Raw genomic sequence first — 115,343 nt, 5'->3', positions numbered from 1 at the left:
GTCATCCTGGCCCATAACCATCCCTCGGGCGTCGCCGAGCCCAGCCGCGCCGACCGCGATATCACCCGCACCCTGGTGGACGCCCTCGGCCTGATGGAAATCCGCGTGCTGGACCACATGATCATCGGCCAGGGCGAACCCGTCTCCATGGCCGAACGCGGCATGCTGTGATCAAGAACAAAAAAAACGGCGCGAGTGCCGCTCGCGCCGTTCTGGGTCACCTTTCGAGGGAGGGGTGGGTAACCCGCCGTGCCTTGGGCCGGGGAGACACCGGGCACGAAATGAATTGTGACGGTGAGCCATGACAGGTCCGTGACGTGGTGCTTCAACGTCGATGACGGGCTTGCAAATTTCGACTTATGCACATTGGGCGAATTCCTCACTTGGCCGTCACAGCTGCTGTCAGGGCAGAGGTCAATGGTCCAACCCATTGAATTATTAGACCATTATATATTACGAACCGGTGTCACCCACCCGCACCCGCCTCGCGCTTCCAAAAACGGTCTTATTGCCCACAGAGTTATCCACAGGCTGTGGATAGCGCGGAACCGGTCACGACCGGCCGGCGCGCCCCTTCTGATAGGATTGCCGGTTCCATATCCGCGCCGCGTATCCCGTGAAACAAGAGCTCAAACAACTCGTCCTGCAGGCCATCGGGGCGCTGCGGGAGTCCGGCAAGCTGCCGTCCGACTTCGTCGCGCCCGTCTTCGTCATCGAGCGGACCCGCAGCCGCGAGCATGGCGACTTCGCGACCAACGCCGCGATGATGATGGCCAAGACCGCCGGGCGTAAGCCACGCGATATCGCCGCCGACCTGGTCGAAGCCATGCCGGCCTCTCCCTGGGTGGGCAAGGTCGAGATCGCCGGCCCCGGTTTCATCAATTTCTTCCTGGCCCCGGCCGCCTTCCACGCGGAAATCGTCCGCGCCCTGGGCGAAGGCGACCGCTACGGCCGCAATCGCGACGGTGCCGGTCGCACGGCGGGCGTCGAGTTCGTTTCGGCCAATCCGACCGGCCCCCTGCACGTCGGCCACGGCCGCGCGGCGGCCATCGGCGACAGCCTCGCCCGTTTGCTCGACGCGGCGGGCTGGAAAGTGTTCCGCGAGTTCTACTACAACGACGCCGGCGTACAGATCGCCAACCTGGCGCTCTCGACGCAGGCCCGCGCCAAGGGCATCGCGCCCGACGAGCCGGGCTGGCCCGAATCCGGCTATCGCGGCGACTACATCGCCGAGGTCGCGCGGGCCTTCCTCGCGGGGGAATCGGTCGAGGCCGATGGCGAAACCGTCACCGCCAGTGGCGATGCCGACAACCTGGACGACGTGCGCCGTTTCGCCGTGGCCTACCTGCGCCACGAACAGGATCTCGACCTGAAGGCCTTCGGCGTCGGCTTCGACGTCTATTACCTGGAATCGTCGCTCTACACCGAGGGCAAGGTCGAGGAAACCGTGCGGGAGCTGGTCGCCCACGGCCACACCTATGAGGAAGGCGGCGCGCTCTGGCTGCGCTCCACGGATTTCGGTGACGACAAGGACCGCGTCATGCGCAAGTCCGACGGCACCTACACCTATTTCCTGCCGGACGTGGCCTACCACCGCACCAAGTGGCAGCGCGGCTACGAGCGCGCGATCACCGAACTCGGCTCCGACCACCATGGCTCGCTGGCCCGCGTGAAGGCCGGCCTGCAGGCGCTGGACACCGGTATTCCGAAGAACTGGCCCGAGTACGTGCTTCACCAGATGGTCACCGTCATGCGCGGTGGCGAGGAAGTGAAGATCTCCAAGCGCGCGGGCTCGTACGTCACCTTGCGTGACCTGATCGACGAAGCCGGACGCGATGCCACGCGCTACTTCCTCATCGCGCGCAAGGCCGATTCGCAGCTGGTGTTCGACATCGACCTTGCCCGTTCGCAGAGCAACGACAACCCGGTGTACTACATCCAGTACGCCCACGCGCGCGCCTGCCGCGTGTTCCGCGAACTGGCCGACAGGGGCTTGTCCACCGACCGTGGCAACGGCCTGGCGAAGCTCGACCTGCTCGCGACAGAGCACGAGTCGGCGCTGATGGTTCAACTTTCGCGCTACCCCGAAATGGTCGAAGCCGCCGCGGCCAATCTGGAACCGCACCTGATCGCGCAATACCTGCGTGAGCTCGCGGGCGAGCTTCACAGCTACTATCACGAGCACAAGTGGATCGTCGACGACGCCGACCTGCGCGATGCCCGCCTCGCCCTGGTGGCCGCCACGCAGCAGGTGCTCAGGAACGGTCTGGATCTGCTGGGCATTTCCGCCCCGGAGAGCATGTAATGGCAACACGCAAGAAGGGCAAAGGCCGCCAGGCCGTCCGCAATGGTTCGAGCGGCATGCCGGGTTGGAGTTGGGCGCTGATCGGCATCCTGGCCGGTGCGCTGCTCATGGCTTTCGCGATGCGCGGCACCTGGATGCCGATGATGCGCCAGCAGAACGGCCCCGCGCCGAACCCGCAGGCCACGGCGCAGAAGGGCAGCGACCCTGGCGTGGTCGACCAGGCCGAGCCCGAGAAACCGAAGAAGCCGTCGTACGACTTCTATTCGGTGCTGTCCGAGAAGGAAGTGCGTATCCCCGACGCGGAGATCCGTGCGCAGGCCAGCGCCGAGGCGCAGCAGAAACAGCAACAGCAGGCCGCGCAGCAGCAGGCCGCGGCGGCACAGCAGCAAGCGGCCGCTGCCCAGCAGCAGGCGCAAGCCAGCGCCGCGGCGGCGAACCTGCCCAAGGCGACGACGCAGACGGTCACCGCCGTGCCGGCGCAGCAAGCACCCGCTGCCGCGTCAGGCAGTGCCGGTTATCTCCTGCAGGTCGGTGCGTTCCCGAGTGCCGCCGACGCCGAGGCCTTGAAAGCGAAACTCGCCCTGCAAGGCTTCGTCGCCAACGTGCAGTCGGTGAAGGTCGGCGCTCAGACCTACAACAGGGTGCGTCTCGGGCCGTTCAAGTCGGCGACCGAACTGGAAGGCACGAAGCAGCGCCTGCAATCGGCAGGCATCAGCGCCATCGCATTGAAGGAAGGCGGCTGAGTCGACGCGCCCGCTTACGCCGGGCGCTTCAGCCTGATCAACGCCGAGATGTCGTCGTCACCGTAGCCCTGGGCCATCAGTTCGCCGAAGTCGGCCAGTGACTGCTCGATGATCGTGCGGTCGGTGCCAGCCTCGCTGGCGATGCCGCGGACGATGCCGAGGTCCTTGTGCAGCAAGGCCAGCTTGAAGCCGACCGAGAACTCGTTGCGCAACATCGTCGCGCCACGCTTGTCGAGGAACCAGTTTCCGGCGGCGCCCGCGGCGAGCGTCGGAATCAGCCGGTCCGCTTCCAGGCCCAGGGCTTCGCCCAGGGCCAGCCCTTCCGTCACGGCGTGGGCGATACCCGCGACGAGCACCTGGTTCACCGCCTTCGTCGCCTGCCCGCTGCCCACCGGACCCATATGCGTGATGCGCAGGCCATAGGCTTCGAGAACGGGCCGGGCGCGCTCCAGCACGGCGGCGTCGCCGCCGACCATCACCGACAGCTTGCCGTTCTTCGCGCCTTCGACACCACCCGAGACGGGGGCGTCGAGGAAATCGGCGCCCACTTCGGTGAGTATGCGTGCGGCCTTCGTGGCCGTGGCCGGCGCCACCGTCGAATGGTCGACGACGATGCTGCCTTTCTTCAGCGACGGCGCCAGCGACTCGATCACCCCGATGACATCGGCATCCGCGCTGACGCACAACGCGATCACGTCGCACGATTCGGCGATGCCAGCCAGGCCCGGCGCTTGCACGCCGAGTTCCGCCGCCAGTGCGTCGGCTTTCGCCTGGCTGCGATTGCCGACCGCCGCGAGCAGGCCCTTCGCATGGAGATGAGCGGCCATGGGCGCGCCCATGGCGCCGAGTCCGATGAAAGCCGCCTTGAGGGTCATCGTGCCGCTCCCGCGGTTTCCGCCAGATAGGTGTAGCCGGTCAGCCCCTTGTCCAGGGTCGCGGCGAGCGTTTCCGCTTCCGCACCCACGATGCCGGCATCGCGCAGACGGTCGGCGTAGGTCTGGCGCAGGGCTTTCACGTCATATCCCACGTAGTCGAGCATGAGGTCGGTCGTATCGCCATGACGGATGTGCGCGAATTCGTAACCGTCCTTCGTGGCTCGGACGTTCACCGCGTCGGTATCGCCGAACAGGTTGTGGATGTCGCCCAGGGTCTCCTGGTAAGCACCCACCATGAAGATGCCCAGGCGATAGGACTCATCGTCTTTCAGCGCGTGCAGCGGCAGGCTCACGTCCACGCCCTCCGCGTCCACGTAGTGATCGATACGGCCGTCGGAATCGCAGGTGAGATCGGCGATGACGCCACGCCGCGTCGGTTCCTCGTCCAGACGGGAGATCGGCACAATGGGGAAGATCTGGTCGATCGCCCAGATGTCCGGCACCGATTCGAAGACGGAGAAATTCACGAAGTACTTATCGACCAGCTTCTCGTCCAGGTCGTCCAGGGCCTGCCGATGGGCGCGCTCGGCCGGAAGCAGGCGCGGCCGTACCGCGTTGGCGATGGCGTAGAACAGTTCGTCGAGCCGCGCGCGGTCGCTCAGGTCGAGTTGGCCGAGCGCGTAGAGGGTCTGGCCCTCGGCGAAGTGGTGCTGCGCTTCGTGGAAAAGCTCAAGCGGCGGGCGATGATCCAGTTCGGCGTGGGTCTCGCGCAGGTGACGAAGCACCATCGGTTCGCCCTTGCGCGCGGCGGGGATGGCCCCCTGCGGAAGCGACTCCACTTCGCTGACATTTACCACCATGACCGCGTGGTGCGCGGTCATGGCGCGGCCGGACTCGGTGAAGATCACGGGGGCTTTCATGCCGTGCTCGGCCACGGCCTCGGCCAGCGGCTGGACGATGCTCGCGGCGTACTGTTCCAGGCTGTAGTTGATCGAGTTGTAGCTGCGCGAACGCGTGCCCTCGTAGTCCACGCCCAGGCCACCGCCGACGTCGACGATTTCCAGCGGCACGCCGAGCCGATGCAACTCCACGAAATAGCGCACGGCCTCGCGCATGCCCGCGGCGATGTCGCGGACATTCGAAATCTGCGAACCCATGTGGAAATGCTGCAGTTTCAGGGTGTGCTTGAGCCCCGCCGCGTCCAGGCGCTCGATCAGCTCGAGCACTTGGCCGGGACTGAGGCCGAACTTGCCCTTGTCGCCGCCGGTGTTCTGCCACTTGCCGGCGCCGATCGACGACAGGCGCACGCGCACGCCGAGCAGTGGCTCGACATCCAGCGCCCTGGCTTCGGCGAAAACGTGGTCGAGCTCGGACAGCTTCTCGATGACGATGTGCACGCGCAGGCCGAGCTTGAGGCCGATGAGGGCGAGGCGGACGTATTCGCGGTCCTTGTAGCCGTTGCAGACCACCATGCTGCCCGGCCGCGCGTGGGCGAGCACCGCCATCAACTCCGGCTTGGAACCCGCTTCCAGACCAAAGCCCTGCTCACCGGCGGCGACCAGTTCACTGACCACGCCGCGCTGCTGGTTCACTTTGATCGGGTAGATGGCGGTGTAGGAACCGGCGTAGCCGGCGTCGTCGATGGCCTTGGCGAAGGCCTGCTGCAAGCGGGCCAGCCGGTCGGCCAGGATGTCGGGAAAACGCACGAGCAAGGGCAGGCGCAGGCCTTCGGCGGTCGCCTTGTCGACGATGGCGGGCAGGTCGAGGGCGGGGCCCTCATCGCCGCGGGGGCGCATCAGCAGATGGCCGTCGTCGCCTACGTCGACGTAGCCGTTGCTCCAGTGGGGGATCGCATAGGTCAGCTTCGCGCGATCGGTGGTCCAGTTCGTCATGGGTGTGACGATCTCCAAGTGATTGTGTCGTGTCCCCGGCAGGGGGCGCGGAACAGTCGCAGCGGCGAACCTTGACCTGAAGCGGGCCTGGCGGCCGGGAGCCTCGCACGCCGCGGGGCCGACCAGACTTTCTTGCTGCGCGCGGCCCGGTGCGGGGTGCGGCAGGCCGCCTATTGTAGCGGCGGCTCGTGACATCCGGGTATCGGCCGACCTCTGCGCCGGTCTTCGCCTACACATCATGCAGGGCGGTGACTTGGCCGCATTCCGGCCCGGAGCCGGTACAATCCGGGGTTTGGTCCCCCTACCCGTTTCCAGGAAAGCGTCATGTCGCAGCAGCAGCTCAGCTGGTTTACCGAGGCCCACCAGGCTTCGGGATCCTCCATCGGTTTCCGCGTCGAGCGCCTGTTGCACGCCGAGAAGACCCCGTTCCAGACGATCGAGATCTACCAGACCACCGATTGGGGCAACCTCATGGTGATCGACGGCTGCGTCATGCTCACCGGTCGCGACAATTTCCTCTACCACGAGATGATGACCCACCCGGCGCTGTTCACCCACGCCCGCGCCAAGCGCGTGGTGATCATCGGCGGCGGCGACTGCGGCACGTTGCGCGAAGTGCTCAAGCACGAGGAAGTCGAGACCGCCACCCAGGTCGAGATCGACGAGCGCGTCACCCGCCTCGCCGAGCAGTACTTCCCGGAACTGTGCGACGCCAACAACGATCCGCGCGCCGAACTCCTGTTCATCGATGGCATCAAGTACATGGCCGAGGCCGATCCGGAATCGATCGACCTCATCATCGTGGACTCCACCGACCCGGTCGGTCCGGCGGAAGGCCTGTTCAACGCCGCCTTCTACACCAGCTGCTACAAGGCCCTGCGCCACGGCGGCATCCTGGTGCAGCAGTCGGAATCGCCGCTGGCCCACATCGAGCTGATCAAGGCCATGCGTTCGGCCATGCGCACCTCGGGCTTCAAGGCCGTGCGCACCCTGCCGTTCCCGCAGCCGTGCTATCCCACCGGCTGGTGGAGCTGCACCATGGCGCGCAAGGACGGCGATCTGTCGGGTTTCCGCGAGCGCGGCGCCATCAGCAAGAACTTCGCCACGAAGTACTACAACGCCGACATCCACAAGGGCGCCCTGGCCCAGCCGGAATTCATGCGCGAGGCACTGGGCGAGTAAAGCCTCCGGGCGGTGGGAGCCGGCTTTGCCGGCTCATGTTGCCGGCCCGTGCGAGCCAATGGTGGGAGCCGGCTGTGCCGGCGATCCCGCGGCAGCGGGCCAGCTTACGGCAAGCACCCATCGCCGCTTAAGCGGCTTCCCACCACGGCACTCGGTCCCACCACAGCATTCGGCCCCACCACAGAAGTATCGGCTGCCGTGCCCTGGTCGGGAGCCGGCTTCGAGCCTTCTTATTTCTCGACCTTGGCCGGCTCCCAGCCGGCGGGCGCTTCCGGCGGCATGCCGTAGGCGCGCAGTGAAGCCAGGATCACGCTCATTTCCGTGCCGCCGCTGCGCGCCAGCGCCAGCAGCTTCTGCGCCGTGGCCTTGTCGCCCTGCGCCTGCAGGTTGAGCTGGGCAAAGCGCTGCATCTGCCAGACGAGATTGAGACGGGCGTTCTTCGCCGCCTGCTGGTCGGCCGCATCCGGTGAAAGGGTCTCGCGCAGGTGCAGGCCGAGCGAGCGGCCCAACGGGCTGCTGCCCCACTCCAGCACCTTGGCCAGCTTCAGGCAGTCGCCGACCACGCCCGCGTCCGACTTGTTGTCTTCGCAGTACTTCGCCGTCGCCTGGAAGCCCGGCAGGGGCTGCGCGCTGGCGAGCCCGAAGACGATGACCATCTGCACGCCCGCGGCACCCGCGCCCTGCAGCGGGTTATAGGTGTCGGCCGGCGGAGGAAGCTGGCTCACCGAGTTGGCCAGCGCCTTGAGGCTGGCGCCGAGATAGTCGTCGTAGAGCTTGGCGTTGGCGGCACGGGTGAGGTCGGCGCGCACGGTGTCGCTGGCACCCGAGTGTTCGTCCATGCCCAGCTTGAGCATCCACACGGCGGCATTGTCCGGAGCCTGTTTCTCCAGCACGGCCAGCGCGTCGCCATTGGGGCAGGTGCCGGCTTTCGCGTCGCAATCGGCCAGGCGGGCCCAGGCGACCTGCGGACCGGCGTCGGCGTTGCGCGCCGCGCGCTCGAGCAGGGCGTGGTAGCTCAGCACCTCGGGTGGATTCTCCAGGGGGCGCGCCAACAGCGCGGCACCCAGGAGAGGCTCGGCCTCGGTGCGCAGCGCGAGCACGCTGGCGAGATCCTTCTGGAACTGCAACAGCGCCTTGGTCTGGTCTTTCTGCACGACCGGCCCCTTCGCGGGGCCCTTGGTCGCGCCCGGCCAGGGCGTGGTCGCCATGACGGGCAAGGAAAGCAGGCCCGCGAGGGCAAGGGTCAGGACGCGGCATCCCCGCATGGGCCCATCTCCGTGAAATAAAACGACAAGCATACGGCTCCACCATGAACGGAAGCTGCGCCCAAACGATGCCATTCGCGGCAAGGTTGTTACTATCGGCAACCGCGCGGGGGGAACGCCGACCACAGGCCGGCGTGACCGCACGACCCAATCCTGCGACAGAACAGGAGTTTAAGATGGATCAATTCGCCCTCTTCGCCAGCGAACGCGCTGGCTTCTTCGTCGGCTGGGGCACCCTCTCGCTGATCAACGCCGGGCTGGCCCAGGGCAAGAACCGCGGCGGCCTGGTGTGGTGGCTGCTCTCCCTGTTCCTCGGGCCCCTCGCGACCCTGATCCTGGTGATCCTGCCCAAGGTCCGCGCCAAGATGTTTTAAGGCGCCGCCGGCCGCGCTCCTACCGCCGGCGGCCGGGGATGTGTAGGCTAGGAGTCCTCCCAAGGCAGGTGCTCGCGGATGCTTACGACGCTCGTGGCAAGCAGCAAGGGTGGTTGCGGCAAGACGACGCTGGTCACCCAGCTCGCGACGCACTGGGCCCAAACCGGAAAGCAGACGGCCATCATCGATGCCGACCGTCAGCACTCGAGCTTGCGCTGGGTCGGCCGCCGCCCTGAGAACGCACCCGCCGTGACCGCCATCGAAGGCAGCCGCAAGGCCTTCGACCGCCTGCCCGGCGACGTGGATCGCGTCATCGTCGATACGCCGGCCGGCGTCGGCGAAAAAGATCTCGAACCTTATCTCGAACGCGCGGACGTCATCGTCGTACCCGTGCTGCCGTCCCATTTCGACCTCGATGCGACCCTCGACTTCCTCACGATGCTGCGAGGCATCAGCAGGGTGAGGCGTGGGAAATTGCCTGTCGGTCTCGTAGGCAACCGCCTGAAGCCGTGGACCAACGCGAGTCAGGCCGCCATCGCCGAGTTGGGCGAACGCGCGCCCTTTCCTGTCGTCGCGGAACTTCGTGACTCGCAAGCGTACGTATTGCTCACGGCGCTCGGTAAGGGCATCTTCGATTACCACTCGGAAAATGTACGCGGGCATCAGGAAGACTGGGCGAAACTGCTACGCTGGATAAAGCGCAGCACCTGAGCCGACCGGGGCCGCGTCATCGATCACGCCACCTGACGGTGGTATAGCGGAGGACGGTACCCATGCGAGAACTCATCCTGTTGCGTCACGCGGAAGCGGAACCCGGCGAAGGCAAGGACGACCGCGAGCGACGACTCACCGAACACGGCAAGCACGAAGCCCGCGCGGCGGGCGAATGGCTGTCATCGCACCACATCACCTACGATCGCATCCTCTGCTCCCCCTCCGAGCGCACCAAGGAAACCGCGGCACTGGCCCTGGGCCAGGTCGAGCCTTCCTACGAACCCGCCATCTACGACGCCACCCCAGGCGACCTGTTCGATCTGCTCGACCAGCACAAGGATGCGGAGCGGGTGGTCCTGGTCGGACACAACCCCGGCATCGAACAACTCGTCGCCTTCCTCGTCGAAGGACGCTCCGAGGACTACCGCGGCATGCCGCCCGCCGGCATGGCTCGCCTTCGCTTCGATGGTTCCCTGGAACCGGGCAAGGCCAAGCTCGAGACATTCTGGTCCCCACCGAACTGAGTCCGTCGAATGCGCCACCTGTTGCCGGCGATCGCCATGCTCCTGTCGGCGGCGCCTTTGTCCGCCGCCGACTTGCGCATCGATCCGACGCGTTCCCGGGCTGAGTTCAGCGTACGCCTGCTCTGGGTGAGCACCGTCTCGGGCAGTTTCGACGGCATCCGCGGCGACCTGGTCATCGACCGGGCGGCGCGGACCGCCGTCGTCAACGCCGATATCGACACCGAAAGCATCCGCATGGACTCGGCCCGCTTGCGACGCTGGGTCCTTGCGCCGGAGTTCTTCGACGCGAAGCACCATCCACGCATCCATTTCGAGTCTGAGCCCACCGCCCTGCAACTGCTGAGCGAGGGCGGCGACGTGCAAGGCAAGCTCACGATGCGCGGCGTGACCCAGCCGGTGACCTTCCGGCTACAGGCGAACCGCTGTCCGCCCGATGCGCTGGCTGGCTGCGTGCTGCAACTCCAGGGGATGATCGACCGCACCGACTTCGAGATGCGCGGCCGGCGCGGCGCCCTGTCGGACCGCGTGAACCTGGGCATGGCCATCGTACTGGCGCCCCCTTAGGCAAGAGGGCCGGCGCGCCGGCTCACGTGGCGTTGTCGACGCTCGCCTATGATCTGCGCCATGCGCCGTCTTCCCACGATCCTGCTCCTCGCCGCCGTCCTCGTCACGAGCGGCTGCTCCCTGTCGCGCGTGCGCATCCAGAAAGCCGACGCGGTGGTGACCCTCACCGTCGACCGCCAGGACACTTGCGACCCGGCCGACGCCAGCCATTGCGCCACGTCCTCGCCGCTGATCGATGCCGCCCTCGAAGCCAACGCCGCTTCCACGCCCGCGCGCCCCGTGCACGTGGCCACGCTTCTCGAAGATGGCGAAAGCGCCATGGCGGCCCGCATCAATCTGATCCGCTCGGCGCGAAAGTCGATCGATGTCCAGACCTACATCTGGGAGCAGGACGACGCAGGCAAGCTGGTCCTCGACGAACTGGTCAAGGCGGCGCGCCGCGGCGTGCACGTGCGCATCCTGGCCGACCAGCTGTTCTCGTTCCGCGACCCGGGCCTGCTCGCGGCACTGGCACGCGCCAGCGACCGCATGGAGATCCGCCTCTACAACCCGACCTTCCATAGCGCCCGGACACCCCCCCTGGAGTTCGCCGCGGGCATCCTGTGCTGCTTCTACAAGTTCAACCAGCGCATGCACAACAAGCTGCTGGTGGTCGACGATCTCATCGGCATCACGGGCGGCCGGAACTACGAGGACCGTTACTTCGACTGGGACGAGACCTTCGATTACATCGACCGCGACGTCATGGTCGGCGGGCCCGCCGCGAAAGCGATGGGCGCCAGCTTCGAGCAGTTCTGGGCGCACAAACGTTCCGCGCAGCTGACCCATCTGCGCGACGTCAACCGCGAGCTCCTGGCCGATACCGACGATCCCCGTCATTGGAATGTGCCGACGTACGAGCGCCCCGACCGCGTGGCCGGGATCGTCGCCGACGCGGGGGATCCGGCATGGATCGAGGAACACCTCCAGCGGCCCACCCTGCGCCTGAATCGCGTGGAATACCTCTCGGACCTGCCGGGCAAGACCGACGAGCCCAAGCGCCGCGAGGTACGTGCGCTCACGCGCCACATCATGGGGCTGCTGCGCAACGCGAAGAACGAGATCGTGCTGCAGACGCCTTACCTGGTGATGAGCAAGCCCGCGCAAAAGCTGTTCAGCGGCCTGCGCCAGCAGGTGGACCCACCGCGCGTCGTGGTCTCCACGAACTCCCTGGCCTCCACGGACGCCTTCGCCGTGTATGCGATGTCCTACAAGCATCGCAAGCGCTACCTCACCGACTACGGCTTCGAAATCTACGAACTGAAGCCGCATCCGGCGGACAGCGACATCGATGAACTGGAAGGCCGCTCGACCGACGTGGCCACGCCGCCGCTGGCGGAAGAAGGCGCCGGCAAGGGCGGGCGCGAGCGCGGCAGGCAACAGGGGGCATCGGCCAGCCGCTCGGGGCCACCGTCGGAAGCGGCCGGCTTCCTCGGCATCGGCAGCCGTTCCGGGCGCGGTGCCCGCAGCCGGCCGGCACCCCTGCTGACCGCGGGCGTGCGCTTCGGCCTGCATGCGAAGTCGATCGTCGTGGACGACACCTTCGCCATGGTCGGCACGCATAACTTCGACCCGCGCTCGGACCACTACAACACCGAGTCCGGCGTGATCGTCTACGACAAGCGCTTCGCCGACCGGCTGCGCGATTCGATCATGCAGGACACCCGGCCGGGCAATGCCTGGGTGATCGCGCCACGGCAGAAGTCGATCCCGGTGCTGTCAGCGGTCAACGAGTTCATCGGGGATGTCTCCGAACGGCTACCGTTCTTCGATCTGTGGCCGTTCCGCTACGCCACCAGCTACGAACTCAAGCCCGGCTGCATCCCCATGCGCTGGAGCGACCCGCGCTTCTTCGAATGCTATGAGCCGGTGGGCGACTTCCCTGAAGTGAACGTCTCGCTGAAGTTGATCTACACGCGGATGATCACGGCCTTCGGTTCATCGGCGGCCGGCATTCTGTAGACCGCCGTCCCCACTCGGATTCAGTACGTCCGGGTCAGCTCGAAGTTGACCGGCAGGTCCGTCGTATAGCGTGACGGCCGGTCGGCGGCCGCGAAGCGCCAGCCGCGCACGGCGTCTTCGGCGGCGCGGTCCAGTTCGATGTCACCGCTGGAACGGCCCACGGTGACGCTGGTGACGTCGCCGTCGGGCGTGACCGTGACGCTCAACACCACCTTGCCCTCGCGCCGTGCACGCAGCGCGGCGATCGGGTAACGCGGCGACGGCATATAAACCGGCACGAGGGGTTCCGCCACGGGAGCCGCCGTTGGCGCCGGGGCCACGCGGGGCGCAGCCGTTCGCGCCATCGCGTTGCGTACGCGGGGTGACGCCTCCGCCACGGGCGGCGACGGCGCGACGCGCGAGACCGTCTTCGACACCAGCGCGGGCGCGGCCGTGGGCAGGGTCACCTCGGCCAGGCGGCGCGTCATGGGTGCGCGTTCGTAAGTCAGCGCCGTGAGCCAGCTGGTGCCGGCGACGCCCATGACGAGGGCCAGGGCGCTGAGTGATGTACTGGTGCGTAGTGCGAGCATGAGTCTTGCGCGAAGCGGATCAGGGACGTTCGAGGATCGCGGTGACGCCCATGCCACCGGCCGTGCAGATGGAAATCAGGCCGCGGCCCGAGCCCTTCTGCTCCAGCATCTTCGCCAGCGTGGCGACGATGCGCGCGCCGGTCGCCGCGAACGGGTGGCCGGCGGCGAGACTGGAGCCGTTGACATTGAGTCTTGCCGGATCGATCGATCCCAGCGGGGCGTCGAGGCCCAGCCGGCTCCGGCAATATTCCTCGCTCTCCCATGCTCGCAGCGTGCAGAGCACCTGGGCGGCGAAGGCTTCGTGGATTTCGTAGAAGTCGAAATCCTGCAAGGTGAGCCCCGCCTGCTTGAGCATGCGCGGCACGGCCACCGTCGGCGCCATGAGCAGCCCCTCGCCGTGGACGAAATCCACCGCCGACACCTGCGCATGCGTGAGGTAGGCCTGGATCGAAAGCCCGCGCGCGGCGGCCCACTCGTCACTGGCCAGCAGCACGGCGGCCGCGCCATCGGACAAGCCCGTGGAGTTGCCTGCGGTGAGCGTGCCCTGCCCGCTGGTCTTGTCGAAAGCCGGCTTCAACGAAGCGAGCTTCTCCAGCGTGGAATCGGCGCGCAGGAAACCGTCGCGCTTCAGGCCGCGGAACGGCACCACCAGGTCGTCCATGAAGCCCGCCTCGTAGGCGGCGCCCAGTTTCTTATGGCTGGCGAGGGCCAGTTCGTCCTGCTCGACGCGGCCGATCTTCCACTCCTTCGCCATGAGCTCGCAGTGATCGCCCATCGACTTGCCCGTGCGCGGCTCGGCCACGCCCGGAAACGACGGCTTGAGTTCCTTCAGGGAGAACCCGCGCGTAGCGACCTGGAGCTTTTCCTTGAGCGTCTTCGCCCGGTTCAGCGCCAGCAACCGCTTGCGAAACTTCTGGCCGTAGACGATGGGCACGTCGCTGGTCGTATCGGAGCCGCCGGCGATGCCCGCGTCGATCTGGCCCGTGGCGATCTTGTTGGCGATCAGGATGGCGTTGTCGAGCGAGGTGCCGCAGGCCCTCGCCGTGGTGATGCCCGGCGTGGTGGGCGCCAATCCGGACGACAGCAGGGCCTCGCGGGCCAGGTTCCAGTCCGAGGAGTGACGGATGACCGCCCCCATCGCGACCTCACCCAGTTCCACGCCGTGCAGGCCGAACTTCTCCACCAGGGACCCGAGCACCTTGACCGACATCCCGAAGTTGCCGACGTCGGCATAGGCGGTGTTGTTGCGGCAGAAGGGAATGCGGACGCCGCCGACCACACCCACACGCTTTTGCGTCTTATCCATGCTTTGAGAAACGATCCAGACCGATGGGGATGCCCGTGGGCAAGCCGAAATGCGAAGACGAAGGGATCGCGGACGCCGACGATCGCCGACGAACGCGTATCGGCAAGGCTAACCCGCATCCCCGCCCGGCGAAAGCCCGACGTGACCGGATGATAGAATTACGTTCCTTTGCCGTTCGGAAAAACCTGCCGTGAGCGAGTCACTGATCGCCTGCCCCGCCGTGCTGGCGCTGGAACTGGCCGCGGGCGACGTACCCGCCCGGCTGGAACTGACCCGGGACGAGGCGCAGACGCTGGCGACCCTGGTGGCCGACGACCTGCGTGCCCTTCTACCCGGCGTCGAAGCCTCGCGCTTCGCCCTGGCCGGGGCCCTGTTCGACGGCGTGGAACTGCTCAGGCCGGGATTCCCCGTATTCGCCACGCTGGAAGAGCTGGCCCGGCGGATTCCCCGCGTGACCACGGCCGGTGGCGTCGTCGCCTTCGGCACCCACGAGGGCCATATGCCGGCCCAGCCGCTGGTGCCCGACACCCGTTACGCCGGCGGCCCGATGCGCCTGGTGCCCTGGATGCTGCTCGCCCCCGAAGACCTGGCCGCGGAACTCACCTCGCGGATGGAAGTGGAACTGGTCGGCCGAGGCGAAGCCGGCGCGGCCACCGCCGACTTTCTCATGCGCACGCTGGGCATGCGCCTGGAGCACGCCCGCTACCTCAGCCGCGACGACCTGCTGGCGCTCACCTGCGTGCAGTACGAACACGTGAACCTCGCGCCCCTGTGGACGATGCTCGAGGCGGCCCTGCTCACCCCTTATAAGGAAGAGACCGCGCTGGGCTCGCGCGGCCTTCCACTGCATTACGCCGAAGGCCGGGTCGGCATTCCGGGACCGGCCGGCTGGTTCGCCCGCGCCGGGGCCCAGCGGGAAAACCCTTCCCACGAGTTCGCTGGCACCCTGTTCGAACTGCGCCAGTACGCCGCGCTGCTAGCCGCGCACCATGTGCCGCTACACCTGGAAGGCCAGCCCGCGCAGACCGCCGGTTACCTCGTCGAGCCCGTGGCCGACGCCGATCCCGGCCTCCCGGCACCCGCCATCTACGCGCACGAGGCGCCGGGCCTGGGCATGGCGGCGCTGACCGTGGCCCAGCCGTCGCCGGGCAAGGCGCGGGTGCTGGCGCACGGTTACCCGCTGGCGCCCGACGCATTGGCGCCGTTGCTGGACGCGCTGGCCGGGCGCTACGACACGGAACACGAAGTGCACGCCCTCGGCCGCGTGCTCCTCGACGCGGATGGCGCCTTGTCGGCACCGGCACCCAGCCTGCATTGACACCCGATTTTCCCGAATCATTCGATATACGCGCGCCGGGGTGACGGATTAGAGTGGGTCGACGTCCTTTCGGCGACCGCATGCCCGCTTCCGCCCTCCCCGCGAACGCTTCACCCTCGGACTGGTCCGCGTATCTGCTGGAACGCGCGCCGGCGATGATCGCCTACGTCGATACGTCCCGGTGCTACCGCTATGCCAGCCCCGCCTACCTCGCCTGGATGAACATCCAGGAAGACGACGTGGTCGGCCGGCGCATCGACGAACTGATCTCGCCCGACCTGCACGCACGCATCGAACCGGACCTGTGCGCGGCCCTCGCCGGGGCGCCGATCGTGGCCGATCGCGCCATCGCCCACGAGGACGGCAGCCGTCACGCGCAGGCCACCTTCTCGCCCGACATCGACTCGCTGGGCAAGGTGCGGGGCGTGGCCATCCTGCTCGCCGACATCTCCAGCCGGCGCGAGCTCGAGGCGCGGCTGAAGGAAAGCGAGCGGCGTTTCTTCCAGGCCTTCCGCTACGCCGCTATCGGCATGGCGCTGGTGCTCCCCGACGGGCGCTGGCTGCAGGTGAACGATGCGCTGTGCGACATGCTGGGGTACGACGAAGACGAGCTGATGACGCGGGCGTTCCAGGAACTCACCCATCCCGACGATCTCGCCGCCGACCTCGCGCTGGTCGGGAAGTTGCTCGCGGGCGAGAGCCTGTCGTACCACATGGAGAAGCGCTACCTGCACCGTGACGGCCACGTCGTCCATGCGCAGCTCAGCGTGTCGCTCGTGCGCGACGAGCACGGCGAACCGCTGTACTTCATTTCGCAGGTGCAGGACATCAGCGAGCGCAAGGCCTTCGAGGAAGCGTTGTTCCGCGAGCGCGAACTCGCCGAGGTGACCCTGAAGTCGATCGGCGACGCCGTGATCACCACCGATCCAAACCTCATCGTCACCTCGCTCAATCCCATCGCCGAGGCGATGACGGGCTGGTCGAGCCATGAGGCCGTGGGCCGGCCGATGGACGACATCTTCCAGTTGCGCGATCCACTCACGCGCCGGCCGATTCCGAACCCGTTGATCATGGCGGTGGACAAGAACAGCATCGTCGGCCTCACCACGGACGCGATCCTGATCCATCGCAACGGCTTCGACAGCCCGATCGAGGATTCCGCCGCGCCGATCCACGACCACGCCGGCAACGTGATCGGCGGCGTGGTGGTCTTCCATGACGTGAGCGAGACCCGCGCGCTCGCCCTGAAGATGGCCCACCTCGCCCACCACGACACCCTCACCGGCCTGCCCAACCGCGCGTTGCTCACCTCGCGTATGGAATTCGCGGTGACCGTGGCGGCACGGCGCCACCAACGCGCCGCGTTGCTCTTCGTCGACGTCGATCACTTCAAGCAGATCAACGACACGATGGGCCACGCGGCGGGCGACGTGTTGTTGCAGGAGATCGCGCGGCGCATTCGCGCCTCCGTGCGCACGGACGACACGGTGAGCCGCCTGGGCGGTGATGAATTCGTGGTGCTGTTGCCTCAGATCGAAGGTCCCTCCGACGCCAGCACCGTCGCCGAGAAGGTGCTGGCCGCCTGCAGCCAGGCCGTCAACGTGGACACCTCGGCGCTGACCATCAGTTTCAGCATCGGTATCAGCGTGTACCCCGACGATGCCGTGGACGCCGAGTCGCTGCTGCGCAATGCGGACACCGCGATGTACGAGGCGAAGATGCAGGGACGCAACGGCTACCGCTTCTTCAACCCTCGCATGAACGAACGCAACAGCGCGCGTGTGCGCATCGAAGTGGAACTGCGCAAGGCGCTGGCGCGTAACGAACTCAGTTTGTACTACCAGCCGAAGGTCGACGTAGGGTTAGGTACCATCGTAGGCGCAGAGGCCCTGCTGCGTTGGCAGGTGGACGGCGAGGACGTGTATACGCCGGAGCAGTTCATCCCGGTGGCGGAAGATTGTGGCCTTATCGTTCCCATCGGCGAGTGGGCCTTGCGCGAGGCATGCCGGCAGGCCGAAACCTGGACACGCCTGTACCGGCCGTTGTCGGTGTCCGTGAACGTCTCGGCCTTGCAGTTCCAGCACACGCGCTTCTTCGAATCACTAGGCGCCATCCTCGCCGAAACGGGATTGCACCCCACCCTGCTCGAACTGGAACTCACCGAGCGCACGGTGATGGAAGGCGGCGACCATATCGCCGACCTGCTACGCAGGATCAAGTCGCTCGGCGTTTCGTTGAGCCTGGACGATTTCGGTACCGGCTATTGCAGCCTTTCGTACCTGAAACACTTCCCGATCGACACGCTGAAGATCGACCGCGCCTTCATCCGCGACGTCGCATGGGACAACGACAGCGCCGCCATCGTCAGCGCGATCGTCACCATGGGCAAGGGCATGAACAAGCATGTGCTGGCCGAGGGTGTGGAGAGCATGGAGCAGGCGAGCTTCCTCGACTCGGTGGGGTGCTCGCAGATGCAGGGCTTCCTGTTCGGCAAGGCGATGACGGTGCGTGATTTCGAGGAGCGTATTTCGGTCGTGGATACGGGTGATCCGCGCGTGCCGGTGGATTGAAAGGCATCGCCGCTGAAGCGGCTCCCACAGGTCTGCCTTTAGACACAGGTCTGCCTTTAGCCACAGGTCTGCCTTTAGCCACAGGTCTGCCTTTAGCTTGAATCGCCGACAGGGTCGGCTCCCACCACGGCCCTGGGTGGCCCACCACAGCCCTGTGTGGGAGCCGCCCTGGGTGGGAGCCGACCCTGTCGGCGATTCAAGCCCCCAGCGCCGCCTCATACATGAAGTAATGACACCGCTTCATCCCCAGCCCGGCATACGTCGCCTGCGCCCGCTCGTTCTCCAGTTCCACATACAACCGAAGCCCCACCGCCCCGGCACCTTCGGCCATCGCCTTCACATGCGCGTACATCCCACGGAAGACCCCCGCGCGCCGCGCCTCGGGCACCACGTAAACACTCTGCACCCACCAGAAATCGCCACAGCGCCAGTCGCTCCACTCATAGGTGACGAGCAGGCATCCCACGGCGAGGCCGTCCAGTTCTGCGATCAGGTAAAAGCCCCGCCGGGGCTCGTCGAACACCGCACGCACGCCGCGACCGATGATCTCCGGATCGAGGCGCTTCTCTTCTGTTTCCCACGCCATGGCGATGTTCCAGCGGGCGATGGCGTCGGCGTCATCCGGAGCGGCACGGCGAATCTCTAGTGTCATGGGGCTATCCGTTCGATGGGCGCCGCTTGCGCGACGCACCGAGTTTGCGTGTGAGGGTATTGCGGCCGACGCCAAGCGCCGCCGCCGCGTGCTGCCGGTGGCCATCGTTGGCGATCAGCGCCACCTGCAGCAAGGTCTTGTCCAGCGCGTCGCGGGCGCGCGCATGCACGTCCACCTCGCCCTGCGCCAGCGCATCCTGTGCCCAGATGCGCAGGGCATCCGTCCACTCCGCGCTGCGCGTTTCGCGTGTCGGTAGCCCACCCAGGTCGCCCGCCTGGATTTCCGGGCCCGGAGCGATCACCGCGAGCCGTCGGCACAGGTTCTCCAGTTCGCGCACGTTGCCCGGGTAATCGCGCTGCTCGATCAGCTTCATCGCGCCGCGCGAGAAGCGCTTCGGCGGCAGCTTCAACTCCGCCGAGGCCTGCGCGAGGAAATGCCGCGCCAGCAGGGGGATGTCGCCGCGCCGCTGGCGCAACGATGGCAAGGCGATGCGCACCACGTCGAGACGATGCTTCAAGTCCGCACGGAAGAGGCCGGCGGCGACGCGCGCCTCCAGGTCCTGGTGCGTGGCCGCGATGATGCGCACGTTGCCGTGCATCAATTCGCGTCCACCAACGCGGTAGAACTCGCCGCCTGCCAGGACGCGCAGCAAGCGCGTCTGCAACGCCAACGGCATGTCGCCGATCTCGTCGAGGAACAAGGTGCCGCCATCGGCCTGCTCGAAGCGACCGGCGTGGCGGCGCGTCGCCCCCGTGAAGGCGCCAGCCTCATGACCGAACAGTTCGCTCTCCAGGAGCTCGGCGGGGATGGCCGCCGTGTTCAAGGCCACGTAGGGCTTGCCGCGCCGTGCGCTTTCCTCGTGCAGCGCGCGCGCCACGAGTTCCTTACCCGTGCCCGTCTCGCCGGTGATCAATACGTTGAGGTCGCTCGCCGCCACGCGGCCGATCAGGCGGAATACCTCGCGCATCGCCGGGCTTTCGCCCATCAAGGCATGCGCATTCCCGCTCGGCGTCGGCACGACCACTTCCTCGTGCGCGATGGCGAGCGTGCGCTCCACCGCCTCGACCGCGCGATCGAGGTCGAAGGGTTTGGCGAGATAATCGGCCGCGCCCGCACGGTACGCCGCAGCCGTCGTCGCCACATCGGTATAGGCGCTCATCACGATCACCGGGCCGATGTTGCGTCGGGTGAGATCTTCAAGCAGGCGCAGGCCGTCTTCGCCCGGCATGCGCACGTCGGTCACGAGCAGGCCCGGCCTGCCCTCGGCCAGCGCCGCGCGCACCGCGTCGCCCGCGCTGAATTCGCGCACGGTGTGCCCAGCATCGCGCAAGGCTTCGGCGAGCACGAAGCGCACGCCGCGGTCGTCGTCGGCAATCCAGATTTCAGTCATGCGGCCGCTCCATCGGAAGGTACAGCGAGAAGACCGTCTCGCCGGGACGGCTGGTGTAGCGCAGGTCGCCACCGTGTTCGAGCGCGATTTCGCGCGACAGGGCGAGGCCGAGACCCGTGCCGTCGGGACGTCCCGACACGAGGGGCTGGAACAGTGAATCGCGCAGATCGTCCGGCACGCCGCGACCGTCGTCGACCACGTCTACACGGAGGGCCGCCCGTACCGTTCGCTCGCCCAGACGCGCGCCATGTTCCACTCGCGTGCGCAGGGTGATCGTCTCCGCCCCGGCTTCCCCGGCGTTGCGGGTGAGGTTGAGGAGGACCTGGAGCAGGCGGTCCGTGTCGCCGAGGCTGTCCGGTAAGCTGGGGTCGTAATCGAGGCGAAGACGCGGTGCGTCTGCTTCGGCACCGACTAGGCCCTCAAGCCGTTCGAGCAGTTCGTGCACGTTCACCGGGGCGATTCGTGCCGCGCCGCGATGGCGTAGGAGGCCATCGGCCAGAGCCGCCAGCCGGTCGGCCTCGCCGATCACCATGCTGGCGAGTTGGCGGAGGTCGTCTTCCATCACGCGGCGTTCGAGCAGTTGGGCCGCGCCGCGCAAACCTGCGAGGGGGTTCTTTACCTCATGGGCGAAGCCGCGCAAGGTTGCCGAGAGAGGAGTGCCGCCTGGGGTCAGATCCGGGGCGAGCGCATGAACTTCGACGAGGATTCTGTTCTCGTCGATCGGCTGCATGGTCAGGTCGGCGGTGACTTCACGCCCCCGCGCCACGCCGAAGGTGACCCCGCGGAGGTTGAAGGCGCGGCGTTCGGAGAGGGTGCGGGTGAGTTGCGAGGCCAGGCTCGGTTCCCGCATCAGGGTGGTCAGTTCCTGGCCGACAGCGGTTCTCGGGCCGACGTCCAGGACCTCGCCGAGGGCGGGGTTGAGCCATTGGACGCGGCTGTCTGGGCCTACGATGGCTAGGCCGGTGGACAGCAGGGTCAGCAGTTCCGCCTGGTTGGGTGCATGCATTGCACCAATGTAGGGAGTTAGGGGGGCGGGGGCAATGGGACTAATTCGGAGGTCGCGTGGACGGATTCCCATAGTCGAGGCAACTGCACAGACTATGGGAATCCAACTTTCTCCATCGAAGGCCGCGCCACACCGCCCGGGGCGAGGAGCAGCGCGCGAGTCCACTAGGGAGCCCACCGTGAGTCTGCTTCGCCAGACGCTCGCCCGGCTTCAATGGGACCAAAGGAGCTTTTCGCTGCGCGCCTCGGGGCACCCTTGTCGCTTATCAATATGTATAGTTTTTGATTAGACGGATGCCGCTAGCCTTTGTGGCCCAAAGCCGACTCGACGGATGTAAACATGGCGCCGATGTTTCCGGAAGACATCGGTAGAGCAGAGAGACACTCCATGGTCTATGTCACAGCAATCGCATGATGATATCTCTGCGTTGGCCGTTTACTTTCAAGTAGCCACGGGGTGGAAGACGGACAGCCAAGCACTCTTTGCCCGTGTCGTGTGAGGCACTTGTCAGCATGCTGGACGTAAGTTCCATGAGAACCTCACCGCACCTTGGACACGTCGAGGACAAAAATGTCGATTTGGCCGGTGAGTTCAGGTGGTAGCGACGACTCGATGCGACGCTTGAGCTCAAAAGCGCTTCCTATTCCGTGATTCTTGCGCCCGGCAACCTTTTCATCAGCCCCAAACCAAATTACCAAATAAATCCCTTGCTGTTCTGCATCGGGATGAATCGCGTAACGTTCATAGAGCTGTATGGATGCGGCCGTATATAGCTCCCTATGCCACTGTCCTTTCACCTCTGCAACAAGCAGCCGCCTTCTGCCGCCAATCAGCTTGGCGATTGTAAAGTCACTTCGTTTTGAGGCTTTAAGTTGATGTTCCGGGGTCACTACTATGTTCTGTGTCTGAAGTCTAAGACTTAGACGCTCAGCAATGATCTCGGTGCATCGTTCTTCGTCGAGCCGACTGCCCTTTTCGTAGAACAAATCTGCGGAGTTGTACTCGCCACCTTTAATGGCTTTCTGAAAATGATCGAGCTCTTCGATAACTAGTTGACGAAGGCCCTCGACCGTCACCACCGCATCACGATCTAGTCGATCAACAATTTGCTCTGGCGTCGGTGGCTCAAAGTTCTTCAAGGCGCGCTTCTTCACATGGCCTGCGCGGATGCTCTTCAAGTCCTTATGCAGGTGCGCGAAGCGGAGATCTGCAAGGAGGCGATCTGCTACAAGAACTGCATCGTCGTGATCGTCATCGACCATCACCCAAATGACTTCGGTCAGGAAGCGGTAGGCATTTTCACCTCTCGGACTTCCAGTACCCCAGTGACTTGGCAGGTCAACCTTGGGCCACTTCTCGACAAAGACATCTAGGATTGCTTCCACTTTCCTCGGCGTCAACCTTGGCCAATACGGGTGGTCATTGCTGCTCATTCGCCCGAACCGCTCGTATAATAGGTGCACTGTGTCCTCGTCGTGCTTGAGCCACCGCCAGCACTCGTCAGGCGGATCATTCAGAAAGTAAAAGGCACGTACTAGCCAGAATGCGAGTTCAGGATCGATACCTTCGACCTCGCCACCTATGGTCGATACGGTTGAGAATTCCGCGCAACGCTCCGCGATGATGGCTTTCAGATCTTCGCGATTTCCATGCTGAGCGGCTACGTCAAACAGCGTATCTAGCGACCCAAGCGCTAGGCCACGAAAGCGCTGAAGCCACTCGATGGACAGTGCGGCGCGAAAACTGCTAAAAGTTTCGTCGCCACGCAATAGCCACACATCAGGATGAGGACATTCTGGCGATGCCAACTGCGGCTCAACGTACTCTCGCAAAAAGCTCTCCCTGCTCGCTTCATCGGGGAAGGCTAGGCGATCGACTTCTCGCTTCAGCGCCATGGCGTCCTCCTTCGGAACGCCGCTGTAGTGTGTTCTGATGTTGGTTCGAAGAGACCTGAGTAGCCGATTGTCAAGGCCTTCAAGATTGCCTTTAGATCGTAATATTTCTAAGCACGCCGCGTAAAGAACTGTCTCTGCCTGATGAAACTGGGAGGCGCAACGAAGCTTTGCGATGCCTGGTAGATCTGGGACGTAAGGAGTGAGGAAGTCAAGGCAGTTTCTAAGTGCATTCCGAACGAGGAATTCATCACCAAACTCTTTCTCGATGCTATTCGGACTCATCAGAGTGATCTCTGAGAAGCGATACAGAAAGCCCCAGTGACGTCCACCTTCGATGATTTCCCTATTCTCTTGGACGTACTTGATGTTGGCCGCGCGGATGTCGTCTTGCTTCGTTCGCCGGCGCCTCATCCTTCGCGCGTGTCTAAAGTTTGGCACTCGATGGCTGCGTTCAAATCTTGCGGCTTCTCTGTTGGATCTAGCCCACTCACGCATGAAGGAGCGCTTTGATGACGCTTGCTCACGCATATGTCGACGCAGGATGTCCTCGCCTCTGTTCTCCTTGCTTCGGTGGTATTGGTGCCTAGCCATGAAGCTTGACCAAAGAGTCGGATTGTCCGTTTGGTAAGCTAAGTCGATAATAAATCGATAGTCACCTGTCTGAAAATTCAGCCCAGAGTGCGAGTGCCAGTCGAATCTATGTATCTTGTTTTCAAAGATATGGTCGCGATCGGTCAGGGTTCCGAATACATGAGAAATGATCTCCTGGCGTAAGCCATGGTCGTTCTGAAGTACTTGAACAGCCTTGCTCTGATCGGGTGATCTCTGCTCGTGAAATCGAAGATCCTTCACCCATTTCCAGATACGTGTTGCCTCGAAAGGGGGTGCGGCCAGTTCGAAGTAGCGGTCCAGAAGTCGACCGACGATCTTACTTATGCCATTTCGACAGCCGCACTCATGAGACTTCTTTTCGCATGTGCACGAGAGGCCCGCTGTAAGTTCGTCTAGGAGCCATTGGACCGACGCAAGATCCAACCCGTCGACAGAATATTTCAGAAAGTAGCGCTCACCTATCGTGCGCTCACGGTGATTGTGATCGATCGGATAGAGACCTGCGGAGGCCCGAAAGCAGTCGGCAAGGTGTCTACGGGTAAATGCCCCATGGCCCAGGGCGGCAATGGTCTCCGCTGCAACATTTAGCGAACTGTGGGTGGCCTCGGCAATCAGTGCAGACACGTCCGCCAAATGGTCGTGGTCAACGATTGCGACTAGACATCTACTTGCCAGCATGCGGGAGGTCTTGCTCTCGCTCGATGCTAAAGCGAGTTGCCGAAGCTCAGTTGTGAGTTGATCGACTATCGGGGAATCCACTAGTAGTTCAAGGATCAGGTCGCGCAAATGTCCGTCGCGTCCAGTAGCGAGAAGAGGTCTGATCTCGTCCACGACGTCTCTGGTGAAGAAGCCCGCTACGCTGAAGCGTCGCCATAAGTCACCTCTTCGAAAGTAGGGGTCTCGAGCTTCAATATCTTTCAGTCGGCCTATAAGTAAACGCTTGGACGACTGCTCCAGCTGAGAGGGATCGCCGTTTGCAAGCACTGCGTAAGGATCAAGTTCGATGGCCGCTTGCTCAATCGACTTATTCCCTAGCGAAGCCATCCAGCCAAGCAGTCCCCGTAGCTCGTCTCGCACGATCGAATTCGGGGCTATTATGGGCATGCACTTGGCCCACGTTAAAGGATCGGCTGGATCTACTATTCGCTTACAAAGATAGTCCGCCGCACAGTATTCAGTGACGATTTTGTGTACCGGACGATGTTGATCAGTGCGCTCCGTGGGCTTGAAAAGACGAGTTGCAAGAATACCGTCGGCCGCCATGCTTCCATTAACGAGCGGCGCCAACAAAGGGTACATTCTGTCTTCAGCGGCTTCGCTCGTGCAGACACCTTCAACGCCGGATAGCAGTATCTTGGCGAAGACCTCTGAGGATAAATTGACACGTTGAGCGGCAGAAAGGGTGGAATTTGCTCTGGCTACGGCAACATTAACTTCCCTCGCTAGACGCTCAACTGCTTGCGCGAAGATGGACCGCTTGTTTGTGAAGTGTCTGCCGCTTTGGATATACGCGTCAGCAAACAGTTTTAGGAACTGGGGGTTCGGGAGTAGCGCCTCTAAGTCGAATCGGGCTACTTCGGCCTGAAAATCTATGAAATCTTCTCCTCGTGCGTGATCTTCGAAGATCGCACGCTGCTCTGACTCTTCAAATGCACATAGCCTTACCACCAGGGGCACATGTCCGAGAAAGTCTCGGAACGCGGCTGTAGAAGCGTTGCCCCACTCACTGGAGCGGCTCGACAGGTAGACGTAGGTCGGATTAGTCGACTCAGCTCTGGCCAGAAGCTGAAAGATGCCCGACGCGTCAACTTTCGCCAGCTCGTCAAACGCATCAAGTACTAGCGGAAGACCCTCCGACCGCGCTTCGCTATATCGGAACTTACTTGCTGTTAAAACTCTTGTTCCCAACTGTTGAGCGAGACTGTGTAGGAGTTCGGTTTTCCCACCGCCGGGTTCTGCTAAGACTACGACGTAGCGCGAAGAGGATATGAGCTCTTCTTCGGTATACGTCTTGCTATCTGAGGATAACGTACGCTTGAGGTATAAAGTCGAGCTCATAAGAGAAACTGTCCGTCGTACTTTATTTTTGTGATGGGGAAGATGCGCCTTTTGCCGCTGCCCCCCCGTCCTGGGGCGTTGTTGCGGAAACAAGTAGAAAAAGCGAGCAAAGGATCGCCACGGAGCCGATGCGCAACCCGACGGCAAGCACGGTGTACTTTGATGAGGCTACTTTTGCTAGCTCGTAGCAGTGCCGGAGTTTCTCTGACGTCAGATCCGCCTCAGACCGCTTTACGACATCGGAAACATATTCCTCAGCATTCGTGTAAGTTGCGACTGACTTGAAGAAGATTAGACCGCGAGGAGATCCACCGAGTCTCGGTATGACGACGTATAGGAAGCAGGCGGCTGATACGGCTAGGCCGATCATGGAAGCACACGTAATGAGGTCCATCGCCGACCAAGTTGAGGATGGCCTGAGCCAGTGCTGTGCCCAGTTCTGCGTGTGCTCAAATGCCAGAAGTGCTGAACACACAGAGAAGTAGAAGATGGCTTTCTGGTCCGCGTTGCGAATGTATTCGCGGATGTACTCGTGGGATTCTCCCGCGAATTTCGTCGCTGCAGCGGGCACATTTTCGTCGGATAGATGGGCCCTCATCGTCGCCTCTGGTGCGGAAGGTGCTCGGCCTGACTGAGAGAGCAGTGTGACCGTATCAATATCCGGAGGGGACGGAATGTTCGTATTGTCGCCGCTAGATTGATCTTCGGTGGTGGCCATCATCTCACTCCGTTAGGCGCGACCAGCGCCCGGTATATTTGTAGAGCAGGTACGGTTCACTGGATACTCTGTAAGTCCACCCGGTCGGCTCTGGATGGACCTGCGTGAAATGAGTTCGCCAATTTATCGGAAGGTTCTTTCGTACGGATTCCCCAATCACGATTTCTTGAGCATCAGCGTGGCTGAGCATTTTTGCGGCGAAGTTTGCTGTGGTCCCGATCGCTACGTATGAGTTGAAGCCCCGGGCCACACCGAGGTTAGCAATGGTCACCGTGCCGTAATCAACTGATATTCGGAACGCAAAGGGAGTAAAGCCGCTCGCAACGAGGATGGGATCTATAAGATGCTCCCTTGCGGCCATCATGGTCAGGGCGCACGCCACCGCGCGCTTGGACCCTGACTCCGGCGGGGTTCCGGCATTATCTTCGAAGTAGGCCATCAGGCCATCGCCCGTATTTTTCTCCACCGTTCCCGCGTAATCTTCCGCGACGCGTATCATTTCCGAGAAGAACAGATTTAGTGCAGCCAGCATTTCCCTTTGCTCCGCATCGGTTTCGGCCGGTCGTGAAGTGAAGGCACAGATATCGATGAACATCACCGCCATGTTCAACCTGCGACCTGATCCGAGCGCTAGATCAGCGCCATCCGGAACAACGCGGCCGTTCGCTAATGCATCGTCTCGCTCCCTGATTCGATCTCGTAGACGGAGCACGCGTTGCATTTGCCTGTCCCAATAGGACTTCTTGAGGCTCTCATAATCCACGATGTTATCCCTCTCAGGCTTGACGATCGTTAGGCGCATCTAGGAGTCAGTTGACGACATATACCTTGTAGCCCGGAATGCCTATGCTCGTTCCGTGGAAGGGTGTTTCGGTCGCTCGTTCGAGCCACTGGACGTGGATCAACTCGTAAAGTTCACGGCCAATGCGAAACTGGTTGGGATCACATGATTGCTCGATTTTTACAGCTCGGTTGAGCGCGTCGCTGGCAACTTCGACGCTCTGGTAGTTTGTAGCTAGTATAGCTATTGTCCGTATTGTTGCTTCCCCATAGTCAGCCCCAACCCTGATCGATATGGGATTGATGCCTATTGATCGGAGGGACGGATTTATCGTGTCGTTGACAAGTACCAAGAGGGAGAGTCCAAGGTCGATCGTTGCGTCGCACTGGCTGGTAAATGATGGGTGGTCTATATAAGCAATGAACCCGTCGCCAGTGAGCTTGAGTAGGTGACCGTTGAAATGGCCGACCAGCGTCCCTAGTTCTCGGATGAGAAGGGTGTAAGCCTTCTCGAAGTTCTCGGCGTTTTCTCGTCGGTATGCGGACGATCCGCATATGTCTACCGAGAGGAAGGTGAGATCTCGCAGATCTCCTCCGTCCAGTTCTCGGTGCTGTGATGCTTTCTCAAGGGGAGGGGAATGGTCCTCGCCGCGAAGCTCGTTGGTGACGTGTTCTCGCCTGCCTCTAGCGTAGTCCCGCGAAGACTTGATCGACGGCGAGAGGCTAAAAATTGGCAGGCCCGCCATTTCCCTGCGCATTTCTTCCCAGGGCACGAGTACCTTCAGGTACTTGTCCAGATAGTATCGCTCACCTGCTTTAGTAACTTCCGTATACCGTCTCGGGTCAGGCTGGATCGAAATTTTGACGGTCCTCTCTTTCTCGTTTGCGTCAGATCGCTCAATAACGAAATCGAATCGTCCTTTCTTTTGCATCCTTTCCCCCTGAGTTACTTTGGTATAGCTATCCCAGCGTGCCGACCGAACGGACTGTACTCTCTTGCTTGAGCCTGTCCAGATAGTCGGCCCAGGAGGACATCATTAGGCGGCGTTCCGAGATGTGCGACGTGCGGTTGTAGGCTCTTCCGTTTGGATCCTTCACTGTATGGGCAAGTTGATGCTCAATGAAATCTGGACGGAAATTAAGGACCTCGTCTAGAACAGTGCGTTGCCATCGCACGGAACCCGTGCCCGCTCATCTCCTCGGTGGAAAATCCCATTCTCCGTAATGCAGAAAGTACAGCGTTATTACTCATTGGGCGTTTTGTGCTGCGTGCACTCGGAAACAGATAGCGGCCTGCTCCAGTCAGCGGTTGGAGGTCCCGCAAGATTTCTATAGCCTGTCGCGAAAGGGGCACCAGATGCGGCAATCGCATCTTCATTTTCTCGGCTGGGATGTTCCACTCTGCCTTGTCGAGGTCAAACTCGGACCACTCCGCGTGCCTGAGTTCTCCAGGGCGAACAAATACAAGTGGAGCTAGTCTCAGGGCGCAATTAGTGACGAAGGTGCCTTTGTAGGCGTCTATGGCACGCAGCAAGCCTCCGATTGCAGCTGGCTCAGTGATCGCAGCTAAGTTTTTAGGCTTGACCGGAGGCAGGGCACCGAGTAGGTCAGCCACGGGGTTGCGCTGTGCACGTCCCGTTGCGATCGCATAGCGAAGGACCTGCCCGCAGTTCTGAAGTATGCGATGTGCAGATTCGACAGCGCCACGATCGACAACACGATTTACAGTTATCAAGAAGTCTTTGGCCGTTATCTCGGCGATCGGCCGGCTGCCTAGCCAAGGGAAGATGTCATTTTCGAGCCTTAGCATGATTCGGCTCGCGTGCTGTTCTACCCACGCTAAGCTTTGCTTCGCATGCCATTCGCGCGCCACGATTTCGAAACTATTTTTTGAGCGCTCTTCACCGTCGGCTTTAACGAGCTTTCTTTGCGCGGTTGGGTCAATCCCAGCAGCTAGCAGCTTGCGTGCAGTGTCGCGTTTTTCGCGAGCGTCAGCGAGACCGGTGTTGGGATAGGTGCCTAGAGAAAGGCGCTTTTCCTTTCCTCCGAAGCGGTACTTGAGCCGCCACCACTTTCCTCCGGCTGGCGAGATCTCCAGGTAGAGGCCGCCGCCGTCGAACAAGCGCTGAGTCTTACCAGTGGATTTGGCTTTGCTTATCGCTACGTTCGTAAGGGGCATGGGGGCAACTTTCGGCAATCATACGTTTGTTGCCCCCGATGTTGCCCCCACTTGTCCCCGGATTTCAAGGAATCTCGCGGCACAGCGTGGGACAAAAAAAAAAGCCGGAACCCCTGCTAGTGCTTAGGTTCCGGCCTTCTTGGTACGTCAGAAGACGTCTTGTTGGTGGAGGTGGCGGGAATCGAACCCGCGTCCTTGAACAGTCCACACCGCAGGGAGGTTCCCCATAGTGCCCGTCCAAACATAGCTCTGCAAAGCCGCCCACAACAGAAGACGGGTGTGAGCGATGTCGCAGATCTAACGACCGACCAACTTTGGTGCCTATCATCGGTCCGCCAAACATGGCTGCGACGAGTCGCGAATGTAAGTAGTTGATTGGTTCAGACTCTAGCTCGCGTCCACCATAGTTGAGCGCACGTGTTCTGACTATGCTCTTTTGACCACCCCTTTCCTCCGGCGCTTTGCGCCTACGCGACGTCGACCCCCGGGCGGGGGGGGCTCCCTCCCCCAGCCTCTTCGTGGCCGGTTCCCCCTCCCCTGCCTCCCGCCGCAGCTGGCTAGGTCGAAGGCCGCTGCGGCCTCCGTGGCAGTCGCTTCGCTCCATCCCGCGCCAACGGCCTTCGCTGCGGCTGCGCCGCCCTCCTTGACCTCGCTGCACCACTCGGCCTCTCGGCTTCCCGTTGGAAGCATCCGCGGCTTGCCAGCCGCTTCGCTTCCGACTGGGCCTGTACCGACTATGGGAATTTGTCTGTACCGACTATGGGAATCCGTCCATCTGGCTATCTATTGAAAGCGCACCAACTTCATCGGCGGCCCACCTTCGATAATAGTCAGACTAGAGAAATCAGAAGCGAACTCAGCCGTGACACCCATGGACTCGGATCGAAAGCGCATGGGAGAAAGCGCGAGCAGACGTTCGGGAACAGGCGCACCGGCGTTCGCATACAAGCAACTGTCTTTTTTGCTTTGGCTCCTCAAGGTGCGTCGGATCGCCAGCCGACCTGATCACGGACCATGGCGTTGATGGCGGTGATGAAGCTGCGCATGCAGGCGACGAGGGCGACCTTGGCCAGCTTTCCGCGCGCCCGTAGGGCGCGATACCGTGCGCCGAGGGCGCTGCCCTTGACGCGGATGGCGGACCAGGTAGCCATGTAGAGCGCACGTCGGACGACCCATCGGCCGGCGCGGACGCGTCGAGGCCCGTCGCGCCGGCCGCTTTGGTCGACGTACGGCGCAACACCGACCAGCGCCGCGATCTGTTGTCGCGACAGTCGCCCCAGCTCGGGCAGGTAGGCCAGCAGCGTGGCTTCCGTCACCGGTCCGACGCCGGGGACCTCGCGCAACCGTGACGCGGGCGCCGCCGCCGTCGTGGCCGTGGCGATGCGCTTGTCCAGGTCGGCGATCTGGACCTTGGCCGCCTCGATCATGGCCTGCAGGGCATGCCGTGCCGCGGCCAGCCGGGTCTGCGCCAGGCGGCGGCGGTTGTCATCGCGCTGTCCGACCAGTTGCAGACGGCAACGCAGCAACTCGGCCAGTTCCGCGCGTTCGGGCGAGGGCGCTTGATACGGTTGGGGCGTCACATGGGCGGCCATGCGGGCCAGCACCTGCGCGTCCAGGGCATCGCTCTTGGCGAAGTGGCCCAAGGCCCGTGCGTAGGCCGTGGCCCGGTGCGAGGCCAGGCGCGTGACGCAATAACCGGCCTGGGCCAAGGCGTCGAGAATGCCTCGTTCGTAACCGCCCGTGGCCTCGATGGCGATGTGCTGGACCGCCTGTGGCGCCAGCGCCTCGAGCAACGCACGGTGCCCTTGGGGCGAGTTGGTGAAGCGCCCGCCGGGGCCGCGGGGATGGCAGGCCACGTCCAGCGTGGCTTTGCCCACGTCGATACCTACAAAGATGCTCATGGCTTCACTCCGGAGTACGATCGGCAGTGAGAGCACCTCCACCATGCCCCGGCTTGTGAATTCGAGGTACGACTCGAGCAACTGTTCGGGCTTCAGTGGAGGGAGTGCGGCAGCCCTAGCTCCCACACGTGCTCGCAGCACTGCCGTCCATCGGCTTGCCGCACTCCGCTCTCACCTCCCAGCCTAGCCCTTCGGAAAGACACAAGCCGACCTTGTCGGCGATCCCGCGGCAGCGGGCCAGGTTGAGGCATGCACCCATCGCCGACAGGGTCGGCTCCCACCACCTAGCTTCTAGGACACGGGATTAGGCAGGTAATCGCCCGGCTCGAACTCCCTGCGCATTCGCGGGATGGCGAAATCCACGAAGGCACGAAGTTTCGGCAGTAACTGATGTCGGCTTGGGTAGTAAAGGGAAAACCCAGGAACCTCTTCACAATAGGGTTCGAGCACGGTCTGCAGATTCCCGCTTTCAAGGTGCGACATCACGAGCGATTGCGGCACCTGGAAGAGCCCGACACCTCTCAATGCCGAGCGAATGCAGGCTTCGATGTCGTTGCTCACGAGTGGCCCCTCGACGCCCACCGTGATGCGTTCACCGTCGACAACGAATTGCCAGTGATCGAGGGCTCGCACGGACTGGCGGAGCAATACGCAACGGAAGCCTTGCAGATCGTACGGAGATGCCGGCCAGCCATGCTTCCGAAATAACGCCGGGGCGCCGACGACGACGAAGCGTTCCGGTGGCGTCAGCCAGACCGCGACCATATCGACCTGGACGAAGTTTCCGAGACGTATCCCCGCATCGAAACCTTCTTCGACGATGTCTATCGGACGATCCTCGCCCACCAGTTCGAGTTCGACATTGGGGTGGGCGTCGAGAAAGTCGGGCAGCAAGCGATTCACCAGCAACGGCAAGATCGGCCTGGGCATATTGATGCGCAGTCGGCCGGTAATTTCGCCACCCAATCCACTCGCGGCATCCAATCCTGCCGTGAGCATGTCGACCGCCGGGCGCGCGTGGGCAAGCAGGCGTTCGCCCGCTTCGGTCAGCCCGACGCTTCGTGTCGTACGAGAGAAGAGTGGCGCGCCAACCCGCTCTTCCAGACTCCGTATCGCCTGACTGACCGCGGACGGCGTGACCCCAAGCTGCCGTGCCGCGGCACGAAAGCCCCGGCATTCCGCCACGGTCAAAAACATGACCAGTCCGTCCAGGTGGGTTCGAGCCATTGTTAAGTTCATCTACACAGCCCGTTCCGAATGTGCCTCGTATCCGAATGATAGCGCGCGAGGTACCGTGAATGATCGAACTGACTGCTGGAGTACGCACATGTTTTTGGTGATGGGAATTACGGGAAAAGTCGGTGGCGCCGCGGCGACTCATTTACTGGCGCAAGGCAAGAAAGTACGCGCCCTGGTCCGAGACCGCACAAAGGCGGCAAGCTGGGCTGACCATGGCGTCGAACTGGTTGACGGCGACTGGAACGATGCGGTCTCGATCGAGCGGGCGCTTGAGGGTGTCGATGGCGCATTTGTCATGTTGCCCCCCATCTGGACACCCTCGCCGGACTTCAAGGAAGCAAAAGCCGTCATCGCGAACTACGTCGAGGCGCTCACCAAGGTGCCGGTGCCGCGAGTCGTCGCGCTTTCGTCGATGGGCGCGAACAGAGCCAGCGGGATGGGGCTGATCACGGCTCTATCGCTTCTGGAGCAAGGTTTTCGTGACCTGAAACTGCCGACCGCCTATGTCCGGGCCGGTGAGTTCCTCGAAAACTTCCTTTACGGCTTGCACGTCGCTCAGGGCGGCACGCTGCCCGTCTTCCATAATCCGACAAACAGGAAGTCGGCCATGGTCGCCACCAACGACATCGGCAACGAGATCGCGACGCTTCTGAGCGGACCCGCCTGGCCGGGGCATCGGATCATCGAACTCGGCTCGATGGTGAGCGCGGACGAGGTCGCGGCGCAATTGGGCGACGTGATGAAACTCGACATCAAGGCCCTTTCTGTCCCGCGGACCGCCTGGCCAGATACGTTCGAGCAATTTGGCGTTCCGAAGGGCCAGTCTGGCCTGGCCGAAACCATGTATGACTTCGTCAACGCCGGGGGAACGGATCTCGGGGGCGAGGGTACGGAGCACGTTGCGGGCGCGACGTCTGCCCGCGATGTTTTTTCGGCGGCCCGGAAAGCTGCTTCAGCGTAGGGTCGAGGTAGGCCCTCAATGTAACCGTAAGGTCAGACACATGTCGAAAATCTCCTGGCGCCGAGTCTTACCCTTCGTTCTCGCCGCATTCTTCGTCGTTGGCTCAGTGAGCAATCTCCTGGCTCCTGCGCCCATCTACGAGGAATACCTGAAATGGGGCTACCCGCGCTGGTTCCATTTCGTGACTGGGTCGCTGGAACTCGGTGCTGCCATCCTGCTCGTCCGGGTGCCGAGTCGCCTCTTGGGTTCGGCTCTCGGCTGCGCCATCATGCTTGGCGCCCTCGCGACCGTCATTGTCCACGGCGAATATGGGCACGCCGTGCCACCACTCGTCGTGGCGACATTGTCACTTGTGGTTGGCTGGACAAGCTGGCGCATGCGGACGGCGAATCCGATCACCGATCAAGATCCTTGATCCACCTCGGATCAATCAGTAGAACGAAGAACATCCCTACGTTTTCCGACCAAGAAAAAACCGCTCGAGGTGGAACGTTGAAAGCAGATACAGGGCGGCTATTCTTGCGCGTTATTCCGGTGGTCCTTGCACTGTCAGCCTCGACAGCGGGAGCCGCGACCACGCAGGCCGAATCGGAGCCGATCGCCGCACCGATCCCGCCAGCGCTGCCCGCCCCGTTGGACAGGCCGTTCCATGGCGCGATCGAATTGGCCGTCAACGCCACCGATACCGATCACCAGGTCTTCTCCATTCGCGAGACGATTCCCGTCCAGGCATCAGGCGATATTGTCCTGCTCTATCCCGAATGGGAAACGGCCAGTCATGCGCCCACCGCCACCGTTGCGGAGTTGGCTGGCTTGGCGATATCCGTCGATGGGAAGGCGACAGATTGGCGCCGCGATGCCGTGAATATGCACGCTTTCCACGTCGACGTACCCAAGGGGGCGAGCTCGATCACGCTGGACTTCCAATTCCTTGCGCCGGCCAAAGCCCACCTGTTGCGGCCGGACATGGCGATAGTGCCCTGGCAGCGCGTGTTGCTCTACCCCGCCGGTTGGTACGTGCGAAACATCCCCGTGGCCGCGAAGCTCACACTGCCTCCTGGGCTGACGGCTTTCACGGCGTTGGCTTTCCAGACCATTGACGACGGAACACTGGGCTTCCAACCGGTAACGCTGGAGCAGTTGGTCGACGCTCCCGTCTACGCCGGGCGATACACACGCCGGATCATGTTGAACGAGGGCGCGTCTCACCCGGTGACGCTCGACCTCCTGGCGGACGCGGAGAAGGACCTCGCGATCACGCGACCCGAAGTCGACCGTGTCAGAGCGCTCATCGGTCAGGGCCTCAAGACCTTCGGCTCGGCGCCCTATCGCCACTACGACGCCATCGTCACCCTGAGCGACGTCTTATCGCCCGACGGCAGCGGTGGTGGCGTCGAACATCTCGAAGAAGGAGAAAACAATCTCCCCGCTACGTACTTCAATCACGCTGCGGAACAACTCAATAACCTCGACCTGATCGCGCACGAATTCGTCCATGCGTGGAACGGACGGTGGCGCCAGCCGGCTGACTTGTGGTCGCCCACCTTTAATCAACCGGTCGGTGGTTCGCTGCTATGGGTGTATGAAGGGCAAAGCGAATTCTGGGGACGCGTGCTAGCCGCGCGCGCCGGCCTGCGCGATCGGCAGCAGACACTGGACAAGCTCGCAATGGATGCAGCCACCGTTGCCAACCGCAGCGGCCGGCGCTGGAAAGACCTGCAAGACAGCACGAATGACGCGGTCTTCATGGCAAAGCACCATGTCGCGATGCCTGACTGGCAACGTCGTGAGGACTATTACGCCGAAGGCGTATTGCTATGGCTAGACGTGGATGCACGCCTGCGCCAACTGAGCCGTGAACAACGAGGTATCGACGACTTCGCACGTATCTTCTTCGTCAAGGACAGCGCGCCATTGACGCGAACCTACACCTATCGGGATGTCTGCGATGCGCTGGACAAGGTAGCGCCGGACGATTGGGCGGCCTTTCTCGATCGGCATCTTCATACCCGCAGCGCGGATGAAGCGATTGCCGGCCTGGCCCGGGCGGGCTGGAAACTTGTTTATAACGACACGCCCACTGAAACGTTCCGTCAGGATGAGGAGGAAGCCGGCGCCATCAGTTTCGATTATTCGATCGGTCTACGGATCGAGCCGGATGGAACGGTTCAGTCGGTTCAATGGGACAGCCCGGCATTTAAAGCGGGTCTATCCCCAGGTGCCAAAGTGCTCGAGGTAGGCGGGCAACCTTTTTCGACTCGCCTGCTGTTGGCGGCGGTCCAGTCGGCTTCGTCAAAACCACTACGTATCCGTGCCGACACCGGCGGTCACAAACGCGTCGTCGACATCGATTATCGAGGTGGGTTGCGCTATCCCCACCTCGAGCGCATCAAAGACACAGCTGACCGATTGTCCGCGTTGCTCGACGCCAGGTGATGCGTACCACGCGACGCCATCAGTGCGCCATCGCCTTGGTGGCCTCACGCACGCTTCGCTTGCGCAGCACGTCGAACGCCGCCGGATCGTAGTCGAAGTGACGATAGGCAGGGTCGATCCACCAGAGTAACCCACGGTGGCACCAGCCCTATGACGAAAGCCTTACCGGAAGGTTCATCCGATTCAACGGTTCTTCACCATTCCGCTAGAGCACAGCATCACGCTCAGCAAAGATGCCCGCCATCTCCACCATGTTCTCCGTTCCCCACGTACACAGCGGAACGATCGCCTCAGCCAGGCTGCGGCCCAACGGCGTCAACGAGTAATCCACGCGTGGCGGCACCTCCTTGTAGTCGGTCCGCGCCAGCACGTGATCCATCTCCAGATCCTTCAATTGCTGGATCAGTACCTTGTCGCTGACGCCCGGGATCAAGCGCTTGAGTTCGCCGTAGCGCTTCGGCCCGTCGCGCAGGAAAAACAGGACCAGTGGTTTCCACTTGCCCGAGATGATGCGGAGCGTGGCGTTGAGCCCGCAGCCGGGATCGCAGGTTTCAGGAGGCGTCGTCATTTGGGTACTTACCAAAAAGTGCATACTTGTCCTTAGGTTATCAGCGCCACATCCTTGGTCTCAAGTAAGCAGTTCGCTGCTTCCCCACGACTCCAACCCAAGGATCAACATCATGACCAGACTGAATGGAAAGACCGCCGTGATCACCGGCGGCGCTACCGGCATCGGCCGCGCCGCGGCGAAGCGCTTCATCGAAGAGGGAGCCTTCGTCTTCATCTTCGGCCGCCGGCAGGAAGCGCTTGACGCCGCCGTGGCCGATCTCGGGCCCGACGCCCGCGCCGTGAAGGGCTCGGTCTCCGATCCGGCCGACCTCGATCGCCTCTATGCGGCAGTGAAAGCCGAGCGCGGAACCCTCGACATCGTCTTTGCCAACGCCGGCGCGGGAAGCCTGCTTCCGCTGGGCAAGATCACTGCCGAGCACATCGACGAAACCTTCGATACGAACGTGAAGGGCACGATCTTCACGGTCCAGAAGGCGCTGCCACTGATGGGCGAAGGCGGTTCGATCATCCTGACCGGATCGAGCGCCGGCACGACGGGCGCACCGGGCATGAGCGCCTACAGCGCGAGCAAGGCCGCCGTGCGCAACCTCGCGCGGACCTGGGCGGAGGATCTGAAAGGCACCGGCATCCGGGTCAACGTGCTGTCGCCCGGTGCAACGGCGACCGAACTCGCGAAGGAAGCGCTGGGCGAAGAAGGTCAGAAGGTCTTCGCCTCGATGACTCCGCTCCAGCGCATGGCCGATCCAGCGGAGATCGGAGCGGTGGCAGCCTTTCTCGCGTCGTCAGACAGCAGCTTCATGACCGCCAGCGAAGTCGCCGTCGACGGCGGCCTGGCGCAACTCTGACGCGCTGCGCTCGACAGGTTGCTCCGTTCGACATGAGTAGCCTGCCGGGCGCGCGAAACCAAAGGAAACTCTATGAGCTACGCAATTATCGGGTTCGGCAAGATCGGCCAGGCTCTCGCCAAGGCGTTTGCCCGTAACGGCATCAACGTATCCGTTGCCACCACGCGCGATCCCGAGAGCTTCGCAGCCGAAGCGGCCGCGATCGGTCCGACGATCGTTCCAAAAAAGCTGGCAGAAGCGGTAAAGGCGGACGTTGTCTTTCTGGCCGTCCGTTTCGAGGCACACCAGGACGTCGCGAAGGCGCTGCCTAGCTGGCAAGGGAAGACGATCGTCGACGTAACCAATGCCTATGGCGTGCCTCCTGAAGAACTAGGAGGTCAGCCTTCATCCAGGTTCGTCGCGCAGGCCTTCACGGGTGGAAGGCTGGTCAAGGGCTTCAACCATTTGGGCGCTGCCGTCCTTGGACAAGATCCGGCCGTACATGGCGGGAGGAGAGTCGTATTCCTGGCGAGCGACGATGACAGCGCCGCAGCGGAGATTGCTGTGCTTGCGGAACATCTCGGTTTCTCACCGATCAAACTCGGCGGGCTTTCGGAAGGTGGAATGCTGGTGCAGGCGCGTGGAAATAGCTGGGGTAAGCTGATCTTCAAGGACTTGATCAAGTTCGACTGATGAATGGTGATCGCCAGTTGATTACGCCCGCTGGTCAGGTCAGGTTCCGCGATCAGCTACGCCGCCATTTGCCGGTTCCGAGCCAGATAACGAAGTCCGATTGAAAGCGCCATCTCATAACCAGCGGCGGGATTGCCTGGCGTGGTAACGCTCACCAAGGACGGGTGAGCTGGAGAAATTGTTGCCAGGTCGCCGGCGCGGCTATCGGCGTGGATCTCGATCAACGGCACGTTCAGTGCGTTGAGCGCGCGGCGTAGCGGAGCCACCTGTGTCTCGGGTATCGCATCCGCGTCGACGTCCATGAGAATCAGGTCCGCCGAGGCGGCCTGCCGACCGGCCAGGCAATCGGTCACTTGCTCGATGTCGGCGCAAGCTCGCCAGACCAGATCTTCGCCATGCACTTGCGCGCGCTCCCACAGACTCATTAACGCATCATCGGCTACAGCCTCCGCTCCCGAGGGGTGAATCGGCGCGACAAGCAACAAAATCGACATCGGGTAGCTCGGCAGTGGGAACGGGCCTAGTATCTGACTGACCCTGTAAATTCCACCCATCGGCGATCGCGTCGAGCCGTAAAAATCGCATCAATTTACGTTCCAGCGATTATCCCGCTTTGGACAGGTTCTTGAACGCCATCCCCAACGTACGCAACGCACTACGCGACCGGCTGTCATGCAGCGCCGAGTACAGCACCACCTCATGGGTAGGCAACGGAGGCAACGAAAGCGCCTGACCCACATCGACGGTACCGGACGGCGCCGCGCGCCGCGGCAACACCGCAACGGCCAACCCGACCGCCGCCGCCGCCCCGACCACGGCCGCGCCCTTGCCGATGAAGACTTCCGTCCAGGCGATACCGGCGCTATCGAGCGCACGAACCGCCGCCATACGAATGCTGCACGTCTCGCCCTGCGTCGACAGTGGTAGCGGCTGGCCCGGACGTGGTTGCCAGTGGGGAGCCGCTATCCAGGCGAACGATTCGTCGAACAGCACTTCGCCATTCCGGCGGCGGTCCTCCGGCTGCAATACCAGGGCAGCGTCCAGCACGCCGTCGTCGTAATCCTTGATCACGTCATTCGAGCCGGCGACGCGCAGTTCGATCACGAGGTTCGGATCGTGCTCGTTCATCCAGAGCAACAAGGCAGGCAACTCGCTGCCCACCAACTGATGGCTGACGCCGATCGCAAGTCGTCGCTGCTTCACATCGAACGACGCGATGGCGCGTTCATGCGCACCGACCAACTCACGCGCGGCTTCCATGAAGGCGGCGCCCTCGGCGGATAGACGCACCTGACGCGGCGTCCGCTCCAACAGCCGCCGGCCCAGCTGATCTTCGAGCCGGCGCAATTTCAGGCTGATTGCCGACTGCGTGCTACCCAAGGCCTCCGCCGCACGGGTGAAACTTTGCAGTTCGGCCGTCAGAACGAAGGCCTTAACAGCTTCCAGATCCAAGGGTTTCATGGTTATCCATTTCAATGTGAAATGACTGAAATACTTCTCGATATGTGTTCGATATGGATGGTAGCGCACTAAAGTGCGCCGAACACGGATAGGAAAGGCAGCCATGAAACCTACCAAGACGCTCCTGATCGCCCTCCTCGCGCTGCTGCCCGTTGGCACGGCCATCGCCTCGGAGGCTGGAAAGTCGAGTTCCGTGGGTGCACTCCAAGGTACCTGGGTCCTTGCCTTTGCAGACGTGGAGCATCCCAACGGAATGCGCGGGCACGACTACGGCGACGCCCCCAAGGGCATGCTGCAAATCGACCATGCTGGCCACTATTCGCTGTTCATCTTCAACCGTTCCCGCCCCAGGTTCGCCGCCAACGACAAAAACGCGGGCACGCCCGATGAATTTCGAGCCGCCACATTGGGAACGAGTTCTCACTTTGGAACGGTCGACGTCGATCCGGTGAAGCGAACGCTCACCTTTCACATCGATGGGGCGACGTATCCGAACTGGGAGGGAACGACCCAGGTGCGCGGATACGAATTGACCGGCGACATGCTGAGTTACAAGGTTCCGCCACGCCCTAACGGTGATATCCCATTGACCGGATGGAAGCGGATTTCCCGCTGACCAGAGCAAAAGACATCCGCTCGCGCGGGTATTCCGCGAGCCGATGCCGCCCTGCACGTCCTGTAACAGGTTTCCAAAGGTAGTTGACAACCGCACGTTCCTGCACCAGCATGGATTTCCCATTCGGACTTCTAAACGCCCAGACATCTGAGCGTCCTCCGGAGTAGAACCGCCATGATCACGCAGCTTACGAGCGATACGCGCCATCCGATCGTCACTACGATCGGTGCGTGTTGCTGTTGTCCTGCCTGATCGCGCTTTCGCGCCTGCGCCTCTCCGCCTGACAGGCGGATAAAAAACACTCCCCTCGTTCCCTGCGCTACGCGCGGCATGCAGCCGCGTGTCGTACCGACGCCCGTACCCCCAGGAATCCTTCATGAGGCATGTTCTACCCGTGCGCTTGTCGCTGTCCGCCCTCGTTGCCGGCGCCCTGCTCGGCCCTGTGTCTCATGCTCAGGATGCCGACAAGGCCGAAGACGCGACCAAGCTGCAGACGGTCGTCGTCACCGGTACCCGTTCCGTCAATCGCAGCCAGAGCAGTTCGCTGTCCCCGATCGATGTGGTCACGTCGCAAGACTTGCAGTCGTTCGGCGATACCCAACTTGGGGCCGTGCTGTCGCGGCTCACGCCTTCGCTCAACTTTCCGCGCGCTCCAGGTAATGACGGTTCGGGCATCGTGCGCCCGGCCGCTCTGCGCGGCCTCTCGCCCGACGAAACACTGGTGCTGGTCAATGGCAAGCGCTGGCATACAAGCGCCCTGCTCAATTTACAGGGTGCGCTCGGCCGTGGCTCCGCGCCCGCCGACCTCAACTCGATCCCGATCTCCGCCATCGACCACATCGAAGTGTTGCGCGATGGCGCCTCGGCCCAGTACGGCTCGGATGCGATCGCGGGCGTGATCAACATCGTGCTCAAAGGCGCCGCCGGTGCCGGGACCAATGAAGCGAGCATCACCGCGGGACGCTACAGCGCGGGCGACGGCAAGCAGTGGCAGGGCGAAGCTAGCCTCGGGATTCCGCTCGGCGGCGACAAGGGCTGGGCGCGCCTGAGCGTGGTTCAGGGCCATGCGGACGCGACCAATCGCGGTGGCCGCGACTACCGCGATCCGGCCTCACCCGTTTACGGCCAGCGGACCCAGCGCATCGGCGAACCGGACATCAGCAATCACCAGGCACTGCTCAACGTCCAGTACGCCCTAGCCTCGAACGTGGACTTCTACGCCTTCGCCAGCACCAGCAGCCGCGAGGGCACGTCGCCCGCCCTGTTCCGTACCTACGACAGCGCACGCAACGTACCGTCGATCTACCCGAACGGCTACCTGCCCCTCAACGATGTGCGTTCGATCGACAGCGCCGTTGTCGCCGGCGTGCGTGGCACCACCGCAAACGGATGGCGCTGGGATATCAGCGGCAACTACGGGCGCGATCGGGTCAGCATCGATCCGACGCACACGCTCAACGTCGACCTCGGTGCGGCCAGCCCCACCCGCTTCAACGCCGGGCGCCTCATCGCCACGCAGAAGGCGTTCGATGTCGATGTGGCCCGGGATCTCGACGTAGGTTGGCTGAGCAACCCGGTGACCCTCGCTTTCGGGATCGAGTATCTGCACCAGCAGTACGCGATCGAAGCCGGCGCCCCGGCGTCGTACGTCGGCACGGGCTCCCAGGGCTTTCCCGGATTCACGCCGGGTGACGCGGGGCATCACAGTCGTCACGACGTCGCCGAGTACATCAGCCTGGAAAACCAGATCACGGACAAGCTGAGTGGTTCGTTGGCCGTCCGCCACGAGGATTACAGCGACTTCGGCAACACCACCTCGGGCACATTGTCGGCACGCTACGACTTCACGGACAGCTTCGCACTGCGTGGCACGGCGGCGACGGGTTTCCGCGCGCCGTCGCTACCCCAGCAGTACTACACGACCACCTCGACGAATGTCATCGGCGGCGTTCCGACGCAGATCCGCAATTTCGCAGTAAGCGATCCGGTCGCCCGCGCGCTGGGCGCGGAACCGCTCAAGCCGGAGAAATCGCATAACTACACCCTTGGTGCCGTCTACGCGCCCGGCGCGTGGACGCTCTCGCTGGACCTGTACCAGATCACCATCGGCAATCGCATTGTCCCGTCCGAAAACCTCGTCGGCGACGACGTGCGTGCCTACCTGGAGAGCCAGGGCTTCGCCAACATCCAGGGCGGCAGCTATTTCACCAATGCTTTGAAGACACGTACCCGCGGCGTCGATCTCAGTGGCGGTTACCGCCTCGATTTCGGGGACGCGGGCAAGCTGCAGCTCACGGCCGCCTACAACCGCAACCACACGTCGATTCTCTCGGTGGCGCCCAACCCCGCGACGCTTGCCGAAAGCGGACTGGAACTGGTGCGCGTCGGGCATATCGCGCAGGGCTACATCACCAACGGTGCGCCACGCGACAAGATCGCCTTCGGTGCCGACTACGGTATTCGCGGCTGGAACGTGCATGCGGCGCTGACACGCTACGGACAGTTCACGGTCAACCAGGACCCTGTCAGCAATCCCGGCTTCGACCAGGTCTTCCCCGCGCGGTGGTTGCTCGACCTGTCCACCAGCTACGCGGTCCACGGCTGGACCTTCACGGCAGGCGTCGACAACCTCACCAACGTCTACCCGCAGAAGTACAAGGCCGGAAGCGACGGTGCCGTCGGCGGCACCTGGCCATATCCGGACTACTCGCCGTTCGGTTACAGCGGACGGTACCTCTACACGCGCGTCGCCTATCGCTGGTGACGACGCCTTTTCCTCGACCACCCAGGGGTTACAACGTGCATCCCACGCTACCGATTCGCCGCCATCTTCTGGCCGCGACACTTCTTTCCGCGCTCGGCACGCAAGCGGTTTTCGCCCAGTCGACCACCGGCGCCATCTCGGGCCAGGTCAGCGACGCGCAGGGGGCGACCGTCGTCGTGCAAGGTGGCAATGGCCTGACCCGCGAGGTCACGGTCGATGCCAAGGGGCGCTACAGCGCCAGCCAGCTTCCGCTAGGCACCTATACCGTCACCCTTCGGCGCCATGGGGCCGATGTCGAGACCCGTAAGGACATCGGGCTCAGGGTCGGCGCCTCCACCGATGTCTCCTTCGTTGCCAGCGCGGCCAACCTCGAAGGCGTCAGCGTCAGCGCCTCGCGCCTGCCCGATATCGACGTGACCTCGGTGGACTCCCGTTCGGTGATCACCGCGGACCAGCTGGCCAAGCTGCCACTCGCGCGCAACGCGGATGAAATCGCGCGGCTCGCCCCCGGTGTCGTCTCGAACAGTGGTGGCTTCAAGGGTCCGACCGGGTCATCGCTGAACAGCTTCGGCGGCTCGGCGGCCAGCGAGAACGCCTATTACATCAACGGCTACAACGTGACCGATCCGCAGCGCGGCATGGGTGGCATCTCCCTCCCTTACGGCGCCGTGGATCAACAGGAGGTCTATACGGGCGGCTACAGCGCGCAGTACGGGCGCTCCGACGGCGGTGTCATCAACCAGGTGGGCAAACGCGGAAGCAATGAGTGGCACTTCGGTGGGCAGGTGCTCTGGGAGCCCGCCTTCGCGCGTGCCGAGTCGGCCAACACGTATTACACCAACGGCCTTCCGGCGTCCCCCGTGGCTGGCGATCTGTACCAGCCCAACCGGAAGGATCGCAGCTGGGTGACCACGGTGAGCAGTTATGTCGGCGGCCCACTGATCAAGGACAAGCTGTTCTTCTTCCTCGCCGGCGAGTTCGAGCGGCAGGAAGGCTCGACGCACAACAACGTGGAGGACACGAGTCCGGACGTGCAGTACCGGTACGGGTCACCTCGCTGGTACGGCAAGCTGGACTGGAACATTGCGGACAATCACATCCTCGAGGTGACCAGCGCCTCCAGCAAACGCGAGACGCAGGGCACGATCTACGATTACAACTACGACGCACTGCGTCGCGGTGAGCGGATCGGCTCGGACGACGACACCAAGACGGGCGGCGACGTGTGGTCGGCGAAGTACACCGGCTACATCACCGACAACCTGACCGTCTCGGCGCTGTACGGCAAGATGAAGCTGGACCAGTACGACCAGCCGGGCTCGTATAACGGCGAGCTGACCTACGTGAATGGGCTCACCAACCAGAATCCCGCGTTGAATGGCGGCACGCCGTTCGGCAACAACCAGACCGTACAGACGCTGACCAATCCGGGCCGCAGCACGCGCAGCACCAACACGCGCTTCGACGTGACCTATGTGCTCGGCGACCATACGATCAGCGCGGGTATCGACAACCAGGTCACCCGCGCGCTCGACCAGGGCTCCCAGGCCTCGGGCGATGGCTATTACTGGACCTACGGCAAGGCCGACCCGAATACGCCGATCTCCACGGGGCTTGGCGTCCCCGCCACCGGCGGCATCGTCAATGGTGAGCAAGGCTATTACGTGGTTCGGCATGTGGTCAGTTCGCTGGCCAGCGTGCGCGCGAGCCAGAAAGCCCAGTACATCGAAGATAAGTGGCAGGTGGGCGATCGCTGGCTGCTCTCGTTGGGCCTTCGCAACGACCAGTTCGAGAACTACAACCGGGACGGCGATGCCTATGTCACGCAGCATCGGCCGCAATGGGCGCCACGCCTCGGTTTCAGCTGGGACGTAAACGGCGATGCCAGCTTCAAGGTCTACGGCAATGCCGGCCGCTACTATCTCGGACTGCCGCTCAACCCCGGCCTCAACGCCGCGGGTGCGTCACTCAGCACGTCGCAGTACTTCACTTATGGCGGCATCGACGCGCAAGGTTTGCCGACAGGCCTCACCGCTTTTTCGCAGCCGGTCTCGTCGAACAATTACTACGGCGTGCTGCCCGATCCACGCACGGTCACGGCAAGCAACCTCAAGTCGGAATACCAGGACGAGTTCATCCTCGGCTTCACAAAGACGCTGGGCCAGGATTGGGTCTACGGGGCGAAGGCAACCCAGCGCATCCTGCGCAGCGCGATCGACGACTACTGCGACACCGACCGGATCATTGCCAAGGCGGCGGCACTCGGTTACGACGTGACCACGACCAACAGCTGCTACCTGTTCAACCCCGGCCGCGCGAACACGTTCAATGTGATCGATACTTCCGGCAACCTCGTCGCCGTGCCGCTCAGCAACAGCGAACTCGGCTTCCAGGGCCTCAAGCGGCGTTATTACTCTCTGGAAGGCTTCCTGGAGCACCCGTTCGACGGCCGCTGGTACGGCAAGGTCGACTACGTGTTCTCGCGCAGCTACGGCAACACGGAAGGCCAGTTGCGCTCCGATCTCCAGCAGACCGCGGCTTCCACCAGCGAGGACTGGGACAACAGCTACATCATGGAGAACACCAATGGCCCGACCAACAACGATCACACCCATCAGCTGAAACTGTTCGGCTACTATCAGCTGACGCCCGAATGGCTGGTCTCGGCCAACCTCAGCCTGACTTCCGGCTCGCCGAAGATCTGCCTCGGCTATTACGGCCCCGATTTCTCCGATCCGGGCAAGTACGGCGGCTCGTACCACTACTGCGATGGCGTCGCGTCACCGCCGGGCAAGCAGGGCCGGCTGCCCTGGATCCGCCAGCTCGACCTGGGTACGACGTATCGGCCAGCCTTCGCCGATGGCAAGCTGTCCTTTACCGCCAGCGTCTTCAACGTGTTCAATGAGCAGCGGCCGTTGAACCGGTACCCGTATTCGCAGACCGATCCTGGCGTGCCCGATCCTCAGTATGGGCAGGCGGTGGTTCGCCAGGTGCCGCGGTACGTGCGGCTTGGGTTGAGTTACGACTATTGAGGGCACCGGATGGCGCTGGTTACCAGCGCCATCTCCGGGGAGGGCGAAGATACGCGGAGACCGGGCTCATTCCGGGGCAGGGCTGAAGAAAATCTCCCGAACCTCCACTTGGCCGCGCGTCGCACTGGCACCCTTGCGCGCCCATGCCAGCGCCTCGTCCATATCGGCGCATTCGAGTATCCAGAAGCCGCCGATATGTTCCTTGGTTTCAAGGTACGGGCCATCGGTGACGAAGACTTCGCCGTCGGCTTGCGTGCGCAGCGACTTGGCGGCGCCGAGCCCACAGGCGAACTTCCTGACGCCGGCGTCGATCATTTCCTTGTTCAGCGCGTGGATGTCGCGGCCGACGGATTCATCCATCTGGGACGGGTCGAAATCGTCGGGGAGGTAACCAGCAACCAGGTACTGCGGCATTGTCTTCTCCTTGAGTGGTTTCAGCCGGACCTGTCGTCCGCCTTACTGGTACGTCGAACGGAGGGTCCGGAATTCGACAGCCTGCCCGAAAATTATTTCGACAACGGGAGAACCATGTTCAAGAATCTCATTCGAATGACCGCCGCGGCTGATTCATCAAAGAAAGCTTGCTGAAAATCGGGGGAGAGTAGGCTGCTTGAAGTAACTATCCCGGGCACTGAAGAACCTCATGCAAAAGCTGATTCTCTTTCTTGCGTTGCTAATCCTTGCGCCGTTGGCGGGCGCCGCCGACTCACCTAAGGACGTGCAGGCCCTGATCTCTCGCGGTGACTATCCGGGAGCCGAAGCGCTGCTTCGCGACGCGATCGCGGAACATCCGCAAAGCGCGAAAGCCCACTATGTACTGGCCGAGGTGTTGGCTCACGAAGGCAACATCGGCGAGGCCAAGGCCGAGGCGACGAAGGCGGCGACGCTCGATCCGGGTACGCACTTCACCGATCCCGCGAAATTCCAGGCTTTTCAGCGGAAGTTGAATGAGGCGCTGGCCCCTGCGGCCAACATTCGGACCACGTCGGCCCCGGTTCGCAACGGCGAGACCGGGCAGCCGGCCCGCGGTGAAGGCGGTTCGTCGAACCTGCTCAAGATCCTGGCCATCGGAGCCGGTATCGCGCTTATCGCGTCCCTCTGGATGCGCCGGAAGCGCGCGGACGATGGCCCCTCGATCGGCTATCCGCCCGCGCAGGCGCCGGGTGGAACGCCGCCGTATGGCGGCTATCCGGGCAGCAGTGCCTACGCTCCACCCCCGCCTCCGCAATCGCATTCGGGCGTGGGAACGGCAGTAGCGGCAGGACTAGGCGGCGTGGCCGCTGGCATGTTGCTCGACGAGGCGCTTCGCTCCCACAGCAGTAGCCAGGTGTTGCCGGAGACCGGCTCCACCGTTCGCGACGATCGCGATCCTTCGGCACAGGCCTATGACGATCTTCGCAGCGATCCGATCGACATGGGCAATGACGATAGTTCGTGGGACGACAGTTCATCGGGCGATAGCGGGTCTTCCGACGACGACTCCTGGTAAGGCTCAGCGCATCAGGTCGGCGACGGGTTCCAGCAGGATGTCCGGCAACTGTTCGAGGATCGCTGCTTTCATGGTGGCTTGGGCAATGGGGTCCACATCGCCCAGGGCGAATGCGTCGGCACGCGCTTGCTGGTTCGGCCATTGTGCATAGCTGTACCAGATTTCATCATCACCCCGGTGCAGCCTCGCGCCGTATGAACCTCGCTCGGATTCCAGCAAGCTGCTGACCCTGTGCCAGGCGGAAATAAACGCTTCCTCCGCTCCGGTATGCAGACGCCAACGATAGATGACGGCGAATCCGACGCGGGGAGGCACCGCCATGGTTTCTCCCTTTACGTGAGTATCGGTGCGCGTAGATTCATTGCTGTCAATGTCAGGTGCCATCGCTTTTCCGGTGATCATCTGTTTATCCAGCGGCGGCGCCCGCGTGGCGCAGGCCTCCATTATCCGCACAAAACCGGTCCCCAAGACTGACTCCGGATCTTCTCCAAGCTGAACGCTCGCACCTACGGCCGCCTACCCCAGTTCATCCTGCCGCAAGGAAATCCAAGGCAGACTCGCGCTGGCAGTATCCCGGCCTCGTGCCTCGTACGGAGATAGACCCATGCGCAATTCAACCCTGCTGCTGGCCGCTTCCCTAGGCCTCATTCTCGCCTCGCACGCCGTCGCTTCCGACCGTCCCGATCCGGGCAAGCTGACCACACGCTGCCTCGATGCCGCCGCGGACAAGTTCGACGTGAAGAACGATTACATCCAACTGCAGCCGATCCAGGCCGCCGATGCCGGCTACACGATCGCCGGTACCGCCGACGCGGGGATGGATGGCAAAAAGAACTTCACCTGCCAGTTCGATAAGAAGGGCAAGCTGGCCAATATCGTTCCCGAGAGTAAGTAAGCAAAAAAGACGGGCCGCACGCAGGGCGCGGCCCTTCTTTTGGTGCGTCACGGAAGTCCGGGAAGCGCGGTAGCAGAGCTGTTACACCCAGCCTTCCTCACCCGGGTGGGAAGCGGGCTGGCCCGCGATCCGTCACCTGAGACGAACGAGGCGCTGCGTCGCCTCTAAGCGAGCGGTTGAAAGCCTCGCCCGATCACTGCAAAGCCTCCTTCGCCAGCAAAAAGATTGAGGACTCGCGGGCCAGCCCGCTTCCCACCCGTCAGCTCTCCTCGTCGCACACGGCGAATGCGTCCTGCGGCGTGCTTACGCAGCGAAACCGCCGTCGATCAACATGCGCGCACCCGTGATGTTGGCCGCCTCGGGGCCAGCCAGGTAAGCGACCAGACTGGCCACCTCGTCGGGATGGCCATAACGGCCGACCGCGAGCATCGGGATGAGTCCTGCCGCCATGGGTCCGTCCGCCGGGTTCATGTCGGTATCGATGGGACCCGGTTCCACGACGTTCACGGTAATCCCCTTCGGGCCGAGATCTCGCGCCAGGCCTTGCGTCAGGCCTTGTAGCGCCGACTTGCTCATCGCGTACACCGCCCCACCAGCGAACGGCATGCGCTGCGCATTGGTGCTGCCGATATGGATGATGCGGCCACCCTTGCCCATGACACGGCCAGCGGCGCGACTGGCAATGACGGCCGCGCGAATGTTCACCGCGATCGTGCGATCGAGGTCTTCCGTCGTGAACTCCTCGATCGGCGCGATGGCGAGTACGCCGGCGCTGTTGACGAGGATGTCGAAACCGCCGAAAGCCTCCTTCGTCTTGCTCACCGCTTGCTCGATCGCCGCATCGTTCGCGCTGTCGGCCTGAATGGCGATGGCGCGTCCGCCGGTCTTGGTGATGTCGTCCACGACAGTGTTGGCGGCAGCAGCACCCTGCACATAGGTGATGGCGACGGAGGCTCCACCGGCAGCCAGCCGCCGCGCTATCGCGGCACCGATGCCACGCGAACCGCCGAGCACAAGGGCGCTCTTGCCCTGGATGGAATTGAGGTCGTTCATGGTGGGACTCCGGTAGGTGGTGTTCGATTCCCGAACAAATCTAGGCCTTTGGAGCATCAACCACTAGAGACCTAGTGGTAGTTTCATTCGATCCATCTGGTTTAGAGTTGCGCCATGGACACCCTCAATGGCATCGCTTGTTTCGTACGCAGCGCGGAACTGGGCAATTTCGCCGCTGCCGCGCGGGTGCTCGGGCTCACGCCCGCTGCCGTGGGCAAGAATGTGGCACGCCTGGAAGTGGAATTGGGGGTCCGCCTGTTCCAGCGGACCACCCGGCGGCTCTCGCTCACCGAAGCGGGCGAAGCCTTCCGGCTGGAAGTCCAGGGCAGCCTGGATCAACTCCATGGCGCCATGGCAAATGCGCAGGCACGCACGACCGGCCCTGCCGGATCGCTGCGCGTCGCGCTTCCCTATGCCTTCGGCCGCGAATACATCGTCCCGATGCTCGCTTCGTTCCTTAAAGCCTTTCCCGCGGTGAGGCCCGACTGGCGTTTCGACAACCGTCCGGTCGACCTCATCGCCGAAGGATTCGACGTCGCCATCGGCGGAGGTTTCGACATGCGGCCGGGTGTCGTTGCCCGTGCGCTCGCACCGGCGCACCGCATCCTGGTGGCGTCGCCGGAGTTCCTCGCGAATGGTCCCACGATCGCCACGCCTGCGGATCTCGCCGGTCGCGAAGGCATCCTCATACGTTCACCGCAAACCGGCCGCGTGAGGGATTGGGTGCTTTCCAACCGACACGGTGAGGAAGCGGCCGTGGAGCTGGATCGCCGCATCCTGTTCGACGATCCCGACGCCGCCGGTCACGCGGCCGCACTCGGCATGGGCATCGCGCTGCTCGCCGTGCAATCCGCCCTGCCCTGGATGGAGCGCGGGCGGATCGTGCGCGTCTTGCCGGAGTGGTGGGTCGAAGGCGGTCACCTGTCGCTTTACTACCCGGCGCAACGCCTGCTGCCACAGAAGACGAGGCTGTTCATCGATCACATCGTGGAGTGCTTTCGGGAGCAGGACTTGCCGGCGCGGTTTTCCGCTGTCGACGCGGCACCCCGGATCACTCGCGATCCGGGTGCTTCGCGTCGCTGACGAGCATCAATCGAATCTTCGGTTGCCATGTTTCGGCTTCCGTCCCGGTGACGGTCTCCGCCAATGCCGTGCGCCACGCATCGCGCGTATTTCCCAACGCATCGATACGCGATTCAAGGTCGATAGCGGGCAGTTCATCCGTCCCATCCTTCATCGATACCATCAACATCCGCCTGTTGAGCGCCGTGCCGCTGACCGGCGCGAACCAGGCCATGGGCTGCGGCGACGGTGCCACGCGTGCCATGTCGGCCACCAGCACATCGAACCGTGCCGCCATTGCGGGCTTCAACGTGTAGATGACGATGCGCAGTGGGCGCTCGGGATGCGCGAGCGGCGAGGTGCTTGCAGGGCTGACACGTCGCCACGTCTCGCGTAGCGATGGGGTGCCGTAAGGAAAGAAAGTGCGCTGCGCATCCGCCGCATCGCCCGCCGGGTCGGGCCGCTTGTCCAACCCGTCCAGGGGAATGTCGAACGTGCCATCGATGAACAGTCCGGCACGCGGCCCGTCCGCCACGGTCCATGCATACCAGGGCAAGGGGTCGCGATGTGCACGGTGCCAGGCGAGGTGTTCGAGGTAGCCGTCCTCGAAGCGCTGCGCCTGGCCCGGCGCCGGCCGATACCCGAACAGATGGGCCATCGGCGCGTCCGAGGCGATGGCCGCCGGTGGACAGGCGAGCAACAGGGCAAGGAAGATGTGACGGTACGTCATGATCGGCCTCCGGTCATGGTTCGCAGCCTAACCGGGCCATCGCACTCGCCACCATTCGCTTTTTCTTGTCGCTCATGTCGAAAAAACGAACGATCGACCAGATCGACCTGCGCCGCCTGGCGGTGTTTCGCGCCGTGGTGGAGGCTGGCGGTGTTACCGCGGCCGCGGCGCTCCTGCATCGCTCACCTTCGGCGATCAGTGACGACCTGGCCGTCCTTCAACGACATCTTGGCGTGTCGCTGTTCGAGAAGGTAGGACGCCACCTGCAACCCACGGCAAAGGGCAAGGCGCTCGCCCGTTCGGTCGAGCGTGCTTACCTGGATATTCGTGAAGCATGGGAAGCCGCCGCAACCGACGGTGCCAATGAACCGCTGCGCATCGCAACGGTCACCGGCTTTGGGCGTTACCGGCTGCTGCCTGTGCTTCTCCCGGCGATGCCGGCCAACCGTCGCCTGGAAGTGCGCTTTTGCACTGCGGACGAGACAGGCGACCTCCTCACCCGAGGCCGTGTCGACATGGGCGTTTCCTATCGGCCACTCGTGGGCCCGGGCATCGCGTCGCAGGCAGTGGCCAGTGAAGACATCGTGCTGGTCGGACCATCCGGGTCCACCACACCCGATGACCCGTCTCTTCTGCGTTTCGTCACGTACGACGAGTACGAATACGTGTTCCTTCACTGGTTCAATCATCACGGTGTCCCACTGCCGCAGCCGTGGTGGCGGTCCGATCATTTCGAAGAGCTGGAAGAAACCCTGGAAGCGGTGGTGAACGGACGTGGATGGTCCGTGGTTCCCGCCGACGTGGCACGGTCCCGAGCATTCGCGGACCGCTTGATGGAGCACCCGATCGGAACATCCGCTTGCACGAACACGATCTACCTCGCGACACGCGACCGACTTCCCGACCGTACGGATGTCGATTGGGTGGTGTCGTTGCTTTCCGGTTGACGCACGGGTGCGCCTTCGGCGACCACGTCAATGCCAGCTTGCCGCCACGAGAAAGACAGGTGGCCCGGTGAAGGTAGCGGCTCTGGCTCGCATCTCGCACCGGGGGGACCCACTCATGAAGACAACGGCATGGACCGGCATTGCCATCGCGCTATTGCTCGCTGTCGGCGCCGCGATGGCGACGACGGGGAGCGAGCCACTGCTCAACCGGCAAGACCGGCCCTGGCAACCCGCAGCTCCGGCGGTGCAGACGCCGCTCTGGCCGAAGGGACTTTCCATCGCCGCACCCGCCTTGCCCGGCAAGGAAGTGTTCGGAACAGGACGAGGGCAAATCGCTGGTCTTCCGGTCACGGTGGTCCAGCACGTGTCGGTTCCGACTATGACGATCTATCGTCCGAGCGGCAAGAACACGGGAGCCGCCGTGGTCGTGTTTCCCGGAGGCGGCTATCGGGTGCTGGCAATCGATCTCGAAGGCACCGAAGTCTGTGACTGGCTCACGCCCAAGGGCATCACCTGTGTCGTCCTCAAGTATCGGGTTCCCGGCTCCGGTCCCTACTGGAACGAGGAATGCAATTGCAGGCGCGAGCCCATCGAGCCGATGGCCTTGCAGGATGCGCAACGGGCGATCAGCCTGCTGCGCCAACAAGCCAGCGCCCTCGGCATCGATCCGCACAAGATCGGCGTCATCGGCTTCTCCGCCGGCGGTCGCATGGTCGCCGACGTCAGCAATCATGCACGGCGCAGCTATAGCCCGGTCGATGCGGCCGACCGGGAAAGCGTGAGGCCCGATTTCGCCATCGCGCTTTATCCGGGGCATCTCTGGAAGCAACCGGGGCTGACGCTCGATCCTGGTGTGAAGATCGATCCGCATGCTCCGCCGACGATGATCATCCAGGCGGAGAACGATCCGACCGACGACATCCGCGAATCGCTTACTTATTACCTAGCGCTCCAGCAGGCGAAGATACCCGTCGAGATGCATCTGTACGCGAAGGGAGGCCACGCTTTCGGTTTGCGAAAGACGACCGACCCCATCACCGGATGGCCGTCCCTGGCGGAACGATGGATGAGCACGATCGGCATCGTTCCTTCCACGAGTCCTTAAGACATCGAAGGTGACGGACGGGGCTTCCGGAAAGTCAGCCACAAGGCGGAAAGAAGGAAATAGAAACCACCGAAGGCGGCATAGGGAGCGAGTTGCGCGAGGCCCGGCGCCACGCCCAACGACCGGATGATGAAGGTGACACCGGCGAGTGCCGACTGACCACCGCTGATCATCATGAACACCTGGCCGCCGAGTTTGCGGCGATGGATACCCACAGCCAACTGGAAGAGCCCGGCGAGCAGCGCCCATGCGCCGAACACCAGCACGCCGCCTGCATTTCCGCGCAAGACGAAAGCGACGGCCATCGCGACAGCCGTGATCACGCTGACGAGCGCGTTGAGCTTCTGGCCCGGGTTGGCCTGCAAGCCACCGCTTCGGCGGGCATCGAGGACGTTTGCGAGTGCATCCCACGCGGGATAGGCGACGAGCAGCACCGCTGCGAGAGCTACCGGCGCGGGAGCCGACAGGAGCACCGCGGCCACCCAGGCGAAGGCGACGCCCGCGCGCAGGTAATAGAAGGATCGGAGGGAATTCATGGAGGGAGTCCGTGGAGAAGTGAACACACCCTACTAGTAGGTAGGCTTCGTCGTCAACATCTTCCGGATGAAGCATCTTTTAATCCGTCACGTGGGAACGGCCGGCTCAACGCTACCTACCACATGGTAGGATTAGACGATGAGTACCCAGCAGAAACTGATCGATTCCGCCCGTTACCTCATCCAGACACGGGGCTATAACGGCTTCAGCTATGCCGACGTCGCGGAGCAGGTACAGGTACGCAAGGCGAGCATCCACCATCACTTCCCCGCCAAGGCCGATCTCGCCAGGGCCGTGGTGGAAGAGTCTCGCGCCTTGATCGTCGCGCAGACGCGGACGCTCGACGATGGCGCGTTCGACCCGGAAGAACAGCTTCGCTTCTACACCGGTTATTGGGAACGTTGCATCGCGGATGCTTCCGCGCCGTTCTGCGTCGCCGGCATGCTCGCTTCCGAACTGCCCACCCTACCCGCTGACCTCGCCGATAATGTGCGCGCGCATTTTCGCGACTTGTCGAACTGGTTGGAAACCGTGTTGACGAAGGGTGCGCAACTGGGTCTTTTCGAACTGCACGGTTCCGCTCGGCTGGAAGCGGAGTCGTTCATGTCGATGGTGTACGGGGCGATGCTTACCGCGCGCGCGTATGACGACCCGAAGGTGTTCGCCGATATCGTCGGCAGTGGCTTGAAGAAGCTCTTGCGTCATCGCGGGGATTGAGGGGGCCCTCGCCTTCCCGTTACCAATTTATATAACACGGGGGGACTTGCCGAAAGTCCCCGGTCGTGGTCCAGCATCGCTCGCCTGTCGATGTGACAGTTGATCGGACCAGCGCCATGTCCCCTTCGCAAGAAACGCTCTACCACGGCACCAAGGCCGACCTCGATATCGGCGACCTGATCGAACCCGGCCGCCCGTCCAATTTCGGCAAGAGGAAAGAGGCGGTCTTCGTTTACCTCTCCGCCACGCTCGACGCAGCCACCTGGGGAGCCGAACTGGCGGTCGGCGAAGGGCGCGGTCGCATCTACATCGTGGAACCGACAGGCCCCATCGAAGACGATCCCAACCTGACGGACAAGCGGTTCCCGGGCAACCCAACGAAGTCGTATCGCACGCGCGGCGCACTTCGCGTCGTCGGCGAGGTGATGGAGTGGGAAGGACATTCACCCGAGCGGCTCAAGGAGATGCGCGATTTCCTTGACGATTTGAAGCGACGCGGTATCGACGCGATCGAAGAATGAAGCTGTCCCGGCCCCCATCACCGGGACATGGCGAAGCCATCACGCCGACGATCGCATCATCCAGGCCAAGCTCATCATTCCCGCACATGACGGGCCGCCTCGATGAAACACTCTCGGTCAAATGGGTGTGCACAGTCAGGACCAGACGGGCGGCGACGCGAATTCCTCCGTCGCAGTGTCGCCACCGCCGGCGGGCTGGGTCTTGCCAGCATCGCCGGCACGTTTGGCGTGTCCAGCTTGTTCGCCGGGCCCGCCGCCGCACAGGGCGTCCCGCCCGCCGAAACGATCGTGCGTGCGCGACGTGAACTGATCATGTTCCACGGCCAGTCGAATGCCATGGGCACCGGCGGAAACCCTGCGCTCACCGTGCAACAAGCGTATGCGAACGTTGGATTCAACGGCGGCGTGCGTCCCGGTATCGATCCCGTCGCGATGACCGGGCTGGTTCCCCTGGTGGAATACGACGGAGGCCACGGTACCGGCGGTGAAGTCGGTACGAATGCCTGCGCCGACGGACTCGTGGAATACACCGCCAGCGCCGGCGGCGTTCCCTTCGCCGCGCAATACAGCCGCTACAGCGCGTTCACCAGCGGCGAAGGAGGCCGGCCCATCGGCTATTTCGCCAGCTTCCTCGATGATGCCAACCTGAGTGGCTACCCAGGATGGAACGATAGCCAGCTACGCCTCAAGGCGATGTTGTCGTTGATGCGCGCCGAAGCGCAGGCCGAAGGAGGCAGCATCGGCTGGCTGGCGACGACATGGCAGCAGGGTGAAGCCGATTCCACCGGGCTCATCGAGACACGCCAGAGCTACAAGAGCAAGCTCATCGCACTGGAGCGCTGTCATTGGCTGAAACTTTGCCAGGTCGACTTGCCCGAGCAAGGTTGGCGCCCGTTATGGCTGATTGCGCAGGTATGCAGCCATAACAGCTACGGCGCTGGCAGCATGGCCTTCTGCAACCCATTCATCGCGCTCGCACAGCGAGACGCATGCCTTGCCAGCCCTTACCTGCGGATGGCCAACCCGCAGTACCTCTTCGACTATGCGGACGAATCGGCGCTCGGCCAACCCATGCTTCACCTGACAAATGAAAGCCACCGTTGGCAAGGCCGCTACTTCGCACGTGCGCTTTATCAGCTGATACAGGATCGCGCGGCAGGCGTCGCGCTGCGTAATCCTTCGCTGGACATGGTCCAGGCGATCGTCGTGAATGCTCGCACGGTCTTCGTCGTGTTCAATGTGCCCGCGGGAATACTGACGCTGGATACGACCTGGGTGGCGCCGACACGTAACTACGGACTAGACGTGCGCGATGCGAGTGGGGCCATCGTTCCGGCCAGCGAAAGCGATGACAACCTGATCGAGTCGGTGCGTGTGATCGCAGGAAACACCTTGCAACTACGTCTCCAGGCCGACCTCCCCTCGACCGCAAGCATGATCAGCCTGGGTTGGGGCGATCCGGCCGAACCGCCATCGATCGCGGGGCGCTTCGGTGGTCCGCGGAGCAATATCCGCGATGGTGCCGGTGACAACGACCTCTACGTGGCCAGCGACGGAACCACGCGGCCCATGCACAACTATGCGCTCGTGGGTGACGTCGCTCTGTCATGAAAGACACCACGGCGAAGGGCGGGAGCACGTTGGCTCCCGCCCGGATCGCACGGTCGATTGCGTCTCAACGAACCGACTTGAACGCGGCACGCAGTTCTTCGGCGAAGATCTGCGGCTGTTCCCACGCGGCGAAGTGCCCGCCCTTGCTCACCTGGTTGTAGTAATACAGGCTCGGATAGGCCTTCTCGCTCCAGCTCTTCGGCGCACGGTAGATCTCGTGCGGGAAGACCGTGATCGCAACCGGCACCTTGATCTCGGTGGTCCGCTGGGTGACGGAACTGAAATTGTTGTTGTTGTTTTCCCAGTAGAAGCGCGAGGACGACGCACCCGTGTTCGTCAGCCAGTACAGGGTGATGTCGTTGAGCATCTCGTCCCGGCTCAACACACGCTCCGGCACGCCGTCGCTATCGCTCCACTGCGCGAATTTCTCGTACATCCAGGCAGCCAGGCCAGCCGGTGAATCGGAGAGCGAATAGCCGATGGTCTGCGGACGCGTGACCATCATCGCGCCGTAGGCGGCATTGCGGCCGAAGAACGTGCTCAACGACTGGTAAGCGTCCTTTTCCTCGGGCGTCAGGCCCGCGGGTGCCGGGTCGCCGCTGTTGATGCCCTTGGCGAGGTCACCCGGCACGGTCGCGGGCATGTTCAGGTGGATGGCGAGCAAACCCTTGGGTGCCTGGCGGGCCAGTGCGTCCGAGATCACCGAGCCATGGTCGCCGCCCTGCGACACATAGTGTTTGTAACCCAGGCGCTTCATCAGCACGTCCCACGCACGGGCGGTGCGGTCGGGACCCCAGCCGAGCGCGGTGGGCTTGCCGGAAAAACCATAGCCGGGAATGGACGGAATGACCACGTCGAACGCGTCTTCCGCGCGGCCACCGTAGGCGGTCGGATCGGTCAGCGGGCCGATGGTCTTGATGAATTCGAAGGTCGAGCCGGGCCAGCCGTGCGTGAGGATCACGGGAAGCGCATGGGGATGGCGCGAGCGCACATGGATGAACTGGATATCGACGCCGTCGATCGTGGTGACGAACTGCGGCAGGGCATTGAGCTGGGCCTCCGCCTTGCGCCAGTCGTAGCCGGTGCCCCAGTAGCGGACCAGTTCCTGGACGCGCGCCAACTGGATGCCCTGCGAATCGTCCTTCACCAACTCCTTATCAGGCCAACGCGTTTCCGCGATGCGACGGCGCAGGTCGTCGAGTTGTTCCTGCGGGACATGGACGTGGAACGGGCGAATGCTCTCGTCGTCCTTCGTCGTCTTGGACGTGGCATCCGTCGTTTGGTCGAAGGCGGCGGCAGGTTGCGCGTAGAGTGTCGGCGCGAGCATGGCGAAACCGAGCGCGACGGCGAGCGCGCGCTGGGTGAAGGAAGACTTCCGGAACGTGTGTGCGTGTGTGGATGACATAGTCATTCTCCTGTGGGCTTCATTTTCTTATGCTGACGCCTGGCCTTGCTTGCCTTGACGTGCTCGCAGTCTATGAAGCGGGTTCCGTCCCGATGGTGTCCGGGAACGCCCCGATTTGAATCGGCGTGTATCTGAGGGCGGCCGGATACAAACGGATACAAACGCCCCGGATAAGCTTCGCCTTCGCCGCTACACCATGTTTCGCTCGAAACACCAATACGATCCCCGCAAGCGCGCTAGGATCGGATTCAGAGGAAGAGACCGCCATGCAGAACCTACTGTTGCAGACCACCATCGAAGGGGACCCCGACGACTGGAACATCGCGCGCTTCAGTCACTTGAGGGTGTTCCTGGAGGGGCTTCGGGACGATGAGGGGCAACCCGCCTTCCGCGTCACCGCCCGCGACCGCGACCCTCTCGGAAAGGGAGACACCGTCCTGTCGCGGCTCCACGAGTCGGATTTCGATCAGCTGTGGCTATTCGCGGTCGATGTCGGTAACGGGCTCACCGACGCGGACTGCGAAGGCATAAGCCAGTTCCGGCGTCGCGGCGGCAGCATGCTGGTGACGCGAGACCATATGGATCTCGGCAGCTCGATATGCACCCTCGCCGGCGTCGGCGCGGCACACCATTTCCATACGCGCAATCCCGATCCGGACCCGAGCCGGTGCTGTATCGACGACCGCGTCACCACCGATATCTCGTGGCCCAATTATCACTCCGGGGCGAACGGCGATTTCCAGCACGTGCTGCCCGTGGGTGACGTGCATCCGGTCTTGCGTGACCCGTATTCGGAGGAAGGCGTCATCCGCTATCTCCCCGCACACCCTCACGAGGGCGCGGTGGGCGCTGCGCCCGGAGACGAGACCAGCCGGGTGATCGTGCAAGGGCGAAGCCAGGTCACAGGCAGGGAGTTCAATGTGGCGGTCGCTTTCGAACAGTCCGGTCAGGGCGGCCGGGCCATCGCGCAGTCGACGTTCCACCACTTCGCGGACTACAACTGGGACATCGCCGCCGGTTGCCCTTCCTTCGTATCGGAAGCTCCGGGCGACGGCATGATCCGTTTTCCGGAGGCATTGCGCTCCACGCACCAGTACGTCCAGAACGTCGCGTTCTGGCTTGGCGGCATCGATGAGAGGCCTGTATGAAAATCGTCGTCGTCGGTGGGCGCGGCCTGGTCGGCCGGAACATTGTCGAGCGCCTGCGCACCCAAGGCCATGATGTGACGGCCGCTTCGCGTGCCACGGGCGTGGACGTGATCACCGGAGCCGGTCTCGACCGGTCTCTCGCCGGTGCCGAGGTCGTGGTCGACGTCAGCAACTCATCCACCTTCGACGACGTGGCGGCATTCGAGTTCTTCAAAACCGCCGCCGTCAACCTGCTCGAAGCCGAAGCGCGGGCGGGGGTGAAGCACCACCTTTCACTATCGATCGTTGGAACGCATCGCCTGGCGGCCCTCGGCAGCGACTACCTGCGCGGCAAGGCGCTGCAGGATCGCCTGATCAGGGAATCCGGCATTCCCTTCACGATCGTGCATGCCACCCAGTTCTATGAGTTCCTGGTCGCCATCGTCACATCGGCCGTGCGTGACCAGACGGTCCATCTGTCGCCCGCCTACATCCAGCCTGTCGCATCCGACGAAGTCGCGGCGTTGATGTCGCGCCTGGCGGTCGCCGCGCCGCTCAATGGCTCGATCGAAATCGCCGGGCCCGAGCGCGAACGCATGTCGGAACTGATCCAGCGTTTCGTCGTCGACCTGGAGGCGCCATGCGATGTAGTGCCCAGCGTGCAGGCGCCTTACTTCGGCGCCACCCTCGAAGAGCTCACGTTGGTGCCGCAGGGCGATGCGCGGATCGGCGGGGTGGGCTTTCAGGCGTGGTGGCAGCAGTCGGAATTTGCCCGCGTCAGTTGGTGATGTTGTATGGGTGGGGTGAGGCAAGCACCCATCGCCGCTTAAGCGGCTTCCCACCAACGGCATCGAGTAGACCAGTTAGGAATACACCTGGGGAACCTGGGCAGACCTGGTGGGAGCCGACCTTGTCGGCGATCCCGCGGCAGCGGGCCGGCTTGCGGCAAGCACCCATCGCCGCTGAAGCGGCTTCCCACCAACAGCATCGAGTGGATGGGTTAGGAATACACCTGGGGGAACTTGGAACGGACCTGTGGGAGCCGACCTTGTCGGCGATCCCGCGGCAGCGGGCTGGCTTGCGGCAAGCACCCATCGCCGCTGAAGCGGCTTCCCACCCGTTTGTGGTTCCCGCGCGCTTGTGGTTCCCACCCGTTTGCGGCTCGCAGCGGAAGCGGCGCCCGCTGACATCAGGGCGCCATGCGGTCCAGGGCCAGGTTCAATGCCAGCACGTTGACGCGCGGTTCGCCGAGCACGCCGAACTGGCGGCCTTGCGTGTTGGCTGCCACCAGCTCGCGGACCTTGCCTGGGTCGAGGTTTCGCATGTGCGCGACGCGGGCGACCTGGTATTCGGCGGCGGCCGGACTGATTTCGGGATCGAGGCCGCTGCCTGATGCGGTGACCAGGTCGACGGGAACGGCGGAGTCGTTCGAGGGATCGACCTGCTTCAGCGCGTCGATTCGCTGCTTCACGGCATCGGTGAGGGCGGGGTTGGTCGGGCCCTGGTTTGAGCCCGACGACGAGGCGCCGTTGTTCGGATTGGGCGCCGTGGCCGAGGGGCGGCCCCAGAAGTACCGGGGTTCGGAGAACGCCTGGCCGATGAGCGTCGAGCCGACCGTCTTGCCGTCCTTCTCGATCAAGCTGCCGTTGGCCTTGGCGTGGAACATCGCCTGGGCCAGGCCGGTGGCCGCCAGCGGGTACAGGATGCCGGTGAGCACCGTCATGGCGATGAAGAGTACGACGCACTGCCTGATGAGTTTTTTCATGACCTTGCCCTCTTAGAACGTGCCCTGGAACATGACGAAGCCACGTGTCCCGCCGACGTCGCGTGTGTCGCTGGCGTTCACGAAGCTGGACACACGGTGATAGAACACGTCATCCGTGGCGTGGGTCACGCCACCGCTCACTGACCAGTGTGCGGCGAACTGATACTTGATCGTTGCCGAGTAATCGCTATAGCTCGCGTCACGCGCTCCATTGGACAGCGGCGTGGCCAGCTTCGCGGTGTAGTGGGTATGTCCCGCGTGCAGCGCCAACGACCAGGTATCGGACAGCGGAAACGTGCCATCCAGTTGGAGGTATCCCGTCCCCCGCGTATCGCCGTCATAGCCCTGCTCCTTATCCGCGGCGAAATAGTCCGTCAGCGACCGGTTGTACTTCAGGGTGAACTGGCGCCACGTCAGCGCGGCGTTGGCTTCGGCCGTGTTGAACGAGCGCGAGCGGAGACCGGCCTCGTCGAGGTCCGCACCCGGATACACATAGCCGTACAGGCCGACCCGCCAGGACCAGTCGGCGTCGATGGGGCGGCCGAAACTGGCGTAGAGATCCAGCTCCATGGAACCACCGGGATAGCTCTTGTCGCTGATGCTGGATGCCCAGGTGCCCGCCGCGAATCCATTGGGGTTCGTGTAGTCGGCGCCACCCTGGATCGCGGGATGGCCCCAGGTCTGGGTCAAGCCGCGGAACATGTAATCCGAAACCATCGCCACGTTGCCGGTCACCGGCGAGGCGTCCTGGGCCTGTGCGATCGAACCAAGACTGAGGAAGGAGAGAGCCACCGAGGCGGCCAAGGAGACGATCTTCATGGGAATGCTCTAGCTATGAGGTGACGAATCAGATGCCGGCGTAGCCGCCAAGGGCGTAGTCGTCTTCGATGGGAGGGTGTGCGACGGCCACCGCGCGCGGTGGCAGCGGCGTGACGTTGCTTGCGACGTGCTCGGCATGGGGGACCACGACCCGGACTTCCATGTCCAGGTCGCCGGTGTCTTCAATGAGAACGGTGAGCTTTACGGAATGCATGGGTGACCTCGGTTCAAGCCAGTCCGAACAGGACCAGCAACATGTCGATCAACTTGATGCCGATGAACGGAACCACGATGCCGCCCAAGCCATAGACCAGGAGATTGCGGCGCAGCAGCGCGCCTGCGCCCAGCGCGCGGTAAGCGACGCCTTTCAAGGCCAGGGGAATGAGGAAGATGATGATCAGCGCGTTGAAGATCACGGCCGACAAGATGGCGCTCTGCGGCGTGGCCAGGTGCATCACGTTGAGCGCGTTCAAGGCCGGGTAGGTCGTGGCGAACGCGGCCGGGATGATCGCGAAGTACTTGGCGATATCGTTCGCGATGGAGAACGTCGTCAGCGAACCGCGCGTGATCAGCATCTGCTTGCCGATGCCCACGATCTCGATCAACTTGGTCGGATTCGAATCCAGGTCGACCATGTTGCCGGCTTCCTTGGCCGCCTGCGTGCCGCTGTTCATCGCCACGGCGACGTCGGCCTGGGCCAGGGCGGGCGCATCGTTGGTGCCGTCGCCACACATCGCCACCAGGCGGTTCTCCGCCTGCATGTCGCGGATGTACTTGAGCTTCGCTTCGGGCGTCGCCTCGGCGAGGAAGTCGTCGACGCCTGCCTCGGCCGCGATGGCGGCGGCGGTCAAGGGGTTGTCGCCGGTGATCATCACCGTGCGGATGCCCATCTTGCGCATCTCGGCGAAACGCTCCTTGATGCCATCCTTGACGATGTCCTTGAGTTCGACGACACCGAGGGTCAGCGACCCGTCGACCACGATGAGCGGCGTCGCGCCCCGGCGTGCGACATCCTCGGCCATGCGCTTGACCAGCGGCGGCAGGTGGCTGTCCTGCGATTCCAGGTAACGCTCGACCGCGTCCATCGCGCCCTTGCGGATGTGCCGTGCGCCGACATCGACGCCACTCATCCTGGTCTGCGCGGTGAACGGCACGAACTCGGCGCGTGCGTCGATTGCCCGGCGCTCGCGTCCACCGAAGCGTTTCGCTGCCAGCGTCACGATGCTGCGGCCTTCCGGTGTCTCGTCGGCGTGCGAGGCGAGTTCGGCGGCCTCGGCGAGTTCACGCTCCTCGATCCCGGGCGCCGCGTGGAAGGCGACAGCCTGGCGGTTACCGAGCGTGATCGTTCCGGTCTTGTCGAGCAGGAGCACGTCCACGTCGCCTGCCGCTTCCACCGCGCGGCCGGACGTGGCGATGACGTTGGCACGGATCATCCGGTCCATGCCGGCGATGCCGATGGCCGAGAGCAAGGCACCGATGGTGGTTGGAATCAGGCACACCAGCAAGGCGATCAGCACGGTCAGCGTGATGGGATGGCCGATGCCCGCCGCCTGCACGCTGTAGATGGAGTACGGCAACAGGGTGGCGCAGGCGAGCAGGAAGATCAGCGTGAACTTGGCCAGCAGGATCGTCAGCGCGATCTCGTTCGGCGTCTTGCGCCGCGATGCGCCTTCCACCATCGAGATCATGCGATCGAGGAAGCTCTCGCCGGGGTTGCTGGTGATCCGCATGACGATCCAGTCGGACAGCACCCGGGTGCCGCCGGTCACGGCGCTGCGATCACCGCCCGATTCGCGGATCACCGGCGCGGATTCTCCGGTGATGGCGCTTTCGTCGACGCTTGCCGCGCCGACCACGATCTCGCCGTCGCCGGGCACGATGTCGCCCGCTTCCACGAGCACGAAATGACCGGCGCGCAGTTCGCTCGATGGCGTGAATACGATCGCCGCGTCGCGATCGGCACGTGGCAGCTTCTTCGCGGCCACGTCGCGGCGCGAGCCCCGCAGCGCATCGGCCTGGGCCTTGCCGCGACCTTCGGCCAGGGCTTCGGCGAAGTTCGCGAAGAGCAGCGTGAACCAGAGCCACAGGCTCACCCAGAAGATGAACCCCGTGGGGGCTTCACCGTGTCCCGCCAATGCCTGCACCCACAGGAGCGTGGTCAGGACACTGCACACGAAGACGACGAACATCACCGGATTGCGGAACTGGAGGCGCGGCGAGAGCTTGATGAAGGCGTCGCCGAGGGCGCGCGTCACCAGGGCGCGATCGAGACCGCGTCTGGTCGTGGTTGGATGATTCATGGATCAGTGCCCCGTGGCGGACATCAATTGCTCGGCGATCGGCCCGAGGGCGAGCGCCGGAAGGAAGGTGAGTGCACCGACGACGATGACGACGCTCGCGAGCAGCACCACGAACAGTGGTGTATGCGTCGGCAGCGTTCCGGCGGATTCAGGCACGTGACGCTTAGCCGCCAACGAGCCCGCCATCGCCAGCATCGCGATCGCCAGTGGGTACCGTGCGAAGTACATGCAGATGGCCAGCAGTACGTTCCAGAACGGCGTATTCGCCGAAAGTCCGCCGAACGCGCTGCCGTTGTTGTTCGAGGCGGAACTCACCGCGTAGAGGATCTCGCTGAACCCATGCGCGCCGGGATTGGCGACGCCGGCGACACCGGCAGGCGTCATCACGGCGATGGTGGTGCAGATCACCACCAGGGCGCAAGGCAGGAGCACGGCCAGGCTGGCCATCTTCATCTCGTGCGCCTCGATCTTCTTGCCCAGGTATTCCGGCGTGCGGCCGACCATCAGGCCCGCGATGAAGACCGCGACGACGGCGAAGGCCAGCATGCCGTACAAGCCGGAACCCACGCCGCCGAAGATGACCTCGCCCAGTTGCATCAGCCACATCGGCACGAGGCCGCCCAGCGGCGTCAGCGAGTCGTGCATGGCATTGACCGCACCGCACGATGCGGCCGTGGTGATCGCGGCGAACAATCCCGACGACACGATGCCGAAGCGCGTCTCCTTGCCCTCCATGTTGCCGCCACTTTGCAGCGCCGAGGCGTGCGCATCGACGGCCAGCCCGTGCAGCGCCGGATTGCCTGCCTGTTCCGCCGCGACGAGCCCGAAGGTCAAGGGCACGAAGATCACCAGCATCGTCGCGAGCAATGCCCACCCTTGCCGGCGATCGCCCACCATCGCCCCGAACGTATAGCAAAGGCCGGCGGGGATCAGGAAGATCGCCAGCATCTCGATGAAATTGGAGAACGGTGTCGGATTCTCGTAAGGGTGCGCCGAATTGGCGTTGAAGAAGCCGCCGCCGTTGGTCCCCAGCATCTTGATCGCGATCTGCGACGCGGCGGGACCCATCGGAAGCACCTGTTCTTGCGTCGAGACGTGCCTGACCACCGGCTTGCCGGCCGCATCCATCACGGGGTTGCCGTCCGCGTTCTTGACCGGCTCGTCATACGCCGTGGCCTGCACCGTGGTGGCATGCTCATAGGGACGCACGTTCTGCACGACGCCTTGCGACACGAGCAGCAGAGTGATGAGCAGCGACAGGGGAAGCAGGATGTAAAGGGTGGTCCGGGTCAGATCGACCCAGAAATTGCCCAGCACCTTCACGCCCCGGCGTGAGAATCCGCGGATGACGGCGATGAGCACGGCGATGCCCGTCGCTGCCGAGAGGAAGTTCTGCACGGCCAGGCCTATCGCCTGGGTGAGGTAGCTCATGGTCGACTCGCCGCCATAACCCTGCCAGTTGGTGTTGCTGGCAAAGCTGACGGCCGTATTCATCGCTGAATCCGGCGTGATCGCACCGAAATGCTCCGGGTTGAGCGGCAGCCATTGCTGCACGCGCTGAAGCATGTAGACGGCGATCATGCCCACGACGTTGAACAGCAGCATGGCGAGCGCGTACTTCTTCCAGCCCATCTCCTCGCCGGGCTCGACGCCGGCAAGGCGATAGACGAGCCGCTCGATGCGACCGCCGAAGCGCGTGACCTTGTTCGGCCCTTCCGCGAAGACGAGCGCCATGTAGCTACCCATCGGCTTGACCAGGAGCAGCAGCACGGCGAGATAGACGACGATCTGGATGCCATCGTTCGCGCTCATTCGAACCACTCCGGCTTGAGCAGCGCGACCAGCAGGTAGCCGGCAAGCGCCACGGCTATCAATCCGGCGAGAAGGTAGGAAAGATTCATGTCGGCACCCTCACCGGCGACCGAGCCGGTCGCAGATCATGAGGAAGCCGATGGTCGCCGCGGTCAGCACGACGATCAGGAGCACGTAGAGGATTTCCACAGGTTCATCCAGGTGAGGAGAGCTGCGGAATTATCGAAATCGCCGGATATCTTCGGTGTAAGGCTCAGACTGGCCCGCGTAAATTCAGCGTAAATTCCTGCGCGCCGAGGTCATTCGAAAAGGAAAAGCCCATGTGGGAGCCGACCCTGTCGGCGATGGGTGCTTGCCTCAACCTGGCCCGCTGCCGCGGGATCGCCGACAAGGTCGGCTCCCACCAGGTTGCTGTTACCTCGCCCGCTGCCGCGGGATCGCCGACAGGGTCGGCTCCCACCAAAACATAAAAAAGCGGGGCGCCGCTTGTGCGTGCGCCCCGCCGATATCGCGACTCCCTGCTGTGTTTACAGGTTGCTGTAGAGGTTGCTCACGATGGCGCTGCCGAAGCCGCTCGCGTAATCCCAGCCTGCCGCCGCCGTCTCGCCGCCGTTACTGCCGGAGGTGATGTCGTGGTAGACGGTGGTCGGCACCTGGTACAGATGAGGAGCGGCGAAGCCGAGCGTGGGATGGCCCGCGAGCATGCGTGCCCAGGTGGCGGCGAACAGCGGTGCGGACAGGCTAGTCCCGCCGTACTGAGCGTTGCTCCCGTTGACGATGATAATCGAACCCGAGTTCGGGTCGGCATCGAACGCCACGTCGGCGACGTCACGCGTGGTGCCCGTGCCCTTCGTCTGCCAGCTCGGCTTCGGCTCCACGGTGCTCGGGCTGCCGCCGGCATCGGCCCACAACGTCTCGCCCACCCAGCTGTTGCTGGTGCCGGTGCTCAACGTCGTGCCACTGACGGCCACCACGTAAGGCGAACTGGCGGGATAGCTCGGCGTCGTGCCGCGCGGCGCCTTGGTGCATTCGTTGGAACCGGAGTCACCCGTGGAGACGGAGAAGGTCTGTCCCTGTGAAACACCCAGCGCGAAGATCTGGTCGTCGGCCGCCATCGAACCGTCGTTGTAGGCGCTGGTTTCGCATTCGCCCAACGACACGTTGATGACGCTGGCCTGGTTGTCGCTCACCGCCTGGTTGTATGCGGCGGTCAACGCGCTGTTGCTCAGGGAGTTCGCCGTGTAGAAGATGAGCTTGCCCACGCCGCCCGACATGCCCACGATATCCTGGCTGTCGAGATCCCATTCCGGTGTACCACTGGTGTCGGTGCCGGCCGTTCCGACCACGACCACCTGGGTATTCACTGCGGGCAGTCCATTGGCGGTGGTGAAGCTGGTCAGGTCCTTCAGCGGTTGGGTCATGTTGCCGTCGCTGATGATGCCCACGGTGACGGTCGCCGCCGTCGGCGTGCTGCCGACGTTGTAGATGGTCGGAAACGTGGTCGGGTTGTGACCGGTGACGCCTGTGGTCGCCTTGGTGCCGATGCGGTCCGCCGGCTTGATCATGGTGTGTGCATGGTTCACCGTCTGCAAACCGACGACGGCGAGCACCGTGTCACCGAGGGCAGCGGGCACCTTGGCGTCGTCGATGTTGGCGTAGGCGGCACGGCCTTCGGCATCCTGCGCCTTGACCAGACGCGTCGCGAAGGCCGCCTGCGCGGCACCCGCGTTGCCATCCGCCGAGACGACCAGCTTGTTGCCAGAGACACTGATGTTGCTGAAGCCGGCCTTGCTGAGGTACGCGACCAGGGCCTGCACCTGGCCATCGCTCGGCGAGAACATGGCGACCGCGTCCGCTGGTTGCAGCTTTGCATGGAACATCGGGCTGGAGGGGTTGTGAGCCGATGCGATGAAGTCATCGAGCGCGGAGCGGTTCTGCACTTTCAACACCACTTCGACATGAACCGGCGTGGCGGCGTCCGCCAGGTCGGCGGTGTTCGCCGTCGCGGCAAGTTCATGTGCGCGCGTCGCGGTCGCAGCCCATGCCGTCGCCGCCCCCGCGGCCATGGCGGGCGCACATACGAACGCAGCCAGTACCGCACCCACCGCCACACATAGCGAGGCTTTCTTCATCTGCATGAAACGTCTCTCCCGTAAGCTGAGCCGAATCCCGTTCGGGACATGTGGTTCCGATGACATCGTCACCGGACGCAGGCAGCTCGGCCCCTTGTCATTCCGTTTTCTTCCCCCCCGCGCGAACTCCGTTTCAACGACAAAGCACCGCTCCCCGCATCGACGCTAGCACAGTGAATCGGCGCGACCGCATCAGGAAAATTCCTGTTCGTAGTGCATTCGTTCATTCGAATTTTCTTGCGCGGCGCGCTTCTTTGACGTGTCTTGGTTTTTCCCGAAAAAGCCGTGTATAACCGCAGGTATTTGCGGCAGGCGCAACGATGAACATCACCCTCGACGAAATCCAGAACTTCATCGCGGTGGTCGATACCGGCTCCATCACCGGGGCTGCGCAACAATTGGAGCAGACCGTCTCCGCCGCCAGCCGCTCGCTGGGAAGGCTGGAGCAGAAGCTCAAGACCACGTTGCTTCGCCGCACCACGCGACGCCTCGAACTGACGGATGAAGGCGAGGCTTTCCTCGAACGCGCGCGTGACATCGTCGCGGCGGTGGAGAATGCGGAAGAGCAGATGGCGGCACGCCGTGGCCGCCCCGCCGGGCGCCTTCGCATCGACGCGGCGTCGCCCTTCATGCTGCACGTGGTGGTACCGTTGATCGCGGGATACCGCGAACGCTTCCCCGACGTGGAACTCGAACTGCACAGCAGCGAAGGCTACATCGATCTGCTGGAGCGCCGCACCGACGTCGCCTTGCGCATCGGGAGGCTGAAGGATTCCACGCTGCATGCGCGGCCTATCGGCACGAGCCAGGTGCGTTGCCTCGCCAGCCCGGCTTACCTCGCGAAGCATGGCAGGCCGCGCAAGGTAGCGGACCTGCGCAAGCATGCGTTGCTCGGTTTCACCGAACCCGAATCACTCAACGAGTGGCCGCTACTGGACGAGAACGGGCAGCGCGTGCGTATCAAGCCGACCATCGGCTCGTCCAGCGGCGAAACGCTGCGCCAGCTCGCGCTCGAAGGCAACGGTATCGTCTGCCTGTCCGACTTCATGACGCGCGGCGACCGCGAAGCGGGGACCCTGGTACCCGTGTTGTCCAAGCACATCGCCGAGCTTCGTCAGCCGATCAACGCGGTGTACTACCGCAACACGGCCATCTCCGCGCGTATCGCCTCGTTCGTCACCTATCTTGCCGAGGCGATCGGGGAACAGGGGTTCGATCGCTGAAGACCTCGCCGTCAGACGCCGGGCGGGTTCGAGTCGATCACCTGCACTTTTGGTCCCGTACTCGCGGGCTGGATGCTCTCGTCGGTCGCCAGTAGCACCGAGCCCGGCGAGAGCAAGGGCAGTACCTTCTCCATGAACTCCCTCGGCACGGCCACGCGGTCCACGAGCGCCTCGTCCACCACCTTGCCCGCTTCATCGCCGTGGCCCGGGATGCCGATCGTGATCCAGTTCGGCATGCGCAGGCCCGACCGCTGCGGCGCGTCGGGCATGTAGCCAGAGGCTACGATGAAGGCATGCGTGCCCGCCAGGGGATCGCGCACCTGTACCTGGCTGCGGCCGATCTCTATGCCATTCCGGAAGACGATCACGCGGCCGTCGGCCACGCTGAGCACCATGGAGATGGGCCCGGTCGGCGAGGCTTCCGGTGTCCATCGGTAGAGCTGTCCGTTGGCAAGCGGTTCGAGGTGGAGGTCGGCGCCATTGCGCGGGTCGATGGGAATGACGGCGGTAGGGTGCACCACGGTCACCGGCGCCGTGCCTTCCTCGGCCACCACGACGGTCATGCCCATGTTCGTTGCATCGAAGAGCAGCTTCGCGAACTCGGTCGGCATGTGCACGCAACCGTGGGATTCCGGATAACCCGGAAGTCCGCCCGCATGAAGGGCCACGCCGTCCCAGGTCAGGCGCTGCTGGTATGGCATGGGGGCGTTGTCGTAGTTCTTGGAACGGTGATCCTTGTCCTTCTGCAGGATCGTGAACACGCCCGTCGGCGTTTCGTGGCCCTTCTTACCGGTGCTGACCGTGGTCACGCCGATGAGGATCCCGTTGCGGTACGCGTAAGCCTTCTGTTCGGTGAGGCTCACGATCACCGCCATCGGGCCGGGGGAAGCGCCACGTCCACCCCATATCCATTCACCGGGCTTCAAGGCCGAAGGCGGGGTATCGGCCGGACTCGATTGCTTCGCACCCCAGATGGGCACACTGGCCATGGCCGACGATGCGAGGGTAAGGGACAGCGCGAGGCCGGCGAGCAGGCGTTTCATGGGCGGCTCCTGATCCAGAGGACACGAGGTTAATCGGAGCCGGGGCAGCCATGCGAGTACGGATCGTTCGCGATTTGGCTGTCATGTCGAAATCGGGCTTGCCCGTTCGACGAAAGGGAAAGCCTCCCACGGACCAGGTGCACCGATGACCCTGAAGCTCTATGCCCACCCGTTCTCATCCTACTGCCAGAAAGCGCTGGTGGCCCTCTACGAGAACGGCACGCCGTTCGAGTGGAAGCTCCTTTCGCCGGAGCACCCCGAGACTTACGCGGAGTTCGCGGAACTTTGGCCGCTGAAGCGGTTTCCGGTCCTGGTCGATGGCCATCGCACCATCACCGAGGCGAGCACCATCATCGAGTACCTGGACCTCTACCACTCCGGCCCGGCGCCGATGCTGCCCGACGATCGCAAGGCGGCGCTCGAGGTTCGCAACATGGACCGCTTCTTCGACAACTACGTATCGACGCCGCAGCAGCGAATCGTCTTCGACGCCTTGCGCCCCGAGGGCAAGCATGACGCGCATGGCGTGGCCGAAGCGCGCGGGATGCTCGAAACCGCTTATGCCTGGCTGGACCGGCACATGGAAGGGCGCGAGTGGGCCGCCGGCGATCGCTTCAGCCTCGCCGACTGCGGGGCCGCGCCGTTTCTCTTCTATGCCGACTGGACCCACGCGATCGACCCGGGCTTCACCCGTGTGCACGCGTACCGCCGGCGCCTGCTGGCCCGCCCCTCGTTTGCCCGCGCCGTCGACGAGGCTCGCGTCTACCGTCCGTTCTTCCCGCTGGGCGCACCCGACCGCGATTGACCGCAGGAGATCGACATGACCGACACCACCCTCGTATCCGCCGCGGAGCTAGCCGCGCGCAACACGTTCCGCATGCCGAACGAAAGTGCCGAATACCGCGCGGCACGTAACGCCTTGCTCGCCGAGGAAATCGAACTGCGCCGGCATATCGAGCGGGTGGCCGTGCAGCGCCGGTCGTTGCCACCCGGCGGCGAGGTGCGCGGCAATTACCGCTTCATCGGGCAGCATGGCCCGCTCGATTTCCCGGCGCTGTTCGGCGACAAGAACACCCTGGTCACATATAGCTGGATGTTCGGCCCGCAACGCGAGCGGCCCTGCCCGATGTGCACTTCCCTGCTCAGCGCCTGGGATGGCGAGGCGCGCGACATCGAGCAGAACGTGGCCCTGGCCGTTATTTCGCGCTCGCCTTACGAGCGCATGCAGGCGTTCGCGCGCGAACGCGGGTGGCGGCACCTGAAGCTCTATTCGGACGCCAACGGTGAGTTCAGCCGCGACTACCACGCGATCGGCAAGGACGGTGGCGACGAGCCCGCGTTCAACGTCTACACCCGGCGCGACGGCGTGATCCGCCATTTCTGGGCCGGTGAAATGGGCTTCGAAACGGCCGATCCCGGCGAAGACCCGCGTGGCGCGCCCGACCTCATGCCGCTGTGGACGGTGATCGACTGCACGCCGGAAGGGCGCAAGCCCACGTGGTATCCGAGCCTGGACTATCCAGGCTGACGACACAAAACGTCCAGGCTGGACTTGGTGTATCGGCACGGGGATCATGCCGTGCATGGCCGATCACCTTTCCACCTTCGTTCCGGTCGCCGATGCGATCGCCGCCTTGCTCCGTCCGCATGCGGAGGTGGTGATCCACGACCTGGCGACCGGCACCATCCGTCACATAGCCAATCGCCTGTCCCGCCGGGAACCCGGCGATGCGTCGCTGACCGACGCCGACGGCGTGATCACGCTGGAACAGCCCGTCATCGGTCCCTATGCGAAGAAAAACGGAGATGGCCGGTCGCTCAAGTCGGTCACGGCCGTCGTGCGCGACGGCCGGCGCAAGCCCGTCGGGCTGCTCTGCATCAATCTCGATGTGAGCATGTTCGAGGCCCTGCACTCGGTTTCGCGGGAATTCCTTCGCTTCGCGGACACCAGTGAGCGTCTCCCGGCGCTGTTTCACGGCGATTGGCGCGAGGAGATCAACGAGGTCGTGGGCCAGTTCCTCGTCGACCGCGGCACCACGCTCGCCGCGATGAGCCTCGCCGATCGCGAAGCGGTCGTCGCCGCGTTGGAATCGCGTGGCCTCTTCGACGTGCGCAATGCCGTCGCGTATATCACCCAGCTCCTGGGCCTGTCCCGCGCGACCTTGTACAAGACGTTGAAGGTGGTGCGCGCGGGCTGATGAGCCCGCGCTCACCGCAGCTGGCTGTCCTTGCTGCCGCGCCGGTTGTAGCCCGTGAACGCCGCTTCTTCACGGTCGGCCGTTTCCTGGCACGCCACGCACAAGCGCACGCCTGGTACCGCCTTGCGGCGGGCCTCGGGAATCGGCTTGTCGCATTCTTCGCAGCGCTCCAGGCTCGGCCCCTTCGCAAGCCGGCTGCGCGCGCGCTTCACCGCGTCGTCCACGGTGGCGTCGATCTGGTCCTGCACGGCGGTATCGCCCGCCCATCCGGTTGCCATGGCCCACCTCCCGGCGCGTTGGCTCAGGTACACCGATATGGTGACAAGTCGTTGGTTTTAAAGGCGTGAAACGTCAGCCCGCCGCCCTCGGTTCGTCGTACAGACCGAACTCCGTGATGCCGGGTTGCCTGCCCGCGACGCTGAGCCTGACCCGCTTCGCCGTCGTCCGCGCCACCTCATGGAACTGGTAGTGCGCGGGTTTCGTTCCCGACACCACTTCCACCCAGGCACCGTCGCGTTCGACTTCCACCTTGTACGAGGCGATGCGGTTGGTGTCGCCATAGTCCTGATCGTGCAAAGGCTCCACGATCGACAGGGTATTGAACGACACCGGTGCATCGAAACGCACTTCGATCCAGCCCTCGTTCTTCCCGCGGTCGGCGAGCCAGTAGGAGCGGAAGTTGTCGTCGAATGCCTGGTCCGGGCCCACGGCCTCGTCACTCGCACTGGCCCATGCGGGTTTGCCTGCGGCGAGGTCCGGCGTGGTGATCGTCACGGATCGGCCGATCTTCGCCGCGGGGCCCTCGTTCTTCCACAGCGTGCCGATCTCGGCAAGGCGCGCGACGGCGTTGTCGTCGAAACGGCCGTCGCGGTTCGGCGCCACGTTGAGGATGAGGTTGCAGTGGTTGTCGTTGAACGGCTTCAGCCACTCGTCGACGATGGTCTTCGCGGAAGCGAGTTCGGAGGTGGGGTAGGCCTTCTTCCAGAACCAGTCGCTCTGCAAGGTCGTGCCCGATTGCGAAGGCACCGGGCTGTCCGCCGGGATCTTCTGCCCGGCGTGCTGCTCGTATTGCTTGATGTCGGTGTAGTAGAGCGCCGTGCCGGGATAGCTGCCCGCGTTATGGTCGGTGAGCAGGCAGTCCGGCTGAAGGGACTTCACCAGATCGTAGATCTCGCGATACGGCAGTTCGGCGTACGAGATGCGTGACCATGAGGCATTCCATCCGTCGAGGATCAGCGCCGTGAGCGGGCCATAGTTCGTCAACAACTCCGTGATCTGCGCCTTGATCAACGCGATTTTCTCCGGCGTGACCGTGCGCGCACGAATGTCCTGGCGCAGGTCGAGGATGGAGAAATACAGGCACACCTTGAGTCCCGCCTTGCGGAACGAATCCACGTAGCGGCGCACCACGTCGTGCGGGTACGAGGACTGCATGACATTGGCACTGCCCGTGCGGGTCGGCCACAGGCAGAAGCCGTCATGGTGCTTGGTGGTGAGGCATGCGTAGCCCATGTTGGCGGACTTCGCGGCGCGCGCCCACTGGTCGGTGTCCAGGTGCTTCGGGTTGAACAGCTTCGGCGAAAGCGTGGGGTCGCCCCACTCCCGCTCCTCGAACGTCGCCAGGTTCAGGTGGATGAACATGCCGAAGCGGAGGTCGAGGAAGCCTTGCTGCAAGGCCTGGAGTCGGTCCGGATCCACCGCCACGCCATGCGTCGCCAGGGGTGAAGGCGTTGCCGCCATCGTACGTACGGCAGGCCAGAGGCCGCTGCTGAAGGCGCCGGCGGCGGCCAGCGCCTTCGCGAACTCACGTCGATTCAATGGACCCGCTCCCGGCTGGTGTGACGTTCGACTCTCGCCGCGCGGCCGGCTCATGTCAACGCGACCACGTCACACCCCGGGCATGCACGGGATCAGGTCGCCGCCGCTTCCATGGCAGCGATGTCGAGCTTCTTCATGTGCATGAGCGCGGCCACGGAGCCGGGGTTTTGCGCCAGGACGTCGATGTTCTCCGGGACGATCTGCCACGACAGACCGTACTTGTCCTTCAGCCAGCCACAAGCCTGCGCATCCGGGTCGCCGCCCGCCGAGAGCTTCTCCCAGAAATGGTCGATCTCGGCCTGGTCGCGGCAGCGGACCACGAGGGAGAGCGCCGGAGTGAACGTGAACTCCGGGCCGCCGTTGAGCGCGGTGATGGGCTGGCCGTCCAGTTCGAAAGCGACCGTCATCACCGATCCTTCCGGCCGGCCCGCGGCCGCCGACACTTCCCTGGAATAACGGGTGGTGCCGATCACCCGCGAGTTCGGGAAGATCGAAACGTAGTACCGGGCGGCTTCCTCGGCCTGGGTGTCGAACCATAGGAAGGGCGTGATGCGCTGGAATCGGTCGGACATGGGATGCTCCCTTTCGGAGGATTGAGGTCTTTCACACACTTCGTCGAACGGCGATATACCAAATCGACAAGGCAGAGCTCGCGCGGTCCAAGGCATCGCCCCCGCCGACGCGCTAGTCTCCCGCCATGACCATCGTTGCCCCCCAACCCGGCCACCCCACGGCCAGTGACGAAGCCGTCGATTGCGGGGACGCCGCGCGCCGCTGGACCCTGGTCGCCGCCATTGTCGGCTCGGGCATGGCCTTCGTCGACGGCACCATCGTCAACGTCGCCTTGCCAGCCATACAGAAAGCTCTGGACGCCACGACGGCGGATGCGCAATGGGTGATGGAAGCCTACGCACTGCTGCTGTCCGCCCTGCTCCTCGTTGGCGGCGTGCTCGGCGACCGCTTCGGACGCCGCCGTGTGTTCATGATCGGCACCGTGGTATTCACCCTGGCATCGTTGCTCTGCGCGATGGCGCCGAACGTGGCCGCCCTGATCGGCGGGCGGGCGATCCAGGGCTTCGGCGCGGCCCTGCTGGTACCCGGCAGCCTCGCCCTCATCAGCAGCGCTTTCCCGAAGGAGCGCCGGGGTGCCGCGATCGGTACATGGTCGGCCTTCAGCGGTATCACTGCGGCGGCGGGGCCTGTGCTTGGCGGGTACCTCGTCGAACATGTGTCCTGGCACTGGGCGTTCCTGATCAACCTGCCACTGGGCATCGCGCTCGTGGCGATCTGCCGGTGGCGGGTGCCTGAAAGCCGGGGCGCGCCCGCGAGCAGCCAGCTCGATGTCGTCGGCGCCACGCTGGCGACCGTGGGCTTGGCGGGCATCGTCTTCGCGTTGATCGAAGGGCCCTTGCGCGGATGGTCGGCACCGTCGGTCGCCAGCGCCGCGAGTGTCGGCCTGGCGGCACTGGTCGCCTTCATCGGCGTGGAGCGGCGCACATCCGCACCCATGCTTCCACTGCACCTGTTTCGCAACCGTGATTTCTCGGCGGCCAACGTGCTCACCCTGCTGCTTTATGCGGCGCTCGGCGGCAGCCTGTTCTTCGTTCCGCTCAACCTGATCCAGGTACAGGGCTACGGCGCGACGGGCGCGGGCGCTTCCCTGTTGCCCGTGATCGTGATCATGTTCGCCCTGTCGCGATGGACCGGCCAGTTGGTCGACCGCGTGGGTGCGCGCCTGCCGCTAATGGTCGGGCCCGTCGTGGCCGCCGCCGGCTTCGTCCTGTACGCCTTGCCGGGTGTCGGGGCCAGCTACTGGACGACATTTTTTCCGGCGAGTTGCGTGCTCGGCCTGGGCATGAGCATCGTCGTCGCCCCACTCACCACCACCGTGATGAATGCCCTGGACCCGTCGCTCGCGGGCACCGCCTCGGGCGTCAACAACGCCGTCTCGCGAACCGCCGGCTTGCTTGCGATCGCGGTGTTCGGCGTCGTGCTTACCGGGGTGTTCAATACCACGCTGGATACGCGGCTGGCGGCATTGCACCTGGACGAGGGCATCGTGCGAGGCATCCTCGCGCAACGGGCCAAGCTGGCCGGCATCGAGGTAGCGAACGCCGACGCACAGCGTGTCGTCGGAGAAGCCTTCGTCGCCGGCTTCCGCGCCGTCATGCTGCTCTCCGCCGGACTCTCCGTACTCTCGGCGCTGGTGGCGGTGGTTGGCCTGGATCGAGCTACCGTCAAGTCAAGGCTCAACGGTAGGCGACGTTCACCGTAATGCTGGTATTCGCCGAGCCGGGAGCGAGCGGTTTTCCGGTCGTCCGGTAGCGGGCCCGGAAGCCGTAGCTCCGGCCTTCCCGCACCGCGCTCAGGACGAGCGGAGCCGTGCTGTTGGGAATGGCCTGGACATCGGGTTCGTCGCTCCGGAGTTCCACCGCGACACCCGTCGCGGCACCGCTGCCGGTGAGCTTGAAGAGCGAGGCGTCCGTTTCATCGGCCGCGCCGGTGAACGTCAGCAGGATCTGCGTGGCATGGGTGCAACCGGTGGAAACGAGTTGTTGTGTGGCCCAATGGCTGCTGCCCGCGGTGGCGAGCGTGCCGCCATCGACTTTGTCCAGTGCGAAGAGCAACCGTCGAGAGGCAAAGGCGCAGGTGGGCCGCTGGGGTTCCACGCGCGCATCGAGCAGATCGACGCGTACCTGGTCCGCATCGTCGAAACCCGCATGGGCCAGGCGGCCGGCCTTCAGCGCGCCGCCCTGGACTATCGGACCGGTCTTGATGAGCTGGACGGTGAAATGAGCGTTGACCAGTCGTTCCTTGGCGGTCCACCCGCTCCAGTCGTTTTGCGGGACCCATGCGGCGCCCGTGCCGTTATGGAACTGGATTCGTACGCCGACACCGGCGATGTTGGTGTCCTGGATGTGTTCGCCCAGCGCGCTCGGCACCCTGAAATTCCCGAGGCTCGAGGTACGGCTCAGCTTGGTGCATAAAAATTCGGGCGAGTCCCAACCGGCAGAAGCACGTTCCGCCAGGACGGTCAGCGGCGGCGCATCGGCGGGAACCTGGATGAGGCCGAAGGAAACCCGTTGCGGGGCATCCTGCGCCGGATGTTTCCAGCAACCGGCGCGGGACGAAACGGACGCGAACGATATGAGGGCGGCGATACACCAGGGCATGAGACGCGAAGGCATGGTCGGGGCATCCGGAAAGGTCTGCCGAGTCTGCTCCCGCCTGCGCGCCGATCCCATACGACAAGTCTGAAAAGGCGATGACAGCGCAAGAAGACGATTGCACGGCGCGTTCACCCGGCCTCCCCAACCATCGGCGCATGAGCCTTCAGGACTACCGCCGCAAGCGAAACTTCGCGAAGACCCGCGAACCCGCGCCGGACGATTCCGCCACGGGGAGTGGCAGGGCGATCTTCGTCGTGCAGTTGCACCACGCCTCGCGCCGCCATTTCGACTTCCGCCTCCAGGTGGGCGACGTGCTGCGCAGTTGGGCGGTACCCAAGGGTCCCAGTTACGATCCCAAGGTGAAGCGGCTCGCCGTGGAGGTGGAAGACCACCCCGTGTCCTACGCGAATTTCGAGGGCGATATCGAGGAGGGTTACGGCAAGGGCCATGTCGACCTGTTCGACCGCGGCGTGTGGGCGACGCATGGCGATGCCGAGGCGCAGATCCGCAAGGGCCATCTCACCTTCGAATTGTTCGGCGAGCGGCTCAAGGGCGAATGGCATCTCGTGCGTGGCGCGAAGAAGGAGCGGCAGCCCGCATGGTTCCTGATCAAGGCCGACGACGCCTATGCGGGCGACGTGGAAGCCGACGATCTGCTCGACGCGAAGATGCGCGAGAGCACGCGCCGCGCGGCCACCACGCCGGGGCTTCGTGCCGCGGCGAAGAAATCCACTTCACGCAAGAAGGCGCCACCGAAGGCCCGCAAGGTCTCGGCGGCCACCCTGGCCAAGGCGGCCGCCGCTCTGGATGGAGCCCGCAAGGCAAGAGCCAGCAATGAATTCTTTGCCCCGCAACTCGCCCGACTTCGCGAGGCACCGCCGCAGGGTGACGGCTGGCTGCATGAAGTGAAGTGGGACGGCTACCGCATACTCACCGGCATGGCCAAGGGCAAGGCCATGCTCTGGTCGCGCAATGCCCTGCCCTGGAACGACCGCGTCCCGGAAATCGTGGGCGCCATCGAAAGCCTCGGGCTCGACAGCTTGCGCCTCGACGGCGAACTGATCGCGCTCGACGCGCAGGGGCGCAGCGACTTCAACGCCTTGCAACGCACCTTGTCCGGTGAAGCGCAGGCGCCGCTGGTGTACATGTTGTTCGACCTGCCCTACCTCGAAGGTTACGACCTCACTCGCGTCGGTCTTTCCGATCGCAAGGCCCTGCTCGAACGGCTGCTCGCGCATGCACCACCCCACCTCGCCTATAGCGGACACAACGTGGGCCATGGGGATGACGTGTTCGCCATGGCGATGGAACAGAGACTCGAAGGCATCATCTCCAAGCGCGTGGACGGCGGTTACCATGCGGGACGCGGCGACGACTGGCAGAAGATCAAGCGCCTGGAAAGCGACGAGTTCGCCGTGGTCGGCTACACGCCGGCGAAAGGTTCCCGGCTGGCTTTCGGCTCATTGCTGCTGGCACGCCCCGATGCGCATGGCGGCTGGACTTATGCGGGCCGTGTCGGCACCGGTTTCACCGATGAGATGCTGCGCTCGCTGGGCGAAACCCTGACCAGGGGCGGGACGAAAAAACCCACCGTGAAGATCGATCAGGTCGATCCCACCTTGCGCGGCGCGCTGTGGGTTCCCCCGACGGCGGTCGCGGAGGTCTACTACCGCGGCATAGGCAACCAGAACCTGCTGCGCCAGCCGAGCCTGAAGACACTGCGCGTGGATAAATCGCCGGCCGACCTGCGCGATTCCGATCGCGCGGCGCCGAAGTCCGCCAAAAAAAAAGCCAAGGCCAAGGCCGGGCAGGCTTCCGCCAAGGCAAGCGCCGATGCGATCGTCATCACCCATCCCGATCGCATCGTCTTCCCCGACGACGGCATCACCAAGCAGGACGTGGTGGACTATTACCGGGCCGTCATGCCATGGATGCTTCCGGCGATCGCCGACCGGCCCACGTCGACCATCCGTTGTCCGGGCGGCATCGGATCGCCGTGCTTCTTCCAGAAGCATGTGATGGCGGGACTGGAACATGTCGGCACGGCGAAGCTGAAAGAAGAAACCGGCGCGCAAGCGGTGTATCTGTACCCGCGCGACGAGGCCGGCCTGATCGAACTCGTGCAGTTCGGCGCGGTGGAGTTCCATCCCTGGGGCTCCCATGTCGATTCGCCCGACCTCGCCGACCGGGTGGTCTTCGACCTCGACCCCGGCGATGACGTGGATTGGGGCCGGGTCGTCGCGGCGGCACGCATGGTGCGCGGGTTCCTCGACCAACTCGGGCTCGTGTCCTTCTTGCGCACCACCGGCGGCAAGGGACTGCATGTGGTCGTTCCGCTCAACCCCGGTGCCGACTGGGCGACGGTGAAAACCTTTGCCCGCGGCTTCGCCGAATCCATGGCCGCGCTACATCCACTGGAATTCGTCGCGACCGCGACCAAGCGTTTCCGGCGCGGGAAGATCTACGTGGACTACCTGCGCAATGGGCGTGGGGCCACGGCGGTGGCGTCGTATTCCCTACGGTCACGCCCGGGAGCGCCGGTGGCGGTGCCCTTGCGCTGGGAGGAACTGGGCAAGGTCAAATCCGGCAACGCGTTCGATCTTCGCAGCGTCCCGAAGCGGCTGGCGCGCCTGAAGAAGGATCCCTGGGACGGGATAGACAAGGTCCGCCAGGACCTCGCCTCGGTGAACGAGAAGCTGGGCGCCTGATGCGCCGCGCCCTGTAGACTCGGGCACTCCACCCCCACCTGCCCGTCCATGTTCGCAAAACTTCCCGTCTTCCTGCGCGTCCCTCTCGCCTGCACCTTGCTGTTCATCAGCACGGTGTGCCACGTGCTGCCGCTGCTCGTCATGACGGCACTGCGCCTGATCATGCCGCTGGCCTCCGTGCGCCGTGGCATCGGTGCCGTGCTGGTGTGGATCGCCGAGAGCTGGCTGGGTTTCAACGGCTGGCTGTTCGGTGCGTTCACGCGCACCCGCTGGCATGTCGAAGGCATGGAAGGGCTGGGCCCGCGTGAGAATTATCTTGTGGTGTGCAACCACCAGAGCTGGGTCGACATCCCCTCGTTGCAGAAGATCTTCAACCGTCGCATTCCCTTCATGCGCTTCTTCCTGAAGAGCGAACTCATCTGGGTGCCCCTGCTCGGTCCGGCGTGGTGGGCCCTCGATTTTCCTTTCATGAAGCGCCATTCGCGCCAGCAACTGGAAGCCCGGCCCGAATTGCGCGGCAAGGATCGCGAAGCCACCCGCCGCGCCTGCGACAAGTTCCGCCACCTGCCGGTGTCGATCATGAACTTCACCGAAGGCACGCGCTTCACGCAGGCCAAGCACGACGCGCAGAAGTCACCGTACACTCATCTCCTGCGCCCGAAGGCGGGCGGCGTGGCGTTCGTGATCGACGCGATGGGTGACGCGATCCGTCATGTACTCGACGTCACCATCGTATACCCCGGCGGCCCGGGTACCATGATGGACATGATCGCCGGGCGCATTCGCGAGATCCGCATCCACATTCGCCGCCTGCCCATCCTGCCCTCGCTTCGCGGCGACTATGAAAACGATGAAGCCTTCCGCGAACGGTTCCAGGCATGGGTGAACCAGCTCTGGGCGGAGAAGGACGCCCGCATCGCCACGATGCTGGCGAAGCCCCTGTAGAAACAGGCATCGAAGACTTTGTAGGAGCCGGCCCTGTCGGCGATCCCGCGGCAGCGGGCAAGGTTACGGCAAGCTCCCATCGCCGACAGGGTCGGCTCCCACCTCGGATGCCTTCGGCAGAAATCAGCTTCAAGCGGATGCACGAGGTTATCGCCTGGCTTCCTCGGCGAGTTTTTCATCCAGTCGTTTACGGCCGGCTTCCGCGTAGGCCGCGCAGGTCTTCCCTTCACCCTGCGACGGATGCGGCGTGATCAGCATGTCGCAAGGCAGGGCCGCGACGCGTTCGAAGGTCTTGCGATACTCCGCCACGTACGACGGATGATCGCTATAGCGATAACCATCGGCGGAGAAGGCGAACAGGCTGTCGACATAGGCGATCGTCTTGCACGCCGTGCCTTCGCACGAGGTCCATGTCCACGCCGTACCGCCAGGCGTATGCCCGGGTGTGACGTGCGCCGTCAACGCCAACGGTCCCAGGCGCACCACCGTGCCATCGCCGATGTCACCCGTGGCGTTCACTTTTGCGTACAGCGGTGCCTCCCCGTGCTGCGGATCGGTGACGTCGTCACCGCCGAGCCGCATCTCCTTCGCGCCGGCCGCCGTGGCGCGCACGGTCGCCCCGCTGTCCTTCACGAACTGCGCGATGCCGCCGGCATGATCGAAGTGCGCGTGCGAGTTGAGCACGAGCTTGACGTCCTCGACGCGGAACCCGAGCTTGCGGATGTTCGCCTCGATGAGCGGGACGTTGTCGGCCATCGGCACGTCGATCAGCACATGACCCCGGGGCGACGTGACGAGGATGGCCGAGAGGCCCTTCGTGCCGACGTAATAGGTGTTGCCGTAGATCTTGTGCGGCGCCACGGGCGTGGTCCAGTCCCCGTTGTCGGCCGCAAGGGCGGGCAAGGCGGTGCAGGCGGCGAGAGCGGTGAGGGCGAGCAGAATGCGGCGCATGTGGAGTTCCCCTTGGAAGACGGGAGGCAGGATAAAGGGGACCACCAGGCGACAGCGGGTCGATATCGGGGCGAACTGCGGGCGTGTACTCCGCTTTCGCCGCTGAAGCGGCTCCCACAACAGCATCGGGTAGACCAGTCAGGAATACACCTGTGGGATTAGGACTAGGCCTGGTGGGAGCCGACCTTGTCGGCGATCCCGCGGCAGCGGGCAAGGTTGCGGCAAGCACCCCATCGCCGCTGAAGCGGCTCCCACAGGACTGAGCGGGCTTCCATGGAGTGGAGCGTTTCAGGGGGAAGTGGGTCTCCGGCGCGTGCGCGCACGCCAGAAGAGGAATCCGGTCACCAGCAGGAACATCGGAAGCAGGCCGGTGAAGCAGGCGATCACGCGCCAGGCCAGGCCGCCCACGGCCGCCGAATGGATCGGGAACAGGGCATCGGCGAGGCGTCCGCCCGGTCCGAGTTTCGTCGCATCGACACCGCCGATCACCGCCGCCGTGCCGGGATCCATCCACAACGAACTGCGTCCGGCCAGGTTCCACTCGCCGGGGCGGCGGATGCGCAGCACCACGCAGCCATTTTCCCTGGAAGGAAGGGTAAGGCGCGTGAGTTGCGCCTCCGGTGCCGCTGCCTGTGCAGCCTGGAGTACGGCCGCCCAGTCGATCGGCGTCCGAGTGGGCAACAGCCTGGGCGGCTTCGCCGGTGCGGGTTCGCCGAATGCCGCGGTAAGGCCGCTGCGCACGGCGCCGCGATAGGCCATCGTCGTTCCGGTGCCGATCATCACGATCAGCAAGGGCAGCGCGGCGACGCCGACGAAACGGTGAAAGCTCGCCCACCGCAACACCGGCGGATTCGCATGGGGCTTCAGGTGTTTCAGCGCACGCCGGCGCCCGGGCCAGTAAAGCCACACACCGGAAAACAGCATGAACAGTCCCGTGCAGGCGACGACGCCGAGCACGGTCTCGCCCACTTCGCCCGTCAACAGGTGGGTATGCCAGTCGAGCAGGAGAAGCAGCCCGTCTCCGGACTTGTTCCGGCGCAACAGCAGTTGACCCGTGCTCGCGTCGAAATAGCTGCGGTTGCCGCCGCGTTCCTGCGCTTCCCACACCGGCAGTTCCGCGTCGGGTAGCGACAGCCCGCGCAACCCCTTCCCCTCGGGCGACGAGAGGATCGCCTGTAACGACCGGCCTTGTGTCGCGAGATCCGGCAGCGGGCGCGACGCCAGTTCGGGATGCCCGGCGGCGAACAGCGGCTGCTCGAACAACAGCACGCTTCCCGAGAGCGTCACCAGCGCCAGCAGCACCCCGAGGCTGAGCCCGAGCCACAAGTGCAGGGTCTTCAACATGGAGCGAAAACGGCGCGGCGAGGGCGTCATGTCAGAAGTCCACCGATGCCTGCACGAAGTACGTGCGCGGCAGGCCGACGTAGATGCCGTCGTTGTTATCGGTCGATCGCGTGAAGTAGCGCTTGTCCGTGAGGTTCTTCACACCCACGCCCAGACGGAGGTTCGACGCCGATGGGCCGAAGGCGTACTCGGCGCGGGCGTTCCAGGTCGTCCAGCCAGGGATGTCGCCGAGGTCGCCTTCGGGCGAGGGCTCGGTGATGTATTCCGTGGGGTTCGCGGGATCGAAGCTCGGCGAACCCGGCGAATGCTGCTTCGACTGCGCGAACGCGTCGAGATTGAACGTCCACTGCGCGATACCGTAGCGCAGGCCGAGGTTGGCCGTGCGCCGCGAGTAGAACGGCAAGTCGCGACCTTCAAACGAACCGTGCTTGTAGAACGCGTGGGTGTACGTGGCCGTGCCCCATAAGGTGAGACCGTCCAGTACGTCGCTGAAGGCGCCCAGGTCGACATGCGCTGCGGACTCGATACCCTTGTGCGTGGTGGCACCGAGGCTGGTCCAGCCTTCGTACGAGTCCGGCACATTGGGCAGCTTGCCGACCAGTTGCAGTTCGTGGTCGAAGTTGATGCGGAACAACGAGATCTCCCCGCCCCACGCCTTCGTGTCGTAGCGCGTACCGATCTCGTACGTGCGCGCCGTCTCGGGTTTCAGCCCGGCGGCGAACTGGTTGTTCGAATCCTTCTGCCCGATCTGGAAATACTGCAACGAGCCGAACGAGGTTTCCGCGTTCGCGTAGAGCTTCAACGCGTCGCTCAGGTGGTAGATGACGTTGAGCGACGGCAGCGGCTTGGAGTAATCCTTCGTCCGAGCCGTCGGTCCCCTGACCACCACCGTCGCGCTCGGATGCGCCTGCCATTCGCTGTCGATGCGTTCGTAGCGGATGCCCGGCGTGATCGTCCAGTTCCCCGCGTTGATGGTGTCGTCGACATACAGCGCGTGCGCCTCGTTACTGCCGGTGTTGTTACCGGACAGTACATAGGGTCCACCATAGGGGAAGCTGTCGTACGGGGTGTAGGAGAGGTTGGAGATGTAGCGGTTGTTGCGCAGCGTGCGCTCGTGCATCGCCTCGCTGGTGTAGCGGTAGCCGACGCCGATCTCGTGGGTGACCTGGCCCCAGTCGAACAGCTGCGAATAGCGCGGCTCGATGGAGAACACGTGGTAATTGCGCGGATAGGCGATGAGCTGGTGCGTATAGCTGCCGTTCGCGTTCTGGGTGATCGTCTCGATGTGGCTGCCGCGGAAGCTGTCCGAGTAGTACGTCTGCACTTCGAAGCTACGGCGATCGTCGACGTGGCTGTACTTCAACACGTAGTCCGTGCGACGGCCGTGGAAATCGTCGAACGGACGACGGGACTGGAAGGGGTCCGCATCGTAGTCGGCCTGGTTCAGTCCGCCGGGCATGCCGGCCTGGCCATCGTAGTGATGGATGCTGCCGGTGAGCGTGTCCTCGGGGGAGAGGGCGTATTTCGCCTTGAGCATCACGTCGTCGATGCTCTCGTTGTCCTCGTGCTCGCGGAAGCCCGGGCCATGCAGACCGTTGTAGAGCAGGGCGAGGCCGAGCCCGTTGTCCATCGTGCCGCCCACGAAGGCGTTGGTGTTGGTGCGGATGGCGCCGTGCTCGCCGCCCTGCATCTGCACCCCGGCGCTTCCGCCGAAGGTCTGCGGGATGTCGCGTGTCACGAAGTTGATGATGCCGCCGACGTTCTGGGGCCCATAGCGCACCGACCCGCCACCGCGGACCACGTCGACCGCCTGCAGGTTGCCGAGGCCGACGGGTGCCATGGACACCTGGGGCTGGCCGTAGGGCGCCACGGCGATGGGCACCCCGTCGAGCAGGATGGTGGAGCGTGGCGAAAGGCGTGAGGTCAGACCCCGCACGCCCACGTTGAGCGACACGTCGCTACCGCCCGTGCCGTTGCTTTCCTGCACCTGCACGCCGGGAATGCGGCGCAGGGCATCGCGCAGGTTCACGGCGCCGGCTTCGCGCAGTTCCTCGCGGCGTACCACCGTGCGGGCGCCAGGGTGATTCGCCACCGTATTGCTGGCCGCTTCCCCCAGCCAGTTGCCGACCACCTTGACGCCTTCCAGGTCGGTGGACGGCGCAGGAGGCGGGGCTTCCTGGCCTGCCGCCGGATGCGCGGCAACGGCGCTCGCGAGCGCCAGGGCGAGGGTGGTGGGACGGAAACGCATGAGGCGGCCTTGCTAAGAGCGAAAGGCCGCCATCGTAAGTGCGAATGATTATCAGAGCAATCAACGCTTAACTTGGCCAGTGGTTGTGCAGGATGCACTGGACGAAGTCGGTGCGCTGGAATCCTGGCTCCTTGTACGCCATGACGTCGGCCTTGACGTTGCCGAAGGTGGTCTCGGGTTTGGCGCGTATACCGTTGTAGAAGGCGTCCACGATACCGGCCTTGAAGGACGGTCCGCGTGGATGCACTTCGGCGACCTTCTCCCGATCGGCGGCCTGGACGGTTTCGAAGCCCAGCCCGAGCACGTCCATTTCCACGCCGGCCGTGAGCAGGGCGATCTCGGGCTTCATATGCCGCGGGATACCCGGGGTGGTATGGAGGGCGATCGACGCCCAGACCACGTCGATTTCGTCCTGCGCGATGCCCTTGCTCGTCAGGAACGCCCGCGCGGCGTTGGCGCCATCCACCTCGAAACGTTCGGTCTTGCTCGCATAGGCGGGCATGAGGCCCATGTCGTGGAACATCGCGGCGGCATAGAGCAGTTCGGGGTCGTAGGCGATCTCCTTGGCCTTGCCGGTCAGGGCGCCGAACAGGAACACGCGGCGGGAGTGGTGGTAGAGCAGGTCGGTCTCGGTGTCGCGCACCAGATCGGTGATCTCGCGTACCAGGGCGCTGTCGGGGATGGCGATGCCGGCGATGGTGGTCATGGCGGGAAGCCTCATGGAATGGAAAACCATTGCACCGCATGCCGGAACCGTCATGATTTGACGTGATGTGTCAAATTCAGCCATATTGCGCACCATGCGGCCGCCACCCCTGACCATCGCCATTCTCGCGCCGGCCGGCGTGCAGATGCTTGACGTCGCCGGCCCGGCGGATGTCTTCGCGGAAGCCAACCGCCAGGCGGGCCGCGAGGTGTACCGGGTCATCACCGTCGGCATGGCGCCGCTGGCCGTTGCCGCCTCGTCCGGGCTGCACTTCCTGCCCGACCGCAGCGTGCTCGACGACATCGACGACCTGGACACCCTGCTCGTCGCAGGCTCACCCGACCTGCCGCGCGCCGCCGTCGACCTGACGGCGGTGGCATGGATGCGGCGCCACAGCGAGAAGGCTCGCCGCTATGGCTCGATCTGCAGCGGGGCGCTGCTGTTCGCGCGCACCGGTTTGCTCGACGGACGCCGCGTGACGACGCACTGGCGCGTCGCGGACGTGCTGGCCGAGCGGCATCCTTCGCTGAACGTCGAAGCGGATGCCTTCGTGGTTCGCGACGGCCCGGTATGCACGGCGGCCGGTGTAACGGCCGGCATGGATCTCGCGGTGGCCCTGGTCGAGGAAGACCTCGGGCGGGACATCGCCATGGCGGTGGCGGCCGAACTGGTCGTGTTCTACCGGCGGCCGGGCGGGCAGTTGCAATTCAGCCGGCATGGCGACGCGGCACCTGCGGGACGCGGCGCCCTGCAGGAACTGCAACGCTACGTGGTGGCCCATCCCGCCGAAGACCATTCGGTGGCGTCCATGGCGGCGCGCGTCGGCATGAGCGCCCGGCATTTCGCGCGCATCTTCCAGCACGAGGTGGGCATGACGCCGGCCGCCTTCGTCGAGGCGATGCGGGTGGAAGCGGCGCGCCGCCTGCTGGAGCACGGTCATGAAAGCCCGAAGAGGGTTGCCGCGCGCTGCGGCTATGCCGACGTGAACGGATTGCGCCGCGCCTTCATGCGCCGGGTCGGCGTCACCCCCGCCGAATACCGCAAGCGCCACGCGCACGTACGGGCTTGACCCCTCCGTCACACCGGTTCGACCGGTCCGGCGAAACCATGTCGGAAGTCCACCGACGAGGAGCCGCGATGAAAACCCGCCGCGTCTACAGCACCGCCGACCTCGACCACGCCCGTTCGGCCATGCGTGCCGCCCGCGAATCCGGCGTCCCGGACGAGGATCTGTCGTTGATCGCGCGCTCGGACATCGAGTTGGAGGAAATCCCGGAAAACCGCAAGGACGAGCACACCGACTTCAAGCCAGCCGCCGTGCGCGGCCTTGCCGAAGGAGGCGCCACCGGTCTCGTCGCGGGCCTGGTCGGCATGGCCATCCCGCCGCTGGGCGTGACGCTTGCCGGTGCCGTGGCCGTCGGCGCGGCCGGTGCCCTGGTCGGCGCATGGACCAACGCCCTGATGGGTGCCTCGACGCCGGACCCGGTCAGGCGCAAGTTCGAAGGCGAGATCGAGGCGGGCCGCATCCTCGTGGTGGTGGATGGCGACGGCGAGGACGGCGAGCGGGCCGACCGGGCCGTCGTGGCCACGGGCGCGACGCCGCTTCCCTTCGAACAGCCCACGGCGCTTTCCTGACTCAGAGCTCGATGATTCCCCGGCGCAGGGCGATGGCGACGGCATGCGTGCGGTCGTTCGCCTGCAGCTTGGCCAGGATACTCTTCATGTGCGCTTTCACGGTCTCCTCGGCGATACCGAGGGCCCCGGCGACATCCCGGTTGGCTTCGCCACGTGCGACATGGGTGAGCACCTGGGTCTCGCGCGGCGTGAGTTCGTCGTCGTCCGCGTGGCCGGCCATTTCCTGCGCGATTTCCTCGGGTACGCGGCGCTTGCCTTCCATGATCTGGCGGATGGTGACCAGCATGTCCTTGCGCAGTTCGCTCTTCAGCAGGTAGCCCTGCGCGCCGGCGCGAAACGCGCGCAGCGCCTGTACGTCGCCGCGATACGTCGTGAGCACGAGGATGCGGGCGTCGGGAAACTCGGCGCGAATGGCCTCGATGGCGGCGATGCCACCGATACCGGGCATCTGCAGGTCCATCAGCGTGAGGTCCGGGCGGTGCGTGCGATAACGTTCGATGGCTTCCTCGCCCGAACTCGCCTCGGCCACCAGTTCCAGCTCTTCCTGCCCCTCGAGCACGGCGGCGATCCCTTCGCGCAGGAGGGGATGGTCGTCGACTGTCATGATGCGGATGGACGGCATGGTTCGGCTCGCGGGAAACTCGAAGCGGCGAGTATCGCGCAATGCCGCGGCGCACCGCATGTAAAGACGAACCCTCCACTTCATCCTTGCGAGCATCGGTTCCCATGGCGACCCAACGCGCTAGCAGCAAAGCCCCCAGGCGGGGACACATCCGCACCGGCATGGGTGGTTGGACGTTTCCACCCTGGCGCGGCGTGTTCTATCCGGAGGGGCTCGTCCAGAAGCGCGAACTGGAATACGCCAGCCGCCAGGTCCGGTCCATCGAGATCAACGGCACCTACTACCGCTCGCCCGATGCCTCCACCTATGAGAAATGGGCGGCGGAGACCCCGGAAGGTTTCGTGTTTTCGGTGAAGGCGCCACGGCATATCGTGCAGACCAAGGCGCTCGCGTCCACCGGAGAACGGATCGGCCGCTTCCTCGACGGTGCGGTCGCGCTGGGCGATCGCCTCGGGCCCTTGCTCTGGCAGTTCCTGCCCACGCGCAAATTCGATGCCGACGATATCGCCGGGTTCCTCGACCTGTTGCCCGAGAAATACGCTGGCGTGGCCTTGCGCCATGCCGTCGAGGTGCGCCACGACAGCTTCATGGACGAGCGCTGGCTGGAACTCGCCCGCGAGCGGGGCGTGGCGACGGTGTTCACCGATTCGCCGAAATACCCCTCCTTCGCCGACCTGACCGGCCCCTTCGTCTATGCCCGCCTGATGCGCAGCGTGTCGAGCGAAACCCGCGGCTATCGTGCGAAAGACCTGCGCGCCTGGGCCGAACGCGCGACGGCCTGGGCGGAGGGTGCCGACCCGGCGGACCTGCCGCACGTGGCGGCGCCCGCGCCGAAGTCGGGCGCAAGGGATGTCTTCGCTTACTTCATCTCGGCCGCCAAGGAACGGAATCCGGCAGCCGCTGTCGCTCTCGGAGAGCTGACCGGCAGCGCATAATCGCCTCATTTCCCGAACGGACGACCCATGGACCGTCTCATCCAGAACCACCTGATCGACCTTTTCGCCGAACACGGCATCCAACTCGAAGCCGACGAAGACTGGCTGCTCACCGAAGGCGAGGATTTCCCCGCCATTCGCGGCATCTGGCACGAGGGCAAGGACGGTGGCATGGGCCGCCTCGACATCGACATCGTGCTCGACGAGGAGCGCACCATCGAGGAAAGCTTCGGCGGCATCGGCGGTGGCAAGACCGGGTGCCGCGACGCGCTCGATGGTTTCGCTCGTAACGATTTCCACGTCGTGCTGGCCGCGTGCTGGCATACGGTGAATACGAAGAAGCTCGCCATGCGGGAGCTGGTCGCGGGAGTCCACCGGTTCACCGTCTACATCGGCGATTTCACCTTGCGCGGCGAGGAAGACGCGCCGATGGAGATTCCGGAAGACGGCCTTTCGGCCCTGGAAGCGGCTATCGCCACGGCGCCGCTCACCGCCGACGTGCACTGGATCCGCGTGTTCTACGGCAACGTGGGCGACGGCAACTCACAGGTCGAGGTGCTGCTCGACAACGAACCATGGGCGGCAGGCCACAAGGCGATCGCCTCGGTGGACTGGCCGCAACATGAGCGTTACTACAGCCTGCGCAATTTCATCGCGCTGGTGCCGGCGGACTGAGCGGCCAGTCTTCGGGCTTCACGATCGCGAACAGGCCGTCGCGCAAGGCGCGGCGGCCCAGGCGCAGCACCTCCGCATCGCGCGAGAACAGCACCGCGGCACCGGCCGCGGCGGCCAGCTCGAGGAATTTCTGGTCGTCGGGATCGCGGCAGCGTGGCAACGGCGTCCTCGGCACCTCGAACGTCAGCACGGTCACCGCCGCATCGAAGCGGGTGGCCGCGGCCGCGATGGCCGCCTCGTCCAGCTTCAGTGCCGGATAACGCAGCACCGCCAGCCACTCGTCGCGGCAGTCGGCTCGCGTCACCGCCTCGACGTCGCCGGCCGCCAACGCCGCGACAAGCGGCGCCGCGCGCGGGTCCTCGAAGACGAAGGCGTCCAGGCAGACGTTGGTATCGAGGACGACCCGCACGGCGCGACGTTCAGGCCGCCTCGCGGCCGGCCAGCCGCGCGCGTTGCTCGGCGACGATCGAGTACGAGCGTTTGCGCGCCTCGTGGTCGAAGATCTGCGCGGTGATGATCAGTTCGTCGGCACCGGTGCGCTCGATGAACGCGGCCAGGCCGTCGCGCACCGTTTCGGGCGAACCGACCACCGCGCACGACAACGCGTGGTCCACCTGCGCCTTCTCCATCGGCGTCCACACGCCCTCCATCGAATTCACCGGCGGCGGCAACTGGCCCGGTGCGCCACGGCGCAGGTTCCAGAACGCCTGCTGTTGCGAGGTGAACAGGCGGCGCGCTTCCTCGTCGGTGTCGGCGGCGACCACGTTGATGCCGAGCATGGCGTAGGGCTTATCGAGCACGTCGGACGGCCTGAACATCGTGCGATACACCTCCAGCGCCTTCATCATCAGGTCCGGCGCGAAGTGCGAGGCGAAGGCGAACGGCAGGCCAAGTTCCGCGGCGAGGCGAGCGCTGAACAAACTGGAGCCGAGCAGCCAGATCGGCACATTGGTATCCATGCCGGGCACCGCGCGCACCGTCTGCCCCGGCTGCGGCGGCCCGAGGAAGAATTGCAGTTCCTGCACGTCGTCAGGGAAGCGGTCGTCACTGGGGCCGAGCGATCGGCGCAGCGCGCGCGCCGTGCCCTGGTCGGTTCCCGGCGCACGTCCCAGGCCCAGGTCGATACGGCCCGGATACAGCGACGCGAGGGTGCCGAACTGCTCGGCGATCACCAGGGGCGCGTGGTTCGGCAGCATGATGCCGCCGGAGCCGACGCGAATCGTGCTGGTGCCCTCGGCGATGTACCCGATGACCACCGACGTGGCCGCGCTGGCGATGCCCGTCATGTTGTGGTGCTCGGCGAGCCAGTAGCGGTGGAAGCCCAGGGCCTCCGCGTGGCGGGCCAGGTCGCGCGAGTTGCGCAGCGATTCGCCAGGCGTCGATCCGCGGGGGACGGGGGAAAGGTCGAGCACCGAGAACGGGATCATTCGGGAATACCTCGCAAGGGGGAGGCGGCGTGGCACCGCCGATCCGTCCCACATGGGCGCAGGGGTTTCGTTTGCAACCCTGCAAGGCGCTTCCGGGGAAACAATCCGTTCCGGAAAGCGATGCTCCACGGCGGATGGGTCGGAGGAAAATACACCCATCCACTCATCCAGTCCGGTATTCCCGGGGGAGCACGACATGATCGACGTCCGCCGCTTCACCAGTCTTGGCGGTGCCAACCACGGCTGGCTCGACGCCAAGCACCACTTCTCGTTCGCCTCGTACCACGACCCAAAGCGCATGGGCTGGGGCGCGTTGCGGGTCTGGAACGACGACACCATCGCCGCCGGCACGGGCTTCCCGCCGCACCCGCATTCGGACATGGAAATCATCACCTATGTTCGCGAAGGCGCCATCACCCACGAGGACAGCCTGGGCAACAAGGGCCGCACCGAAGCGGGCGACGTGCAGGTGATGAGCGCGGGTACCGGCATCCGCCATGCCGAATACAACGCCGAACCCGATTCCACCCGGATCTTCCAGATCTGGATCATTCCGGACGGTAAGCGCGAAGCACCGGCATGGGGCACACGTCCGTTCCCCAAGGGCGAACGCTCGGGCCGTTTCGTGATCCTGGCCAGCGGCATCGCGGGCGATGAAGACGCGCTGCCGATCCGCACCGACGCCCGCGTGCTGGGCGCCAGCGTGAAGGCCGGCGAGACGGTCGAGTACGCGCTCGCCCCGGGCCGCTATGCCTATATGGTTCCGGCGGCCGGCTCGGTCGAGATCAACGGCATCGCGCTGGATAAGGGCGATGGCGCCGCGATCCGCGATGAAACGGCGTTGCGCATCACCGCCACCAGCGATGCGGAGCTGGTGCTCGTCGACACCGCCGCCTGATGAGGCGAGGGGTATGCTGTGGGTCATGACGACCCACGGCACACCCTATCTCGACAACCCCATCCTCGACACTGACAGCTACAAGGCCAGCCACTGGCTGCAGTACCCGCCAGGCACCGACGCCACGTTCTTTTACGTGGAGTCGCGCGGCGGCACCTATGAAAGCACGGTGTTCTTCGGCCTCCAGGCCGTCCTGAAGGCGCGCCTCGGCCGCGCCGTCACACATGTCAACGTGGACGAGGCGCGCGACTTCTTCGCCGCCCACGGCGAGCCTTTCAACGAGGAAGGCTGGCGCTACATCGTCGATACGCACGGCGGCCGCCTGCCGGTGCGCGTGCGCGCCGTTTGCGAAGGCAGCGTGGTGCCGACGCACCAGGTGCTGGTCACCATCGAATCCACCGACCCGAAGGCCTTCTGGCTGCCGTCCTACCTGGAAACGCTGCTGCTGCGGCTCTGGTACCCGGTGACGGTCGCCACGACCAGTTGGCAGGCACGGCGGACGATCCTGCACTACCTAGAACGCACGTCCGACGACCCGGCCGGCCAGATTCCCTTCAAGCTGCACGACTTCGGCGCCCGCGGCGTATCGAGCGCGGAATCCGCCGGCCTCGGCGGCATGGCCCATCTGGTCAACTTCCTCGGGACCGACACCGTTTCCGGAGTGCTCGCCGCGCGCACCTATTACGGCGAACCCATGGCCGGCTATTCGATTCCCGCCGCCGAACACAGCACGATCACCAGCTGGGGCCGGGAACACGAGGTCGATGCGTATCGCAATATGCTTCGCCGCTTCGCGCGCCCCGGTTCGCTCGTGGCGGTGGTGTCGGACAGCTACGACATCTACCACGCCATCATCGAGCATTGGGGCAAGGCACTGCGCGACGAGGTCATAGCCTCGGGTGCCACCGTGGTCGTGCGGCCGGACTCCGGCGATCCGGTGGAAGTCGTTCATCGTTGCGTGAGCCTGTTGAACGAAGCCTTCGGCAGCACCGTGAACGGCAAGGGTTATCGCGTGCTCAACCATGTCCGCGTGATCCAGGGCGATGGCGTGAATCCGGAGAGCATCCGCGCCATCCTCGAACGCATCACCGCCGCCGGCTACGCCGCCGACAACCTCGCCTTCGGCATGGGCGGCGCGCTCTTGCAGAAACTCACCCGCGACACGCAGAAGTTCGCGCTGAAATGCTCGGCGGCGCGCATCGACGGTACGTGGCGCGATGTATGGAAGGACCCGGTGACCGATCAAGGCAAGCTGTCCAAGCGCGGACGGATGACCCTGCTGCGTCATCGCGAATACGGCAGCTACCGCACCGTGCCACTACCCGGCGATGCCGTGTCGCTGCCGGTCGATGCGATCGAGCCGGGCTGGGAAGAAGTCATGCAGACGGTGTGGGAAAACGGCGAACTGAAACGCGAATGGTCGTTCGCCGAAGTGCGGGAAAAGGCCGCCGCGGGCCGCTGACGGAACACCCCCGATGGGAGGCCCCTGGTGGGAGCCGACCTTGTCGGCGATCCCGCGGCAGCGGGCCAGTTCGAGGCAAGCACCCAATCGCCGACAGGGTCGGCTCCCACCGGGGTCGGCTCCCATAAGGGTCACGGCTCCCATAAGGGTCACGGCTCCTGCCAGAACTCCAAAAAAAACATGGCCCTCACGCTCACGCGGAGGGCCATGGCGACCGTCCCTTGGTCTGGTGGCCGTAGCCACCCCAAACGCGGCCCGGCAAAGCCGGCGCGGCGTTATCGCCGATGAAGGGGGGGATCGATCCTGGCGCTAGGGACGGACGGCATCCTGCCGTCGGATCGGTCATCGGCGATTCGTTTGCCCTGCCCGATGAGCCGGGCGGGGCATGGACCTAATCTTGCGTAGGTCGACCGATGACGGATATAGGAGAATTCTTAAAATTAGTGCCTATTTGCCTTGGCAGGTCTCAGCGAACCCTTACGTTCAGGCTGGGACCCGCGTCTCCCGCCGCTGTTCGTGGCGCGGCCGTTCCGTGCGGGATGAGCGCGGGGGCGGCTTCGGGGCGTTCTGGGGCACGTTCACTCCCCGGCTGGCGAGACTCCGCAAGGCCGCACAGTCGGAGGATCCGTAATCGCGTTTTCCTGGCTCTCGTTGCATGGCCCGTCTCCTGCTTTTCTTTCCGCCCGGACCGACAGGGTGAGCGGAAAAGAGGAAATTTCTGGTGGCGCGGCCGTGAATGTTTCGTGACACGTCTTCACGCCGCCCGGGCCGGAATTTTCGTTAAGGCGGCGTCGAGGCGTCGGGACGGTGCCCGGGCATGCGCTGGATCAGCTCGGTCGCGAGCTTCTCGTAGTCCTCGTCAAAGTGGTGCGAGCCCGGCTTCTTGTACACCGTGACGAAGGCCGGCAGCCGGCGGTCGGTGCAGCCGCTATCGTCCGCGTCTTCGGCACCGTAGTAGCAGGCCATGGGCGGGCGTCCACCCAGGGCGGCGATGGGCGGAATGGCGTCGGTGTGCACCACCGGGTTCAGCCATTGCAGGAAGTTGTGCGTGTGCGTGGTCCACCAGCCCTGCTGCATGTAGCCCTCGAGCTCGATCTCGAAGTTCACGTCGCGACTGGCCGAGAGCAGCACGAGCTGGCTGAGCTTGTCGCGGTTGTCGGCGCGCAGCTTGCCTACGATGGTCGGCAGTACATCGGCACCGAACGAATAGCCGATCAGCAGCACGCGATGCTTGTTCCACTGGCGTGTGTAGCGATCGAGCAGGCCGTCCAGGTCGTGCGCGGATTCTTCCGGCGAACGGTATCGCCAGAAATACTTGAACGTGCTCACGCCTGCGACGGGGATGCCGCGCTGCGTGAACACCGCGCCGAGGCGCTGGTCGAGATCCCACCAGCCGCCGTCACCGGAGTAGATCACCACCAGAAGGTCTTCCTCCCCCGGCGGCGCCGCCTTCAGCGCGGGAAGCTCCACGGTGGATTTTTCCATCGAGGCGCGCGTCCACGGATGCCAGGCGAGCAAGGCCAGCACGAGCAGCGCGGTGATGCCGAGCAGGACGTAACGAAACGTCTTCTTCATGGAGGGTTTCACCGGCGCACGACTCCGCCGAGGCCACCCGAGATCAGGCTCGCGACGTTGGCCAGCGCCAGCGGCAAGGCGATGCCACCGGGAACGGCGATGTAGCGTGGTTCCCACTCAGGGTCGAACTTGTCCTTGTAGCGGTGCAGCCCGCGGAAATTGTAGAAGCGCTCGCCACGGCCGAACACCATGGCGCCGAAGCGGCTCCACAACGGTGCCGTGCGGCGGTTTTGCAGGCCCGATAGCGGGGCCATGCCAAGGTTGAACCAGCGATAGCCCTCGGCTTTCGCCCAGACCATCAGTTCGATGAAAAGGAAATCCATGATGCCGGAGGGGCCTTCGGGCAGGTGGCGCATGAGGTCGACGGAAGCTTCTTCCTTCGTCTCGGTAACGAAAACATTGGCGAAGGCCACCAGCTCGTCACCCTGCCAGACCAAGGCCATGGGGGTGCGCGCGAGGTAGCGTTCGTCGAACAGGCCCAGCGAGAAGCGCTTCTCGCGGACCTTCTTGTCGCGCATCCATGCGTCGGAAACGTGTTTCAGTTTCGGCATCAAAGCCGGAACGGACTCGGCCGGAACGATCTCCATGCGCAAGCCGTCACGGGAAAGCTTGTTCACCGTTCCGCGGAGTGTCTTCTTCGACTTGCCGTCGAGATTGAACGTTTCGAGCCGGACGCGGGCCTCTTCACCGATCTTTAGCAGGTTCATGCCCACGTCGAGGTAGAGGTCTAGGTCCGCCGGACGCACCTGGTAGAAAATCGGCCAGCCACCGGCACGCTCGCAGTTCTCGCGGAACGACCAGACCAGCTCCCGCCGGGCCGCTTCGTCGGTACCCACCGGGTCGCCCATCGCGACCCAGCTGCGCCCCTCGATGTCGTACATGACGAAGGCGCGGTCGGCGGGGGCGAACATCAGCATCTTGTCGCCGACAAGGGCCAGGTGCGCCTGCGCGGAGTCGAACTGCTTCAACAACGGCATCGCGCGGGCGAGGTCAGCCTCTCCCGGATAAGCGCGGCGGGGGCGTGCGGGCCGGATCAGGTTGGCGAGGGCGACCAGCATCACCACGGCCGTCGCCCCCACCAGCGCGCGCAAGGCGCGCGGCGCGCCGCCGTGGTGGAAGCTGAATTCCCACCAGAGGTTGTTGCTGTATTCGACGTGCTTGAAGCTGAAGAACACCAGCCAGGTGGAGCAGGCCAGCACGGCACCGATCGCCAGCACCCAGCCGGGCGAGAAGCTCGCACGGAACAACGACGCGCGCCGGTAGAAATGCCGGTGCGCGGGCGCCAGGGCGAGAGCCAGCAGCGATAGCAGGGTGGCTTCCTCGTAGTCGATGCCCTTGAGCAGCGACAGGATGGCGCCGAGGATGAGCAGGACCAGGGTCAGCACGTAGGCCGCGTCGAGCCGGCGTTGCAGGCCACGCGCCAGGATCAGCAGCAGCATGCCCACGACGCTGGAGAGGAAGTGCGATACCTCCACCAGCGGCAAGGGAACGAAGCCCCGGAGGATCTCCATGCGTCCCGGGATCGCGAGGGTGGCGCCGGAGAACAGCAGCACGGCGCCGCAGACCAGGGTCAGCCCGGCGAAGAACGGCGGCAACAGGCTGCTGAACCACGGCGTGACGAGGGCGGCGTGGCGCAGCGCGCGGACCTCCCGCCAGATGACCATCAGCGTCGCCACGCACAGCGGCAAGAGGTAATACACGAGGCGGAAGGCGGCGAGCGAACCGAGGATGGGCGCTTCGAGGCCGTGGTTGCCGGTGGCACCGAACCCGGCCAGCATCACCGCCTCGAACACGCCGAGGCCGCCCGGCACGTGGCTGATCAACCCCGCCATCTGGGCCACCACGAAGATCGCCAGGAAATGGCCGAAGCCCCCCGTGATCGCCTCGGGCATCAGCACGTAGAGCACGCCGGCGGCGAGGCCCCAGTCCAGGGCGCCGATCAGGATCTGCCGTGCGGCCACGGCAGGCGTCGGCGTGGTCACCGCCCAACGCCACACGCGGACCGGCCGGCGCACCGCCACGGCGATGCCGAACCAGGCCAGCGGCACCAGCGTCAGCACGATCGCCAAAGGGATTCGCAGCCCGGAGAGCGGCACGTCGGGCGGGATCGGCACCAGCAACAAGGTGACGCCGGTGAGCGCGGCCAGGCCCAGCCAGAAGCTCAGGGTCGTGTAGAGCACGACGCGGGCCACCTCGCCCGTGCTGAGGCCGGCCTGCACGTAGAAGCGATAGCGGATGGAGCCGGACACCAGCAGGGACATGCCCAGAGCGTTCGAGAACGCGTAGCTGATGAAGGAGATCAGGCCGACGCGCCGGGCGGGTAGCCGCCGGCCGATGCTGGCCAGGCCGAACCAGTCGTAGAGGGTCATGACGACATAACCCGCGGCGGTCAGCAACATCGCCAGCGCGATGTCGGTGTTGGGCAGCGCGTGCACGTAACCGGCGATCTGCCGGTACGTGACCTCGCTGGCCATGGCGTGCAGGGCCCACAAGGCCAGGCAAAGCAGGATCACGGACAGCACCGGGCCGCCCGCGCGACGCAACAGGGTCACATAGAGTGCGCGCTTGGCCAGAGGCTGGTCGGTCATCGGGAGCTCCGCCCTCGTTTCGTGCTCCACTTGCGCGCTGACTCCAATGGTCGTTCGGTGGTCGTAAGGTCGTGTAGGTTGCCACAGAGCGCGCGGGGACGGCAGGGCGTGCCGGTTGCGTGAACGGCCGGCCAACGGTTCCGGCGGTGAAAGGTTCCACTAAGGTTGGGGAAAGCTCGACGTAAGCGCGGATTCTTACCCTGCGAGACATGCCGCGCCCGTCCCCGGAGCCGGATCTGTTTCGTGAGGCTCCATGCGTCCTGATTCTCCGGCCCCCGGCGCCCTTCGCCAGCGTTTCCGGCCGCTCCTGTGGTTCGGCGGCCTCTTTGTCGGCGTGGCCTTCCTGGTCCGCCTGATCCTGCTGGTGAAAACCCGTCACGAGGTTCCGGCGAACCTGGGCCAGTGGCTGTACCTGTTCCTGGTCGGCCTGGGCTACGACCTGGTCACCTATATCTATTTCGCCTGGCCCTTGCTCCTGGCGCTATGGCTGCTGCCACGGCGCGCCTACCTGTCGCGCTGGGGGCACCGCATCTTCGTCGGCCTGTGCTCGGTGCTGGCGTTCGCCGTGCTCTACCTCGGCGCGGCCGAGCTGGTGTTCTGGGGCGAGTTCAGCGCGCGCTTCAACTTCATCGCGGTGGATTACCTGGTCTATACCCACGAGGTGGTCGGCAACATCCGCGAGTCGTACCCGATCGGCACCTGGTCGGCCCTGCTCGTGCTGGGCACCGTGCTGGTGATGTTCTTCAGCCGGCGCGTCCTGGCCGCGCGTGACGACGGTTCGCGGTTCCCCGGCCGCAGCGCCGTGGTGGGCGTGTGGTTGCTGCTCACCGTCGCGGTGAGCTTCGCCGTCGACGGCTCCATGAAGGACCGTTCGAGCAACAACTACGTGAATGAACTGGCCGGCAACGGCATCTACCAGTTCTTCGCCGCGTTCCGCGACAACGAACTGGACTATGCGAAGTACTACCCGACGCTGCCCAAGGACGAGGCCTTCGCCAACCTCCGCAACCTGCTGAAGACGCCCGAGTCGACCTTCACCAGCAGCGATCCGATGGACATTACCCGGACGATCGCTGCGAGCGGACCGGAAAAGAAACTCAACATCGTGCTGATCAGCGTCGAAAGCCTGTCCGGCGATTACGTCGAAGGACTCGACGTCAGCAAGCACAAGCACCTGATGCCGAACCTCGATGCGCTGGCGTCGAAGAGCCTGTTCTTCACCCAGCTCTATGCGAACGGCACGCGCACCGTGCGCGGCCTCGAAGCGCTGGCGCTTTCGGTGCCGCCGACGCCGGGCGAATCCATCGTGAAGCGCCCGAACAACGAGGGACTCTGGTCCCTGGCCGACGTGTTCAACGCGAAGGGTTATGAGTCCGAGTTCCTGTACGGCGGCTACGGCTACTTCGACAACATGGATCACTTCTTCGCCAGCAACGGCTATACCGCCGTGGACCGCGGTGCGATCGACGACAAGGACATCCATGCGGAGAACGTGTGGGGCGTGGCCGACGAGGATCTTTACACTCTCGTGATGAAGCGCATGGACGACGCGTACGCGAAGGGCAAGCCGTTCTTCGGTCACGTGATGACCACTTCGAACCACCGGCCCTTCACCTTCCCCGAAGGCCGGGTGAAGTTGCCGCAGGGTTCGCGCCGCGCGGCCGTGCAATATACCGACTGGGCGATCGCTGATTTCCTCAAGCGCGCTTCGACCAAGCCCTGGTTCGACGACACTATCTTCGTCATCACGGCGGACCATTGCGCGACCAGCGCCGGCAAGACCAGCCTGCCCGTCGACCGCTATCACATTCCGTTGTTCATCTACTCGCCCAAGCACGTGGCGCCGGGCCGCGTGGATCGATTGATGAGCCAGATCGACATCCCGCCGACGATCCTTGGCATGCTCAATTTCAGCTATACCTCGCGCTTCTACGGGTACGACATCTTCAAGATCGAGCCCGGCCGCGAGCGCGCCTTCCTGAGCACCTACCAGGAACTCGGCTACCTGCATGGCGACCGGCTGACCTCCCTGATCCCGCGCCAGCCGGTGAAGGAGATGATTCCGCAGAAGACGACGGGTGACGCCACGCCGGTGGAGCATATGGATCCGGTGGACGCGAAAGACGCCGTCACGTACTACCAGACGGCGGCATACCTCTTCACGAACGGCCTGATGAAGCGCAAAACGCCGCCGGCGAACTAACGGCCGAAGAACATCGAGATGCCCACGCCCGCGACCACGGAAGGTCCGTGGCGGCCGATACGGTGGAGCGCGTAGGCGTCGAGCTGCACATGGTCGCCCACCTCATAGGCGACGCCGCCCCCGGCCTGCAGTTCGTTGCCATCCTCCGCATCGTGGATGGCGTCCGTCTCGATATAAGCGAGGAGGTTCTTTCCGAACTTGCGGCCGAACGTGGGCGCCAGCGTCCACGTGTTCCGGCCCTTCAGCCGGTCGAGGTTCGCGTACAAGGTGTTCTGGTGCGTGTCGTCCGGCTTCCACTGCATCGTCGTGCCGAGGCTGACCTGGCGCGCGCCGTTGCCGAAGTCCTCATCGCCATTCGCGAACGTCACCTCGCCCAGCGCGGCCCAGCTGAAGGCACCCGCATCGCCCGAACCGGCAGGAGCCCATTTCAACGCCACGCTGGTATCGCCGTGGCCGACCGCATGGCGGCGCGAACCCTGCCCACGCTCCTCCAGCCGATTCCAAGCCGAGCCGCCGAGTTGAAACTCGACAGGGCCGCCGAGACCGATACGGACGAGACTGTCGGCGGTGTAGGTACGATCGAGGAAACCGTCCTGGCGCTGGCGTTCGTAGGTCGGCAGGCCTTGTTCCAGCGCCAGCGTGCCAGCGGGAAGCACCGTCGTGGCGAAGCCGGCGCCCGGCCGGTCGAAGTCGGGCGGATCGGCGAACGCCGATGCACTGACTAAGGCCGAAGCGAGGAAGGCGAGGGCAGGGCGCAGGTTCATGCGTCCATTGTGACCGCTGCCGGTGTCGTGGCGTCGTGCACGAGGCAAGCGCCACCACGCCGACCCGTCGTCAGGGAGCCTTCACCACCGGGAAGCTCTCCGCGACCTCGACGGCCGCTTCACCTGCGATGTCGCTGGCCGAGCGGCCGAGCTTCACCGTGTAACGGCCCGGTGCCACGCGCCAGCGCTTGCCCGCGTCGTCGTAGCGGGCGAGCGCGAGGGGCTCCAACGGAATGTCGACGCGGCTGCTGGCACCCGGCGACAGCTTCACCTTGCTCCAGCCGGCAAGGCGGCGCGTGGCGGCGCCGGGCGCCGTCACGTAGATCTGCGGCACATCCGCACCGGCCACCTTGCCCGTGTTCTTCACGGTGACATGTGCCACGGGATGGCCCGCCGCATCCTTGTCGACCGCGAAATCACTGTACGCGAAGCTGGTGTACGTCAGGCCATGGCCGAACGCGAACAGCGGTTCGCGGTGCGTCTTCTCGAACCAGCGATAGCCGACGTCGGCGCCTTCGATGTTGTAGTCGACGTTGTCCGCGGGCTTCGCCTTGGAATAGAGGCCGGCCGCGTCGATCGTCGTCCGCGGCAATTGCGACTCGTCCTTGGGCCAACTCACCGGCAACCGCCCGGAGGGCGCCGTCACGCCGTAAAGCAGGCGCGCGATGGCTTCGCCGCCACCCGAGCCGGGATACCAGGCTTCCATCACGGCGCCGACCTGGCCGAGCCAGGGCATATTCACCGGGCCATTGGTCTCCAGCACCACGATCGTCTTCGGGTTGGCCCTGGCCACGGCGGCGACCAACGCGTCCTGGTTGTCCGGCAGCGAGAGGTCCGTCCAGTCGAACGATTCAGCCGCCCACTTGGTGACGAAGACGACAGCCACATCCGCGCCGGCCGCGGCCTTGGCGGCGGCCGCCGGATCGGTACCCGGATCGAAGCTCACCTTTCCGCCCGCGAGCTTCTGGATGAACGTGAGCGGTGCCGACGCGTGGTACTTCATCGGGCCCGGCCATGCCTTCGGCTCCAGGCCGGGAACCGGGTCGCCCGCCACATCGGAAACCAGCGACGATCCACCACCGCCGAGCACGCCCTTGTCGGCATGGCCGCCGATCACGGCGATCGACTGGCCCTTCCGTGCCAGCGGCAGCAAGCCGGCTTCGTTACGCAGCAGCACCGCGCCCGCTTCGAGGGTGTCGCGCGCCACGACGCGGTCGGCCTCGTACGGCACCTTGGTCTTCTTCATCGGTTCGTCGATGACGCCATGCGCGAACAGGCTGCGCATGATGCGTTTCACCATGTCGTCCAGGCGCGCCTTCGGGAACTGCCCCGCCGCATAGGCCTCGCGCAGGGGTTTGTCGAAGAACACCTCCTTGTCGAATACCTCGCCCGCGGACTCCTGATCGAGGCCGGCCATCGCGGCCTTGGCCGCGCTGTGCACGCCGCCCCAGTCGGACATGACCCATCCCTTGAAGCCCCATTCCTGCTTGAGCACCTGGTTGAGCAGCCAGTCGTGCTCTCCGGCGTAGGTACCGTTGACCCGGTTGTACGAGGACATCACCGACCCCGGATCGCCCTTGGCGATGGCGAGCTGGAAGGCCAGCAGGTCCGACTCGCGCAAGGCGACCGGATCGATGTCGGCACTCAGCGTATTGCGCCCGGACTCGAGGTCGTTGATGGCGAAATGCTTCACCGTGGCGACGACCTTGCGCTCCTGGATGCCCTTCACCGCAGCACCGACCATGGTGCCGGCCAGCACCGGGTCTTCGCCGGCGTACTCGAAGTTGCGTCCGTTGCGCGGGTCGCGCACGAGGTTGACGCCGCCGGAGAGGATCACGCCGTAGCCCTTGCCGCGCGCTTCGCCACCGATCATGCGGCCGCCGGCGCGGGCCACGGCGGGGTCGAAGCTGGCCGCGGTGGCGAGGCCGGCGGGCAGGGAGATCGCGCCCGCCTGATCGCTGCCGGGGCGGGTCACGCCAAGGCCGGCATCGGTCTCGTTCAACACCGGCAAGCCCAGGCGCGGGATGGGAGGCACATAGCCGGCGCCATCCAGGGAGTCCGCCGGGTGGGGCAACTTGTCGTTCTTCTGGCCGAAGTCGGACCGGATCAGCCGGAATTTCTCATCGTCGGTCATGGCCGCCACGATCAGTTCGGCACGCCGGTCCGGCGAAAGCGAACGGTCCATCCACGGCCGCTCGGCCGGCGGCGCGGCCTGGACGGTGCCGGCAAGGCCGGCGGCGAGGGCGATGGCGAGGGTGGTGCGGCGCGCGATATCGGGCATGGTCACGATTCGATCCGGGGGAAACGCCAACCATCGCCAAGTAACGCTTTCATCGCAACCCATGCGACCGTCCCGGGTTACTCTCCGGCTTGCCAACCGGGGCGTCAGGCCCCACTTAAGTGATTCAATGAATTCACAAAAGTCGACGCCACTCGCCGCTTTCCATCCCGCCGTCGCCCGATGGTTCGCGAGCACGTTTCCAGAGCCCACGGCGGCCCAGGCCGCGGCGTGGCCAGCGATACGTTCCGGCCGTCATACCCTTGTGGCCGCGCCGACCGGCTCGGGCAAGACGCTCACCGCGTTTCTCTCCGCCATCGACATGCTGGTGCGCGAAGGCGTGGAAGACGGCGGCTTGCGCGATCGCACGAGCATCCTCTACGTGTCTCCGCTGAAAGCGTTGTCGAACGACATCCGGATCAACCTGGAAGCGCCGCTGGCGGGCATCCGCGAGGAACTTCGCCAGCAGGGCCTGCCCGATCTGGAGATACGCAGCGCCGTGCGCACGGGCGACACGCCGGCGTCCGACCGCGAGCGGATGAAACGCCGGCCGCCGCATATCCTCGTGACCACGCCGGAGTCGCTCTACGTGCTGCTCGGCTCCGAGTCCGGCCGGGCCATGCTGCGCGATATCCGCGAGGTGATCGTCGACGAGATCCACGCCGTCGCGGCGAGCAAGCGCGGCAGCCATCTAGCCGTCTCGCTGGAGCGGCTGGAGTCCCTCGCCCAGCGCCGTATCACGCGCATCGGGCTCTCCGCCACGCAGAAGCCGATCGAGAAGGTCGCCGCCTTCCTCACCGGCAACGAGCGCGACGATTGCGCCATCGTCGACATCGGGCACTCGCGGCGTCGCGACCTCGCGCTCGAGGTGCCGCCGGTGCCGCTCGAGGCGGTGATGTCGAACGACATGTGGGAACTGGTCTACAACCGGCTGGGAAACCTGATCGAGCAGCACCGCACCACGCTCGTCTTCGTCAATACCCGGCGCATGGCGGAACGCGTGTCCCGCCATCTTTCCGAGCGACTCGGCAAGGAGGCGGTCACCGCGCACCACGGCAGCCTTTCACGCGAGCAACGCCTCGACGCCGAGCAAAGGCTGAAGCGCGGCGAATTGCGCGCGCTCGTCGCCACGGCATCGCTCGAACTGGGTATCGATATCGGCGATGTCGACCTGGTGTGCCAGATCGCTTCACCGCGTTCCATCGCGGCCTTCCTGCAACGCGCGGGCCGTGCCGGGCATGCCGTGGGCGGCACGCCGAAAGCACGCCTGTTTCCCACGTCGCGCGACGATCTCGTCGAATGCGCGGCGTTGCTCGACTGCGTGCGCCGCGGAGAACTCGATGCACTGATCTTCCCCCGCGAACCGCTCGACGTGCTCGCCCAGCAGATCGTGGCCGAGGTCGCCTGCCAGGAATGGGATGAGGACGCTTTGTTCGACCTCGTCCGCCGCGCCTATCCCTTCCGCGCCCTGAAGCGCGAGACTTTCGACGAGACCGTGCGCATGCTCGCCGAAGGGTTCACGACGCGCGTGGGTCCGCGTGGTTCGTACATCCATCGCGACGCCGTGAACAAGCGCCTGCGCGAGCGCCGTGGCGCACGGCTGACCGCCGTCACCTCCGGCGGCACCATTCCCGACACCGGCGACTACAACGTGCTGCTGGAACCGCAGGCGGTCGTCGTCGGCACGGTGAACGAAGACTTCGCGGTGGAAAGCCTCGCGGGTGACGTCTTCCAGCTGGGCAACCGCTCGTATCGCATCCTGCGCGTCGAGATGGGCCGCTTGCGCGTGGAGGATGCGCAAGGCGCGCCGCCGAACATCCCGTTCTGGCTCGGTGAGGCACCGGGCCGCACGGACGAACTCTCCCAGGGTGTATCGCGCCTGCGCGCCGATATCTCGGCGGCGTTCGACGAAGGCGGCCGCGATGCAGCCCTTGCCTATCTCATGGGCACGCTGTCGCTGTCCCGGGCGGCGGCCGAACAGATCGTCGATTACCTGTTCCGTGCGCGCGCCGCGCTCGGTGCCCTGCCGACGCACGACACGCTGGTGATGGAGCGATTCTTCGACGAGTCGGGCGGCACCCAACTCATCATCCACACACCCTTCGGCAGCCGCATCAATCGCGCCTGGGGCCTCGCGTTGCGCAAGCGCTTCTGCCGCAAGTTCAACTTCGAATTGCAGGCGGCCGCCACGGAAGACGCGATCGTGCTCTCGCTATCCACCAGTCACAGCTTCCCGTTGGACGAAGTCGCCCGTTACCTGCATTCGAACTCGGCCGAGCACGTGCTGATCCAGGCACTGCTCGATGCACCCTTGTTCGGCGTGCGCTGGCGTTGGAACGCCACGACGGCGCTGGCCCTGCCGCGATTCACCGGTGGCAAGAAGGTCGCGCCACAGTTGCAGCGGATGAAGAGCGAAGACCTGCTCGCCACGGTCTTCCCCGACCAGGTCGCCTGTGCCGAGAACCTCGCCGGCGAGCGTGAGATACCCGACCACCCGCTGGTGAAGCAGACGCTCGAGGATTGCCTGCACGAGGCGATGGATAGCGAAGGACTGCTCGGCGTGCTGCGCGGGTTGGAATCGGGGGCCATCACCATGGTCGCGCGCGATCTCGCCACGCCCTCGCCGTTGGCCGCCGAGGTGCTCAGCGCGGCGCCGTACGCCTTCCTCGACGACGCGCCGTTGGAAGAACGCCGCACGCAAGCCGTGCAATCGCGTCGTTGGAACGAAGCCGGGAGCGCCGACGATCTCGGCCGGCTCGATGCAGAAGCCATAGCCTCGGTGCGTGACGAAGCGTGGCCTGAAGCGCGCAGCGCCGACGAGATGCACGAGGCGCTGGTCCAGTTGGGCGCCGTCACGCTCGACGAGGTTCGCGACAACGCCGGCTGGGAGAAACTGCTGGCCGCCTTGTCGGCCGATGCGCGCGCGACGCGGCTCTCGCACGGCGGCGTGTCCTTGTGGATCGCCGCGGAACGCCTTCCCGCATGGCGCGCACTCTGGCCCATCGCCGTGATGACACCCGCCATCGCGGCGCCCGCCGAATTCGAGGCGCAAGCCTGGACGCCCGAGGCCGCGCTCGTGGATATCGTTCGCGGGCGCCTCGGTGGCCTCGGACCGGTCCCCGCCGTCGCCATCGCCACCGCCCTCGGGGTGGCGATGGCCGACGTCGAGCTGGCATTGGCGTCGCTGGAGAGCGAAGGCTATGTCATGCGTGGCCCCTTCTCGCCCGGCACCTCCGAGGTGGAATGGTGCGAACGCCATCTGCTCGCGCGCATCCATCGCTACACCATCGGGCGCCTGCGCCGGGAAATCGAACCGGTCGCACCACGCGACTTCCTCCGCTTCCTGCTCGACTGGCAACACGTGACGCGCGCGACACAGGTAGCGGGGCCGGATGCCCTCGCGGGCGTCATCGGCCAGCTCGAAGGCTTCGAAGCGGCGGCGGGCGCGTGGGAATCGGAACTGCTGCCGGCGCGCGTCAGCGACTACAGTATCGGCTGGCTCGACGACCTCTGCCGTGCGGGCCGGGTCGTCTGGAGCCGGCTGCGCCTGGGTACCGGCACCGGCGGACCCGTGCGCGCGACACCGATCGTGCTGTTGCCCCGCCGGCAGTTGGCCATCTGGTCGGCGGCGGCACCTGCGGCGAACGACGAGCAGCCGCTGTCGTCGCGGGCGCAGGCCGTTGCCGACGCCTTGCGTGACGAAGGCGCCTTGTTCTTCGATGAACTGGCATCGACCACCCGCCTGTTGCGCACGGAGCTGGAAGACGCGCTCGGCGAGCTGGTCGCCGCGGGCCGCGCCACGGCGGATAGCTTCGTCGGATTGCGTGCGCTCCTGCTTCCCGCCGCCAAGCGAAACGGAAGCCGTCACCGGCGTACACGCCGGCACATGCTCAGCGGCATCGAGGACGCCGGCCGCTGGGCGTTGGCGCGACGGCCCAGCGAACAGCGCAACGACGCCGATGGCCTCGAGCATATCGCGCGCACGCTGCTGCGCCGTTACGGCGTGGTCAGCTGGCGCATCCTCGAACGCGAGGCGGCGTGGTTGCCGGCGTGGCGTGAGCTACGCCGCGTGTATCACCGTCTCGAGGCGCGCGGCGAGATCCGCGGGGGCCGCTTCGTCGACGGCCTGGTCGGCGAGCAGTTCGCGTTGCCCGAGGCGCTGGCGGCGCTGCGCCAGATTCGCCACCGCGCCCACGACGGCGAGATCGTATGCATCGCGGGCACCGACCCGCTGAACCTCGTCGGCGGCATCGTCGCTGGCGGCAAGGTACCGTCGACGATCGGCAACCGCATCGCCATCCGCGACGGCATTCCACTGGCCGCGATGATCGCCGGCAAGTTCGTCACGCTCACGCCGCTGGAAGGCGACGACGAGCGCGAAGCCCGCTCGGCCTTGCAGCGCAAGGCCGACATGCGCACCCTGCCGGCCTGAAGCCAGCTTGGTGAAAACCAGCTCTTGCGGCTACCTGCTCTGGTGGTGGGAACCTGCTCTGGTGGGAGCCGACCTTGTCGGCGATCCCGCGGCAGCGGGCCAGGTTACGGCAAGCGCCCATCGCCGACAGGGTCGGCTCCCACCAGGGCACCGACCCTCTCCCACAGAATCAGCGCAGCTGCACGTCTCCCAGTACCCATAGCTTCGGGCCGGGCTTGCCGGTAACGACGAAGCACAGGTCGTGCGTGCCTTCGCGTTTGGGCAGGATGCCGTCCAACGTGGCGCGGCCGTCCTTCGCCTTCCCCAGCGGGATGCTGGTGAGCCTGGGCCCGTCGCAGGTGTCCTGGTGCACTTCCAGTTCACCCGCACCCGAACGCGCCTTGCGGGCCACGATGCCCTTGGCGTCCTTCCACAGCGCGTAGTTGTAGGGCAGGCGGTCCACCGTTACGGCGATGCCGTAACGGCCGTCCAGCTTCACGCCCTTCCACATCCAGCAGGTGTCCATGATGTCTACCTTGTACACGGGGCGCTGGCCGTTCACGGCGTTGGGCGACTCCAACCGCAGCACGAGCTTGTCGCTGCACGTGTCCAGTTCGTCACTGGACCGCCGCAGCAGCGACGCCGCATCGATGGCGCGATCGCGTGGACCGGCCAGGCCGAAACCACCGGCGAACGCATTGGCGCGAACCGTGGTCGGAAGCGGCACATCGAACGGGCCGCTATACGCGGTGGACTGCGACGTCGGCGCGGAGCCGTCGGTGGTATAGCGAAGCGTGCCGTAGCCGGTCTGGTTGGACAGCGTCACCTTCGCCTTGTCCGTGCCGGCCGCCTCGGCCTTGATGGCGACCGCGTAGGCGCCATCGGAAGGAACGATGCCTGCCGCGCGGTAACGCGACATCTGCGCCGGAAGGCGTGCGATGAAGCCGCTCCAGTCCGCCTTGGGCGACCACGTGCGCTCGGCCAGCGCGGCCATGCGCGGGAAGATGGCGTGCTGCGTGCGGTACCAGTTCGGCAGGTACTCGCTGAACACCGTGACCTGCGCGCCCAGCACGTGACTGGCCTTGTCCGGCGCGATTTCCGCCGACACGGGTTCGAAGTCGTAGAGCGTCTTCAACGTCTGGCCGGATGGACGGCCAGGCTGTTCATCCGGCAGGGAGGATTGCAACTGGTCGAGGTACAGCGTGGGCGACGGCGCCAACACGACGTCATGGCCGGCGTTGGCGGCCTTGACCGCCCCCTTGGTGCCCCTCCATGACATCACCGTGGCACTGGCCGGCACCTTGCCGTCGAGGATCTCGTCCCAGCCGATCAGGCGACGGCCGTGCTTCTCCAGGTAGTCGCCGATGCGCGCGATGAACCAGCCCTGCATCTGCTCCTCGTCGGTGATGCCGAGGGATTTCATCTTCGCCTGCACCGTCTTCGAACGTTCCCACTCGTCCTTCGCCGCCTCGTCGCCACCGACGTGGATATACGTTGACGGGAAGATCGTCATGACCTCGTCGAGCACGTCCTGCAGGAAGACGAAGGTGCCGTCGTCGACGTTGTACAGGGCGGTGTTCACGCCCCAGTCCGACGAGACGGCGAGTTTCTTTCCACCGGCGCCGACCTTCGGATACGCGGCGACCGCGGCCTGCGCGTGGCCCGGCATCTCGATCTCCGGCACCACGGTGATGTGACGCTCGGCCGCGTAAGCCACGATCTGCTTCGCCTCGTCCTGCGTATAGAAGCCGCAGTACGGACGATCGGGATCGCCGGTCAACGCGACGTCGGGGCCGACGGGCTTGCGGCACGCGCCGGTTTCCGTGAGCTTCGGATACTTGTCGATCTGCAAGCGCCAGCCCTGGTCGTCGGTCAGGTGCCAGTGGAAGGTGTTGAGCTTGTGCATCGCCATCTGGTCGAGCAGGTGCTCGATCTCGTTCACCGACTGGAAATGGCGGCTGGAGTCGAGCATGAGACCGCGCCATTCGAAGCGCGGCGCGTCGACGATACGCACGCCGGGCACGCCGTTCTGCGCCGTCGGGTCGGTGAGCAACTGCCAGTAGGTCACCGCACCGTAGAACAGGCCGGTCTCGTCATTGGCGGCGATACGCACGCCGCTGCCGTCGACGTCGAGCGTGTACGCCTCGCGTCCCTTGATGCTCGATACCGTGGCGAGGGCGATGCCGCCGCTCTTCGGCTTGCCTTCGACGATGGCCGGTGCGAAGCCCTTGGCCTGACGGATCCAACCCTGCAGCTGGACGGCGACGCGTTTCGCCTGGGTGTCGCCGGGTGCCACTCTTATCGGCGTGCTCGCATCGAGGCGGAAATGCCCGGGCGTGCGCTGCAACTGAGCGGGCATGGGAATGAGGGATAGCGGAGTGTCGTCGACGGGACCGGCTTCATGCCTCGGCGGGCTGGCACAGGCGGCAAGGCCTGCGGCCATGGCGAGGAGGAGGATTCGGCGCATCGAGGGCTCCTGTCGTATCGGTTGATGATCGGTGGATCGGTGGATCGGTGGATTGTGGCGGTAACCGGTGACGCTGCCTATCGTGGCCGAAAAACAGAGTGGCCGGGAGCCGACGCCCTGGTGGGAGCCGACCCTGTCGGCGATCCCGCGGCAGCGGGCCAGGTCGAGGCAAGCACCCATCGCCGACAAGGTCGGCTCCCACCAGGGCCTGACGCAAGCACCCATCGCCGACAAGGTCGGCTCCCACCGGGGCGTGAGGCAAGCACCCATCGCCGACAGGGTCGGCTCCCACCGGGGTTTCGTCCAAAAAAAAACGGGCCCGATGAAGATGCGTCGGGCCCGAGGGGAATGGAGCTTCGAGGGGTGCGCGTGCGGCCGTCCGTGGCCGCACGTTCGGGACGCGCTATCAGAGGTCGAAATGCACCGAAGCCATGTAGCGGCGGCCGGTGGTGTACTTGGCTACCGGCATCGCCGTGATGCCGAGGTACTGCTTGTACTTCTCGTTGGTGAGGTTCATGCCCGCGAGGGTGAACGACACCTGCTTGTTGAGCTTCCAGCCCAGGGTCGCACCGAGGTCGGCGTAGTCGGCCGTGGTGGCCGGCGGCGCACCGGCGATGTAACCGCCGGCGAGGTACTTGCCACGCCAGTTGTAGGTGACGCGGGCGCTGAACGGACCCATTTCGTAGTACGGGCTGATCGAGTACGAGTTCTTCGAGTTGTACGGCAGCGAGCCACCCGAATCCAGCGTGCCCTTGGCATACGTGTAGTTGGCGGTCATGCCGAAACCCGTATCCCAGAACGCCTGCTGGTAGCTCAGGCTGCCACCGCGCACCTTGCCCGAACCGGTATCGCGCGGGCGGCTGATGCTATAGGTGCAGAAGCCGTCCGGCGTGCACAGGCCCTGGGCGACTTGGCGGGCGAACGTCGTCTGGTCGTTGAAGATGCCCGAGTTGAACTGCTGCTCCGGCGCGGAATCGACGAAGGTGTAGTTCTCGATCTTCTTGTAGAAGCCGGTCAACGCCACGTACGACTGCGGCGCGAAGTACCACTCGGCGGAAAGCGAGAAGTTCTTCGACTTGTACGGTTTCAGGTCGGGGTTACCACCCGAGCCGGTGAGCACGGAGTCGTTGAGGAACAGGTTGTTCACCTGCATGTTGTACGGCGGGCGGGCGATCACCTTCGCCGCCGCCAGTCGCAGCACCACGTCTTCACTCACGTCGTAGGCCACGTTCAGGCTGGGCAGCCAGTTCTTCGTGGTCTTGGACGAGGTCTGCCAGGAACCGGCCGGCGCGGGAAGCACCGGGGCGCCGCTGTAGACGAAGCCCGTGCCGTCGGTCTTGGTGTCGACGTAACGGAAGCCCACGTTGCCGTGGAAGTCGCCGCCGGCGAAGTTGCCCTGCACATAGGCGGCGTTGGTCTTCTCCACCAGCTTGTACGTGCCGTTGAGGTAGGTGCCGGCGTCCTCGTTGCCGCCGTTCGTGTTGCGCACCCACGCGTACTGGGCGTTGCGGTCGGGCATCACGTGGCTCGACGAGCCGTCCAGCGCGCCGTCGAACGCGTCCAGCGTGTCGGTGAAGCCACCGAAGCCGAGCGCGGCGAGGTTGGTCGGCGCGTTGCCGCCGTAGACATGCGCCTGCATGCCTTCTTCATGGCGGTTCCAGCGATAGCCGAAAGCCAGTTCGTTGAAGAACGAATCGAAGTACTTCGAGAAGTCGAGCTGGGCGTAGGTGTCACGCGACTGCGCCGAGTAGTCGCCGTAGTTACCCGGCCAGCCGCCGAGGCCATCCACGTCGCCCATGTGCCAGTTCGCCGGGTCGCGCGCGGCGGCCGGGTTGTCGAAGGCGAAGCCCTTGTTGATGTCCCAGGTGTAGCCGCCGGCGTAGACCGGCTCCATCACCGCCTGCGAGATGTTGTCGTTGGTCGCCTTGCTGTAGCCGGCCGCGCCGCCCAGCTTCCAGCCGTCGCCGCGATAGGTCGACTTCAGGTCGAACGCCGACGTGCGCACCACGGACTTGCGGATGTTGCTGTCAAACGTGCCCTGCGCGATCGCCGGGCAGCCGACCGTATCGTTGCCGCAGACATGGCCGCCGGTGACGACGCCATTCGGGCCCTGGTTGAAGCTGGTGACGTTGCCCGGCGTGGCGCCGGTGAACGGATACAGCGACTGGTTCCAGTTATCGAAGTTCTCGCGCACGAACAGGTTGTTGATGTCGATGTCCCAGTTGTCCGTCGGACGGATCTGGAAACCGAGCGTGGCTGTGTCGCGCTTACGCTTCTGCTGGAACCACGCCGAGTTCACCTCGTCGGGCACCTTCGCGTTGGGATCGAGCGTGCCGTTGGCGATGCCCGCGGCCACGGCGGGGCTGGCGGCCCACTTCGATACCGGGCTGTAGCTGAAGATCTCGAAGCCCTGGCGATCGATCTTCTCTTCGTAGTGCTGGATCGAACCGATCACGCCGAAGGTGTTGCCGGCGTTCTTCCAGCTGTACAGCGCCGACGCGTTCGGACGCGTGCCGGGCGTGGCCTGGTCGTTGTAGTTCAGGCCAAACGAACCGCGGATCGTGTTGGCGGGCAGGTCCAGCGGCTCCAGCGTATGCAGCAGGATCGTGCCACCGAGGCTGCCTTCCGGCAGGCGCGCTTCGGGCGACTTGTAGACTTCCAGGCGGCCGACGATTTCCGGGGCGAGCATGGTGAAGTCGAATCCGCGGTTCGGCTGCGCGCCGTACTGCCACGGCGTCTGCGAGATCGGCTGGCCGTTGAGGAAGGTGAGGTTGAGGCTGGGGTCGGTGCCGTCGATGGACACACGGTCGCCCTGGCCGAACGCACGGTCGATCACGACGCCGGGAATCTGCGTCATCGCTTCGGCGACGTTGGTGTTGGGGAACTTGCCGATGTCCTCGGCGGTGACCGCTTCGACGACGGCGTCGGCGTTGCGCTTGGTGTCCAGCGACTTCTCGAGGCTGGCGCGGATGCCGGTGACGGTGATGCCCTCGAGCTGGGCGGCCTTGGCGGCGTCCGCCTTTTCCTGGGCGGTCTGGGGCTTCGCCGGAGGCGGCGCGGCGTCTTGCGCGGCGGCGATCCCGGTGAAACAACACAATCCGGCGACGATGCTCGCCGTAAGCAGGTTTCTACGATGCGACATGATGTCCTCCCCTCAGAGGATGTAGCGACGACGGGTTTCGCGGCCGCGCCGTGCTTCGTTGCTATCGAAGGGCCTTGCGGCCCGGTTTTTGAACTAAGCGAGCGTTCCTTTCCCGCTCTTCACTGAGCGGTCGAACCGTGCAGGTAGAGACCGGCGGCACCGATCACACCCAACTGTCCGTGGTCCATCAGACGTACCGGCACTTGCTGGAGAAAGGCGCGCATGACGCCCTTGTTGAAGAACCTGGTGGAGAAGCTGCTGGCGAGCAGGCGGTCGCGTACCTGCGGCAGGATGCCGCCAGCGAGGTACACGCCACCACGGGCGCCGTAGAGCATGGCGAGATCGCCGACGAAGCTGCCGAGCAGGCCGCAGAAGACGTCCAGCGCCTCGCTCGCGGCGATGTCGCTGCCGTCGAGCGCGGCGCCGGTCACGGCGGCCGGATGGGGCAACGTCGCGCGCGTGCCGCGCAGCGTGGAAATGGCTCGATAGAGATTGAGGAGGCCCGGGCCGGACAGCGCGGTCTCGTAGGATACGTAATCGCGGTCGCGGGCGAGTTCGCCGAGGATGGCGACCTCGCGCTCGTTGCCCGGAGCCAGGGAAATCTGGCCCGCTTCGGTCGGCAGTACGGTCGCATGCGGCTTGCCGGGCAGGAGCACCGCGGAGCCGAGCCCCGTTCCGGGTCCCATCACCAGGATCGGACCCTCGGCCGGTGCGGCGGCCGACTCGATGATAGGCGTGGTTTCGTGGCCCTGCAGGAATTGGCAGGCGTAGGCCACGGCTTCGAAGTCGTTGACGACGGCGAGCCCGGTCAGCCCAAGGGTCTGACGGATATCGCCGATGGAGACCGGCCAGGGAAGGTTCTCATTGACGATGGCGTCGCCAAGAACGTAACCCGCGCTGGCCACCGCGCAATGCTCGATCGCGTCCCGGCCTTCCAGTTGGCCGACGAAATCCTGCAGGACGGCGGTCAGGCTGGGCCACTCGGCGCAGGCATAACGTTCGTAGCGAAGCACTTCGATGGCGGAGGAACCGGCGGCACGACGAACCAGGCCGATACGGGCATGTGTGCCGCCCACGTCGGCGGCGATGAACGCCCCGTTCCGCGATGCACGCACGATTCCCCGTTGTTTGGCCGATTCGCCCATCCCGCGCCCCTTGTGGCTCCCCTGTTGCCGCCGAGTCTGTGAGCCCGATGACAACGTTGTCAACAAGACAAATGGCTAGGACAACCTTCATTCCATAACGCGCTGCAACAGGAATCCGTCCCCACGCAAGCCGCGCGATTCGTGGCCGGGCCCACATATGGCGCCTGGCACGCGCGTCGCATGAAGGATCAGTGGCTTGACGCGCCGCGGCATCGAAAGTGGCGTCCCCTGCCATCGGTCATGCCGCACGCCCTCGTGGCGATTGACAACGTTACGCACACGAGTCAATAAAGGGACAAATCGGGCGTGTCCGGCGGTGCCGCCGTTCCGGATGCCGAACACCACACGAGGGGAGCCACCCATGTCGTCCACCGCGGTCGCCGTCGACGAGACGCGTCATTCCAGCCTGGTCCCGATGATCATCATCGGCGTCCTGTTCTTTATCTTCGGCTTCGTCACCTGGCTTAACGGGCCACTGATCACCTTCGTCAAGCTCGCCTTCAACCTCGACGACGTGAACGCGTTCCTCGTGCCGATGGCTTTCTACCTGTCGTATTTCTTCCTCGCCCTGCCCTCGTCCTTCATCCTGAAGAAAACCGGCATGAAGAAAGGCATGGGCCTGGGCCTGTTCGTGATGGCGATCGGCGCGGTGATGTTCGGCCAGTTCGTCACGATGCGCGTCTATCCGGGCGCGCTGACCGGCCTGTTCGTGATCGGCGCCGGCCTCTCGCTGCTGCAGACCGCGT

94 protein-coding genes and 1 pseudogene (2 of these 95 only partly in view) are annotated in these 115,343 nt (G+C 64.6%); 45 read left to right on the top strand and 50 right to left on the bottom strand.

Features of this window, described 5'->3' with window-relative positions:
• From radC to QFZ41_RS10870, 3 genes are all read left to right on the top strand, one after another.
• Nucleotides 1-171 carry the 3' end of a RadC family protein gene (radC, locus tag QFZ41_RS10880; RefSeq protein WP_429200217.1) on the top strand. It extends 525 nt beyond the left edge of the window, so only the last 171 of its 696 coding nucleotides appear in the window; its start codon lies off the left edge, out of view; its stop codon occupies nt 169-171.
• A gap of 445 nt (nt 172-616) precedes the next feature.
• A complete protein-coding gene (gene argS / locus QFZ41_RS10875; protein WP_429198793.1) occupies nt 617-2,305 on the top strand; it encodes an arginine--tRNA ligase in 1,689 nt (562 codons plus the stop codon).
• Nucleotides 2,305-3,048, top strand: coding sequence for an SPOR domain-containing protein (locus QFZ41_RS10870; protein ID WP_429198792.1), 744 nt, complete (start codon nt 2,305-2,307; stop codon nt 3,046-3,048). Before argS ends, QFZ41_RS10870 begins: the two co-directional genes overlap by 1 nt.
• A 14-nt stretch (nt 3,049-3,062) precedes the next feature.
• Here QFZ41_RS10870 and QFZ41_RS10865 read toward each other — a convergent pair whose 3' ends face one another.
• Both QFZ41_RS10865 and speA read right to left on the bottom strand, forming a co-directional pair.
• Nucleotides 3,063-3,923 carry an NAD(P)-dependent oxidoreductase gene (locus QFZ41_RS10865; protein ID WP_429198791.1) on the bottom strand — a complete coding sequence of 287 codons (861 nt, stop codon included), beginning with the start codon at nt 3,921-3,923 and terminating at the stop codon, nt 3,063-3,065.
• Nucleotides 3,920-5,815: an arginine decarboxylase gene (gene speA, locus QFZ41_RS10860; RefSeq protein WP_429198790.1), complete on the bottom strand. Its 1,896-nt coding sequence runs from the start codon at nt 5,813-5,815 to the stop codon at nt 3,920-3,922. The genes QFZ41_RS10865 and speA overlap by 4 nt, the downstream gene beginning before the upstream one ends.
• A gap of 324 nt (nt 5,816-6,139) precedes the next feature.
• Here speA and speE point away from each other — a divergent pair, with 324 nt between their 5' ends.
• Nucleotides 6,140-6,997, top strand: coding sequence for a polyamine aminopropyltransferase (gene speE, locus QFZ41_RS10855; RefSeq protein ID WP_429198789.1), 858 nt, complete (start codon nt 6,140-6,142; stop codon nt 6,995-6,997).
• A gap of 230 nt (nt 6,998-7,227) precedes the next feature.
• On the opposite strand, the gene QFZ41_RS10850 is transcribed toward speE, so the two are convergent.
• A complete protein-coding gene (locus tag QFZ41_RS10850) occupies nt 7,228-8,262 on the bottom strand; it encodes a hypothetical protein (RefSeq protein WP_429198788.1) in 1,035 nt (344 codons plus the stop codon).
• Between the two features lie 176 nt (nt 8,263-8,438).
• Between QFZ41_RS10850 and QFZ41_RS10845 the strand changes: the two genes are divergently transcribed.
• The 5 genes from QFZ41_RS10845 to QFZ41_RS10825 all read left to right on the top strand — a co-directional run bounded on the left by QFZ41_RS10845 (nt 8,439) and on the right by QFZ41_RS10825 (nt 12,439).
• Entirely contained in the window at nt 8,439-8,636 is a 198-nt protein-coding gene (locus QFZ41_RS10845) for an antitermination protein NusB (RefSeq protein WP_429198787.1), read from the top strand.
• Nucleotides 8,637-8,714: 78 nt separating this feature from the next.
• The gene (locus QFZ41_RS10840; protein WP_429198786.1) at nt 8,715-9,347 is read left to right on the top strand and encodes an AAA family ATPase; all 633 of its coding nucleotides are present in this window, start codon (nt 8,715-8,717) and stop codon (nt 9,345-9,347) included.
• 62 nt (nt 9,348-9,409) lie between these two features.
• On the top strand, nt 9,410-9,874 hold the full coding sequence (locus QFZ41_RS10835) for a SixA phosphatase family protein (RefSeq protein ID WP_429198785.1): 465 nt from the start codon (nt 9,410-9,412) through the stop codon (nt 9,872-9,874).
• Nucleotides 9,875-9,883: 9 nt separating this feature from the next.
• A complete protein-coding gene (locus QFZ41_RS10830; RefSeq protein WP_429198784.1) occupies nt 9,884-10,438 on the top strand; it encodes a YceI family protein in 555 nt (184 codons plus the stop codon).
• A 60-nt stretch (nt 10,439-10,498) separates the two neighbouring features.
• Complete coding sequence (locus tag QFZ41_RS10825) at nt 10,499-12,439, top strand: phospholipase D-like domain-containing protein (RefSeq protein WP_429198783.1); 1,941 nt, start codon at nt 10,499-10,501, stop codon at nt 12,437-12,439.
• A 20-nt stretch (nt 12,440-12,459) separates the two neighbouring features.
• On the opposite strand, the gene QFZ41_RS10820 is transcribed toward QFZ41_RS10825, so the two are convergent.
• Both QFZ41_RS10820 and QFZ41_RS10815 read right to left on the bottom strand, forming a co-directional pair.
• Nucleotides 12,460-13,008 carry an energy transducer TonB gene (locus QFZ41_RS10820; protein ID WP_429198782.1) on the bottom strand — a complete coding sequence of 183 codons (549 nt, stop codon included), beginning with the start codon at nt 13,006-13,008 and terminating at the stop codon, nt 12,460-12,462.
• A 19-nt stretch (nt 13,009-13,027) separates the two neighbouring features.
• Complete coding sequence (locus tag QFZ41_RS10815; protein WP_429198781.1) at nt 13,028-14,314, bottom strand: acetyl-CoA C-acetyltransferase; 1,287 nt, start codon at nt 14,312-14,314, stop codon at nt 13,028-13,030.
• Between the two features lie 190 nt (nt 14,315-14,504).
• Here QFZ41_RS10815 and QFZ41_RS10810 point away from each other — a divergent pair, with 190 nt between their 5' ends.
• Nucleotides 14,505-15,632 (top strand): hypothetical protein, encoded by a 1,128-nt coding sequence (locus QFZ41_RS10810; protein ID WP_429198780.1) that lies wholly within the window; start codon nt 14,505-14,507, stop codon nt 15,630-15,632.
• Nucleotides 15,633-15,685: 53 nt separating this feature from the next.
• Complete coding sequence (locus QFZ41_RS10805; RefSeq protein WP_429198779.1) at nt 15,686-18,202, top strand: sensor domain-containing protein; 2,517 nt, start codon at nt 15,686-15,688, stop codon at nt 18,200-18,202.
• A 196-nt stretch (nt 18,203-18,398) separates the two neighbouring features.
• On the opposite strand, the gene QFZ41_RS10800 is transcribed toward QFZ41_RS10805, so the two are convergent.
• The 10 genes and pseudogenes from QFZ41_RS10800 to QFZ41_RS10755 form a co-directional block, all read right to left on the bottom strand.
• Nucleotides 18,399-18,854 (bottom strand): N-acetyltransferase family protein, encoded by a 456-nt coding sequence (locus QFZ41_RS10800; protein ID WP_429198778.1) that lies wholly within the window; start codon nt 18,852-18,854, stop codon nt 18,399-18,401.
• Between the two features lie 4 nt (nt 18,855-18,858).
• Nucleotides 18,859-20,244, bottom strand: coding sequence for a nitrogen regulation protein NR(I) (gene ntrC, locus QFZ41_RS10795; RefSeq protein ID WP_429198777.1), 1,386 nt, complete (start codon nt 20,242-20,244; stop codon nt 18,859-18,861).
• Nucleotides 20,237-21,250, bottom strand: a complete 1,014-nt coding sequence (locus QFZ41_RS10790) for a two-component system sensor histidine kinase NtrB (protein WP_429198776.1) — start codon at nt 21,248-21,250, stop codon at nt 20,237-20,239. The genes ntrC and QFZ41_RS10790 overlap by 8 nt, the downstream gene beginning before the upstream one ends.
• A 539-nt stretch (nt 21,251-21,789) precedes the next feature.
• Nucleotides 21,790-25,815, bottom strand: coding sequence for a hypothetical protein (locus QFZ41_RS10785; protein ID WP_429198775.1), 4,026 nt, complete (start codon nt 25,813-25,815; stop codon nt 21,790-21,792).
• 22 nt (nt 25,816-25,837) lie between these two features.
• The gene (locus QFZ41_RS10780) at nt 25,838-26,536 is read right to left on the bottom strand and encodes a Pycsar system effector family protein (RefSeq protein WP_429198774.1); all 699 of its coding nucleotides are present in this window, start codon (nt 26,534-26,536) and stop codon (nt 25,838-25,840) included.
• A gap of 1 nt (nt 26,537) precedes the next feature.
• Nucleotides 26,538-27,335, bottom strand: a complete 798-nt coding sequence (locus tag QFZ41_RS10775) for an adenylate/guanylate cyclase domain-containing protein (protein WP_429198773.1) — start codon at nt 27,333-27,335, stop codon at nt 26,538-26,540.
• A gap of 7 nt (nt 27,336-27,342) precedes the next feature.
• Entirely contained in the window at nt 27,343-28,245 is a 903-nt protein-coding gene (locus QFZ41_RS10770; RefSeq protein ID WP_429198772.1) for an adenylate/guanylate cyclase domain-containing protein, read from the bottom strand.
• A gap of 28 nt (nt 28,246-28,273) precedes the next feature.
• Nucleotides 28,274-29,492: pseudogene (locus QFZ41_RS10765) on the bottom strand (tyrosine-type recombinase/integrase).
• A gap of 974 nt (nt 29,493-30,466) precedes the next feature.
• Nucleotides 30,467-31,393, bottom strand: a complete 927-nt coding sequence (locus tag QFZ41_RS10760) for an IS110 family transposase (protein WP_429198771.1) — start codon at nt 31,391-31,393, stop codon at nt 30,467-30,469.
• 291 nt (nt 31,394-31,684) lie between these two features.
• Nucleotides 31,685-32,590, bottom strand: coding sequence for a LysR family transcriptional regulator (locus QFZ41_RS10755; protein WP_429198770.1), 906 nt, complete (start codon nt 32,588-32,590; stop codon nt 31,685-31,687).
• 130 nt (nt 32,591-32,720) lie between these two features.
• Between QFZ41_RS10755 and QFZ41_RS10750 the strand changes: the two genes are divergently transcribed.
• From QFZ41_RS10750 to QFZ41_RS10740, 3 genes are all read left to right on the top strand, one after another.
• The gene (locus tag QFZ41_RS10750) at nt 32,721-33,593 is read left to right on the top strand and encodes an NmrA family NAD(P)-binding protein (protein ID WP_429198769.1); all 873 of its coding nucleotides are present in this window, start codon (nt 32,721-32,723) and stop codon (nt 33,591-33,593) included.
• Nucleotides 33,594-33,633: 40 nt separating this feature from the next.
• Nucleotides 33,634-34,008 carry a DoxX family protein gene (locus QFZ41_RS10745; RefSeq protein WP_429198768.1) on the top strand — a complete coding sequence of 125 codons (375 nt, stop codon included), beginning with the start codon at nt 33,634-33,636 and terminating at the stop codon, nt 34,006-34,008.
• A 104-nt stretch (nt 34,009-34,112) separates the two neighbouring features.
• On the top strand, nt 34,113-36,029 hold the full coding sequence (locus QFZ41_RS10740; protein ID WP_429198767.1) for a M61 family metallopeptidase: 1,917 nt from the start codon (nt 34,113-34,115) through the stop codon (nt 36,027-36,029).
• 205 nt (nt 36,030-36,234) lie between these two features.
• Here the strand turns inward: QFZ41_RS10740 and QFZ41_RS10735 are convergent, their stop codons facing one another.
• A complete protein-coding gene (locus QFZ41_RS10735) occupies nt 36,235-36,597 on the bottom strand; it encodes a winged helix-turn-helix transcriptional regulator (RefSeq protein ID WP_429198766.1) in 363 nt (120 codons plus the stop codon).
• Nucleotides 36,598-36,709: 112 nt separating this feature from the next.
• Here QFZ41_RS10735 and QFZ41_RS10730 point away from each other — a divergent pair, with 112 nt between their 5' ends.
• Entirely contained in the window at nt 36,710-37,444 is a 735-nt protein-coding gene (locus tag QFZ41_RS10730; protein ID WP_429198765.1) for an SDR family NAD(P)-dependent oxidoreductase, read from the top strand.
• A gap of 72 nt (nt 37,445-37,516) precedes the next feature.
• A complete protein-coding gene (locus QFZ41_RS10725; protein ID WP_429198764.1) occupies nt 37,517-38,116 on the top strand; it encodes an NADPH-dependent F420 reductase in 600 nt (199 codons plus the stop codon).
• 56 nt (nt 38,117-38,172) lie between these two features.
• Here QFZ41_RS10725 and QFZ41_RS10720 read toward each other — a convergent pair whose 3' ends face one another.
• Together QFZ41_RS10720 and QFZ41_RS10715 are read right to left on the bottom strand one after the other, a co-directional pair.
• Nucleotides 38,173-38,610, bottom strand: coding sequence for a hypothetical protein (locus tag QFZ41_RS10720; protein ID WP_429198763.1), 438 nt, complete (start codon nt 38,608-38,610; stop codon nt 38,173-38,175).
• 109 nt (nt 38,611-38,719) lie between these two features.
• Nucleotides 38,720-39,646, bottom strand: a complete 927-nt coding sequence (locus QFZ41_RS10715) for a LysR family transcriptional regulator (RefSeq protein WP_429198762.1) — start codon at nt 39,644-39,646, stop codon at nt 38,720-38,722.
• Nucleotides 39,647-39,680: 34 nt separating this feature from the next.
• Between QFZ41_RS10715 and QFZ41_RS10710 the strand changes: the two genes are divergently transcribed.
• From QFZ41_RS10710 to QFZ41_RS10700, 3 genes are all read left to right on the top strand, one after another.
• Entirely contained in the window at nt 39,681-40,193 is a 513-nt protein-coding gene (locus tag QFZ41_RS10710) for a lipocalin-like domain-containing protein (protein ID WP_429198761.1), read from the top strand.
• Between the two features lie 376 nt (nt 40,194-40,569).
• Nucleotides 40,570-42,957, top strand: coding sequence for a TonB-dependent receptor (locus tag QFZ41_RS10705; protein WP_429198760.1), 2,388 nt, complete (start codon nt 40,570-40,572; stop codon nt 42,955-42,957).
• A gap of 35 nt (nt 42,958-42,992) precedes the next feature.
• Nucleotides 42,993-45,989, top strand: a complete 2,997-nt coding sequence (locus tag QFZ41_RS10700; protein ID WP_429198759.1) for a TonB-dependent receptor — start codon at nt 42,993-42,995, stop codon at nt 45,987-45,989.
• 66 nt (nt 45,990-46,055) lie between these two features.
• Here QFZ41_RS10700 and QFZ41_RS10695 read toward each other — a convergent pair whose 3' ends face one another.
• Nucleotides 46,056-46,403, bottom strand: a complete 348-nt coding sequence (locus QFZ41_RS10695; protein WP_429198758.1) for a YciI family protein — start codon at nt 46,401-46,403, stop codon at nt 46,056-46,058.
• A gap of 229 nt (nt 46,404-46,632) precedes the next feature.
• On the opposite strand from QFZ41_RS10695, the gene QFZ41_RS10690 reads away from it, so the two are divergent.
• Nucleotides 46,633-47,478 (top strand): tetratricopeptide repeat protein, encoded by an 846-nt coding sequence (locus tag QFZ41_RS10690; RefSeq protein WP_429198757.1) that lies wholly within the window; start codon nt 46,633-46,635, stop codon nt 47,476-47,478.
• Between the two features lie 3 nt (nt 47,479-47,481).
• On the opposite strand, the gene QFZ41_RS10685 is transcribed toward QFZ41_RS10690, so the two are convergent.
• Nucleotides 47,482-47,880, bottom strand: coding sequence for an antibiotic biosynthesis monooxygenase family protein (locus tag QFZ41_RS10685; RefSeq protein WP_429198756.1), 399 nt, complete (start codon nt 47,878-47,880; stop codon nt 47,482-47,484).
• Between the two features lie 202 nt (nt 47,881-48,082).
• On the opposite strand from QFZ41_RS10685, the gene QFZ41_RS10680 reads away from it, so the two are divergent.
• Nucleotides 48,083-48,373, top strand: coding sequence for a hypothetical protein (locus tag QFZ41_RS10680; RefSeq protein ID WP_429198755.1), 291 nt, complete (start codon nt 48,083-48,085; stop codon nt 48,371-48,373).
• A 303-nt stretch (nt 48,374-48,676) separates the two neighbouring features.
• Here QFZ41_RS10680 and QFZ41_RS10675 read toward each other — a convergent pair whose 3' ends face one another.
• A complete protein-coding gene (locus tag QFZ41_RS10675) occupies nt 48,677-49,426 on the bottom strand; it encodes a 3-oxoacyl-ACP reductase family protein (protein WP_429198754.1) in 750 nt (249 codons plus the stop codon).
• 114 nt (nt 49,427-49,540) lie between these two features.
• Between QFZ41_RS10675 and QFZ41_RS10670 the strand changes: the two genes are divergently transcribed.
• Entirely contained in the window at nt 49,541-50,509 is a 969-nt protein-coding gene (locus tag QFZ41_RS10670; protein ID WP_429198753.1) for a LysR family transcriptional regulator, read from the top strand.
• On the opposite strand, the gene QFZ41_RS10665 is transcribed toward QFZ41_RS10670, so the two are convergent.
• A complete protein-coding gene (locus tag QFZ41_RS10665; protein WP_429198752.1) occupies nt 50,478-51,218 on the bottom strand; it encodes a hypothetical protein in 741 nt (246 codons plus the stop codon). The two genes, QFZ41_RS10670 and QFZ41_RS10665, sit on opposite strands and share 32 nt — an antisense overlap.
• 74 nt (nt 51,219-51,292) lie before the next feature.
• On the opposite strand from QFZ41_RS10665, the gene QFZ41_RS10660 reads away from it, so the two are divergent.
• Together QFZ41_RS10660 and QFZ41_RS10655 are read left to right on the top strand one after the other, a co-directional pair.
• Nucleotides 51,293-52,165, top strand: coding sequence for a LysR family transcriptional regulator (locus QFZ41_RS10660; RefSeq protein WP_429198751.1), 873 nt, complete (start codon nt 51,293-51,295; stop codon nt 52,163-52,165).
• Nucleotides 52,166-52,304: 139 nt separating this feature from the next.
• Complete coding sequence (locus QFZ41_RS10655; protein ID WP_429200216.1) at nt 52,305-53,270, top strand: alpha/beta hydrolase; 966 nt, start codon at nt 52,305-52,307, stop codon at nt 53,268-53,270.
• Here QFZ41_RS10655 and QFZ41_RS10650 read toward each other — a convergent pair.
• Entirely contained in the window at nt 53,267-53,806 is a 540-nt protein-coding gene (locus QFZ41_RS10650; RefSeq protein WP_429198750.1) for a hypothetical protein, read from the bottom strand. The genes QFZ41_RS10655 and QFZ41_RS10650 overlap by 4 nt on opposite strands.
• A gap of 139 nt (nt 53,807-53,945) precedes the next feature.
• Between QFZ41_RS10650 and QFZ41_RS10645 the strand changes: the two genes are divergently transcribed.
• The 3 genes from QFZ41_RS10645 to QFZ41_RS10635 all read left to right on the top strand — a co-directional run bounded on the left by QFZ41_RS10645 (nt 53,946) and on the right by QFZ41_RS10635 (nt 56,656).
• A complete protein-coding gene (locus QFZ41_RS10645; RefSeq protein WP_429198749.1) occupies nt 53,946-54,524 on the top strand; it encodes a TetR/AcrR family transcriptional regulator in 579 nt (192 codons plus the stop codon).
• Between the two features lie 116 nt (nt 54,525-54,640).
• Nucleotides 54,641-55,045 carry an NAD(+)--rifampin ADP-ribosyltransferase gene (gene arr / locus QFZ41_RS10640; RefSeq protein WP_429198748.1) on the top strand — a complete coding sequence of 135 codons (405 nt, stop codon included), beginning with the start codon at nt 54,641-54,643 and terminating at the stop codon, nt 55,043-55,045.
• Between the two features lie 228 nt (nt 55,046-55,273).
• The gene (locus tag QFZ41_RS10635; RefSeq protein WP_429198747.1) at nt 55,274-56,656 is read left to right on the top strand and encodes a hypothetical protein; all 1,383 of its coding nucleotides are present in this window, start codon (nt 55,274-55,276) and stop codon (nt 56,654-56,656) included.
• A gap of 64 nt (nt 56,657-56,720) precedes the next feature.
• On the opposite strand, the gene QFZ41_RS10630 is transcribed toward QFZ41_RS10635, so the two are convergent.
• Nucleotides 56,721-58,061 (bottom strand): epoxide hydrolase family protein, encoded by a 1,341-nt coding sequence (locus QFZ41_RS10630; protein WP_429198746.1) that lies wholly within the window; start codon nt 58,059-58,061, stop codon nt 56,721-56,723.
• Nucleotides 58,062-58,327: 266 nt separating this feature from the next.
• Between QFZ41_RS10630 and QFZ41_RS10625 the strand changes: the two genes are divergently transcribed.
• Nucleotides 58,328-59,209 (top strand): hypothetical protein, encoded by an 882-nt coding sequence (locus QFZ41_RS10625; RefSeq protein WP_429198745.1) that lies wholly within the window; start codon nt 58,328-58,330, stop codon nt 59,207-59,209.
• The gene (locus QFZ41_RS10620; RefSeq protein WP_429198744.1) at nt 59,206-59,976 is read left to right on the top strand and encodes an SDR family oxidoreductase; all 771 of its coding nucleotides are present in this window, start codon (nt 59,206-59,208) and stop codon (nt 59,974-59,976) included. The genes QFZ41_RS10625 and QFZ41_RS10620 overlap by 4 nt, the downstream gene beginning before the upstream one ends.
• 401 nt (nt 59,977-60,377) lie before the next feature.
• On the opposite strand, the gene kdpC is transcribed toward QFZ41_RS10620, so the two are convergent.
• From kdpC to QFZ41_RS10585, 7 genes are all read right to left on the bottom strand, one after another.
• Complete coding sequence (kdpC, locus tag QFZ41_RS10615; protein WP_429198743.1) at nt 60,378-60,953, bottom strand: potassium-transporting ATPase subunit KdpC; 576 nt, start codon at nt 60,951-60,953, stop codon at nt 60,378-60,380.
• A gap of 12 nt (nt 60,954-60,965) precedes the next feature.
• Complete coding sequence (locus tag QFZ41_RS10610; protein ID WP_429198742.1) at nt 60,966-61,772, bottom strand: TorF family putative porin; 807 nt, start codon at nt 61,770-61,772, stop codon at nt 60,966-60,968.
• Between the two features lie 28 nt (nt 61,773-61,800).
• Nucleotides 61,801-61,986, bottom strand: coding sequence for a hypothetical protein (locus QFZ41_RS10605; RefSeq protein ID WP_429198741.1), 186 nt, complete (start codon nt 61,984-61,986; stop codon nt 61,801-61,803).
• Nucleotides 61,987-61,999: 13 nt separating this feature from the next.
• Nucleotides 62,000-64,072: a potassium-transporting ATPase subunit KdpB gene (gene kdpB / locus QFZ41_RS10600; RefSeq protein WP_429198740.1), complete on the bottom strand. Its 2,073-nt coding sequence runs from the start codon at nt 64,070-64,072 to the stop codon at nt 62,000-62,002.
• Between the two features lie 3 nt (nt 64,073-64,075).
• On the bottom strand, nt 64,076-65,884 hold the full coding sequence (gene kdpA / locus QFZ41_RS10595; protein WP_429198739.1) for a potassium-transporting ATPase subunit KdpA: 1,809 nt from the start codon (nt 65,882-65,884) through the stop codon (nt 64,076-64,078).
• Nucleotides 65,881-65,973, bottom strand: a complete 93-nt coding sequence (kdpF, locus tag QFZ41_RS10590) for a K(+)-transporting ATPase subunit F (protein WP_429198738.1) — start codon at nt 65,971-65,973, stop codon at nt 65,881-65,883. Before kdpF ends, kdpA begins: the two co-directional genes overlap by 4 nt.
• A 438-nt stretch (nt 65,974-66,411) precedes the next feature.
• Nucleotides 66,412-68,022: a S53 family peptidase gene (locus QFZ41_RS10585; protein WP_429198737.1), complete on the bottom strand. Its 1,611-nt coding sequence runs from the start codon at nt 68,020-68,022 to the stop codon at nt 66,412-66,414.
• 314 nt (nt 68,023-68,336) lie between these two features.
• Here QFZ41_RS10585 and QFZ41_RS10580 point away from each other — a divergent pair, with 314 nt between their 5' ends.
• Nucleotides 68,337-69,239, top strand: coding sequence for a LysR substrate-binding domain-containing protein (locus QFZ41_RS10580; RefSeq protein WP_429198736.1), 903 nt, complete (start codon nt 68,337-68,339; stop codon nt 69,237-69,239).
• An 11-nt stretch (nt 69,240-69,250) separates the two neighbouring features.
• On the opposite strand, the gene QFZ41_RS10575 is transcribed toward QFZ41_RS10580, so the two are convergent.
• Nucleotides 69,251-70,282: a L,D-transpeptidase gene (locus tag QFZ41_RS10575; RefSeq protein ID WP_429198735.1), complete on the bottom strand. Its 1,032-nt coding sequence runs from the start codon at nt 70,280-70,282 to the stop codon at nt 69,251-69,253.
• Between the two features lie 145 nt (nt 70,283-70,427).
• On the opposite strand from QFZ41_RS10575, the gene QFZ41_RS10570 reads away from it, so the two are divergent.
• From QFZ41_RS10570 to QFZ41_RS10560, 3 genes are read left to right on the top strand one after another with little or no spacing between them, the layout of a single operon-like run.
• On the top strand, nt 70,428-71,087 hold the full coding sequence (locus QFZ41_RS10570; protein WP_429198734.1) for a glutathione S-transferase family protein: 660 nt from the start codon (nt 70,428-70,430) through the stop codon (nt 71,085-71,087).
• A gap of 15 nt (nt 71,088-71,102) precedes the next feature.
• Nucleotides 71,103-71,810, top strand: a complete 708-nt coding sequence (locus QFZ41_RS10565; RefSeq protein ID WP_429198733.1) for a DUF899 family protein — start codon at nt 71,103-71,105, stop codon at nt 71,808-71,810.
• 55 nt (nt 71,811-71,865) lie between these two features.
• On the top strand, nt 71,866-72,480 hold the full coding sequence (locus QFZ41_RS10560) for a helix-turn-helix transcriptional regulator (protein ID WP_429198732.1): 615 nt from the start codon (nt 71,866-71,868) through the stop codon (nt 72,478-72,480).
• Nucleotides 72,481-72,491: 11 nt separating this feature from the next.
• Here the strand turns inward: QFZ41_RS10560 and QFZ41_RS10555 are convergent, their stop codons facing one another.
• The 3 genes from QFZ41_RS10555 to QFZ41_RS10545 all read right to left on the bottom strand — a co-directional run bounded on the left by QFZ41_RS10555 (nt 72,492) and on the right by QFZ41_RS10545 (nt 74,870).
• Nucleotides 72,492-72,758, bottom strand: coding sequence for a DksA/TraR family C4-type zinc finger protein (locus tag QFZ41_RS10555; protein ID WP_429198731.1), 267 nt, complete (start codon nt 72,756-72,758; stop codon nt 72,492-72,494).
• Nucleotides 72,759-72,831: 73 nt separating this feature from the next.
• Complete coding sequence (locus QFZ41_RS10550; RefSeq protein WP_429198730.1) at nt 72,832-74,298, bottom strand: alpha-L-fucosidase; 1,467 nt, start codon at nt 74,296-74,298, stop codon at nt 72,832-72,834.
• Between the two features lie 92 nt (nt 74,299-74,390).
• Nucleotides 74,391-74,870 carry a VOC family protein gene (locus tag QFZ41_RS10545; protein ID WP_429198729.1) on the bottom strand — a complete coding sequence of 160 codons (480 nt, stop codon included), beginning with the start codon at nt 74,868-74,870 and terminating at the stop codon, nt 74,391-74,393.
• Between the two features lie 125 nt (nt 74,871-74,995).
• Between QFZ41_RS10545 and QFZ41_RS10540 the strand changes: the two genes are divergently transcribed.
• Entirely contained in the window at nt 74,996-76,573 is a 1,578-nt protein-coding gene (locus QFZ41_RS10540; protein ID WP_429198728.1) for a DHA2 family efflux MFS transporter permease subunit, read from the top strand.
• Here the strand turns inward: QFZ41_RS10540 and QFZ41_RS10535 are convergent.
• Nucleotides 76,548-77,486, bottom strand: coding sequence for a fimbrial protein (locus QFZ41_RS10535; protein ID WP_429198727.1), 939 nt, complete (start codon nt 77,484-77,486; stop codon nt 76,548-76,550). The two genes, QFZ41_RS10540 and QFZ41_RS10535, sit on opposite strands and share 26 nt — an antisense overlap.
• 137 nt (nt 77,487-77,623) lie before the next feature.
• Between QFZ41_RS10535 and ligD the strand changes: the two genes are divergently transcribed.
• Nucleotides 77,624-80,176 carry a DNA ligase D gene (ligD, locus tag QFZ41_RS10530; protein WP_429198726.1) on the top strand — a complete coding sequence of 851 codons (2,553 nt, stop codon included), beginning with the start codon at nt 77,624-77,626 and terminating at the stop codon, nt 80,174-80,176.
• 48 nt (nt 80,177-80,224) lie between these two features.
• Entirely contained in the window at nt 80,225-81,121 is an 897-nt protein-coding gene (locus QFZ41_RS10525) for an acyltransferase (RefSeq protein ID WP_429198725.1), read from the top strand.
• A gap of 147 nt (nt 81,122-81,268) precedes the next feature.
• On the opposite strand, the gene bla is transcribed toward QFZ41_RS10525, so the two are convergent.
• From bla to QFZ41_RS10505, 4 genes are all read right to left on the bottom strand, one after another.
• Nucleotides 81,269-82,072, bottom strand: coding sequence for a subclass B3 metallo-beta-lactamase (bla, locus tag QFZ41_RS10520; protein ID WP_429198724.1), 804 nt, complete (start codon nt 82,070-82,072; stop codon nt 81,269-81,271).
• Nucleotides 82,073-82,360: 288 nt separating this feature from the next.
• Complete coding sequence (locus QFZ41_RS10515) at nt 82,361-83,446, bottom strand: PepSY-associated TM helix domain-containing protein (RefSeq protein WP_429198723.1); 1,086 nt, start codon at nt 83,444-83,446, stop codon at nt 82,361-82,363.
• A 1-nt stretch (nt 83,447) separates the two neighbouring features.
• On the bottom strand, nt 83,448-85,664 hold the full coding sequence (locus tag QFZ41_RS10510) for a TonB-dependent receptor family protein (RefSeq protein WP_429198722.1): 2,217 nt from the start codon (nt 85,662-85,664) through the stop codon (nt 83,448-83,450).
• Nucleotides 85,665-85,731: 67 nt separating this feature from the next.
• The gene (locus QFZ41_RS10505; RefSeq protein ID WP_429198721.1) at nt 85,732-86,370 is read right to left on the bottom strand and encodes an HD domain-containing protein; all 639 of its coding nucleotides are present in this window, start codon (nt 86,368-86,370) and stop codon (nt 85,732-85,734) included.
• Nucleotides 86,371-86,464: 94 nt separating this feature from the next.
• Between QFZ41_RS10505 and QFZ41_RS10500 the strand changes: the two genes are divergently transcribed.
• Together QFZ41_RS10500 and QFZ41_RS10495 are read left to right on the top strand one after the other, a co-directional pair.
• Nucleotides 86,465-87,439 carry a GlxA family transcriptional regulator gene (locus QFZ41_RS10500; RefSeq protein ID WP_429198720.1) on the top strand — a complete coding sequence of 325 codons (975 nt, stop codon included), beginning with the start codon at nt 86,465-86,467 and terminating at the stop codon, nt 87,437-87,439.
• Nucleotides 87,440-87,507: 68 nt separating this feature from the next.
• Entirely contained in the window at nt 87,508-88,005 is a 498-nt protein-coding gene (locus QFZ41_RS10495) for a hypothetical protein (RefSeq protein WP_429198719.1), read from the top strand.
• Between the two features lies 1 nt (nt 88,006).
• Here the strand turns inward: QFZ41_RS10495 and QFZ41_RS10490 are convergent, their stop codons facing one another.
• Nucleotides 88,007-88,627 (bottom strand): response regulator, encoded by a 621-nt coding sequence (locus QFZ41_RS10490; RefSeq protein ID WP_429198718.1) that lies wholly within the window; start codon nt 88,625-88,627, stop codon nt 88,007-88,009.
• 104 nt (nt 88,628-88,731) lie between these two features.
• Here QFZ41_RS10490 and QFZ41_RS10485 point away from each other — a divergent pair, with 104 nt between their 5' ends.
• Together QFZ41_RS10485 and QFZ41_RS10480 are read left to right on the top strand one after the other, a co-directional pair.
• Entirely contained in the window at nt 88,732-89,562 is an 831-nt protein-coding gene (locus QFZ41_RS10485; RefSeq protein WP_429198717.1) for a DUF72 domain-containing protein, read from the top strand.
• 27 nt (nt 89,563-89,589) lie between these two features.
• Nucleotides 89,590-90,237 (top strand): DUF6348 family protein, encoded by a 648-nt coding sequence (locus QFZ41_RS10480; RefSeq protein WP_429198716.1) that lies wholly within the window; start codon nt 89,590-89,592, stop codon nt 90,235-90,237.
• Here the strand turns inward: QFZ41_RS10480 and QFZ41_RS10475 are convergent.
• Nucleotides 90,212-90,646 carry a putative toxin-antitoxin system toxin component, PIN family gene (locus QFZ41_RS10475; protein ID WP_429198715.1) on the bottom strand — a complete coding sequence of 145 codons (435 nt, stop codon included), beginning with the start codon at nt 90,644-90,646 and terminating at the stop codon, nt 90,212-90,214. The genes QFZ41_RS10480 and QFZ41_RS10475 overlap by 26 nt on opposite strands.
• A gap of 10 nt (nt 90,647-90,656) precedes the next feature.
• Complete coding sequence (locus QFZ41_RS10470; RefSeq protein WP_429198714.1) at nt 90,657-91,664, bottom strand: LLM class flavin-dependent oxidoreductase; 1,008 nt, start codon at nt 91,662-91,664, stop codon at nt 90,657-90,659.
• 196 nt (nt 91,665-91,860) lie between these two features.
• On the opposite strand from QFZ41_RS10470, the gene QFZ41_RS10465 reads away from it, so the two are divergent.
• Both QFZ41_RS10465 and QFZ41_RS10460 read left to right on the top strand, forming a co-directional pair.
• Nucleotides 91,861-92,562 carry a pirin family protein gene (locus QFZ41_RS10465; RefSeq protein ID WP_429198713.1) on the top strand — a complete coding sequence of 234 codons (702 nt, stop codon included), beginning with the start codon at nt 91,861-91,863 and terminating at the stop codon, nt 92,560-92,562.
• A 13-nt stretch (nt 92,563-92,575) separates the two neighbouring features.
• Nucleotides 92,576-94,024 carry a nicotinate phosphoribosyltransferase gene (locus QFZ41_RS10460; protein WP_429198712.1) on the top strand — a complete coding sequence of 483 codons (1,449 nt, stop codon included), beginning with the start codon at nt 92,576-92,578 and terminating at the stop codon, nt 94,022-94,024.
• 780 nt (nt 94,025-94,804) lie between these two features.
• Here the strand turns inward: QFZ41_RS10460 and QFZ41_RS10455 are convergent.
• Nucleotides 94,805-95,599 (bottom strand): AcvB/VirJ family lysyl-phosphatidylglycerol hydrolase, encoded by a 795-nt coding sequence (locus tag QFZ41_RS10455; RefSeq protein ID WP_429198711.1) that lies wholly within the window; start codon nt 95,597-95,599, stop codon nt 94,805-94,807.
• 8 nt (nt 95,600-95,607) lie between these two features.
• Nucleotides 95,608-98,187 carry a bifunctional lysylphosphatidylglycerol flippase/synthetase MprF gene (mprF, locus tag QFZ41_RS10450; RefSeq protein ID WP_429198710.1) on the bottom strand — a complete coding sequence of 860 codons (2,580 nt, stop codon included), beginning with the start codon at nt 98,185-98,187 and terminating at the stop codon, nt 95,608-95,610.
• Between the two features lie 253 nt (nt 98,188-98,440).
• Between mprF and QFZ41_RS10445 the strand changes: the two genes are divergently transcribed.
• A complete protein-coding gene (locus QFZ41_RS10445) occupies nt 98,441-100,390 on the top strand; it encodes an LTA synthase family protein (protein ID WP_429198709.1) in 1,950 nt (649 codons plus the stop codon).
• Here the strand turns inward: QFZ41_RS10445 and QFZ41_RS10440 are convergent.
• Both QFZ41_RS10440 and QFZ41_RS10435 read right to left on the bottom strand, forming a co-directional pair.
• On the bottom strand, nt 100,387-101,154 hold the full coding sequence (locus tag QFZ41_RS10440) for a transporter (RefSeq protein ID WP_429198708.1): 768 nt from the start codon (nt 101,152-101,154) through the stop codon (nt 100,387-100,389). The two genes, QFZ41_RS10445 and QFZ41_RS10440, sit on opposite strands and share 4 nt — an antisense overlap.
• 70 nt (nt 101,155-101,224) lie before the next feature.
• Nucleotides 101,225-103,435 carry a glycoside hydrolase family 3 C-terminal domain-containing protein gene (locus QFZ41_RS10435; RefSeq protein WP_429200215.1) on the bottom strand — a complete coding sequence of 737 codons (2,211 nt, stop codon included), beginning with the start codon at nt 103,433-103,435 and terminating at the stop codon, nt 101,225-101,227.
• A 127-nt stretch (nt 103,436-103,562) separates the two neighbouring features.
• Between QFZ41_RS10435 and QFZ41_RS10430 the strand changes: the two genes are divergently transcribed.
• Nucleotides 103,563-107,864 (top strand): DEAD/DEAH box helicase, encoded by a 4,302-nt coding sequence (locus QFZ41_RS10430; protein WP_429198707.1) that lies wholly within the window; start codon nt 103,563-103,565, stop codon nt 107,862-107,864.
• Between the two features lie 169 nt (nt 107,865-108,033).
• Here QFZ41_RS10430 and QFZ41_RS10425 read toward each other — a convergent pair whose 3' ends face one another.
• The 3 genes from QFZ41_RS10425 to glk form a co-directional block, all read right to left on the bottom strand.
• Entirely contained in the window at nt 108,034-110,310 is a 2,277-nt protein-coding gene (locus QFZ41_RS10425) for a family 20 glycosylhydrolase (protein WP_429198706.1), read from the bottom strand.
• A 406-nt stretch (nt 110,311-110,716) separates the two neighbouring features.
• The gene (locus tag QFZ41_RS10420) at nt 110,717-113,452 is read right to left on the bottom strand and encodes a TonB-dependent receptor (protein WP_429198705.1); all 2,736 of its coding nucleotides are present in this window, start codon (nt 113,450-113,452) and stop codon (nt 110,717-110,719) included.
• A gap of 119 nt (nt 113,453-113,571) precedes the next feature.
• Nucleotides 113,572-114,597: a glucokinase gene (gene glk / locus QFZ41_RS10415; protein ID WP_429198704.1), complete on the bottom strand. Its 1,026-nt coding sequence runs from the start codon at nt 114,595-114,597 to the stop codon at nt 113,572-113,574.
• A 361-nt stretch (nt 114,598-114,958) separates the two neighbouring features.
• Between glk and QFZ41_RS10410 the strand changes: the two genes are divergently transcribed.
• Nucleotides 114,959-115,343, top strand: the start of a protein-coding gene (locus QFZ41_RS10410; protein WP_429198703.1) for a sugar MFS transporter. 905 nt of this gene lie beyond the right edge of the window; only the first 385 of its 1,290 coding nucleotides appear in the window; it begins with the start codon at nt 114,959-114,961; the stop codon falls past the right edge of the window.

This window comes from Luteibacter sp. W1I16 (genome assembly GCF_050434905.1).
Lineage (GTDB): Bacteria > Pseudomonadota > Gammaproteobacteria > Xanthomonadales > Rhodanobacteraceae > Luteibacter.
Note: the sequence above shows the minus strand (reverse complement) of the source record. Positions and strands in the feature narration are given on the sequence as shown.

Coding starts and splice junctions, on each gene's coding strand:
- QFZ41_RS10870 (WP_429198792.1), top strand. CDS start 2,305: ATGGCAACACGCAAGAAGGGCAAAGGCCGCCAGGCCGTCCGCAATGGT.
- QFZ41_RS10865 (WP_429198791.1), bottom strand. CDS start 3,923: ATGACCCTCAAGGCGGCTTTCATCGGACTCGGCGCCATGGGCGCGCCC.
- speA (WP_429198790.1), bottom strand. CDS start 5,815: ATGACGAACTGGACCACCGATCGCGCGAAGCTGACCTATGCGATCCCC.
- speE (WP_429198789.1), top strand. CDS start 6,140: ATGTCGCAGCAGCAGCTCAGCTGGTTTACCGAGGCCCACCAGGCTTCG.
- QFZ41_RS10850 (WP_429198788.1), bottom strand. CDS start 8,262: ATGCGGGGATGCCGCGTCCTGACCCTTGCCCTCGCGGGCCTGCTTTCC.
- QFZ41_RS10845 (WP_429198787.1), top strand. CDS start 8,439: ATGGATCAATTCGCCCTCTTCGCCAGCGAACGCGCTGGCTTCTTCGTC.
- QFZ41_RS10840 (WP_429198786.1), top strand. CDS start 8,715: ATGCTTACGACGCTCGTGGCAAGCAGCAAGGGTGGTTGCGGCAAGACG.
- QFZ41_RS10835 (WP_429198785.1), top strand. CDS start 9,410: ATGCGAGAACTCATCCTGTTGCGTCACGCGGAAGCGGAACCCGGCGAA.
- QFZ41_RS10830 (WP_429198784.1), top strand. CDS start 9,884: ATGCGCCACCTGTTGCCGGCGATCGCCATGCTCCTGTCGGCGGCGCCT.
- QFZ41_RS10825 (WP_429198783.1), top strand. CDS start 10,499: ATGCGCCGTCTTCCCACGATCCTGCTCCTCGCCGCCGTCCTCGTCACG.
- QFZ41_RS10820 (WP_429198782.1), bottom strand. CDS start 13,008: ATGCTCGCACTACGCACCAGTACATCACTCAGCGCCCTGGCCCTCGTC.
- QFZ41_RS10815 (WP_429198781.1), bottom strand. CDS start 14,314: ATGGATAAGACGCAAAAGCGTGTGGGTGTGGTCGGCGGCGTCCGCATT.
- QFZ41_RS10800 (WP_429198778.1), bottom strand. CDS start 18,854: ATGACACTAGAGATTCGCCGTGCCGCTCCGGATGACGCCGACGCCATC.
- ntrC (WP_429198777.1), bottom strand. CDS start 20,244: ATGACTGAAATCTGGATTGCCGACGACGACCGCGGCGTGCGCTTCGTG.
- QFZ41_RS10790 (WP_429198776.1), bottom strand. CDS start 21,250: ATGCATGCACCCAACCAGGCGGAACTGCTGACCCTGCTGTCCACCGGC.
- QFZ41_RS10785 (WP_429198775.1), bottom strand. CDS start 25,815: ATGAGCTCGACTTTATACCTCAAGCGTACGTTATCCTCAGATAGCAAG.
- QFZ41_RS10780 (WP_429198774.1), bottom strand. CDS start 26,536: ATGATGGCCACCACCGAAGATCAATCTAGCGGCGACAATACGAACATT.
- QFZ41_RS10775 (WP_429198773.1), bottom strand. CDS start 27,335: ATGCGCCTAACGATCGTCAAGCCTGAGAGGGATAACATCGTGGATTAT.
- QFZ41_RS10770 (WP_429198772.1), bottom strand. CDS start 28,245: ATGCAAAAGAAAGGACGATTCGATTTCGTTATTGAGCGATCTGACGCA.
- QFZ41_RS10760 (WP_429198771.1), bottom strand. CDS start 31,393: ATGAGCATCTTTGTAGGTATCGACGTGGGCAAAGCCACGCTGGACGTG.
- QFZ41_RS10755 (WP_429198770.1), bottom strand. CDS start 32,590: ATGTTTTTGACCGTGGCGGAATGCCGGGGCTTTCGTGCCGCGGCACGG.
- QFZ41_RS10750 (WP_429198769.1), top strand. CDS start 32,721: ATGTTTTTGGTGATGGGAATTACGGGAAAAGTCGGTGGCGCCGCGGCG.
- QFZ41_RS10745 (WP_429198768.1), top strand. CDS start 33,634: ATGTCGAAAATCTCCTGGCGCCGAGTCTTACCCTTCGTTCTCGCCGCA.
- QFZ41_RS10735 (WP_429198766.1), bottom strand. CDS start 36,597: ATGACGACGCCTCCTGAAACCTGCGATCCCGGCTGCGGGCTCAACGCC.
- QFZ41_RS10730 (WP_429198765.1), top strand. CDS start 36,710: ATGACCAGACTGAATGGAAAGACCGCCGTGATCACCGGCGGCGCTACC.
- QFZ41_RS10725 (WP_429198764.1), top strand. CDS start 37,517: ATGAGCTACGCAATTATCGGGTTCGGCAAGATCGGCCAGGCTCTCGCC.
- QFZ41_RS10720 (WP_429198763.1), bottom strand. CDS start 38,610: ATGTCGATTTTGTTGCTTGTCGCGCCGATTCACCCCTCGGGAGCGGAG.
- QFZ41_RS10710 (WP_429198761.1), top strand. CDS start 39,681: ATGAAACCTACCAAGACGCTCCTGATCGCCCTCCTCGCGCTGCTGCCC.
- QFZ41_RS10705 (WP_429198760.1), top strand. CDS start 40,570: ATGAGGCATGTTCTACCCGTGCGCTTGTCGCTGTCCGCCCTCGTTGCC.
- QFZ41_RS10695 (WP_429198758.1), bottom strand. CDS start 46,403: ATGCCGCAGTACCTGGTTGCTGGTTACCTCCCCGACGATTTCGACCCG.
- QFZ41_RS10690 (WP_429198757.1), top strand. CDS start 46,633: ATGCAAAAGCTGATTCTCTTTCTTGCGTTGCTAATCCTTGCGCCGTTG.
- QFZ41_RS10685 (WP_429198756.1), bottom strand. CDS start 47,880: ATGATCACCGGAAAAGCGATGGCACCTGACATTGACAGCAATGAATCT.
- QFZ41_RS10680 (WP_429198755.1), top strand. CDS start 48,083: ATGCGCAATTCAACCCTGCTGCTGGCCGCTTCCCTAGGCCTCATTCTC.
- QFZ41_RS10675 (WP_429198754.1), bottom strand. CDS start 49,426: ATGAACGACCTCAATTCCATCCAGGGCAAGAGCGCCCTTGTGCTCGGC.
- QFZ41_RS10670 (WP_429198753.1), top strand. CDS start 49,541: ATGGACACCCTCAATGGCATCGCTTGTTTCGTACGCAGCGCGGAACTG.
- QFZ41_RS10665 (WP_429198752.1), bottom strand. CDS start 51,218: ATGACGTACCGTCACATCTTCCTTGCCCTGTTGCTCGCCTGTCCACCG.
- QFZ41_RS10660 (WP_429198751.1), top strand. CDS start 51,293: ATGTCGAAAAAACGAACGATCGACCAGATCGACCTGCGCCGCCTGGCG.
- QFZ41_RS10650 (WP_429198750.1), bottom strand. CDS start 53,806: ATGAATTCCCTCCGATCCTTCTATTACCTGCGCGCGGGCGTCGCCTTC.
- QFZ41_RS10645 (WP_429198749.1), top strand. CDS start 53,946: ATGAGTACCCAGCAGAAACTGATCGATTCCGCCCGTTACCTCATCCAG.
- arr (WP_429198748.1), top strand. CDS start 54,641: ATGTCCCCTTCGCAAGAAACGCTCTACCACGGCACCAAGGCCGACCTC.
- QFZ41_RS10630 (WP_429198746.1), bottom strand. CDS start 58,061: ATGTCATCCACACACGCACACACGTTCCGGAAGTCTTCCTTCACCCAG.
- QFZ41_RS10625 (WP_429198745.1), top strand. CDS start 58,328: ATGCAGAACCTACTGTTGCAGACCACCATCGAAGGGGACCCCGACGAC.
- QFZ41_RS10620 (WP_429198744.1), top strand. CDS start 59,206: ATGAAAATCGTCGTCGTCGGTGGGCGCGGCCTGGTCGGCCGGAACATT.
- kdpC (WP_429198743.1), bottom strand. CDS start 60,953: ATGAAAAAACTCATCAGGCAGTGCGTCGTACTCTTCATCGCCATGACG.
- QFZ41_RS10610 (WP_429198742.1), bottom strand. CDS start 61,772: ATGAAGATCGTCTCCTTGGCCGCCTCGGTGGCTCTCTCCTTCCTCAGT.
- QFZ41_RS10605 (WP_429198741.1), bottom strand. CDS start 61,986: ATGCATTCCGTAAAGCTCACCGTTCTCATTGAAGACACCGGCGACCTG.
- kdpB (WP_429198740.1), bottom strand. CDS start 64,072: ATGAATCATCCAACCACGACCAGACGCGGTCTCGATCGCGCCCTGGTG.
- kdpA (WP_429198739.1), bottom strand. CDS start 65,884: ATGAGCGCGAACGATGGCATCCAGATCGTCGTCTATCTCGCCGTGCTG.
- kdpF (WP_429198738.1), bottom strand. CDS start 65,973: ATGAATCTTTCCTACCTTCTCGCCGGATTGATAGCCGTGGCGCTTGCC.
- QFZ41_RS10585 (WP_429198737.1), bottom strand. CDS start 68,022: ATGCAGATGAAGAAAGCCTCGCTATGTGTGGCGGTGGGTGCGGTACTG.
- QFZ41_RS10580 (WP_429198736.1), top strand. CDS start 68,337: ATGAACATCACCCTCGACGAAATCCAGAACTTCATCGCGGTGGTCGAT.
- QFZ41_RS10575 (WP_429198735.1), bottom strand. CDS start 70,282: ATGAAACGCCTGCTCGCCGGCCTCGCGCTGTCCCTTACCCTCGCATCG.
- QFZ41_RS10570 (WP_429198734.1), top strand. CDS start 70,428: ATGACCCTGAAGCTCTATGCCCACCCGTTCTCATCCTACTGCCAGAAA.
- QFZ41_RS10565 (WP_429198733.1), top strand. CDS start 71,103: ATGACCGACACCACCCTCGTATCCGCCGCGGAGCTAGCCGCGCGCAAC.
- QFZ41_RS10560 (WP_429198732.1), top strand. CDS start 71,866: ATGGCCGATCACCTTTCCACCTTCGTTCCGGTCGCCGATGCGATCGCC.
- QFZ41_RS10555 (WP_429198731.1), bottom strand. CDS start 72,758: ATGGCAACCGGATGGGCGGGCGATACCGCCGTGCAGGACCAGATCGAC.
- QFZ41_RS10545 (WP_429198729.1), bottom strand. CDS start 74,870: ATGTCCGACCGATTCCAGCGCATCACGCCCTTCCTATGGTTCGACACC.
- QFZ41_RS10540 (WP_429198728.1), top strand. CDS start 74,996: ATGACCATCGTTGCCCCCCAACCCGGCCACCCCACGGCCAGTGACGAA.
- QFZ41_RS10535 (WP_429198727.1), bottom strand. CDS start 77,486: ATGCCTTCGCGTCTCATGCCCTGGTGTATCGCCGCCCTCATATCGTTC.
- ligD (WP_429198726.1), top strand. CDS start 77,624: ATGAGCCTTCAGGACTACCGCCGCAAGCGAAACTTCGCGAAGACCCGC.
- QFZ41_RS10525 (WP_429198725.1), top strand. CDS start 80,225: ATGTTCGCAAAACTTCCCGTCTTCCTGCGCGTCCCTCTCGCCTGCACC.
- bla (WP_429198724.1), bottom strand. CDS start 82,072: ATGCGCCGCATTCTGCTCGCCCTCACCGCTCTCGCCGCCTGCACCGCC.
- QFZ41_RS10515 (WP_429198723.1), bottom strand. CDS start 83,446: ATGACGCCCTCGCCGCGCCGTTTTCGCTCCATGTTGAAGACCCTGCAC.
- QFZ41_RS10510 (WP_429198722.1), bottom strand. CDS start 85,664: ATGCGTTTCCGTCCCACCACCCTCGCCCTGGCGCTCGCGAGCGCCGTT.
- QFZ41_RS10505 (WP_429198721.1), bottom strand. CDS start 86,370: ATGACCACCATCGCCGGCATCGCCATCCCCGACAGCGCCCTGGTACGC.
- QFZ41_RS10500 (WP_429198720.1), top strand. CDS start 86,465: ATGCGGCCGCCACCCCTGACCATCGCCATTCTCGCGCCGGCCGGCGTG.
- QFZ41_RS10495 (WP_429198719.1), top strand. CDS start 87,508: ATGAAAACCCGCCGCGTCTACAGCACCGCCGACCTCGACCACGCCCGT.
- QFZ41_RS10490 (WP_429198718.1), bottom strand. CDS start 88,627: ATGCCGTCCATCCGCATCATGACAGTCGACGACCATCCCCTCCTGCGC.
- QFZ41_RS10485 (WP_429198717.1), top strand. CDS start 88,732: ATGGCGACCCAACGCGCTAGCAGCAAAGCCCCCAGGCGGGGACACATC.
- QFZ41_RS10480 (WP_429198716.1), top strand. CDS start 89,590: ATGGACCGTCTCATCCAGAACCACCTGATCGACCTTTTCGCCGAACAC.
- QFZ41_RS10470 (WP_429198714.1), bottom strand. CDS start 91,664: ATGATCCCGTTCTCGGTGCTCGACCTTTCCCCCGTCCCCCGCGGATCG.
- QFZ41_RS10465 (WP_429198713.1), top strand. CDS start 91,861: ATGATCGACGTCCGCCGCTTCACCAGTCTTGGCGGTGCCAACCACGGC.
- QFZ41_RS10460 (WP_429198712.1), top strand. CDS start 92,576: ATGCTGTGGGTCATGACGACCCACGGCACACCCTATCTCGACAACCCC.
- QFZ41_RS10455 (WP_429198711.1), bottom strand. CDS start 95,599: ATGAAGAAGACGTTTCGTTACGTCCTGCTCGGCATCACCGCGCTGCTC.
- mprF (WP_429198710.1), bottom strand. CDS start 98,187: ATGACCGACCAGCCTCTGGCCAAGCGCGCACTCTATGTGACCCTGTTG.
- QFZ41_RS10445 (WP_429198709.1), top strand. CDS start 98,441: ATGCGTCCTGATTCTCCGGCCCCCGGCGCCCTTCGCCAGCGTTTCCGG.
- QFZ41_RS10440 (WP_429198708.1), bottom strand. CDS start 101,154: ATGAACCTGCGCCCTGCCCTCGCCTTCCTCGCTTCGGCCTTAGTCAGT.
- QFZ41_RS10435 (WP_429200215.1), bottom strand. CDS start 103,435: ATGCCCGATATCGCGCGCCGCACCACCCTCGCCATCGCCCTCGCCGCC.
- QFZ41_RS10430 (WP_429198707.1), top strand. CDS start 103,563: ATGAATTCACAAAAGTCGACGCCACTCGCCGCTTTCCATCCCGCCGTC.
- QFZ41_RS10425 (WP_429198706.1), bottom strand. CDS start 110,310: ATGCGCCGAATCCTCCTCCTCGCCATGGCCGCAGGCCTTGCCGCCTGT.
- QFZ41_RS10420 (WP_429198705.1), bottom strand. CDS start 113,452: ATGTCGCATCGTAGAAACCTGCTTACGGCGAGCATCGTCGCCGGATTG.
- glk (WP_429198704.1), bottom strand. CDS start 114,597: ATGGGCGAATCGGCCAAACAACGGGGAATCGTGCGTGCATCGCGGAAC.